This window comes from Ignavibacterium sp., assembly GCF_025998815.1.
In the GTDB taxonomy this organism is placed as follows: domain Bacteria; phylum Bacteroidota; class Ignavibacteria; order Ignavibacteriales; family Ignavibacteriaceae; genus Ignavibacterium.
In genome coordinates this window covers 57672-173014 of the sequence record NZ_AP026678.1, presented here as the reverse complement: position 1 = coordinate 173014, position 115343 = coordinate 57672, and the positions used below count along the sequence as shown (strand labels likewise).

Annotated in this window: 84 protein-coding genes, 1 tRNA gene, 1 other RNA gene, 1 pseudogene and 1 riboswitch (2 of these 88 cut by a window edge); of the genes and pseudogenes, 37 read left to right on the top strand and 50 right to left on the bottom strand. The window is 33.3% G+C overall.

Annotation, left to right across the window (positions count from 1 at the left end):
- The 24 genes from Q0X14_RS00670 to Q0X14_RS00555 form a co-directional block, all read right to left on the bottom strand.
- Nucleotides 1–1236 carry the start of an AAA domain-containing protein gene (locus Q0X14_RS00670; protein ID WP_297841054.1) on the bottom strand. Its footprint begins 3528 nt before the window's first position, so 1236 of the gene's 4764 nt are visible here — the first part of the coding sequence; the start codon lies at nt 1234–1236; its stop codon lies beyond the left edge, outside the window.
- An 862-nt stretch (nt 1237–2098) separates the two neighbouring features.
- Nucleotides 2099–3358, bottom strand: a complete 1260-nt coding sequence (locus tag Q0X14_RS00665) for a hypothetical protein (RefSeq protein WP_297841051.1) — start codon at nt 3356–3358, stop codon at nt 2099–2101.
- Nucleotides 3351–5609 carry an AAA family ATPase gene (locus Q0X14_RS00660; protein ID WP_297841049.1) on the bottom strand — a complete coding sequence of 753 codons (2259 nt, stop codon included), beginning with the start codon at nt 5607–5609 and terminating at the stop codon, nt 3351–3353. The genes Q0X14_RS00665 and Q0X14_RS00660 overlap by 8 nt, the downstream gene beginning before the upstream one ends.
- 81 nt (nt 5610–5690) lie before the next feature.
- Nucleotides 5691–6524, bottom strand: coding sequence for a hypothetical protein (locus Q0X14_RS00655; RefSeq protein WP_297841046.1), 834 nt, complete (start codon nt 6522–6524; stop codon nt 5691–5693).
- 22 nt (nt 6525–6546) lie between these two features.
- On the bottom strand, nt 6547–7632 hold the full coding sequence (locus tag Q0X14_RS00650) for an SIR2 family protein (RefSeq protein WP_297841044.1): 1086 nt from the start codon (nt 7630–7632) through the stop codon (nt 6547–6549).
- A gap of 21 nt (nt 7633–7653) precedes the next feature.
- Nucleotides 7654–7968 (bottom strand): hypothetical protein, encoded by a 315-nt coding sequence (locus Q0X14_RS00645; protein ID WP_297841041.1) that lies wholly within the window; start codon nt 7966–7968, stop codon nt 7654–7656.
- Nucleotides 7952–8233, bottom strand: coding sequence for a hypothetical protein (locus tag Q0X14_RS00640; RefSeq protein WP_297841038.1), 282 nt, complete (start codon nt 8231–8233; stop codon nt 7952–7954). The genes Q0X14_RS00645 and Q0X14_RS00640 overlap by 17 nt, the downstream gene beginning before the upstream one ends.
- 227 nt (nt 8234–8460) lie before the next feature.
- Entirely contained in the window at nt 8461–9684 is a 1224-nt protein-coding gene (locus Q0X14_RS00635; protein ID WP_297841035.1) for a hypothetical protein, read from the bottom strand.
- Nucleotides 9685–9918: 234 nt separating this feature from the next.
- Nucleotides 9919–12465 (bottom strand): DUF499 domain-containing protein, encoded by a 2547-nt coding sequence (locus Q0X14_RS00630; RefSeq protein WP_297841033.1) that lies wholly within the window; start codon nt 12463–12465, stop codon nt 9919–9921.
- A gap of 250 nt (nt 12466–12715) precedes the next feature.
- Nucleotides 12716–13801 carry a hypothetical protein gene (locus Q0X14_RS00625; protein WP_297841030.1) on the bottom strand — a complete coding sequence of 362 codons (1086 nt, stop codon included), beginning with the start codon at nt 13799–13801 and terminating at the stop codon, nt 12716–12718.
- A gap of 344 nt (nt 13802–14145) precedes the next feature.
- On the bottom strand, nt 14146–15501 hold the full coding sequence (locus Q0X14_RS00620; RefSeq protein WP_297841028.1) for a DUF1156 domain-containing protein: 1356 nt from the start codon (nt 15499–15501) through the stop codon (nt 14146–14148).
- Nucleotides 15502–15572: 71 nt separating this feature from the next.
- Entirely contained in the window at nt 15573–18926 is a 3354-nt protein-coding gene (locus Q0X14_RS00615) for a helicase-related protein (protein ID WP_297841006.1), read from the bottom strand.
- 150 nt (nt 18927–19076) lie between these two features.
- Nucleotides 19077–21020: a nuclease-related domain-containing DEAD/DEAH box helicase gene (locus tag Q0X14_RS00610; protein ID WP_297841004.1), complete on the bottom strand. Its 1944-nt coding sequence runs from the start codon at nt 21018–21020 to the stop codon at nt 19077–19079.
- A gap of 729 nt (nt 21021–21749) precedes the next feature.
- The gene (locus Q0X14_RS00605; RefSeq protein ID WP_297841002.1) at nt 21750–26180 is read right to left on the bottom strand and encodes a UvrD-helicase domain-containing protein; all 4431 of its coding nucleotides are present in this window, start codon (nt 26178–26180) and stop codon (nt 21750–21752) included.
- A 74-nt stretch (nt 26181–26254) separates the two neighbouring features.
- On the bottom strand, nt 26255–27292 hold the full coding sequence (locus Q0X14_RS00600) for a hypothetical protein (protein ID WP_297841000.1): 1038 nt from the start codon (nt 27290–27292) through the stop codon (nt 26255–26257).
- Nucleotides 27293–27536: 244 nt separating this feature from the next.
- Nucleotides 27537–29555, bottom strand: coding sequence for an AAA family ATPase (locus Q0X14_RS00595; protein ID WP_297840997.1), 2019 nt, complete (start codon nt 29553–29555; stop codon nt 27537–27539).
- 1472 nt (nt 29556–31027) lie between these two features.
- A complete protein-coding gene (locus tag Q0X14_RS00590; protein WP_297840994.1) occupies nt 31028–31339 on the bottom strand; it encodes a hypothetical protein in 312 nt (103 codons plus the stop codon).
- 368 nt (nt 31340–31707) lie between these two features.
- Nucleotides 31708–32193, bottom strand: a complete 486-nt coding sequence (locus Q0X14_RS00585; protein ID WP_297840992.1) for a hypothetical protein — start codon at nt 32191–32193, stop codon at nt 31708–31710.
- Nucleotides 32194–32484: 291 nt separating this feature from the next.
- Nucleotides 32485–33120 (bottom strand): vWA domain-containing protein, encoded by a 636-nt coding sequence (locus Q0X14_RS00580; protein WP_297840989.1) that lies wholly within the window; start codon nt 33118–33120, stop codon nt 32485–32487.
- 26 nt (nt 33121–33146) lie between these two features.
- The gene (metK, locus tag Q0X14_RS00575; protein ID WP_297840985.1) at nt 33147–34298 is read right to left on the bottom strand and encodes a methionine adenosyltransferase; all 1152 of its coding nucleotides are present in this window, start codon (nt 34296–34298) and stop codon (nt 33147–33149) included.
- 15 nt (nt 34299–34313) lie between these two features.
- On the bottom strand, nt 34314–35507 hold the full coding sequence (locus tag Q0X14_RS00570; RefSeq protein WP_297840982.1) for a DUF6745 domain-containing protein: 1194 nt from the start codon (nt 35505–35507) through the stop codon (nt 34314–34316).
- Nucleotides 35494–35844, bottom strand: coding sequence for a hypothetical protein (locus tag Q0X14_RS00565; protein WP_297840979.1), 351 nt, complete (start codon nt 35842–35844; stop codon nt 35494–35496). The genes Q0X14_RS00570 and Q0X14_RS00565 overlap by 14 nt, the downstream gene beginning before the upstream one ends.
- Before the next feature lie 180 nt (nt 35845–36024).
- Nucleotides 36025–36100: riboswitch (SAM riboswitch) on the bottom strand.
- Nucleotides 36101–36426: 326 nt separating this feature from the next.
- Nucleotides 36427–36831 carry a TOBE domain-containing protein gene (locus Q0X14_RS00560; protein ID WP_366522785.1) on the bottom strand — a complete coding sequence of 135 codons (405 nt, stop codon included), beginning with the start codon at nt 36829–36831 and terminating at the stop codon, nt 36427–36429.
- A 153-nt stretch (nt 36832–36984) separates the two neighbouring features.
- Nucleotides 36985–38667 carry a capsule assembly Wzi family protein gene (locus tag Q0X14_RS00555; protein WP_297840975.1) on the bottom strand — a complete coding sequence of 561 codons (1683 nt, stop codon included), beginning with the start codon at nt 38665–38667 and terminating at the stop codon, nt 36985–36987.
- An 80-nt stretch (nt 38668–38747) separates the two neighbouring features.
- Here Q0X14_RS00555 and Q0X14_RS00550 point away from each other — a divergent pair, with 80 nt between their 5' ends.
- The 3 genes from Q0X14_RS00550 (at nt 38748) to Q0X14_RS00540 (ending at nt 41657) form a co-directional block, all read left to right on the top strand.
- Nucleotides 38748–39017: a hypothetical protein gene (locus Q0X14_RS00550; RefSeq protein ID WP_297840972.1), complete on the top strand. Its 270-nt coding sequence runs from the start codon at nt 38748–38750 to the stop codon at nt 39015–39017.
- Nucleotides 39018–39145: 128 nt separating this feature from the next.
- On the top strand, nt 39146–39994 hold the full coding sequence (locus Q0X14_RS00545) for a DUF3078 domain-containing protein (protein WP_297840970.1): 849 nt from the start codon (nt 39146–39148) through the stop codon (nt 39992–39994).
- 103 nt (nt 39995–40097) lie between these two features.
- Complete coding sequence (locus Q0X14_RS00540; RefSeq protein ID WP_297840966.1) at nt 40098–41657, top strand: helicase HerA-like domain-containing protein; 1560 nt, start codon at nt 40098–40100, stop codon at nt 41655–41657.
- A 117-nt stretch (nt 41658–41774) separates the two neighbouring features.
- Here the strand turns inward: Q0X14_RS00540 and Q0X14_RS00535 are convergent, their stop codons facing one another.
- The 13 genes from Q0X14_RS00535 to Q0X14_RS00475 form a co-directional block, all read right to left on the bottom strand.
- On the bottom strand, nt 41775–42815 hold the full coding sequence (locus Q0X14_RS00535) for a PorV/PorQ family protein (RefSeq protein ID WP_297840964.1): 1041 nt from the start codon (nt 42813–42815) through the stop codon (nt 41775–41777).
- Between the two features lie 70 nt (nt 42816–42885).
- Nucleotides 42886–46179: a T9SS type A sorting domain-containing protein gene (locus tag Q0X14_RS00530; protein WP_297840962.1), complete on the bottom strand. Its 3294-nt coding sequence runs from the start codon at nt 46177–46179 to the stop codon at nt 42886–42888.
- Between the two features lie 20 nt (nt 46180–46199).
- Entirely contained in the window at nt 46200–49184 is a 2985-nt protein-coding gene (locus Q0X14_RS00525; RefSeq protein ID WP_297840959.1) for a TonB-dependent receptor, read from the bottom strand.
- A gap of 30 nt (nt 49185–49214) precedes the next feature.
- Complete coding sequence (locus Q0X14_RS00520; protein ID WP_297840956.1) at nt 49215–49940, bottom strand: DUF4397 domain-containing protein; 726 nt, start codon at nt 49938–49940, stop codon at nt 49215–49217.
- Nucleotides 49941–50837: 897 nt separating this feature from the next.
- Nucleotides 50838–51083, bottom strand: coding sequence for a GIY-YIG nuclease family protein (locus tag Q0X14_RS00515; RefSeq protein ID WP_297840954.1), 246 nt, complete (start codon nt 51081–51083; stop codon nt 50838–50840).
- A gap of 204 nt (nt 51084–51287) precedes the next feature.
- Nucleotides 51288–51533, bottom strand: coding sequence for a GIY-YIG nuclease family protein (locus Q0X14_RS00510; RefSeq protein ID WP_297840954.1), 246 nt, complete (start codon nt 51531–51533; stop codon nt 51288–51290).
- A gap of 204 nt (nt 51534–51737) precedes the next feature.
- Nucleotides 51738–51983, bottom strand: coding sequence for a GIY-YIG nuclease family protein (locus Q0X14_RS00505; RefSeq protein ID WP_297840954.1), 246 nt, complete (start codon nt 51981–51983; stop codon nt 51738–51740).
- 204 nt (nt 51984–52187) lie between these two features.
- Nucleotides 52188–52433, bottom strand: a complete 246-nt coding sequence (locus tag Q0X14_RS00500; protein ID WP_297840954.1) for a GIY-YIG nuclease family protein — start codon at nt 52431–52433, stop codon at nt 52188–52190.
- Nucleotides 52434–52637: 204 nt separating this feature from the next.
- Nucleotides 52638–52883, bottom strand: a complete 246-nt coding sequence (locus tag Q0X14_RS00495) for a GIY-YIG nuclease family protein (protein ID WP_297840954.1) — start codon at nt 52881–52883, stop codon at nt 52638–52640.
- A 34-nt stretch (nt 52884–52917) separates the two neighbouring features.
- A tRNA-Leu gene (locus Q0X14_RS00490) sits at nt 52918–53001 on the bottom strand.
- A 134-nt stretch (nt 53002–53135) separates the two neighbouring features.
- Nucleotides 53136–55361, bottom strand: coding sequence for a PBP1A family penicillin-binding protein (locus tag Q0X14_RS00485; protein WP_297840949.1), 2226 nt, complete (start codon nt 55359–55361; stop codon nt 53136–53138).
- A gap of 6 nt (nt 55362–55367) precedes the next feature.
- Nucleotides 55368–56090, bottom strand: coding sequence for a UDP-2,3-diacylglucosamine diphosphatase (locus Q0X14_RS00480; protein ID WP_297840946.1), 723 nt, complete (start codon nt 56088–56090; stop codon nt 55368–55370).
- Nucleotides 56091–56152: 62 nt separating this feature from the next.
- A complete protein-coding gene (locus Q0X14_RS00475; RefSeq protein WP_297840944.1) occupies nt 56153–57754 on the bottom strand; it encodes a M1 family metallopeptidase in 1602 nt (533 codons plus the stop codon).
- A 121-nt stretch (nt 57755–57875) separates the two neighbouring features.
- Here Q0X14_RS00475 and glgC point away from each other — a divergent pair, with 121 nt between their 5' ends.
- The 3 genes from glgC to Q0X14_RS00460 all read left to right on the top strand — a co-directional run bounded on the left by glgC (nt 57876) and on the right by Q0X14_RS00460 (nt 61850).
- Nucleotides 57876–59117: a glucose-1-phosphate adenylyltransferase gene (gene glgC / locus Q0X14_RS00470; RefSeq protein WP_297840942.1), complete on the top strand. Its 1242-nt coding sequence runs from the start codon at nt 57876–57878 to the stop codon at nt 59115–59117.
- Nucleotides 59118–59184: 67 nt separating this feature from the next.
- Entirely contained in the window at nt 59185–61008 is a 1824-nt protein-coding gene (gene uvrC, locus Q0X14_RS00465) for an excinuclease ABC subunit UvrC (protein ID WP_297840939.1), read from the top strand.
- Nucleotides 61005–61850 carry a L,D-transpeptidase gene (locus Q0X14_RS00460; protein ID WP_297840936.1) on the top strand — a complete coding sequence of 282 codons (846 nt, stop codon included), beginning with the start codon at nt 61005–61007 and terminating at the stop codon, nt 61848–61850. Before uvrC ends, Q0X14_RS00460 begins: the two co-directional genes overlap by 4 nt.
- Here the strand turns inward: Q0X14_RS00460 and Q0X14_RS00455 are convergent.
- Nucleotides 61847–63724 carry a Na+/H+ antiporter NhaC family protein gene (locus Q0X14_RS00455; RefSeq protein ID WP_297840934.1) on the bottom strand — a complete coding sequence of 626 codons (1878 nt, stop codon included), beginning with the start codon at nt 63722–63724 and terminating at the stop codon, nt 61847–61849. The genes Q0X14_RS00460 and Q0X14_RS00455 overlap by 4 nt on opposite strands.
- Nucleotides 63725–63816: 92 nt before the next feature.
- Between Q0X14_RS00455 and Q0X14_RS00450 the strand changes: the two genes are divergently transcribed.
- The 3 genes from Q0X14_RS00450 to sixA are packed head-to-tail and all read left to right on the top strand — an operon-like array spanning nt 63817 to nt 65761.
- Complete coding sequence (locus tag Q0X14_RS00450; RefSeq protein WP_297840932.1) at nt 63817–64989, top strand: hypothetical protein; 1173 nt, start codon at nt 63817–63819, stop codon at nt 64987–64989.
- Entirely contained in the window at nt 64989–65288 is a 300-nt protein-coding gene (locus Q0X14_RS00445) for a hypothetical protein (RefSeq protein WP_297840929.1), read from the top strand. The genes Q0X14_RS00450 and Q0X14_RS00445 overlap by 1 nt, the downstream gene beginning before the upstream one ends.
- Nucleotides 65285–65761, top strand: coding sequence for a phosphohistidine phosphatase SixA (sixA, locus tag Q0X14_RS00440; protein ID WP_297840926.1), 477 nt, complete (start codon nt 65285–65287; stop codon nt 65759–65761). The genes Q0X14_RS00445 and sixA overlap by 4 nt, the downstream gene beginning before the upstream one ends.
- Here the strand turns inward: sixA and ffs are convergent.
- The 3 genes from ffs to Q0X14_RS00425 form a co-directional block, all read right to left on the bottom strand.
- An RNA gene (gene ffs, locus Q0X14_RS00435) (signal recognition particle sRNA small type) lies at nt 65759–65853 on the bottom strand. The genes sixA and ffs overlap by 3 nt on opposite strands.
- Nucleotides 65854–65882: 29 nt before the next feature.
- Entirely contained in the window at nt 65883–66848 is a 966-nt protein-coding gene (locus tag Q0X14_RS00430; protein WP_297840923.1) for a site-specific DNA-methyltransferase, read from the bottom strand.
- An 8-nt stretch (nt 66849–66856) separates the two neighbouring features.
- Nucleotides 66857–70189 (bottom strand): ATP-binding protein, encoded by a 3333-nt coding sequence (locus Q0X14_RS00425; RefSeq protein WP_297840920.1) that lies wholly within the window; start codon nt 70187–70189, stop codon nt 66857–66859.
- A gap of 145 nt (nt 70190–70334) precedes the next feature.
- Here Q0X14_RS00425 and Q0X14_RS00420 point away from each other — a divergent pair, with 145 nt between their 5' ends.
- The 10 genes and pseudogenes from Q0X14_RS00420 to Q0X14_RS00375 all read left to right on the top strand — a co-directional run bounded on the left by Q0X14_RS00420 (nt 70335) and on the right by Q0X14_RS00375 (nt 82106).
- Nucleotides 70335–71516: an isocitrate/isopropylmalate family dehydrogenase gene (locus tag Q0X14_RS00420; protein WP_297840917.1), complete on the top strand. Its 1182-nt coding sequence runs from the start codon at nt 70335–70337 to the stop codon at nt 71514–71516.
- Between the two features lie 85 nt (nt 71517–71601).
- Nucleotides 71602–73236: a carbon starvation protein A gene (locus tag Q0X14_RS00415; RefSeq protein WP_297840914.1), complete on the top strand. Its 1635-nt coding sequence runs from the start codon at nt 71602–71604 to the stop codon at nt 73234–73236.
- 67 nt (nt 73237–73303) lie between these two features.
- Nucleotides 73304–73837 (top strand): HD domain-containing protein, encoded by a 534-nt coding sequence (locus tag Q0X14_RS00410; RefSeq protein WP_297840913.1) that lies wholly within the window; start codon nt 73304–73306, stop codon nt 73835–73837.
- Between the two features lie 94 nt (nt 73838–73931).
- Nucleotides 73932–75905, top strand: a complete 1974-nt coding sequence (lysF, locus tag Q0X14_RS00405) for a homoaconitase (RefSeq protein ID WP_297840910.1) — start codon at nt 73932–73934, stop codon at nt 75903–75905.
- Between the two features lie 66 nt (nt 75906–75971).
- Nucleotides 75972–76340 (top strand): annotated as a pseudogene (locus tag Q0X14_RS00400) (GxxExxY protein).
- A 60-nt stretch (nt 76341–76400) separates the two neighbouring features.
- Complete coding sequence (locus Q0X14_RS00395; RefSeq protein WP_297840906.1) at nt 76401–77834, top strand: MmgE/PrpD family protein; 1434 nt, start codon at nt 76401–76403, stop codon at nt 77832–77834.
- 61 nt (nt 77835–77895) lie between these two features.
- On the top strand, nt 77896–78261 hold the full coding sequence (locus tag Q0X14_RS00390; RefSeq protein WP_297840905.1) for a four helix bundle protein: 366 nt from the start codon (nt 77896–77898) through the stop codon (nt 78259–78261).
- A 106-nt stretch (nt 78262–78367) separates the two neighbouring features.
- A complete protein-coding gene (locus Q0X14_RS00385; RefSeq protein ID WP_297840903.1) occupies nt 78368–79600 on the top strand; it encodes an aldolase/citrate lyase family protein in 1233 nt (410 codons plus the stop codon).
- Between the two features lie 86 nt (nt 79601–79686).
- Nucleotides 79687–81246, top strand: a complete 1560-nt coding sequence (gene citF / locus Q0X14_RS00380) for a citrate lyase subunit alpha (RefSeq protein ID WP_297840901.1) — start codon at nt 79687–79689, stop codon at nt 81244–81246.
- A gap of 26 nt (nt 81247–81272) precedes the next feature.
- Nucleotides 81273–82106 (top strand): patatin-like phospholipase family protein, encoded by an 834-nt coding sequence (locus tag Q0X14_RS00375; protein ID WP_297840898.1) that lies wholly within the window; start codon nt 81273–81275, stop codon nt 82104–82106.
- Between the two features lie 57 nt (nt 82107–82163).
- Here the strand turns inward: Q0X14_RS00375 and acs are convergent, their stop codons facing one another.
- The 3 genes from acs to bshB1 form a co-directional block, all read right to left on the bottom strand.
- Nucleotides 82164–84053: an acetate--CoA ligase gene (gene acs, locus Q0X14_RS00370; RefSeq protein WP_297840896.1), complete on the bottom strand. Its 1890-nt coding sequence runs from the start codon at nt 84051–84053 to the stop codon at nt 82164–82166.
- Nucleotides 84054–84266: 213 nt separating this feature from the next.
- Nucleotides 84267–85868, bottom strand: a complete 1602-nt coding sequence (locus Q0X14_RS00365) for a phosphoenolpyruvate carboxykinase (protein WP_297840893.1) — start codon at nt 85866–85868, stop codon at nt 84267–84269.
- 93 nt (nt 85869–85961) lie between these two features.
- Nucleotides 85962–86687, bottom strand: a complete 726-nt coding sequence (bshB1, locus tag Q0X14_RS00360; RefSeq protein ID WP_297840890.1) for a bacillithiol biosynthesis deacetylase BshB1 — start codon at nt 86685–86687, stop codon at nt 85962–85964.
- A gap of 177 nt (nt 86688–86864) precedes the next feature.
- Here bshB1 and Q0X14_RS00355 point away from each other — a divergent pair, with 177 nt between their 5' ends.
- Complete coding sequence (locus Q0X14_RS00355; RefSeq protein ID WP_297840888.1) at nt 86865–88415, top strand: T9SS type A sorting domain-containing protein; 1551 nt, start codon at nt 86865–86867, stop codon at nt 88413–88415.
- A gap of 11 nt (nt 88416–88426) precedes the next feature.
- Nucleotides 88427–89242: a T9SS type A sorting domain-containing protein gene (locus Q0X14_RS00350; RefSeq protein WP_297840885.1), complete on the top strand. Its 816-nt coding sequence runs from the start codon at nt 88427–88429 to the stop codon at nt 89240–89242.
- A 64-nt stretch (nt 89243–89306) separates the two neighbouring features.
- On the opposite strand, the gene Q0X14_RS00345 is transcribed toward Q0X14_RS00350, so the two are convergent.
- On the bottom strand, nt 89307–91010 hold the full coding sequence (locus tag Q0X14_RS00345) for a DEAD/DEAH box helicase (protein ID WP_297840884.1): 1704 nt from the start codon (nt 91008–91010) through the stop codon (nt 89307–89309).
- Nucleotides 91011–91339: 329 nt separating this feature from the next.
- On the opposite strand from Q0X14_RS00345, the gene Q0X14_RS00340 reads away from it, so the two are divergent.
- Nucleotides 91340–92986 (top strand): amidohydrolase, encoded by a 1647-nt coding sequence (locus Q0X14_RS00340; RefSeq protein ID WP_297840881.1) that lies wholly within the window; start codon nt 91340–91342, stop codon nt 92984–92986.
- A gap of 80 nt (nt 92987–93066) precedes the next feature.
- Here Q0X14_RS00340 and prmA read toward each other — a convergent pair whose 3' ends face one another.
- The 4 genes from prmA to purM form a co-directional block, all read right to left on the bottom strand.
- Nucleotides 93067–93912 (bottom strand): 50S ribosomal protein L11 methyltransferase, encoded by an 846-nt coding sequence (prmA, locus tag Q0X14_RS00335; RefSeq protein ID WP_297840879.1) that lies wholly within the window; start codon nt 93910–93912, stop codon nt 93067–93069.
- 18 nt (nt 93913–93930) lie between these two features.
- Complete coding sequence (dacB, locus tag Q0X14_RS00330; RefSeq protein WP_297840876.1) at nt 93931–95289, bottom strand: D-alanyl-D-alanine carboxypeptidase/D-alanyl-D-alanine-endopeptidase; 1359 nt, start codon at nt 95287–95289, stop codon at nt 93931–93933.
- A gap of 87 nt (nt 95290–95376) precedes the next feature.
- Entirely contained in the window at nt 95377–96738 is a 1362-nt protein-coding gene (locus Q0X14_RS00325; RefSeq protein ID WP_297840872.1) for a TatD family hydrolase, read from the bottom strand.
- Between the two features lie 3 nt (nt 96739–96741).
- Complete coding sequence (gene purM / locus Q0X14_RS00320; protein WP_297840869.1) at nt 96742–97737, bottom strand: phosphoribosylformylglycinamidine cyclo-ligase; 996 nt, start codon at nt 97735–97737, stop codon at nt 96742–96744.
- A gap of 151 nt (nt 97738–97888) precedes the next feature.
- Here purM and hrcA point away from each other — a divergent pair, with 151 nt between their 5' ends.
- The 15 genes from hrcA (at nt 97889) to mscL (ending at nt 114590) form a co-directional block, all read left to right on the top strand.
- Nucleotides 97889–98947 (top strand): heat-inducible transcriptional repressor HrcA, encoded by a 1059-nt coding sequence (gene hrcA, locus Q0X14_RS00315; RefSeq protein ID WP_297840866.1) that lies wholly within the window; start codon nt 97889–97891, stop codon nt 98945–98947.
- Between the two features lie 15 nt (nt 98948–98962).
- Complete coding sequence (gene grpE, locus Q0X14_RS00310) at nt 98963–99553, top strand: nucleotide exchange factor GrpE (RefSeq protein WP_297840863.1); 591 nt, start codon at nt 98963–98965, stop codon at nt 99551–99553.
- Nucleotides 99554–99555: 2 nt separating this feature from the next.
- Nucleotides 99556–100704, top strand: a complete 1149-nt coding sequence (gene dnaJ / locus Q0X14_RS00305) for a molecular chaperone DnaJ (protein ID WP_297840861.1) — start codon at nt 99556–99558, stop codon at nt 100702–100704.
- A gap of 4 nt (nt 100705–100708) precedes the next feature.
- On the top strand, nt 100709–101200 hold the full coding sequence (locus Q0X14_RS00300) for a helix-hairpin-helix domain-containing protein (protein WP_297840859.1): 492 nt from the start codon (nt 100709–100711) through the stop codon (nt 101198–101200).
- 23 nt (nt 101201–101223) lie between these two features.
- The gene (locus tag Q0X14_RS00295; RefSeq protein ID WP_297840857.1) at nt 101224–101793 is read left to right on the top strand and encodes a hypothetical protein; all 570 of its coding nucleotides are present in this window, start codon (nt 101224–101226) and stop codon (nt 101791–101793) included.
- 12 nt (nt 101794–101805) lie between these two features.
- Nucleotides 101806–102732 (top strand): hypothetical protein, encoded by a 927-nt coding sequence (locus Q0X14_RS00290; RefSeq protein WP_014559952.1) that lies wholly within the window; start codon nt 101806–101808, stop codon nt 102730–102732.
- A 14-nt stretch (nt 102733–102746) separates the two neighbouring features.
- Nucleotides 102747–103298 carry a 16S rRNA (guanine(966)-N(2))-methyltransferase RsmD gene (gene rsmD / locus Q0X14_RS00285; protein ID WP_297840853.1) on the top strand — a complete coding sequence of 184 codons (552 nt, stop codon included), beginning with the start codon at nt 102747–102749 and terminating at the stop codon, nt 103296–103298.
- Nucleotides 103274–105382, top strand: a complete 2109-nt coding sequence (locus tag Q0X14_RS00280; RefSeq protein ID WP_297840851.1) for an FG-GAP-like repeat-containing protein — start codon at nt 103274–103276, stop codon at nt 105380–105382. The genes rsmD and Q0X14_RS00280 overlap by 25 nt, the downstream gene beginning before the upstream one ends.
- Before the next feature lie 51 nt (nt 105383–105433).
- On the top strand, nt 105434–107413 hold the full coding sequence (locus tag Q0X14_RS00275) for a choice-of-anchor B family protein (RefSeq protein ID WP_297840849.1): 1980 nt from the start codon (nt 105434–105436) through the stop codon (nt 107411–107413).
- Nucleotides 107410–108861, top strand: coding sequence for a hypothetical protein (locus Q0X14_RS00270; RefSeq protein ID WP_297840846.1), 1452 nt, complete (start codon nt 107410–107412; stop codon nt 108859–108861). The genes Q0X14_RS00275 and Q0X14_RS00270 overlap by 4 nt, the downstream gene beginning before the upstream one ends.
- Nucleotides 108862–108918: 57 nt before the next feature.
- Nucleotides 108919–109395: a pantetheine-phosphate adenylyltransferase gene (gene coaD, locus Q0X14_RS00265; protein ID WP_014559947.1), complete on the top strand. Its 477-nt coding sequence runs from the start codon at nt 108919–108921 to the stop codon at nt 109393–109395.
- 94 nt (nt 109396–109489) lie between these two features.
- A complete protein-coding gene (locus Q0X14_RS00260; protein WP_297840843.1) occupies nt 109490–110707 on the top strand; it encodes a pyridoxal phosphate-dependent aminotransferase in 1218 nt (405 codons plus the stop codon).
- Nucleotides 110704–112356, top strand: a complete 1653-nt coding sequence (gene pckA, locus Q0X14_RS00255) for a phosphoenolpyruvate carboxykinase (ATP) (RefSeq protein ID WP_297840840.1) — start codon at nt 110704–110706, stop codon at nt 112354–112356. Before Q0X14_RS00260 ends, pckA begins: the two co-directional genes overlap by 4 nt.
- A gap of 84 nt (nt 112357–112440) precedes the next feature.
- Entirely contained in the window at nt 112441–114018 is a 1578-nt protein-coding gene (locus Q0X14_RS00250) for a T9SS type A sorting domain-containing protein (RefSeq protein ID WP_297840836.1), read from the top strand.
- A 170-nt stretch (nt 114019–114188) separates the two neighbouring features.
- Nucleotides 114189–114590 (top strand): large-conductance mechanosensitive channel protein MscL, encoded by a 402-nt coding sequence (gene mscL / locus Q0X14_RS00245; RefSeq protein ID WP_297840834.1) that lies wholly within the window; start codon nt 114189–114191, stop codon nt 114588–114590.
- 68 nt (nt 114591–114658) lie between these two features.
- On the opposite strand, the gene Q0X14_RS00240 is transcribed toward mscL, so the two are convergent.
- Nucleotides 114659–115343, bottom strand: partial view of a dienelactone hydrolase family protein gene (locus Q0X14_RS00240; RefSeq protein ID WP_297840831.1) — the 3' portion only. Its footprint extends 152 nt past the window's final position; only the last 685 of its 837 coding nucleotides appear in the window; its start codon lies beyond the right edge, outside the window; it ends in the stop codon at nt 114659–114661.

The window sequence follows — 115343 nt, the reverse complement described above, 5'->3', positions numbered from 1 at the left end:
TGCGATTGAATCTAATAATTGAGAAAGGTCCTTACCTCTAACTAAATAAGCATTTTTTGCCGAAATATATTCTCCTTCTGTAGTAGGAAAAAGTTCATAATTTGTAAGTGCATATTTTATTTTTTCATAAAATTTATCAAATAGATAATTTATTCTAAAACCAGTTTTTTCATATTTATAAGTTTCGAGTGGTAAAATATTAAAGAATTGTTCAGAAAGAAGCCCTTCATCTCGTAAGATTAAGAAGCTATCTAAAAGCAAATCTGATAATCTAACTATCAAAAACGAATTCCATTCATTATTTTGTTTTATGTTCTGGCGGTTATCTGTTAGAAGAAATGGTGCGTGAAAAACGAATTTAAATCCCGTATATTCTAAAGTGGGGAAAAAGCAATAGGCAGGAAAATCCATTGAGGTTTGGAAAATTCCCTTTCCCTCTAATGGATAAACGATAGAAATTTGATGCTTGGAATGATTTCCATCATTAACTTTAGTTGAAAATTGTAAATATCTCAGATTATTAATTTTAATCTTTGAAAAGATTACTTTTTCATTAGCAGATATAGAATTCTTACTCTTTTTTTCTATTATTTCCTTCTTTAAACCTATTTCATTTACTTTTGTTTTGATTAAGATTTTTTCAACATTATTAAGAAATAATAAAATATTCTTATCAAAATTTGTTAATTTCTCTAGACTATCATTAAATGCGTCTTCCTTATCCTTGGTAAATGGAATGTAAAATAATGTTTCCCCTTTTTTTCTCAATTTGAAGGAGTTAGAATAATAATGAGGGACAAAGAAATCAATTATTTGAAAGCTATAATTATCGTCCTGTATAACTGGAGAATCTGTGTACTGAAAAACTGATTTAAAACCAACTCCAAATTTGCCTATTTTTTGTTCATTCTTTGTAGTGTTACCAACTGAGGTGATTGCATTAATGTGACCAAGCCGATTATGTAAAGAATCTTCTTCTTCTTTTGAAGGATCGGTTAATGAAAATTTTACAGTTCCGTTATGGATAAAAAATAGTTCGTTTTCATTCAAAATAAATTTAATATTTTTTGCTTTTGCATCGTCTGCATTCTGAATAAGTTCATAAATATAGTGAGCTTTGTCGGCGTACATTTCGGTGAGTATTTTTTTAAACCCAACAAGACTTTGCTTTTTCAATATCTTAGCATTTTCTTCACGGTCTTTCGTTAGTTTTGAGAATAATGCTTGATCTTTCATATTTTTTGGAAAATATGTAAGTGAATTAAAGAATTTATTAAAAAATTGATGGTTTCTTTAAACATATAAATTCTTTAAATCAAAATCCAAATATCAAGTGCTTAATAAAATAATAGTCCTGTAGAATAAGTGTTTAATCAAATTGTCTTTCTTAATCTGTCTTGGGTTCACAGAAATTTATATTATAAATGATATAAGAAACTAAATTATAATTTGTTGTAATCATTGCGATAATTAACTTACTTTCAAATATGTTACTTCAAATCCTTTGCACATTCTTCTTCCCTGCATTAATAAGGGTTAGACTATCTTTATAATTTTATGGTTGAAAAATATCAAGTCCTCTATCTTGATATTTTCCAACCTCTGTCTGTCGAAATGCTTCTAGCGTTAAATGAATCTGACATATCAATTTCATATTTAAAGTTTAATCCACTACCATCAAAACTTTCAAAAACCTTTTCTAATCTTTTCTTGTTTCCTGTTCATATTCAATATCACCTTCGTAATGAGTTTAACTGATACTTCTTCGGTTGCAGGTTTTATCCTCATCAGCATTTCGCAGAATTCAATAAAATTTTTAACCTAATAATAATGTCTAAGATAAGGATCTCTCAGCACTATTTCTTTGGCGCCTCTGAGATAATTTGCAAAGAATTTTTCATAATCAGAGTCAAAAATTTGATTATAAAACAGAAGTACTTTTTGTCTTAATACATAAATTGTAAATACTTTTATAAAAGAGTAGTATTAACAAACTTTAAGAAATAGAACTAGTTTTTGTATTTAAGGATTTGCATTTAGTAGTATCTGCTATTGTTTCTTTGTTAATGAATTTAATCTATGCTTTAATTCCTGCAATTCAATTAAATTTTCCAATTAGGTCCTTTAAAATTATTTGGCCTAGATTTTTTTTTATGAATTTTCCATCAAACATATCTACAAAATAAAGATTGCATTGGTGATCTTTGAATTCATCCTTTACCGCTTCGGAATGGTAGAAATTACCAAAATACTTTTCAGAATAAAAAACCTTAGGATAAACGAGATAGCTCTTTCGTGCTCCAAAATGAAGATTATAGGAATATATTTGCTTGAGGTCAGTATCTGAGGGTAATGGCTGTTTCAATACTTTCCACTTAGTGTCAACAATTATTCTCTCAGCGCCCCTTAAAGAATTTAATTCTATAATTATGTCAGGTCTTATTTTTCTGTCATTCCAAAATTTCTTACTACTTTGTTTTTTTAGGTTAATATCTAAATTATTTGATGAATATGCTGCCTTTTTGATAATATTAAATATGTAATTTTCAAATAACTCATTCATATCAAATAAAAGTGATAAAGTGTTAAATTGCCCGCCGACAATATCTGGTGAATAGTTCAGTAAAATCATTTTTGAAAATAATATTGCTCTCTGATAAGCACTAGATTTTCTGTCGAAAACCAGATTATCAAAGTATTTGGGAGTAATTTTCACATCGTCAATATATTCTAATTCGACCAGTAAATTTTTTACCCTGTCAAGCAATGCATTATTTTGAATTATTTTAAGTAATATCCTCAATGCAGCTTTAAGAATCTGATTATAAATGTTATTCTTATTGTATACTTGCTGTTGAATATAAAATCTTTCTGCGTGAAATGAATTATACTTTAAGTTTTTAGAGAAAAGCAATCTACCTTTAAAGACATTTCCGTTATTTTCAATAAGTCTATATTTTTTAACTAATCCTAATCTTAAAAGTTTTTCTACTTCAAATAAAAAAGTTTCATAAAAAAGCTCAATTAAAGAAATATTACTAAACTTAAGGTCTGCATAGGAAGGAGAATTAATTTGTAATAATCTGGATTCTCTTAGCATCTCGATAAATGCTCTCTGCCATTTATTTACATCATCACCATTAACATCTGCTTTAGGTAGTACTTCTAAGGTCAAATTTCCCGCCTGGATAACTCCTACATATTGTGTAAAATAAATACAATTATTACCCACGAAAAAATACTTGTTATTATGTTTTTCGTTTAATCTTACTAATTGATAAAAATGGAGTTTAGAAAATCCTTCCTCACCAACACGAAGTACCGAATGTTCGAACTTTTTAATCTTTATTCTAGGCATAAATATTAATGAATGACTCTAAATTATCAGGTATATTAATTTCATAAATAGGCTTATCATCTAGATAGCTTTCTTCGTTATCAAATCCGGCTTTGAAACTAATTTTTGAAATATCTACTTTTTTCACAAATGCAGTACCGAGAACTAAACCTATGCGTTCTGGATTGCCATAGAAATATTCTTGTAATAACGGAATTATTTTTTGCTTGAATATATTTTTTAATTCGGGGAGAGGATTTTTTTTATCATTAATATTCATAAAATATGAATGACCAATTCTATGATCCTTATCTAATAATTTCTCCAATCGATAGTTTATGACCTCTAACATTTTTTCTAAATCAATGCCTTCACATCTATAAGGTTCCTGAGAAAGTAAACTTGGTTCTGGAGCTTTCTCAATAAAGGTAAACCTTCTTCTTAGCGCGGTATCCAATGCTTCCACACTTCTATCGGCAGTATTCATTGTACCAATTATGTAAAGATTATTTGGTACAGAAAATGGTTTTTTCGAATAGGGTAATTTAATTGTTAATTCTTCAGTTTGATTAGTCCTTTTATCCGCTTCGATTAAAGTTATTAATTCGCCAAATATTGCAGAAACATTCCCTCTATTTATCTCGTCAATAATTAAAATATAATTATCGGATTGTTTATTATCTGATGTAATTAATTCCTTAATATATTCTTTCTTAATGTCTTCACTATCAAATTCATAAATAGCTTGTTGTGTTACATTTTTGGTTATGAATTCATCTACAGATCCATTTAGATCTTTTAGAACCCAATTAACTTTTCTTAAATGGCAAAATTCGATCTGTGAATCCTCTCTAAACTCATAATCACCATCAACAATTCCTATAGCATCTATTTTATGATTACCTTTTGTAGCTAAAACAATATCTCCTTTTTTCATATTAATAAAAGTGTATATTGCTTGAACGTTAAATCGGCTTTTTTCATATAATTCAGGATACATTTCCTTAAATTTATCCCTAAAATTTTTCCAATCTGTAATACCAATAAAATCCGAGTAATTATTTTTCCTTCCCCAACCGACAGCAGCATAATTGTTTTGAATACACCAATTATGAATATGAGGATTATTTTTACCACCAAGTGACATCTTATAATATTTCACTTGATTAGGGTTATATTGAACGGATTTACCTGTACTAATTCTTTTTTTAGCTCTGATACATAATTTCTTAAAGATTCCATCTTCGATCTCATAATTAATTGTACTATTTTCTTCATCCTCGGATTCACTTACTACCGGCTTTATTCCTTCCATAAAATCTTCATAGCTAAATGACTGATGGAATGTAATAAACTCAATCCTACCTTCTTCAGAATATTTCTTGAAGAGTTCTGAAATTTCCTCCCTTGTTAAGGCCTTGGTATTGATACCTAAAATTTGTAATGCCATTTCTCTTGTTGCATAAGTCTTTCCGGTTCCAGATGGTCCGTAGAGAATAGTGTTTAAACTATATAAGGTGGGCTCATTGATGTTTTTCTTTTCGGGCTTATAATCTTTTTCCTTTTTATCATTCACTTCCTTTGTTTTTTTTAAATGAGTTTCAAGCCAAGCTTTATGGGAAATTTCAAAATAACTTTGATTTAATACCTGTTTAATTTTCTTCAATATACTTATATACCCCTCCCATTTTATTTTGCTTAAGTCAAAATCAGATTTTGGTAATGATAATCGTTCACTCAAATACTTTCGTGATTTTCCATCAAGGGGCATAAATTCATCTGGATTTATCCAATAAAGACCGATTGTTAAATTGTAAGAAATTCCCCTCTGTCGAAGACAGTTGTTGAAAAGTTCCACACTAATAAAATTAGCTCCTTTAATACCTTGTTCAAAAATTTGCCATAGATTTTCTATATCATTTTCTCGTCTATGATACTTATAGCCAAAAAACCAAGAATTCATCGGATTAACAACAGGAATACCATCAAAATCTGAAGGCAGCTTTGTAGTTAAATTCCATAAATCTTTTAAATGAGACAGAATTTTGATTCTGTTTTCATTTCCGCCCCTATTAAAATTAGCTATAAATGTAAAAGGATCGATATCTTCTAAAGGAATTTCAACTTTTGGGCGTTCTTCGTCCTTCAAATTTATTGTTGCATACCCTTTGTTATTTAAATCATTAAGTATTTCAATCAGTGGTTTCCGATTATTTTTATACTCAAGCAGTTTTTTAGCTATTTCACGGTAAATTGGTATCCAGGATGACATAATTACCCTCTGATTGTTAATAGTGAGTTATTTATTATTATGAAGCTTATAAAGATTAAAATTAAAATTTTATTCTTCAAATTATTTTCTATTGATTTGTTTCAACTTGAATTTCTTTAAATGTATTATCTCTTCCTCAACTCTTAATTTTAGCCTGATCTTATCTATCGCCTCCCTAATTCTTCGTTGAGATTGTTCATAGTTAAGGAAAAGAATTGTATGGGATTCAAAAACTAGAAATTCAATGACTTTTAAAACTACTCTTGCAGCTTCAATAATACTCAAAATCCCAATACCATAACTTTTGGGAATAAAGTGAGTTAAATCATTACGAACTTTTTCAGACATCCAACATATAGATTCTAATTCTTCATCTGAAATTTTTACTGCTTTTGAATGAACAAATCCCTTCATCCAATAATAATCATCTTGAACTCTTGCTAAAGCAGTCCAGAAACTTATTAATTTTTCTTTGTTCCGTTTCTTTTTACCACGAGTTGCTTCCGGTTCTGGGAATTTTTCAACCTCATCCCATTCGATTCTATATGCAGGGGTTTTATATTTTTTAATTAAAAAAGGAACAACTCTAGATTTTCGAGGTTTATCATTTCCACATCGAACGTAAACTTCTTTATCATCATCGCGCCCTTTGGATAATACTTGTTCATAATTTCCTTGTTCTAATGAACCAATGCAAAATGAATACAAAGAATGATGTAAAGCAATTACTACCCATTTCCATTTAAGGTTATCTTCTCTATCAAAGAATGAAAGTGCTGTTTCCAAAGAATCAATAGCATTTTCTTTTTCATCTACATAAAGAGCATTCGGAGATTCTCGGTTATACTCATAATAACCTTTTACCTCTTCCTTAAAGATTTCTTCTAACCAATTAAATTTTTCTTCATCACCCATAATTTCATTCATTATTTATTCATCAACATAAAAAATCTTGTGGATGATCACAGAATTGCTCAAAAGATAAATCAGTATAGTTGACACGAGGTCCCAAAAATCTTTTATATCTTAATTCCTCTTCTCTTTTATTAGCATTTTTCTTACCATTATGATTATTAATAACTGTAAATTTAATTCTAGTTTTTCGATTAGTTTGTATTCTTTTTAATAAATATTTTATGTGTATATCAGCGTCAGGAAATGAATAGCCACAGAATATAATGTGGTTTACATCTCTTAATTCTTGTTCAACTTTGTTCCAGATTATACTGAGAAATGCATTATTCATATTTTTAAAGAATGATGGTGGAATTATCATAGGTACAAATAAACTATCACAATGAGAACAATTCTTCTTTTCTTGGCCATACATGTCTGGTAATAGCCTAATGACTCCTTTTTCTTTAGGAGTAAGAGTAATGTTGTTACAGGTGGGACAATATAACCAATTTAAAGATCCGTGAAGCTTAAACAATTTTACTGAATTTTGTTTTGGGGCTTTCCAGTCATCTTCTGCTAAAAAATTAACAAAATCTATCCCGTAGTCTAATGTTAACTTGAAGGGATCATCAACCAGTTTAGTCAATGCATTATCAATTAAAATATCATAATTAGTAGTTAAGAAAATCACATCTTTTATCAAGTTTGACGTGGCTAGTTTTTTACAAAGCTCTTCGTGCAGAGATTTGTAGGATTTTAGCTTTTCATGAATGATCTGAGCCATAGACATAATTATGTGCAATCTTACATTTCTAAGCCTATTATTATTTGAAGCAATATTATCTAAATCATAATTCTTTAAAGTCTCATTCCTTTGAATTGCAAGATCTAAAACACCTAACACTTCCTCAAATGTTGGAAATTTAATTTTAGCCAAATCAGAATTATCCACATCTATAGAAAACATTAAATGGAAGAACGCCCTTAATTCCCTTTCCATTTCAGTCGTGTAGTAAGTAGGTTTGTCAGCACGAATGAATTTAAAGTACTCCTTAAATAATTCTCCCTGCAAAGGGGCGCCTTCTGCTCTAGAAGCACCAGCTCCAAAAAATATTGCTGTTTTCAAATTATGAACTCCTTTTATAATTTATGTTTTGCGCTTATTAATCTCATTTAATACCTTCTTTAATTCCCTAACATAATTATTAGCATTAGTTCCACTTCCTGCTGGTAAAGGTAATTCTCTATATGGAACATTAAGGTTGGCAAATAACAGAGAGTTAATAATGTTCTTTGATATTGCTTTAGGTGTAATTATTAAAAATTGGGGTTTATAAATTGCTAACCTTTTCTCAAAATCCGGTTCATAAAAACTTCTCAGACTAGTTCTTATCTTTTTCTGCTTTCTGTTTTCTAAATGATTAACAGGCTGTCCGCATAAATCATCAAGATGAAAATCCATTTTTTTTGAATTCACCTAAAAAGTTGATGTGAATGATATTCTTAAAGACTTTTTGAAAAGCTTTTAATGTGTGATCAAACAAGATAGAACTTTTATAATAGAAGAAATTTTCTTTATTATACGGCAATGATTCACAAGCAACCAGTTCACGAATGGGAGTGGGTTTATGTTTTCTTTGATCTAGATCTCTTTTTTCGCTTCTTACCGGCTCCTTTTTTACATTTGAACAATCAAACGATCCATTCACCCTGATAGTAATTTCCATCTAAGCATCTCTCCTTTCAACTAATTATTTGAACAATTTTCTAGTGCATACCTATTTCCATTTTATCTAACAAAAGGATCCGATGTTTTCTCTAATCTATCTACAATCGAACAATCCCTGAAATCTTTGTAATTGGGAATTTATAAAGAGAGTTAGATTTATATTTTAGTTGACAATTTTGTCCAGCTGTGAAATATTTAACATTAAATGTAAAACCACTTTCCATATTAAATATCTTCCTCTTTTGCTTTAACTGCACTATCTATTTGAACTATATCATCAAAATTTTTATTGAAAACTTTTTCAATGCTTTCTCTAAATTCTTTACTCTCAATTAACTGTCCAGATACATTCGTAATTTTTAAGAAGCAAGAGATATTAGTTAAAATATTATCAACAGTGGGAAATTTATTTTCCAAATATTTATTTACAAATGCATCAATTTGTTCAATAGAATTTGGAAATAAAATAGCTTCTAATTCTTGTTTTTTTAATCTCTTTAAATTTTGTTTTATCCATGGATCAATTTTCTCTCTGCTTTTTTGTAAAGAATTGGAGAGTTCTTCTCTTATCTTTTCTTTTTCATCATCAATGGTTTTGATAAATTTTTCTATAGTTTTATCAAAATCTACCCTTTTATCGACGTGAATTATATTCCCATACTTTGGGATATTTAGTAAGAAGTGTTTCTTAATTTTATTTAATTTTTCTTCCAAATCGAATTTTTTAGAAATTTTCTTTATTTGTTCATCATCAAAAAGTTTATACCTGGCTGTAACTCTCTTTGCTATTGTATCATTTTTGATCCCAAGGTCTTTGCCATTTAAACTAAAACTGTGATTCTTCAATCTTGCACCTGTTAATTCAATCTCAACAAATTGAAATTGACTACTTATAACACGAATTTTCCTTTCAAGTTCTGGTTTGACAGGTGGTCTTTTATCTAAGTCTGATTTAATTTTTTTTATTTCATCCTCACTCAATTCTGCAACACCAATTTCTGCACCTGTCTGATAATCAATTGAACTATCTGATGGAAATAATTTTTCTAGTATTTCATCTCTCTCGTTTGAACATAATCTTATAGCATTTGGAATATTTAACTTCTTAGGTTCTTCTTCAATTATTTGAGGTGTTGGATTATATACAAAGCACTTATCATCAACGATCAATAATCCTATTCGAATTCCAGTCTGTTTCTTGATAGTTACTTTATTTAGAAATATAGTTTTGATAGTTTCAAAAGATCCATAACCTAACCTAAGTGCTTCGGGATCATCATCTATAATAACATATACATTTTTTTTACCTATTCTATCTGAACAATTTATTAATCTGGCGGAAACTTTATCAGTAAAACCCGGGGCAGCTATGATTACTCTTTCAATAGCAGTATCTAGTAAAGTGCATATTCTATCAGAATTTAACGTTATGAATTTTCTTTCTGACATAATTTTACTCCATTTTTAACTTGAATTACATTTAACTCATTTCTTTAAAAATCAATAATCTGATTTTTTAATTCCTCACTCTCTAAACATCTCCTCCTGATTATAATTTACTCCAGGTTCTTTAACTATTGAACTTTTACTTTTTTTCTTCTTCTTCCCTTTACCTTCATCCCACAAACCTGCTTTTACTTCCTCTTCGTGGATTTTGTGGTTGAGTTCCGATAGCCTTTTTTATTAATTATTTTCTCTGATATTTATTCCAGCTTGTCTGAATGCCTCTTTTATTTTATCCTCATATTCCTCTTTTGTTAATTTTCCATCCGATGCCTGGATATGTATTTTTAAATGCTCATATTTTGTTTGCAGATAATTTAGTAATCCTAAAATCGAACTGACTTTTCCTTTGGGTAGTTCAAAATTTAATGATAATTGTTCAAAATATTTTTCATCTTCTTCTTTTTTTGATGGCAGTTTATCTGGAGTATTGCCGCTTGGTTCATTAGCGTCAGTTTTTTGACCAGTTTCTCCCTCCCGTTCTTTTTTTTCTCTTTCCTTTTGTTCTATGCAAATTGAATCTTTAATAATTATTTCATTCGTATCAAAATAAATAGTAGCGGGTTCTTTAAAATGCTTGCAAACAGGTTTCTCATTCTCAATTAGACCTAATCCGAAGATTCCTTCCCGAATGCCCTGTACTATTGAATTCTCCAATACATTACGGCTTGAAAATCTGAATAATCCTGGCGTACTTAAACAAGCATTATAAATTGATTCGGTCGATACATAATCATTCCCCTTTAGGAATTGTATTTTTAGCGCATTTGGCGCAAGTTTCTCAAGTATCTCTTTTTCATTTAATAGTTTTTCATAAACTTCATCAGCTAAAGATTTGCTATCACCATAAGTGGGAATGCCCAAATCGATTTCTTTAAAATCATCTTTTGTCGGCACAGCGACAAGACGATAATATTTTCGAAGCGATTCATAAATTGCTGATTCTAATTTATCGAGTTCTTTATTAATATTTTTTTTCTGCTCAGAAGATAGATTAAGGTTAGGCGCGTTTAAAATATTTTCATAAGCTATTTTTCTTTTAATCTGATGAATAAAATTCCCTTTGTCTAATTCTGAGGGAAATAACACAAAAACAGTATTTGGTTTAGTTCTGGGATAAGCGCCTTTCTTTTTAATTAATTCATTTATTAATTCCTTATCATCGCTCTTAATAATTACCAATTTAAGATGTTCATCGTCTGGAATGTTATTTGATTTTTCTTCCCATAAGTAGACTTTAAGATACTGACTATTAGATTTTTGCTTTAATAATTCCAATTCATATTCAGCCACTTCATTATCTTTAATATTATCTATATATGTAAGAAGAATTTTATTAATGTTTGGCATATTAGAAAAGAAGTATCTGTCATTGAACTTTTGCAGGAAGAAAAGTTCTTTTTCAAGATAATCAAAAACAGAATCTATCACAGCTGATTCGATATTTGATGTTACTGCCGATCTTTTTACTTCTACCGCCTGAGCTCCCTTAACCGCGCCGCCGGAATGAGAGTACATAAATATAGTTGTAGCGGTTCTTGTACCTAAGGATAAACCCTGATACGCAGTTCCTAATTTTGAATTAACCTTTTCCGCGCCAGAATTTTTATCGGTAATATCAGAAGCAATTACTCCATTAAATGTCGATTCGATGTGCTTTATTAATTCCTGTCTAATTTCCTGATTGCTCAAATCAAAATCTGCCAAAGTGATGTAAGGATTGTTTGAATTTTTAAGAGATGCAATAACTTGAGCCAATAATCTGAGAACTCCCCGTGTTCGCTGAAACTGTGGGAATGTTCCCCATCTTTTGTATAATACATCAATCACATCAGGAATGAAAGGATAAGATGATAAAAATTGTTCTCGATATTCCGATGGTTGAGTATGCTCAGGTAAAAGATTTTGATTTTCGAGATAATTGACATATTCTTTTACAATTTTTTCTGCCTCTTTTTCATCTACTGAACTAAATAATCTTCTTCTTATGATTTTTGTAATTTCACTATCTTCAACCGGCGTATAAATTTTTTCAACTCTGCCGGAGACTTTCTGAAGCTGATAATATAGCTTTTCGGCATTTTCATCATAATGTTCGGGAACGCTCGATGGCAAGGAAAGCAGCAATGCAGCATTTGGGATTTGACTTACCGTTTCTGTTAATGCCTGCATAAAGGCAATCGACTGCGCCGCAAGATTAGAAGCTTCAACCTTAACTGCAGCAGCTCTGGTAATATATTGCAATACTTCGTCCATTAAAATCAAGAGAGGTTGATGCGCTGAAAGAAGTTCTTTCAAAGCGTCGCCGCCTGGAGCGTATTTTTCTTTGAATCTTGTTATTTTACCTGTTAATTGCTTTTCAATTAAACCCCATAGTGTATCGGTCGGCTCTATTTTTTCGCCTACAATCACAACTTTATTTGCTTTCCATTCATTGGCTTTATGAAACAAAGCAATAAGAGAGTGGGTTTTACCGCCGCCAAAGGGGGTTTGTAGTTGTATTACAGGGTCTCCACCGTTGCCTTTTATTCGTCTTTCTACAACATTAAGCAGATGGTTTAATCCATTTGTCAGATATGTCTTTTCAAAAAATATTTTGCTGTTTCTGTACTCATCCGAACCTTTGTTTTGACTGACTTCGTGCAAGTCTGCAGCAAAAACATTTAGTTCTAATCTTCCCTGCAAAATATCTTTATGGGGAATTGCTATTGTGTGAAAAGCCTTCATTTTTATTCCTATTAATTATTTTACTTTTTTAGTATACCAATCCCACATTTTTAATAAAAGCGGGATTAACAAACTACGAGATATTAGTTACAAGCTTTTTTATATTCAACTAAATATTATTAATTATTCATAAATAATAGCTAATTTGTATCGCTTTTTTAACGAAAATATCTGCTTTGTCAATCTTATGATCGAACTATTATTTTTAATCTCGGCGCTTCAAGTTGCTAAGTGTTTTTGACAACAAAAGTTATTTTCCAAATAAATCCCCTAAATCTTCATCCGCATTTTCAATAATTTTTTCCCGGAGATTAAGGAATCCTTCGAGTAATCTTTTCTCTTTGCTTTCCTGCGGTAGCGTTTCTGCTATTGCCTGCGCTACTCGGTAAAATGAATCATTCTTTGCAAATCCTGTTTCATTCAATAGTTTTTGTATTTCTTTCCGTTTCCCTTTTTCCCAAAGTTTAACTGCTAAATGAAGTATATCGATTAATTCACTTGAATTCTCAAGTTCTTCTATATTTCTATCTTGAGGACCGAGAATACTTATAAATTCTTTATCTTTTTTTATGAATGTTTTCTTTGAAAAAAAGTCTGATAATTCAAGATGGCAGCTGTGCGCAAGCTTGTTTGCTTCGTCAAACGGGATTTTTGCTGACTTAAATTCCCAACGACATAGAACATAAAATCTTGTTAAGTCTGATATTCTTGCTGCAAAGCCATTATGCAATATCTTTTTAACCGCATAATCTGTAACGATGCTTCTTACATCTGCAAGTAATTTATCTGCTCTAATAATATTTCCTTCGTAATCCATAACCTTTTCGTATTTGCCAAAAACTTCGATGGCTGAACCTATTGCTGAGATAAAAAAGTCCGGTCCGCTTATGCCTTCTTCCCAGAGTTTGTCAAGTCGTTTCATTAAGTAGTTTTTTAATTCATCCTTTACATTGTTGTAAAATGCTGTAGGATCTCTTTCTATTTTACGACAAACAATATAAATTGAAGAAGCAAGCGCTGCTGATTCATTTGCCCGTAACCTTGATTCCATTTCTGTATTTATAGGCCAGGCGGCAGTTACGACAAGCCCTGAATCTAAGAGCGAGTTTATTAATGTCTCCCAACCTTCTGTTGATTTGTGTGCATAAACAATTACACTTATTCCATTTGGTTTTAGAACTCTATGAATTTCCTGGAATGATTTTTTAAGCATATCCTCAAAAAATTGTTTATTCTTATAAGCGTATCTTATTGGGTCCCATCCAGCCATCTCTGTAATTTCATTTGCTTCGGTGTTAAGTGGGGTTGAGAAATAGTTCCGGATATAGATTGCCAATACTTCTTTTTAGCCAAACATAAAAAAAATCAGATAAATCAGCATAATGGAATCTATTATAATACGGTGGATCAGTGAAGACTGCGTCAAAATAATTATCACAATATGAAGATTGGATTGCCGACCTTGATAATCTACTCGAGAATATATAGAATGTCAATTTTGTATAACAGATTCAGTAATGGTGCTTAATATTTCTAATGTAATCCAGTTACCGTTCGAATTGCTAAAAGGATTACTTCAATAAATCCCATAGCATTGGAAGAGCTTGTCTTCCAAAACTTGTGCAGTATTATTCATGAAGTATGCCATATACAAATACATGAGTTATTATCAGCAATCTATCAATTCCAATGTAAATAACTAATCAGCTCTTTGCATATTCTTAGCATACCCATTCTCATCATTTTCTTATAAGCCAATTTCACTTTTTCAGTAAAAGTAATTAAAGCCAATTTTTGTCTGCTGTTAAATAGTTCTCCCCAATTATTATTCCATAAACTGGTACAGTTAAATACTCCGCTCATTAAAGGTAATTCTTCATCCGGCACGGGGTCAATTCCCCATTCGTTCATAAGTTTTTTTCTTTTTACTTCAAGGTATTTTTCAGCTTCTTCAAAAATTTTCAAATCTTCTTCTGTAGCAATCCGGTAAGTTTTGCCCGATTGGTAAGGTTTGTGCAAAACAACAGCAATCATTCTTTGTCCGGATTTACCCTGTTGAAAAAGTTTGCGTGTAGTTTTATCATCAACAACAGCGCCGCAAACAAGGCATTTAGCTTTTGCACGGGCAATTGTTCCATCTTCAGGGTCAAAATTATCTGGCATTGGTTTATGCGAAGCATGCTGCGCATAGCCATCACCAACAATTCTAAACTCAACTTTTTTATTTTTTACGAAAGGATAGAGTGAAACTTTCTTATTACTTTTTTTGGCAAGCCAGAATTGACGCATTAATGGTATTTCTGCATTGCAAGCCGGATTCTGGCAGTTGATTGTTCTTGCCCATATATAACCAACAGGAATTGAGCCATCTTTTTCTTCTGGATAAAATTTCCCTATTTCTTTTTTTGCTTCTTCTAAAACCCAATTGCCCCAGTATTTTACATCTTCTAATAATGGATTCTCTTTCTTCGCATTGTAAGTTACTTCTAATTCTGCTACAAAATTTCCATCTCTTTCTTTTGCTGATTTCTTAAGTCTAAAACCGCCTCTTAATTTGTCGCCGTCAGCATTGCCATATTTTTGCGGATATTCCAAAGTACATTTCTGAATTAAAACTGCAACCGGATTATAATCCATCGAATAAGTTTCGCAACCTAATCTTAATGCTTCAAGAGGAATTGAGCCCCCACCACCAAATGGATCAAGCACTTTAGGCGGAACCCCACCGTTAGCTTCAAGAATATCTTTTCTTGCTTTTTCAATTAAGTCTTCCCTTAATGAATTTTCCCATTTAGAAAACTCTATTATAAACTTTTTCTTTTCCTCTGCCTCTTTCTGATTTTTGGGTGCAGGAATTAATGCAGCATAATTTGTTGCGCGGGAAGAAGCCAAAGGACGGCGCGCCCACCAAATATGTAATGTGGAAATATGCCCGTGTCTTATATTTTTTTCTTTTGCAGAAATTACACTTACTTCTTTGACTGGGAAAATCTCTTCGATAAATCGTTTATCGTTATTGTTGTTATTTGTTTGCATCGGAATTCCAATAAAAGGGTTTTATTTAATTTATTATAAATATTTTTGTGAAATTTTATTACAGATTAATATCAATGTGTTGTTTTACTTTGCAATTGTTCAAATGAAACAACATAACGCACAACTTCAATTTTTTCATCGGCATTTAATTTTTCAGCCGGGTTCTGAATTATATACAATCCCGGTGTTGTTGAAGTATTAAGAACAGCATATAAATAGTAATCATCTTTAAACCTTTTAGCTTTGAACCATTCATTTTGGGTAAGAGCAATATCACCAATACCGGCTCGAGCTTTAACTTCAATATACCTTACAGAGCCATCCTGATTGATAGAACGAATATCAAAGCCAAGATTTTCTTTGCTTACATCTGTTGGAGTTCTGCCATTACTCAATTCATAATTCATTACGAACTCCATTCCAATTTTTTCAACTTCTATATCAGATTTCATCGAGGGCAAAACATTCATTGCGGGAAGAACTTTTATTATTCCTTTGAATTTAGGCATTGACATAGTGAGACTTTTTTCCTGTGCAATAAGTCTAATTAAATCCTCTTTGGCTTTTTCATATTGTTTCTTTTGCTCTTCTTTATTTCGTATAGGTAAATCAACAAGCTCGCCTTTTTCTTTCCTTGTATAAAGCTCAATTAATTCACCATCCAATTTTACGATAAGATTATCAAGGGATTTAATTCCATATTTTTCTTTTATCTCTGCCTGTCTTGTTCTTTCCTTCAATAATTCTGATTTGTAATTTGTTAAAGAATTTATGCAGTAATTTGATACTAAATTTTTATTTGATTCAATTATTTCCGATGATGTAAAGTTAATTTTTTGTTCTTTTCCAATTAATATATTTGGTTCAGAAGTTTCTGAAAGGTCCCAAATAATTGATGGAGGAATCTCAGTTACAGAATCATTGTTAATATAAAATGCGAATAATCTTTTACCTGCGACTGAGCCAGTGCCATCTTTTATTTCACCTTCATAAAATAAAATGTAACCGTCAAGATTTCCATCTGGGTCATAAAACACCGATCCATTCAATAAAGAACTAATGAAATTTTCTTCTACCCAAATCAACAAAGATTCAAATAACGGATGTCCAAATGTAACAAACTCTGCGTCTGAATTTTTGAACGCTATCTCTTTATCAAAAGTAACTTTGGGATATTTTTTTAATAATTCACCATAAGCTCTATAAACTGAATCTCTCTCTGCTATTTGTTTTAACTCTAATGGAATAGAATCAATGGCTAAAAAACCTGATTTAATTTCTCTGAATTTTCCGCCAGCTTTATTAAAAGCTTTTTTGAAGAAACTCTCGGTATATTCAGGAATTAAACGTTGCTCACGGGCTAAATCGGCCATTTCTTTAATTCGAGTATAATCAATAAATCTTGTTGCAAGACTCTCGCCTAAAGATTCTTTTATTTGATTTAAGTAATCTTTATCAACTATTATATCAATTTCTCTGAGAATATCTTCCACGCTTCTTGAGTTTGCTGCGGCATCAATTAAGAGTTGAGAAAGATTGGTTCTTTGCAAAACCTCTCCCAGGACATCAAAAACTTTATCGTTTCCGAATGCTTCTTTTATTTCATTCAATTTTTCAAATAGTCTAAGTAAAACTTTACCTTCACGAGTATCATTTGCAACTAAGTTATAAATAAAAACTTCTCTTTGTTGACCATAACGATGGATACGACCCATTCGTTGTTCGAGTCGATTAGGATTCCAGGGAATATCATAATTTATCATTAGATTACAGAACTGAAGATTAATACCTTCGCCAGCAGCTTCTGTTGCTACGAGGACATCAGTTTCATTTTTAAATATTTTTTCAGCTTTAATTCTTTCATCGAGTTTCATTCCGCCGTGGATGACATTTGTTTTGTAATCCCAGCTCTTAATTTTTTTATAAAGATATTCCAGAGTATCTCTAGATTCAGTAAAAACAAGAATTTTCTTTTGACTCTTTGGCTGGTTTAATGAATATAATTTTTCTAAAGAGCTTTTTAGCTGTTTAATTTTAATTTCTTCTTCGTTTTGAATAATATCTATTGCAAGGTTAATCAATCGTTCTATCGTTCGAATTTCGTTTTCCAATTCTTCTTTGTTATCTGCAAGACTTAAAGTTTCCCAAATTTCTTCTTCCTTCCAGCGTTCTTCTTCAGAAAGGTCTTCAATCTCGTCCCAATCAAAATCTGAATTTGGCAGACCTCTTTCTTTTGTGCCGTCTAATAAAGCTTTTAGTTTTTCTCTTCTTCTTTCGAGAGATTTAAGCAAAGCGAAAGTACTTGAAGCGAGTCTTCGCTGTAAAATAACTAATGCAAAGGCAACATTTCTTTTTTTATCTTTATTAAGCGCTTTGTTATACTGGGTCTCAACATATTTCGAAAGTTCATTATATAAATTTTTCTCCTTTTTTGATTGAGAACCTAAATCGAATGCGATTGTTTCAACATTTCTCGGCAAGAAAATCGGTTTGCCATCAAAATCTTTTAAATCTTCTTTTAATCTTCTTATGAATAGCGGATTGTCTTTATTTTGTAATGACTGCATTAACATCTCATTTGAGGAAAAGAAACCTGGTTCAAGTAAGTCGAGGAATAACCTGAAATTATCCGGGTCGCCTTTATGCGGTGTTGCAGTCAAAAAAAGAAGATGATTTGATATTTTAGATAATACCTCACCCAATCTGTATCTGATAGTTTTATTGAGTTTATCACCATATTTATATGCGCTCATCTTATGAGCTTCGTCAACTATAACAAGATCAAAATGACTTGAGGAAATTGACCTGAGTATATCTTCTTGCTTAGCAAAATCAATTGAAGTTATTATTTGTTGTTCACGATTCCAAGTATTTTCGCCATAATGCGCATCAAGAATATTTCTATCAACAACAATAAATTTTTCCTCAAATCTTTCTTTTAGTTCTCTTCTCCATTGATCTTTTAAATGACCGGGTGTAACAATAAGAACTCTTTTAATAATGTTTCTGAGTTTCAATTCTTTAATAATCAATCCTGCCATTATGGTTTTACCTGCACCAGGGTCATCAGCAATTAAAAATCTAATCCGGGGAAGTTTTAGTACATATCCATAAACCGCTTCAATTTGATGAGGTAAAGGGTCAACTTTGGAAGTATTCATTGCTAATAGAGGATCATACAAAGAAGCGAATCTATATCTAATACTTTCGAGAGCGAGAAATACTTTCCAAGGCTCTTCATTAAAAAAATCTTCAGTGGTTAATATCGAGATTTCGTATTCGGGAATTAACTGGTCGATGTGTTGGTTACTTGTAGTTGTAGAGCCAACTATGTGATAAAATTCGCCAACTTTTTCACAGAATTTAACTTCAATTGGTTCAGGCCATTGAATACCCTTAATTATAGTGCCTGGTTTTATTTCCATATGAGTTATTTAAGATTTTTACATTTAAAGTAAAATACTTTTTTAGATAAATGAATAATAATGACTATAGTTATCAAAACTCCCAACTGTTATCGAAAAATTATGTTATTATACTGTTACTTAAAATAATTAAATAGTCAAAAAGATTAATTAAATACTTGCAGAAGAAAATTCATCTATGATAGTTTTTAACTGTCTTGTAATTTCTGTTTCCATTAAAGAACACATATAAAGTTCAGATTTCGCTCTCGTCATACCAACATATAACAAGGATGCATTTTCTCTTCTGTTTCGCTTAATCCAAGGATAAATTTCAACGCCAACAAAATAAACTGTTTCAAACTCTAACCCTTTAGCAGAGAATACAGTACTGATTGTAACTTCTCTTCGAAACTGATCATATCTTGTTTTTGAATCCTTGTCCTCAGATAACCAAAAAAATGGAATTTTATTTTCAGCCAATACTGCACAAAGCGGAGTTATATAATCAATAACCTCTGTCTTCTTTATAGTATACAATACACCAAAATCGTTAAATGAAAAGCCTTGATTAGATACCTTATATAATATATCGGAAGCAATAAATTGACAAGTTTCCATATAATCATTTTTAATAATTATCTCAGGTAGTCTTCCATTTTTTTGAGTTTCAGTTTTAGGAAGTTCATCATTCTCTTCTAAAAATTTTTTATAAAAATCATCCCAATCAGAGGTTCGAACTAATTTAGAGGCAGTGATTACAATCTCTCTTGTGCTTCTGTAGGAAATTGGAAGATTAAATATTCTGCCACCACCGACCACATTTATACCTGTATCTTTATATGTAAAAGTACGAGGGTAAATTTTCTGATTCGGATCTTCAGCGAGTAATAAAAAATTTGTTGTACGTTTAAGCATTATCATCAAAGCTTTCAGCCATGAAGGATGGAAATCCTGGCTTTCGTCTACCACAATAGCATCGTATAATGGTAGCTTTGTGGTAGCAGCTAGTTGTTGCAGTTTAGCTCCGAGTAAAGAACTATACATTTCATCTAATTCAGCTTCTATTTCATGATCTTCTAGATTTGCAAACCTTGCCGTCGTAAGTAATTGCTCCTTATCTACAAGTGGCCAACCTCCCTGCGGAATTATTTCCTTGGCTAATCCATGGAAGTGAATAATTTTCACTTTGGATTGAATTACCTTCCGATAATCTTCATTCGCCACATCGCCTTCATCATTGAAACTATACAGATAATACCTTAGCTGACTCGCCAAGCTTATATTGTAACAAGTTAGAAGTATTTGCCAATTAGGTTTTTCTTTCAGTAACATTCTAATTTTTGCACATAGCACGAGAGACTTTCCACTTCCAGCTACTCCTCTAATTATTCTATGACCCTCACCTAATTTTTTTGCTACCTGTTCTTGAGTTTCATCTAATATAATTTCTTTAACATTTCCCCCTTTATCTTTTTGTTTTGCTGTAATTTCGGGATAAAGAATACCGCGTAATTTATCCATCTCTTCTGAATTCAATTCATCATTCTTCCACCATGGATCAAAAATTTTCTTTATTCTGTCAATTAACGTTTTACCAACCAAATTATTACCAATATCGGCAATCTCATCTTTAAAAAGAATATATTTTACATCAATAGTTTTTGAAAAGTCACTACTTAGATATTCTGCTCTAGTGATGTTTGGAAAACTGACACAAGTGGCAATTGGCAGTTTTACATTTCCTTTATGAGGACCATCGATTGTGAGGAATGAATTATCTTTTTTAAGATTATCTAAAAGATTATAAAAATAAGATTTTACTCTTTTTAAGGGATTGTTATGTCTTTCAATTTTTCCATTTATAATAATTTCCCAATAGTCTGGTGTCGCACTTTTAACAATAGATAATGGCCAATCTTTTACTTCTACTAAAACTAGACCTATTTCAGGTATATAAATAATTAAATCAGGTCGTCGATCTGCATCAATTTTAGGTTGGTACCAAACAATACAAGAATCATCGAGATTCTGATAAAGTGCTCTTAATAATCTTTTCTCTCCTGGTCTAATTTCAGGATCGTTAAATGCGGTTTCTGGAATGACGCGAGCCATAAATACATCTCATTTTTTGATGTTTTTATATTAAGTTTTGCCTTACCCACCAACTCGGCTTTTAAAGAGGAGTCTTCGCTGGATTTGATCAAATTGTCAGTAATTTCCCAATGATTACCTCAAAAATAGTAATTAAAAATGTCCAAATGCAATAAATTTTATTATTTAGATAAATGATTGGTATGGTATTAAAACCTTAACGGAATATCTTGAGTAAAAACAGAGAGATGAAGAGGTTTAGAGGGTATTAGTTCTTCATTACTGACCACAGAGATAACTGGAAATATTAAAGTGAATGTTTTTGAAAATGAATTATATAACCGATATAGATTTTCACAAAACTAAAATCTCTGATAATCTCCTACACGCTTTTCAGTAAGATTTCTTTTTGATCATAAGCCTGTTTGAGTGAAATTAATAAATATTAAACATTTGCAGCAGGATTTAAATGGTCAACTTCAAATATATCCCTTACTGCTAAAATGGCAACTCCAATTGCACCAGCTCTAAACCCAAGTGAATTAGGTCAGTGAACTTTTAAGATTAAATAATCATATTAATTCTTTCCAGACATACACAATATCACTTATTTCAAATTATAAGATGAATTTTTCTGAATGCTGGAATTCAGCAAAAAAGTTCACCCTACCTCAAAATAATATTATAACAATTATCCTTAATAACACATTTCTATCTAATATTATTTAAAGCAAAAGACTCCATGAATAATCAAATTGCAATATCTAAGATTTTGCTACTTATATTTTTATGATAAAACGACAAATAATCAGATTCACTATTTTTTGAGAGTTGAATAATTAGCCCCCAATCCGAAATTTCATATTCCTCTATGTCATCATTTGATTTAATTAAATTTATGCTCGCTTCCTTTGAATCAAATTGTTTTGATTGTAAATCAAAATATATTATTTCGTCAAGGATTAAATTATCATTCTTTAATATTGATTTTTCAGTTATTTTCTTTATCGAAAATTTATCCTCTCCATTTATTGATATTGATACCTTTAGATCAATATTTATCTTCGTTTTAACAGTTTTGTCTAACTCCGTAGGTTCATCAAAAGAAAATTGAAATTCATCAGATACCTCAGGAAACTCAGGTAAATCATCTATATTCGTTTCATCAAGATTCCACTTTTTCTTCATATTTTGTATATCTATTTCCAATTTTTGCTTTTTTTCGTTGGATTTTTCATTTTTAGCTTGCTTAAATGTTACTTTTAACCATCTTAATTTTGCAAACTCCTGCTCTTCTTCTGAAAAATTTCCATATATTATTTTTTTATAATAATCTCTTGAGTTTTTATGATATTCAAGCCTTTCAATAGCCGCTCCTGCAATTTGAACGCTGCACATATTTCTCCATATATCGCTATTTACCAATAATTTTTTTATATATTCTTGTAGTCTCATTTTAGGTTCTAGTTTTTTAGAAATTTTATCCTTTTTTAAGGCTAATTCGAAAATAATAAGTTTCTGAAGCAAGAAGACATTAATCAGATCTTTTGATAAAAAATTTAGTTCTACTCTTTGATTTTCTAAGATATCTATGACAGTATGATATCTATTATATAAAAATTCTTGATAAACAAATAGAGCTAAAAAATAATTGATTAAATTTTTATCATTCTTATCGAGGTTATTTTTCAAGAGATTGATATAGAATTCGTCATCTTTCCTATCGTCAAGAATTTCAATAATATTAAATCCAGCTGAGTATATTTCTTTTTCAAAGCAAAATAAAAAGGTTCTTTCTAAAAGTTGATCACTAAATGAAGTGTTTAAATTTTTTCCGAATTTATTGATAATCTTCACCAGTGGGTCAGGTTGAGACGTGTTTAGTATGGATTTAATTATAAATTCTAAAACGTGAGAATTTAACTCAGAGTGAACTTCAGCATTTTCAAAAAATAATTTAACTATTTGTTCAAATCGGCCTAACTTAAAGAGGTATTCAATATTCGCCGGAAATTTCAGATATTCCGCATTAGCCTTTAAATAAAACTCATTTTCTGTATCATTCTGACCATTCAATTCTTCAATAACATCTTTGTATTGTTTAAGATTATATAAAAGATTAATGTATTCTTTTCTATTTTTTGTTAGAATCCCATATTCCAAAAGTTTTCGAATAATAACCAAAACCTCATCCCAATCACTAAGATTCGGATTCTCCTGACTATAATCGACCAATGCTTTCATAAGTTCTTTATAAAAATCATCCCAAGATTTATCGTTTAATAAATAAAATTCGAGATTATCACTATTCTGTATTAACTTTGATAAATTTCTTAAAAACAAAATGGAATTATTTTTTTTGTCTTCATTGATCATAAAATTTGAGGCTAGCTTAAAAATATTGTTCGGATTATCAGGTACGATTTCATAAACTTCAAGAATTTTTGAGTACTTAGATTTGTCATTTGATAACCAAAGGCAACGAGTAGCTTTATCGCCTTCCTGTATTTTTTCATAATATTCAGCTGCTTTAGGATAATTATGTTCAAGCTCATATGCCTTAGCAAGAGAACGATTTGATTCGGTTACTTTTTGTGCTGCTTTATAATACTCGGAGGCAGATCTTAACTTTCTAGGATTTGATGTATTTATACCATCTAAATAATATTGTTTCGCTAAGTCTTCGGGTTTATCAACTGCTAATTCAAGAACTTCTGAAGTAAACTGGAATTCGGTAATTTCATTTTCTTCTTCCCAGACTATGTCTTCATTTATAAAGAGAGAATAAATAGAAGTTAAATTCTTGATATTAATATTGAATAATGACCAAAGAAATTTATTTCCAATTTCTGAATCAACGATAACTAGGTTTTTCTTCGCTCTGGAAGTAGCAACGTACAACTTATTGAAAAAATATTCTAGCTGAATCCTTTTATTTTCTTCCAATGAATATTCAGGATTAAAATCAGACAATAAATCATTTATATTAATGCCAATGCTAGTGGCTAAATAATCACCAAAGTTGTATACTATAACAGTATTATATTCAAGACCTTTTACATTCATTGGACTCCATATATTTTGAACGATATCATTGCCAATAATTGCCTTTTCCTTTAAAAATGAATCCCTATTCAAAATAAAGTCTTTTTCTTGATCCTCTTCACAAGGTATTATGATAGTTCTCGTCTTGTTCGCATCATTTAATGCTTCATCAAGAACTGAAAAATCGTTAATTATTAGAGTTGGAGCTAAAGATGAACCAGTGGAAAACCAAGCTTTTTGTGGTGCAACATCTTTAATATTAAACAAAATTGCTCTGACTAGCTGAATTATGTTATTGAATACAACGATTGCTCTTGAAGATCTATAATTATTGTTTAATTCCTTATAATTCATCGATATTTTTTTTGATTTGTTGAATTCATTATTAATTTTTTCATAAAAATTTGCTTTAACAGTATTCCATTTGAAGCCAGTGGGATTTATAGTTTGTAAAGGATCTCCGGCAAATGCAAGAGGGATTCTTTTAACATCTGAATAATTTATTATTCTCCGCGCATAAATTGGTAATGAAGATATCAATTCAAGTTCAATATTACTAAAATCCTGAGCCTCATCACAAAATACAGCTGGATAATCTAAGTTAAGATCATCTAAGTTATCTAAAACAAATCTTGTTAAATCTTGGTCATCCCAATATTCATTATCTTTCAAATGATCTTTATACCACTTTAAAAACACATCTTCATATATAATTTTATAAGTTTCTTTATCTATGGATTTTAGATCTCTGGGTAAATTAACATATTCATCAGGCTCTAAAAAATCATCTACAGATGTTCTCATACCCTTTATAAAAGTCCTAATAACATACCAAGCAAACTCAGAAGTAATTCTTCGAACAGAACTAACAGGATTTCTTTTACAATAATTACTCCAATCTTCTTTAAACTTAGCAAAACCATAATGTTTATCTTTAGTGAAGTATATTAACTTATTAGAATTCAAAAGTTGTAGTTGAAAATCGCGAAATGTCTTAAATGATTTATCGTATTCTTTAGAATCTAAATATTCTTTCACCATTCTTGATTTATTTATATCATTTTGTAATCTTAATCTAATTTTTGAATTAGTCATTAAAATTTTCTTTATAGTATTTTTTGCAGTATCTAATAACTTAAATGAATAAGTAAGAAATAATGGAGGGGTAGTTAACCTTTTTTCAATTAAAATATGATTTAAGAGTATGTGAGCAAAAATATAGTAAAGGAGGGTAGATTTACCACTTCCAGCCCTGCCATTAATAAAGAGTGGAAATAAGGGTTCATTTTCTTTATTATGTAATATAGAATTTAAAATTGATGCTTCTTCTGTAGAAAGCGCTAAATTTCCTTCGGATTCATTTTGAATTTCAAGCCAAATATTATCATCGTATAAAACATATTCAGGGTAAGTTCTGAAGCATTCTTTCATTATTGATTCTTCAGAAATAATAGAATTCACAATCCTTTCAAAATCTGATTGATTAAATTTTTCATTATTTCTTTTATTGATCGCTTGGTAAAGAAAAAGTATGTTAAACTGTTTCAGTAACTTGAAATAGATGATTAAATCAGGATTTTGTTTGTGCTTCTTAGAAGATATATTTAATGAATCTTCATCTTCTAAAATATCTCTTATTATCTCAGCAAAAAATAATTTATAATCACTGATGTGAATTTCTTGCACAAATTTTTTAGATTCGTAGATCATCATACTGCCAGAAAAATCATCTGGTATTGGAGTAAATAAGTATGATTTTTCTAATTCACTTAATGTTGGCTTCTCTTTCAAATTGGAATTTTTCTTCTTATCACAAATTGAGTTTATCCAATCATTAGTCGGCAAAATGTTTTTGCAATAACTATCGCTATCGTAACAAAATTCTTCGTATTCTTTTTTGCCTTTTAAGAGTATTCGCAAAAAAACAATGAAGATTGTGTCCTCCAATAAAATTTCATATCCAATAAAACGGTAGCCACCAGCTCTTTTTACAACAGCTGGAGATTTATATTTTTCTAAAAATCTCGAAGTTTGATTTTTTTCAATTTTTTCTACAAGGTAATTCAATTCATTTTCAAGATTATATTTTTTAGCATCCTTTAGACATTCATCTGTAAAAGCTGAGATGAATTTCATAATACCTCCACAAAATTTTAGATATTAAAATGGTTTATTTTATTATTCTTATTAAACAAAAGGTTTCGTTTGAATTATTGAATTATAGAGATATTAATAGCTTCTTCTGATTCTCGATTTTTTTTCTTATCAAAGGATTTCTTGATATTAAATTGAACGTGACAATTCACTTTTAATCGTGATTTATTATCTAAGAAACTATTTGCTTTGAAATAATAGGATTTTCCATCTTGTCCAGCTATAAAACCAGCCTTATCATTCTGAAATAAATTTTTTATTCTACCAGTCTGCTTTGGTAAAGAATTTTGTTGCTCTCTAATCCAGAAATCTTTCAACTCATTAAATAATTCTAAAGATGTTTTCTTTATATCAATTTTTCTTCTATAAACATCAGTCTGAAGAAAATCAGGAATTTTCCATCCTTTTTCTTCACGAAGTTTAAAGGTTAATGCAATGTGTTTATCAGCCATTTCGATGTTATTTTGTTTATAAAGAAGCCTCGCCCCAATATAAAATAACTCCCATCTATTAGCTGGTTCAGGTATTTTAATCTGTGAAACAGCTGCATCGATAAAATTATTAAAAGCTGCATCAAATTGCTTATTTTCATAATATGCAGCTGACAGATCCTTTAAAATGAACCAATCTTGTTTTAATTTTTTTATTTCCTCAAGTAATGAAATGGCTTCTTTAAACTTTTTGAGTTTTCTTAAACAAGAAGCTTTGTGCCAGCTAAACCATAATTCATCGGGAAAAATTATTAGAGCATTATTACATAAATCAATACACTCCTGCCATTTTTCCTCTTTCTCTAATGCTTTTGAAAGCTTTAAAAAATAGCTCTCCTTATCAGAAGGTTTTCTAAACCTTTTTCCATCGCTTGACACACCCTCGAATGGTTTTGTGTCAAGATAGGCAGGATTAATAAGCTTAGCCCAATCTATAACTTTGCTCCAAGAATTCTTGTTAGACAGATAATCCATTATTTTAAGAATTGACTTAGTCCGGAAAAGTTCGTTTTCTTTTCCTTCAGTAACAGTAATAATTTCACTAATATACTCTTCAAGTACTTCTAACGAATTATCATCAGAGTAATCTTTAATATTTGACATATACGAAGCCCAGGCAAACTGACCTTTAATATATTCAAAGGAGGAATCGATTTCATATACTTTTTTACTTACTTCATAAGCAGTTTTATAATCTTTTAACTGATTAAGACAATTTACATAACCCCAACCGTGCCATTTATCTTTGGGTTCACATTTTTCCCAGAGCTCTCTATAAAGCGGAAGAGCTTCAGAATACTTTTTCCCCTTCCTAAGCTCTTGTGCTCTTTTTCTTATTTCCAGAAAATTATTCATTAAGTAATTTAATAATTTTAGTCATCAGAGATTTTTCCCCTTTGTGCGGGTTAATACTTGTAACGCGGTTTTTACTGTTATAGTAAATATTTACCGAACAACTGTCCACACCATCAGAAAAATAATATCGTTCCTGATAGTTAAAATGTTCTATTCTGTCAATTATTATTCCGCTTCCTAATAATCTTTGTTGTACATCTTTTACTAATTGTTCAACAATAGGGCTATTAAAATCTACCTTTTTTTTATCTATTACTCTTTTCTCTTTAATAGATATTAGAATATTATGAATTAAATTTTTTTCTGATATCTCGTCACTTTGAATTGAAGAAATAGTTCCATCCTTCCTATAGACGATATCAGTGTGACGTGGCTTATTATTTATAAAATAATTTAATCTGATTCGGTAAGGTTTTATTTCAACCTCATATTTCAGTGTTTGTCCGGAAAGATATTTTTCAATCAGATCTATTACTGCTTTTTCGGATATCGTATTTTCTTTTGGATTATCATCGGATACTTTTAAATTACAAAAATTTTGAGAATCGGCTGATATAGGGACCGACCAAGACGAAGGTGGATTGATCGCGTATAAGACTTTTTTAGCTCTAGTAATTGCTGTATAACAAAACCGTAAATAATCAGAGGAATATGATGAGGGAAATCTGAAATCAAAATAAACATAAGGCCATTCTCCCCCTTGCGCCTTATGACAGGTGATTGCATATCCGTGCTTAATTAGAAGACAATTAAAGTAAGGATCTTGCTGTAAAAGTTCAGCAAATTCTTTTGAATTTCTCTTCACCTCTTTATGCCTGTTTACAAAATCGACCATTAAAGCTCTCGCTTCTTTGCGTGTTAATGTGGACTCAGGGCTAACTAATAAATTCTCAAGTATTAAGGGTGATACTTCAACAATTTCATTGAACTCATTAAAAAATTCTAGAGTTACCTTTCTAAAAATTAGTTCTTGTGGCTCTTTTTCGTTTTTTAGATTGACGAACTTTATTTCATTATACGGACTAATCCATTTTACTATTCCCATTTCACCATTTAATAAACGATATTTCCCATTATTTCTTATCACTATTATGCGGTCATTTTTTTCAAGTAAACTGGGGTTATTAAATAACTTTTCACGTATGGATTGATTATATAACATAACAGCGGCATTAGTATAAGAAATCAAAACAGTACTTTGATTTTCGATAATGAACGAATCACAAAAATGTTTTATCACCTTATTTGGTTGTATTTCTATGAATTCTTTCTCATCAAATTCAAGTTTAAATGAAGTTATATTTTTATTCTCTAACTGATTCTTTATAATTTGAGCGTTTCTAATAATTGAACTGTTTTTTGTCTGCCTTACAATTTCTTTAAGCTTTAATTCTTTAACTCTTATACCAAAAGAAAGTGCTTCGAGATAATCTTTATTTAGAGCTGGTGATTCTGAAGAATTAATCGGAGGTAGCTGATTTATGTCACCGAAGAAAATAATTTTTCTTTGATTTGAATAATTTGGTGAGATAAAATTGATAAGATCATTTAATAAGAATCCAGATCCATACCTTAAAATTTCATCTTGATTGAATTTATTAGATATCATAGAGGATTCATCAATCAAGTATACTGTATTTGTTGAATCTTGATTCGATTTTAATTTGAAATAGTAAATAAAATCTCCTTTGGATTTTTCTTCAATGATTTCATTATAGGAATAAATTTTAGAGTGAATTGTACCTACTTGTTTGATTCCTTTTGAGCGTAACACCTGAGAAGATCTGCCAGTCGGGGTAGCAACTTGAAATGGTATACCTGCTCTCTCAAGCGCTTCTGTTATTAAATTTAGTAGGAATGTTTTCCCTGTACCTGCACTTCCACTTATGATTGCGACATTATAATCAGTGGAATTAAGAAATTCATTTACTGAGGTTAGTGCTATCCTCTGCGAATCAGTTAAATTAGTTGAGGAACATATCTTAGATAATATATTATGAGATATATTCACTTTAATAAAGATTAATTAGGTAAATGTTTAAGTTGTTATTTTTGTTTTATTCACTATCGCAGAACCCCCAAATTATAATAAAAATATGGGGTTTGTAAGATAAAACTTCTAGAACCTAGATTTGTTAAAAAATCTAATAAAAAATAATGAATAGTTTTTAATCCTTCAATCATAAACTTATAATTAAATTTCAAACATTGGCAATATATTTTTATTCCAATGTCTTTCACAACTTGCTGCTATCCAGAGCATTCTGTCACAGAAAAGGATAGTTTGTGATTGCACAGAATTATATCAAATCTTACACTTCAGATAAAGTGTCTGAACTTGAGTTTAAATCTGGTCACCATTTTAATGGCTATTTAATTGGTTTCACACATATTTCTCTATCTTTAAGCTTCCTGCAACAATTGCTGGATTAGATATTGTTCTTAGTTTCCTATGATGATCTATCGATGATAAAGATCAGAGACAAAAATGGCAAGAAATGGTTATGGTTAGAAAGATGCATCTGTGACTAATTAAAAAATAACATTTTTCATATTTGCTGCAAGTGAAAAATAGTATAATAGACTTCTAAGAGGAATATGCTTAAATCCAAAAAAGAAAATAAAAAAGTACTATTTAAGTAGATAAAAATCGATTGGCTTTGAAAAAGAAAATCTAGAACAATAGGTGAAAATGCTCTCAAAAAAAATAACTAATAAAAATAGACCACTAATCGGTTTTTTGTTCCTTGATATTTTGAAAACCAAGTTAATCAGCTTTACTTGTCGCAAGCAAGCTTGAATGTTTTTTTGCATTTCAGGTTGTTGCAATCATTAAATTTCTGATGTTATAAATCAAAGCTGCCATTATAAATTCGAGTTTGAAGAATTAGTCTAATATTTTCAGAATTAGAAATAATTTTTCGAGGGTTTGTTTGAAACTTTTTAGTTGTTAAAAACTGAAGTAGAAACTGAAGTAGTATACTCAAAAAATAGTTCAATAATAGAACAAAATACCCTTGAAATTTGCAAGAAAACAATATTTAAATACCCCCGACCCCCCTTACAAGCAGAGGGTCGGAGGTTCTCCAAAGGATGCTTCGCAGACTCTTTCAGTAACCATTCAAGTTATGAATTGTGATTTTAAAGACTGCAGGGATTTGTTACTAAAAAAATAATGAAGAGTTATAGATTAACTGTATTAAACATCTTTCACATGGGCTTTACATACGCTTCACATTTGCTTCAGATACGCTTAAAATCTTTTTAGTAATCGACTTTTAATTGATCTATATTAAAGATAGATACTGACATATCTTTTTCTGAACAAAAAGTGATGATGAAAGATTATTAAATAACTGCAATTAAGAGTTTTATGCCCTGTGTAAATATTATAATCATATAAAAAGTTACTAATTAAGATGAGATATGAAGTCTTAATTTCGAATAGTTATATTATGTTAAGTTTAAAGTGGATAAAGGTATTTACTCGCTGTCAAAAAATTTCTTAAAGGCATCAATAATTCTTTTTCTAATTTCTACTTTTTGTTTTACGCTTGTAAATCCAACAACTTGTTTAATAATCGCAAAATAAAAATCTTTGACAGTGTTTTCAGTTAGTGGATTACCATTGCCGTCCCACTTCCTACCAGAATTACTACCATATTCATAAATAGAATCCCAAAATTTGTGCGGAAATCCAATCTTCTTAAAGTAGCCTTTGGGACTATAAATAGTAAAATCCTGCCCTTTTTCAATTTCACAACTGAACCCATAAGGAAGAATAATTTTGTGCATATTCATCTCCATCTTTTATTATTAGATTTTTGATTTTTCTTGAGTTTTATTGACTGAAAAGTAGATCCTTCAAACCATTCCATACTTTTCATTCTAATGCACCTTCAGGTCTATTGAATCTATTACAAATTTTCTTAATCAATAATTTCTTTCCAACCTCTCAAATTAAAATAGCCTAAGCAAAAATCGGCAAGATGAGAGACTTACAAAGAATTTTTCAATCCTTCAGTTAGTTTATTACTGATGTTTTCAAAAATTGTAGGCATAAGGTTAAATACTTTTTAGAATTTGATTTTTCAATTCAAGGAACAGAAAGAGATTATCATGATTTCTTTTAGAACTAATTATTAAAGTCAATCAATTCTAATTTAAAATTCTTTATATATAGTTTTATTTTGCCAAACATTGAATTCATTCTTGATAAATGGAGTTGTAACCTCATAATTAACAGAATATTTCTTTATATCTTCGATTTGGTTTATTAAATGCGAATACTCTAAAATGTTAAATACGACTTTAATATTTGTCCCTTGAAGTGCTCTTTTAACATTTTTGTAAATGATAATTCGTTCTTGATCTGTAAGTAGCTCGTATAGACTATCTCTGGATGGATTATCAAGTTTCTTTGGAGGAGTTATCAAATTATAAACATAAACAGCAATCATTAAAAAAATATCATCCACCATATTTTCAACGGTTGGTATGATTACTATCTTATTGTCTATCGCCTTTAAATCTTGTAAGATTAAAGCGGGTCTATCATTCTCAGTTAATTGAATTAAGTGTGTTGGAATTATTCCGCTATGATACGGATGCGTTTTACCTATAAAAATTGTTGCGGTAGTAGTTGCCATGTTTCTCCCTCTCGCAAAGATTTATTTTACTTTTCAAAAATAAGAAGAATAACTAGCAAGATAGAATTAGAAAGTGTGGCTTTATATTTTCCAACAAACATTTCTTTTACTGATTAAAGTAACGAAAAAGATAAAATATAAATTTACTTTAAAGACGTCATCATCTAATTGAAATTAAAAACTTTTTTTGATTTATTAAAATAATTTTTGAAAAGTAAGACCTATGGGTATTCATCCCAAACCCCTCTTAGCCGAGGGGTTTGAGAGAATTAAATTTGTACTAATCAGGTCTCAGCTCGTCGCTTCGGTGTTATCATTCAAATCAATCTTATAATTATAATCTGCTCTTGCCATACTTAATTTATACGATAAGTTTTCCCACATTTTATTTACTTCTTTCTTATCCTTTCTGAATACGAAAATATTCGTTTGATTTATTCCGAAATGTCTTGCATCCGATATTGCCTGCAAATCAGCACTGAGGAATAAAAACTCCCATCTGTCTTCGCTCTTTTTCTTGTCTATCAATTTTACTATGTCTTCTTTATAAAATTCCGTACTCGAGTTTTCGTGACCATCTGTAATTACAACAAAAAATATTCTATCTGGCTTTTTATCCTCCGGCAATTTTGATATTTGTTCAGATAAATCATTAATCCCTCTTCCCAAACAATCGAGTAAGGGAGTTCCCCCTCGAGGGACGAATGTTTTATCTGTCAGTTCAGGTATTTCTGATATTGGTTTAAAGTTATGCACTATTTCATAATGATTTACAGTATCAAATTGAATTAATGTGAATGTTGATTTTGTCGGAACTTCCTTTTGCTCTTTAAGGAATGTGTTAAATCCACCGATAATATCTGATTTTATTGCTTGCATCGAACCAGAGCGATCCAATATTACTGTTATATGAGTTAAGTTTTTCATTTTATTCTCCTTTGAATTTTAAGTTGTTATTTAAGCAGATTACTAAGTGCTTCAACTTTATCTGTTCTTTCCCACAAAAATTCATTTTCATTTCTTCCAAAGTGACCATAAGCAGCAGTTTTTCTGAATATTGGTTTATAAAGCCCAAACTGCTTTATAATTCCATTTGGAGTTAAATCAAATATTTCAGGTATAATTCTCAAAAGATTTTCTTCATTGATTTTTCCTGTGCCGTGAAAATCAAGGAATACTGATATCGGCTCAGGTTTTCCGATAACATAAGCTAATTGCACAGTGCATTTTTCTGAAATTCCGGCTGCTACTATATTCTTTGCAATATAACGAGCCATATATGCACCTGAGCGATCAACTTTGCTGGCATCCTTTCCTGAAAATGCGCCACCACCGTGAGGACAACTGCCTCCGTAAGTATCGACAATTATTTTTCTTCCTGTTAGTCCTACATCTGCCAAAGGTCCGCCATTAACGAATCTTTCGGATGGATTTATAACGCAATCATCAGGTGAGTATGTTAAATCCGAAGGTACAGTATCTGTGATAACTTCATCAAGAAGAATCTCTCGTAGCTTTTTCCTATGCACAAATTCAGTGTGCTGCGTTGATATAATAATCTTAGAAATGCTTACTGGTTTTCCATCAATGTATTTAACTGTAACCTGAGATTTTGCATCTGGCAGAAGAAAATCATATCTGCCTGACTTTCTGACTTCAGCAAGTTTAATTAGAAGGTTATGAGCAATTGAAATAGGCAAAGGCATCAGTGAATTTGTTTCTTTGACTGCATACCCGAACATTATTCCCTGATCACCAGCACCAAGTTTTTCTTCATCTACATTTATACTTTCAGCTATATCTTCTGACTGTTTGGTGATGCTGGTAATCAGTTCATAATTTTCTGAATTGAAGCCATTGTAGCCGTTTGTATAACCAACACAGTTCAATACATTGTTTATAGTTCCTCGATAATCAACCTCAGCACTTGAAGAAATTTCGCCAGCAAGAACAATCAGATTCTTTGCAATCATTGTTTCTATTGCTACTTTCGAATCAGAATCTTTTTCCAGATAAGCATCAAGAATTGCATCTGATATCTGGTCGGCAACTTTATCCGGATGTCCTTCTGAAACTGATTCGGATGTGAATTCAAATTCTTTCATCTGTTCTCCTTTCTGTTAAGTTTCGAAGTATCTGCGCAGATCAGCAGAATAAATTCCAAAAGTCCAGGCAAGTGCGTCCTGAAATTTTTTGTATGTTGAGGGAACTCTTAAATAATATTTCTTTTTTGTGGATGGGCAGGTCACTTTTAGTACAACAATTGGAGCAATTTCCTCAATATCTATGCTGAGTAACTGATAAACGAATTTTTCAACTTTAACCTCGTCAAGTACAATATACCCAACCGCTTCCACTAAATTCCCTAAACCATATCTCTCAATCATTATTTCTTTGATGCGGGGATGTTGTGCTGAGAGTATTTCTTTTACTGTAATTTGTTCAGGATGCATAATTATTTTTTTGTTTACTGCCGTACCATTGTAGAAGTAAGCTTCATTACCCAAAATATTTTTCATAGCAGGACCGCCAGCACAATGATACTCTCCTCGGCTGTTAAATTTAACTTTGGGAATATCTACAATACCAATCAAATCATCCCCAAAAATGAAATAACCAAGACCTGCATCAATTGCTTTGCGCAGCAATTTTAATCCTTCAACATAAGTATCTGAATCGATTCCATCCTCGATTACAAAATTGTCAAGATAACTATATCCTCCCACCGCATAAAACATGCATTCGGATGCACAGAAAAGCAAACTATCAAGAGTGTTCCTTATCGGGAGATGATAATTTTTGAAGTTATCTCCGTAGTAATCAACAGTTTCATTGTGATTATAGCCAAGCATCTTGTATAAGAAAAGAGAATTCATTAAGCCTGAATAATTTTCAGAAATATTAAACATTCTTTGAATGACATTAAACGAGACTCCACCTCTGTGAAAGACCTCTGCAAGCATATTGTAGAATTTTATAGCAACTGAAACCGGCTGAATAATTTCCCCAGAATCATTAATCAGTTTTGGATTAACAATCAGTTCCTGGGTTAATATAATAGGGTAGCTTATTTTCTTTGTACATCCCATAAACCTCAGCCATTGCTCGGAATATTTTTTGAAATCTTCTTCATTTGCCGTTTTAATATTCTCAAACATTTTTTGCCAGCTTCTTAATCTTTCTTCAAATCTTTGAAGAAGGAATGTTGCCTCTTTGCTTGTGAGAGATTCTTTATTATCAGATTGTCCGGTTATTATTTTATAAAATTTCTCAAAGTGTTCTTTTTCCCGAAGAATAATTTTAGTCGGTCCCATAATTCTCACCCCTTTCTAAAGGATTAAATATTCTTTGTTGAACTATTGCATAAGCCCCTTCTAAAAGATGTATGGGCTTATGTTCCTCGTGTCCAATAACAGCCAGGTCAGTAACCTCCAGATAACCAATTAGCTGTTCTGCAGGAAGATAAAAGTTATCAGAAGATTTTCCATATGGTTTATATAATGTTGCATTCCCGTAATTAATTTTATGACAATGTTCGCTGACCTCACCTTCTTTAATCAATTTAGTATTTAACTTTTCACAGTTTCTTGGAATTTGATCAATTTTTAAGAAAAGGATATCTCCTTGTCTGATTGCTAATTTGTAGTCCATTTTAACCTCCAATAAAATTTAATTAACAAAAAAAGCCTGCTGCTAAAAGTTCAGCAACAGGCTTTAGTTAAAAAGTTCTGTTTGCCTTTTTAGCAGATTTTAAAGTGGCTGCAATATGGCTCAAATCCCACTATGTATTTAAACTAAAAAACCCTCGCCAAACGGGAGGGTGATCTTATAAAAACTCTCATATTGGCGCTTTAGCTATTTGTTTTAAGTCGCTGCAAGTTGCCCTTAAATCGCGACTGAAAAAATTTAATTAAGTTTTACAATGAACAGAATAGGATCAAATTCACGATGCTATATTAATATTCTGAAAATAAAATGTCAAGAGGGTGCTTATCAATAAATAATAATTCTGATCACTGCTGCACAAAACAAATTAGAAATTAAAAAATGAACTCTATTAATTTTTAGAAATAAAAATATTTCTAAAAATATTCAATCCCTAAAAGGGATTAAATTAACTTTAATTCAAAACTGCCTGTGTGCAATTCTGTGTCAGGCAGCTCTTAATTGCTTTTTGTCCCAGAGGGACAGAATATAAGATTATTTTGGGAAGATATTATTCTAATTACGAACTTAAATATTCTCTTCTTCAATTCTTTCTTCAGTCAAAAAATTGAACAAATGTATTTTTTCCAAATCCAATGAAAGTTGTGCTAAAGTGCCTTTTACTTGAGTTGCAAATCCTCTATGCTCAGAAACAATTTGCTGATTTTCAAAACTAAAATAGATCAATGTCTGATTACCTAAAGGTTCTACTAAATGTATTTCAGAATTTATTACATCTTGATTATTGTTCACTACAGTTTCGCTTTTTAGATGAATATCTTCAGGTCTTATTCCTAACCATACTTGCTTAATTGAATTTTTAATAATGGGGGCTTTGAATCTCTCTGGAATTACAAAAGTTAAATTTTTCAATGCGCTCTGAAAACATATATGAGAATTCTCTGATAATATTTCACCCTTAATGAAATTCATTGAGGTTATAATTATCTTATATTTATTCTTACGATAGATGCTAATATTTATTTAATAATAAATTTAATTATTGAGAATTTCCAAATTACGATAATTAGTATTAGACTCTGTTTTTAATGCGACTGAAGTGGTAGGATATAAATTCACCATTATTCAATATTCCAAAGTGAATTTTATAAGTGCATAACTAAGATTTTCAATAATAGATTTTGTGAGATTCTTTGTTGATAGATAATTAAAGTAAATGTCAAAATAAAATTCACGAATCGGCTCGATTCTCATTCCCAAAATAAAATGTGAAGTGTTAATTCTTTCACCATCTAAGAACTTTGCTGTTTTGTTTTCTAATATATCAGGATGACTTAAAAAAATATCTCCACCAACATTTTTAATCAGATTACCATTTTCGTCATATACATTATTTCCTTTTCTTGTAAAACGATATTCACCCGTTAATCTTATTCTATCACTAAGATTATAATTAGCCCTGAACATTATCTCGTCAGCATTAGGACCAATGCGATGTCCCAGGTTTGTTCCGAAAGCTGTATAAGTGTTCTTTGGATCACGATGAGTATAAACATAAGGACGAATTTTGGTGTATTCTAAAATTAATGATAAATCATTTACTGAAAATGGCTCATACCAAAATGCATTTAGTTGATATGCAGTTTTGTTGGTATATCTTTCTAAATCCTGAAGATTGCTGAGTATATTTTCATCAAGATAAAATGTTGCCTGAAACTGAAGCTTCTTCAGAAAGTTTGTTTGAAAATCCATCCATAGAGTTCCATTATCTCTGTCCTGTAAATCCATTTCAATAAATTTATAAAATGCAAGTGGACTTAAATAACCAAGTTCAATTCCTCTGCCTGAGTAAATCATTGTTTCACCGATTCCAAAATCAAAAAGATTTTTGAAGGATAATCTTAATCTGTTCAATGCCAGGTATTTTGTATAACGCTGATTTATATCATAACTAAAATTGCCAACAGTTGATGCGTGCAGAGAGGTAAAGTGGATAACACCATAATCAAAATTAAATTTTATAAAATCGAGTGTGGGATTTTCTCCGGAGAGAACTAACTTGCTTCCATAGCCATACCCAAAAGTTATATCTTCTCTCCCGAGTTGAACGGACAAATCCATGTTTTCCGTTGGTGAAGTATAAAATTTCAGATATCCATAATTAAAACCATAATTACCAATATTTTCCAGATTTTCAACCCATTTATAATTTGAAAGAAGTTTTGGCTCAATGGTTTCCGCAATTCTGTCATTACCTGAAACTCCCCCTTTAATCACTGTCAGGTTATAACCAAGATGATTAAAAACTGTTCCGCGCATTCTGAAGCCGATATCATAAAGGTTAGCATTATTTGTTGGTGTTGGTGAAAACCTTTGCCCGTGATAGAAGTGACCAAGCCATTCCAGAAAGATATTATTCCCATCTTCTTTATAGCCATAAAGATATTTTACTTTTTGTGAAAACATCTCCGGTAAATCGGAAATAAAATTATTATCCGGATTAAAAAGCTGTGTAGAGCTTTCCGGATTAAGATCATCATTAAGCTCTGCTAAGTATTTATTAAGAAGTTTTTTCTCTGTGGGGCTTAGTGAGGGTTCATTAATTTTTATAAGGTTTAGAAGTTTAATTATTTCAAATCGCGACATAACCGGATCATCTTCTTTAATATAGTCCACTAATCCTTTTACATAAATCTCTTTAAGAAAAATGTAAACCGGATGATTTAGCTGCACATTTTCAACCTGAGCAAAACAAATTAATTGTACATTCAGAATAATTATTGGAATAAATAACTTAAATCTTCTCATTGTATTTAAGGTATGTTTGTGATTGATATTTTTTTTGAAAACATTAGTTTAGTTTATCTTTGCAGAAAAGTTAAAAAATTATGAGACCAATTTACCTTTATATTGATAAATACGGAATTACAAGAAAAGTTGCTGTTGATTTATCATACTTATTCCCACACAAACAAATCAGATTACCAAAGTGGCAATTTGAAGAGGGACTTTACTTGAGATACTTACCTGACCTTAAAGACCCTTCTAAGGTTGAAAAATATTTTCTCACCAAAGATAAAATATTAAAAGAGGATAAGAATTTTTATTACTTCGCATTTCCTTTTAAGTATGAACAAGTATCAGAAGTAGCCGTCTGACTGGTTTCTTATGTAACTTTAAATAGTTTGTTCAAGAAGATTAAGTTTAAATTTTTGAATTCTTATTCAAGATCCCAACAATTTTACTTTTAAATTATAATAACACAAACCATTACACAGGTGTAAAAATGAAAAAAATCTTTCTGTTAATTCTTATTTCCACAAGTATTATAACTGCACAGGATGTTGCCGATTCTCTTTTAAAACAAGGATGGAATCCAACTGGTGTTGTTGGCATAAACCTTTCTCAGATTGCGTTCAAAGATTGGACACAAGGTGGTTCGAATTCTTTAGCATATACTTTATTTTCAAATTTTGGAGTAATCTACTTCGATAATCCGTGGAAATGGAGAACCAATCTTAAAGCAGCTTATGGCAGAACGAAGCTTGAAGACCAGGGTTACAGAACTACCGATAATGAATTTTATTTTGAAAGTATTTTAACAAGAAAAATCGGTTGGCCTGTTGACCCATATTTTGCTCTTACCATCCGGTCTTCTCTTACAAAAGGATATGATTATAAATCAGATCCGGCAGTTCAGATTGTTGATTTTTTTGATCCCGGTTATGTATCTCAGGCATTAGGTTTTCAATATTCACACGGTGAAATTTTTTCATCACGACTTGGAGTAGCATTACAACAGACTTTTGCAAATAAATTTGCAGCAGCTTATACTGATGATATCGAAACTACTGATAAGATTGAGGATTTCAAGTTTGATACTGGTATTGAATCCGTGTCTGAAGTAAAATACAATTTTTATGATAATATGACTTATCTAAGTTTTCTGAGATTGTTTTCGAGATTCAATTCGCTTGATGTTTGGGATGTAAGGTGGGATAATATTATCGCAGCAAAAGTAAATAACTATATCACTGTGAATTTTAATGTTGTACTCGTTCACGAAATCAGTCAGAGCAGAAGAACACAGTTCAAAGAAGCAATAAATATTGGAATAGCTTATAGTTTATTTTAATTATTTTAAAGTTATTAAAAGCAAGCTTTATCCAACTGAAAATTATTCATAGAACTTTAAAGAACAGACTGACAGTCAGTTTAGCAATTAATTGGAATTTAAAATGAGTACAAAAGAAAAATTTATCGAAACTATCCGGCAAGGATATAGTTTCAAAGGCGATTCTATTATTTTCGGTACAGCCATTTTTAATGGCGAAGCAATTCCCGATTTACATATCAAAATGCCACTCGCTACAATAAATCGGCACGGACTAATAGCAGGTGCAACCGGAACAGGTAAAACCAAAACAGTTCAACTTTTTGCAGAAGCACTTTCTGAGAAAAGTATTCCGGTAATGCTTATGGATATCAAAGGTGATTTAAGTGGAATTGCTGCTGAAGGTTATGTCAATCCAAAGATTGAGGAAAGACATCAGAAAATTGGTCTTCCCTATCAGCCAAAAAAATTTCCGGTTGAATTTCTATCTCTATCAGATGAAAAAGGAGTTAGACTTAGAGCAACCGTTTTAGAGTTTGGTCCGATCTTAATTTCAAAAATTCTTGAATTGAATGATGTTCAGTCGGGACTGGTTTCAGTTCTTTTCAAATATTGTGATGATAATAATCTTCCCTTACTTGATCTTAAAGATTTTAAGAAGATACTTCAATACGCTTCTAACGAAGGTAAACAAGAGATTGAAAAGGAATATGGAAATATATCCACAACTTCTCTGGGCACAATACTAAGAAAAGTTATTGAGCTTGAACAACAAGGTGCAGATAAATTTTTTGGAGAAAGATCATTTGATGTTGATGATTTGCTTCGTTTAGATGAGAACGGTAATGGTGTAATATCAGTTCTCAGATTAATTGATTTACAGAATCGTCCAAAATTATTTTCTACATTTATGTTGTGTCTGCTTGCTGAAATTTATCAGACATTCCCGGAATTGGGTGATAAACCCGAACCAAAACTTGTAATAGTAATTGATGAAGCCCACCTTATTTTTAACGAAGCCAGCAAAGCATTACTTGAACAGATTGAAACAATAATAAAATTAATCCGTTCGAAAGGTGTTGGAATTTATTTCTGCACACAAAATCCTCAGGATGTTCCTGCTTCGGTATTAAGTCAGTTAGGATTAAAGATTCAACATGCATTAAGGGCTTTTACTGCACAGGATAGAAAAATGATAAAGCTTACAGCAGAAAACTATCCTTTAAGTGAATTTTATAAAACGGATGAATTGCTAACTTCACTTGGTATTGGAGAAGCTGCAATTACTGTGCTTAACGAAAAAGGTATTCCGACTCCGCTGGCAGCAACTCTGTTATGTGCACCTCGTTCGAGAATGGATGTTTTAACTGATGATGAATTAAATGAAATTTTATCAAAGTCAAAATTAATCACAAAGTACAATGAGATAATTGATCGGGAGAGTGCTTACGAAATTCTTAATCAAAAATTAGAAAGAGCTGCACAGCAATCTTCGAGCGAAATAAATAAAGAAGTTCCGCAAGTAAGATTTCCTCAGCAAACAAAAACAACAACAAGAAGAACTGAAAAATCTGCTGCTGAAAAAATTGCAAGCAGTCCATTAGCAAAACAAGTCGGAAGAACTTTAGTAAGAGAGCTTGCAAGAGGCATATTTGGTGTTCTTTTGGGAGGAAAGAAAAGGTAAATAGCTTTTCAGTATTTTTTATCCCGATACTAAATCCTGTTTATTATATTCTTCAATAAATAAAAAATCCGTGCAACTTTTCAGCTGCACGGATTAACAGGTCAGAGAAGAGAAGAACTAAAAACCAAACGAAATTGCAAATACATGGTTTGCATCGAAATATTTTACAGGCACATAAGCATAATCAACTGACAAATCCAAACCACTGAACTCTGCTAAATTTAATCCTACACCAACTGTAAAATTCTGGAAAATATTTGGTGTATTATCATCTGATTGCGGTGCCCAGAGATAGCCACCTCTCAGATAAAGTAAATTTCTGAAGGAATATTCCAGACCGAATTTATAATCATCATACGAGTAATTATTGTTCTGGAATGTGGTTGAAACTGTCAGAGCATTATCATTATCTAAATTTCTCTGATAAGAAACTCCAATTGCAATTTCTGAAGGTAATTCAGCAGAAGCTGCATCAATCTTCAGAAATGTTGGACCTCTCTGAGCATTTGGATCATCAGCATTTACATATAATCCGTTTCCATCAAATTTAATTGGCGCTCCAAGATTTTTAACTACAACACCAAGATTAAATCCTGGCAGAGCGAATAAATCTCTGTACTGAACACCAAAATCGAAAGCGAAGGTGCTTGCACTAACTCTGTCAATGTTCTCACTGATAAGATTAAAGTTAGCACCAACAGATATTCTGTCTGTAAGTTGTTTCGAGTAGGTTAATCCAAGAACGAAATAGCTAGGACTGATTATCTGGCCGGTTCCATCAGGTTGGTCCATCGTTGTAACATTGATATCACCAATGTTAAGTGATCTGAATGACAATCCAATGGTACCCACATCACCCAATCTGCCACTGGCAGCAACAAAGTTCATTGACATATCAGCAATGTATGAGCGGTGTGAGAATATTGCATTCGCATCGCTGGTGCTAAGATCAACACCAGCCGGATTCCAGTAAATTGATTCCAATCCGCGCACATAAGAAATTGATGAACCTGCCATGCTTAGATATCTTGCACCAACAGGAATTCTCAATTCAGGTGCACCAGATGTACCAGCGCGATTTTGACCACCGCCAAATACTTCGGCGCCGGTCATACCTATTATCAGTAGGACTAATAATATTCTTTTAAGTTGTATCATTTTTTCCTCCGAATAAATTAAAAATTTATTAAAAGGGCTTATAAATTTTTTCATCATTACCCTTTTCATTTTAATAAACCTTAAGCATTTGTTGTTCATTTACGATAGCCAGTTTAAGTATTTTGGTTTTACCAAAATCAGGCATATCGATATAAACTATGTAAATGCCACTGGCTACCGGATAGTTGTTATCATTCTGTAAATCCCATGTTTCGAACTGATTTGTGGAGCTGTGAATTATAGTTCTTACTAAAACTCCACTCAGATCAAATATTCTGATCGTTGCCTTCTCGGGTAAATGACTGAATGTAACATACTTGTTATTCGGAGCAGTTTCTCGATATTGATATCCATAATATGGATTTGGGAATACATTTATCTTATCTAAATCTTCTTTAGCCAGATCAGGGCTGAAAGATGGTTTAGGTGTAGAGAATGTAAATACATCTGCCACAGAGTTTACTTTGTTTGCGAGGATAAGGAATTCATCTTCGCCAGAAGCATTTGGTGAAAATACAGCTGCACCTCTTCTTGCCCAGGTTGCAAAATACATTACTCTTGCATCTGAGCCGATAATTTCCTGAGCCATTGTTGGGTCAGATGTTTCACTGTAAGGTGCATCGAAAATGAATAACCATTCTCTTGGTCCATCACCATCAACATTATCATAGTTATTATGATTACCAGGCCAGTATTTACCATCAACTAGTCCATTAACAGCATTGTTTTCAAGGAAACCAACTGCAAGTCTTTGTGGATTATTCGGATCATCTACATTCCACGCAGAAAGAGGAACATTTTTAGCAAATTCCTGAAATGCATATCCACCAGTTGGATTTAATATATACGGAGCAAATTCTGGTTTTGCAGGTGGTTGACTGGCTCTTCTCATATATCGGTATCCATAAGAAACATTCGGATCATTAAGATCAAATGGTGGATCATAATCACCAGTGAAATTAACACTTGCTAATTTCAATACAACATTTTTCAATTCGGGTGGAGTAACAATCATAACGCCATCATCAAAAACGCTTCTTGGGCTTGCATAACCCAATGCACCATTAAATCCTTCAAAATGTAATCCATCTGCGCCACCAGCCCAGGTAAATCTTCTCGTACCGTTAGGAATATCCCAATCTTTCACTCCTGCGAAAGGTGGTCCCACAACTTTAACCAGCATACCATCAACAATTGCGTAATCATCATTACCTTCCTGATTTAGTTGATTTGATAAGACTACACGGTTTTCATCTAAATCCTTTAAATTCCAAACAGTTCCATCAACGGTTTCTTCAAAAGTAACTTCATATTTATGACCTTTCAGTTTTGAAGGGTCTACAACAATTGCGAACACTGATCCATCGCTACCTCCGGATTGATGAACTGCTTTTATCGTATCACCAACCACAGAATTGTATCTGACACCCGGAGTTGTTGATTGTGGGACAACATTCAAGATAGCAGGAGCAGATTCAAGTATATTTGCAGGCAATCCGGGATCATTATTGTAAGCAAGTGCTGTGATAGCAAATGTATAGGATTGTCCGTTTATTAATCCTTTGTTGTTAATGTAATCCTTATCAATGGTCAAGTATCTCTGTATTCCTTTTGTATTATCAAGGAATGCAACTGGCTTGGAATAAATTAATCCGGTTGCCTCATCAAGGAATTTATCTGACAATACTGATACACCATTGACTACATCAAAGATTGCAATTCTAACTGCCTTCGGATCCTTAATATCAACAGCACCGGCAGGCAATTGATAAACTGCATATCCTTCAAATTCATAAGGACCATGTGGTGAATTTTCAATTGCATCTTTAACTTCAGGGTCAAGTGACCAGCTTATGGAGATTTTATTATCCACTTGTGCTGCGCTAACATCAGGAGTTGGCATAACTGGTACATCAAAAAGCTGATCAAATGCAAATTGTGCAAATTGATCATTGAACTTCATTGAACTTATGCTGGAAAGATTATTCTTACCCATTCCATATACTAATGCCAGAACAACCTGAGCTGTATCACCCAGATTCAAAGAGATTGGTCCGTTCGTAACCATTATTCTTCTATCACCCGGACCTTCTTTTTTACCATCGATTTTTCCAATTCCGAAAACAGGATCACCGGCAAGTAAGAATGTACCATCGGGTGCATAGTCAACTACTTCTGGAGGGAAATCCTGACCTGATGGATATCTTGGTTCTGGAAGTTTTCCTCGCATCAGATTATAGAATTGCAATGTACCATTATAGTTAAATGTTGGATCACTCCAGGAACCACCAGCTGCAAAGTAAACAAAAGAACTCATTGGTTTTCTGTTTACATATTTATAACCTTTTTTCCACTTCAAATCTACAATAGCGCTATCATCTGGATTGCCAGTAAATTTGGAAACACCTGATAAAAAGTCATAACCAACTGCTGGTGGAGGGAATCCAATTCCGGCATAAGTAGCATCGGAAGCTTTTGAGCTATAAGCATAACCGAGATTTAATACAGTATCGCAACCTGCAAAGTCATCGGTTGAGTTACCGACATCAGGGTCTGCCCACTGAACAATATACATACTATCAATAGTCGAAGTTGGACTTGATGTAGGAGTCCCTTTATAAATGATGTTTACTTTTTTAAATATAACATTTGCCAGTGGACCAGTTACAGCATATGCCCAATATGTTTCTGAAATTTCTAAGCCAATAGCAGGTGAACCATAGTTTCCTTCAGAACCGGAATCATCGTATCTGATGAATAGGGTCTGAGATGCACCAGGAATACCAGGCACATCAACTGCAGGTTCGTAAACACCGTTACCATTTTTATCATCGAAAGGTGCACCTTGTGCTGCAGGCCATTCATTCCAATCCTTAGCATACTGATCGCGAATGGTTTGGATATCAGCATCAGTTACTGAAGAAGGTGGAACCTGCAAAAATGTTGCCGCATCATTTCTCAAATCAGCTCTGGCATAATCTGGTCTTACTCTGTAAAGTCTGTCTATTGCGTTAGTGCCGGAACCATAGGTGTTTCCGTTAACTCTTACAACTGGTGCATTACCGTCATTAACCAATCCACCCCAAACGATACCTTCAGCAAAAATAGCTCCGACAGTTGTGCCTATTGGAAAAGCACCATTCCAACCGCCACCAATAACCCAATCGTGAAATCCGTTATCATTAACCCACATCGAAGCATTGTTAATATTCATAATACTCATGACAGGATTAGCCCAGGTTTTTTGCAGTATGGGCTTTTTCCCTTTATCCTTTGGGTCAACCTCATATTTTGCAGACAAAGAATGAGGATAAACCAGAAAGATGAGTGTAATTACTGTTAATAATATTTTTAATTTTTTCATGTTAATTAACCTCCGAATAATTAATAGTTAATCCAAACACCAACTCTAAGTTGTCTTGGTGCGCCGAACAAATCATATCCATAAACTGCGTAAGCTGCTTGTCTGTTTTCCAGATTTATGGCTCTATAAAGATCTGCAAATCTTTCATATCTGCCCGGGTCACCTTGAATTAGAGTTTGTGCGTCTGTTGTTGATAAGAATCCATCATCGTATGCATTACCAGTTTTATCATAAACATTTATTACACTCTTTGTATTCAGAAGATTAAATACCTGAATGTAGAAATTTACATCAAGGTTATAGATTGTGACTGTTTTATCAATTCTTAAGTCGATATTATATACCCACGGTGTCTTAGCTGAGTTGATTGGTCCAATAGGTCTTCTTCCTCTTGTATCACCGGTTCCGATTGGAGTTAAACCACCAGTCCAGGCAGATGATTGACCCAAACCAGTCCACTGTGAATAAGTGAATGGATGACCACTGTTAAATGTAAGCAGCATATTGAGGCCCAATCTTTCGAGTATCGGACCACCATCGTCTTTATCAAATCTATAATCCAAGAAGATTGAACCTCTGTGGGTTTGATTATAATCTAATGGTATCAACACAGTTGGAACATTTCTGTTTACTTCTGTAGAACCCAAACCACTATTTGAAAGTGAATTTGTTCCTTCAGCTGAGGAGAAAGTATAATCAATAGAACCACTAACTCTTGAAATTCTTCTTAGCTTTAAGCTTAATTCCACACCTTTGGTTGTAGCAAAGTCCTGATTGACAAATGCAGAATAATTTGCTCTGAATGCACCGGGTCTAGTAGGAATTATTGCATACTGAATTTGACCTTTGATGTCTTTGTAAAATGCTGTTATATCAAATGCTGCGTATTCAGAAAATTGATGACCAAATCCAACTTCGTACTGAGTAGTTCTTATTGGGTTTGGATTATATGCAATTGGATTTGTAAACAAGTTTGCAGATCTCAACTGCTGAGCAGCAATAAACACTCCACGATATGCAATATCCAGACTAGGTGCCTGAACAAATTTTCCATATTGTAAATGGAAAACTGTTTTATCAGAAATCGGGAAAGCAAATCCTAATCTTGGTGAAACGAAATTGAATTTATCACCATTAGTTATTGCTGAATCAGGAATAAGGTTTGTCCTTGTATCAAATACTGGCAATCTCGGATCAACCCAAGCCCAGCTATCCATATCAATGTGGTCAAATCTTAATCCTGCATTAATGATGAGGTCACTAATTTCAATTCTATCTACAATATATGCTGAAGCAAAAACCGGATGCTTTGGAGCGAATAAGCCTTCTTCATCTGTTTCATTTCCAAATACATCAAATCCATAGTTATTGAAGTTTGCAAAAAGTGTAGTGCTTATCAAAGTTGATAGCGAATCTCTTGCAAGATCCGGATTGTTTCTTACTGTTGATAAGAAGTTACCAGGATTTCCAACCTGCCATCTTCTTACAGTATATCTCTGATAAGAACCACCAATCTTCAAAGCATGGATATCAACCTGACCGGTATAAGCAAGTGAAGCTGTCAGATAATTGTTATGATCTTTTGTGTATCCTGTGAGTACTGCACCAGGTCTGCTGAATGGAAATCCATAGAAATCATAATCAGCAGGATCAGAGAAATAGTTAGAGTAAACCCAACCAAATTTTGATGCAGCGAGACTATCGCTATATGCTAAGAAATCATCTCCGAATACAGGGTCATAAGTTTTGCCACGATAATCATAAAATCCTACTAATCCTTCAATAAATGAATTTGCACCTAATAAATAAGTACCCTTTAAATTCAATAACAGTGTTGAAACATCTGTCATTGCTAATCGATCTGTATTAAAAAGATTGATAATATTATTCATTCCCTGACTCTTGGTTCTGGAATAAGCACCGGCTAGTCTGAGGAATAATGGATTGTTATCGAATAACAATGTACCGTTAGCAGTGTAACGGTTGTTCATGTTGCCAGGTAAATTAGCATTTCCCCATTTAAGAATCTGATATTCATTTGTATTGCCACCAGAGACTCCGGTATCAAATACCTTTGTGGTATCCCATAGCGCACCGTCAGAAAATCTCTCCGGATTAGCGCTAAAAAATTTAGGATTGTCTCTGCTGAATGTATTTTCACCTGACAAGAAGAATTTCAATTTTTCAGTAAATGTAGGACCACTAACAGTAAATACATTACTGAAATATCCATAAGAATATGTTCCAAGGAATTTCTCGCCGGGATAATTTCCAAAGTTGTCAGTTTCTGATCTGAATGAGAAATGATAATTGTTTGTTCCGGTTTTAAATTCGGATGAGACTATACCAGCATTTGCATTACCAAATTCTGCAGTATATCCACCTGCCTGCACAGAAACTTCCTGAACAGCATCAGGAATTACATTTACCAATGAACCACCATTTCTGTTCAGAACATCTTTAACATCAGCACCTTCAACTGTGTATCCCGTTTCATCAGGTCGGCTACCACGGATAAACAAACGACCATTCTGAAGCACAACACCAGGTTGAAGTGCAACAACTTCCTGAACCCCTCTCATTCCAAGTTGTTCGAGACGGTCACTATCAACAATTCTTTTAGCATTTGTTGAGGTCTTTTCAATAAGAGGTCTTTCAGATATAATTACAACTTCTTCTGTTGAAATTTGTGAAGAAGTTAATTCGAAATTTAATCTAGTAGTTAATCCGGCATTTACAGATAGATTACTTACAGTAACATCCTGATAACCGATATAGGATGCTTTAACAGTATAGTTTCCAGCCGGAATGTTATTTATAATGTACTCACCATTTACATTTGTCGCAGCACCGAATGTTGTTCCTACGACGATTATGTTTGCACCGATTAGAGGTTCACCAGTCTGCTTATCCGTAACTGTACCTGATATTCTTCCATTCTGTGCATAGACAAATGAAACGGCAAACATCAGAAGTATAAAAATTTTGTAAAGTTTAGGAAACATTTTTTCCTCCGTTGTTTATTTTCTTTTTAATTAGTCATCAAGTAAAACAGCATATTTTAAATTAGCAGATTCATCATACAAAGCGATTGTATATCTGCTCTTTGCGCTTAAATCATAGCTGAAGCTAAGAGTTTGTGTATCATTATAAGTTATTTCTATTGTGAAATTACCCGATGCATTCTTCAGATATGAAGAGTTCTTTCCTGTCTCTAATGGAGTAGAGAACTCATTTTCATTAGCTCCAATTTTTATGCTGTTTATAACAATATCCGGTGAACCATTGAATACGGATATCCAGGCAGTATCTGCTGGAAATAATGGTTTGCCATTTTCAGAATCTTTTGTTTGCCAGATATATCGTTGATTAACAAGTACAAGCGAAGGACCAGCAGTGTCTGCTGCACTACCTACGAGAAATGCTCTGAACTTATAATCAGTTGTTGCAGAGAATCTGAATGATTTGGAACTTCCATTATCAAATGAAGCAACGAGAGTTTTGCTTCCCGATGGAATTGTTAAAAATGCCGCCTGAGGACCTGGCAATTCACCTCCAAATGAAACTGCTCCTAGAGACTGTCCATTAAGAGTCAAAGTTGCTGAGCCAGCTCCGGTTGCAAGATTAACAACCTTCATTTGACTGGAATAGTCGATGCTGCTGGGAATTGGATTCACACTCGTGTCCACACATCCAGCGAAAAAGACTGTGGTTAAATAGAGAAATACCAACAGCATTAGATGTTTGTAAGGTATTTTCATCTTACCTCCTGATTAGTTAGTTATGTTTATTTTATTAAAATTTTTATGTATATGAAAAGTGCCTATTAGAGAAATGAAACATTGGTCCCTGACATGATTTTCCAAATAGAAAAGAAATGTATTTGATGCGCTCATTGATCTCTCCTAATAATTTTTTAATCTAAAGAACAAATACTCAATATAAATTTATTATTTACCTCTCCTTCAAAAGGTATTAAATAAATACTTTCGATTGAAAACGAGATTCAATAGATATAATGATAGAATGATTTTTTAAGTGGTCAATTTTTTCGGTTTTGAAGAGTGCCCTGCTAAGATCAGTTGGTAAATTATTTTTCATCAGCAATTACCAATAGTTGAAAAATGTAAAATTATTTTGCTCACATGCGAAACTGCACAAAATTATTATTAATGTCAATAATCCAATAAATTAAATTTAGTTTGATGAAATTTTAATTCTACAACATAAATATCATCAATAAGATTTTGTGGTAAACAGAATTTCTTTTAGGTTGAAGGTTATGTTAAAATGATATGAATGTCAAAGAACTAGTCGTTATCAAATCTGGAGTAAATGTTTAATTACTTCTTTTAATCTGAATTTTATCTTCTTACGCTATCATCAACGTCAGAGGTCATTCCAATATAAATGTAATTTCTTATTTTGCTTCTTAATGCATAAACATAAATCATTGTGGGGTTGTGGAATTATTGTGAAATGAATTTGTGCCCGGAACAGGACTCGAACCTGCCTGACGGCAGGCAGGCCTGCACTGGCTAATGCCAACTCCTGAAACTTGAGTAAATTATTTCCGCAGAAAAGCCAGGAGATTTATTTATTAATCCTGAAGTAATTTTTTATATTATTTAATCATTCTAATTAGCGACTAATTGACTTTAATTCTTGTTTATCAGTCGTTTCAGAAATTCTTTTCCAACACCACTCTTCAGATACTTTTCTTTAATTCTTGCTTCTTGTCTGTTTTCGAATTCTTCAAGATAGATTAACTCAAATGGTCGATAACTTCGTGTAGTTTTTTCGTATCCTGAATTATGTCTTCGCATTCTATCATTAATGTCAGAGGTCATTCCAACATAAATGTAATTTCTTATTTTACTTTTTAATGCATAAACATAAATCATTGTGGGTTTGTGGAATTATTGTGAAATGAATTTGTGCCCGGAACAGGACTCGAACCTGCCTGACGGCAGGCAGGCCTGCACTGGCTAATGCCAACTCTTGAAACTTGAGTGAATTATTTCCACAGAAAAGCCAGGAGATTTATTTAATAATCCTGAAGTAATTTTTTATATCATTTAATCATTCTAATTAGCGACTAATTGACTTTAATTCTTGTTTATCAGTCGTTTCAGAAATTCTTTTCCAACACCACTCTTCAGATACTTTTCTTTAATTCTTGCTTCTTGTCTGTTTTCGAATTCTTCAAGATAGATTAACTCAAATGGTCGATAACTTCGTGTAGTTTTTTCGTATCCTGAATTATGTCTTCGCATTCTATCATTAATGTCAGAGGTCATTCCAACATAAATGTAATTTCTTATTTTACTTTTTAATGCATAAACATAAATCATTGTGGGTTTGTGGAATTATTGTGAAATGAATTTGTGCCCGGAACAGGACTCGAACCTGCCTGACGGCAGGCAGGCCTGCACTGGCTAATGCCAACTCTTGAAACTTGAGTGAATTATTTCCACAGAAAAGCCAGGAGATTTATTTAATAATCCTGAAGTAATTTTTTATATCATTTAATCATTCTAATTAGCGACTAATTGACTTTAATTCTTGTTTATCAGTCGTTTCAGAAATTCTTTTCCAACACCACTCTTCAGATACTTCTCTTTAATTCTTGCTTCTTGTCTGTTTTCGAATTCTTCAAGATAGATTAACTCAAATGGTCGATAACTTCGTGTCGTTTTCTCATATCCTGAATTATGTCTTCGCATTCTGTCATTAATGTCAGAGGTCATTCCAACATAAATGTAATTTCTTATTTTGCTTTTTAATGCATAAACATAAATCATTGTGGGGTTGTGGAATTATTGTGAAATGAATTTGTGCCCGGAACAGGACTCGAACCTGCCTGACGGCAGGCAGGCCTGCACTGGCTAATGCCAACTCTTGAAACTTGAGTGAATTATTTCCACAGAAAAGCCAGGAGATTTATTTATTAATCCTGAAGTAATTTTTTATATTATTTAATCATTCTAATTAGCGACTAATTGACTTTAATTCTTGTTTATCAGTCGTTTCAGAAATTCTTTTCCAACACCACTCTTCAGATACTTTTCTTTAATTCTTGCTTCTTGTCTGTTTTCGAATTCTTCAAGATAGATTAACTCAAATGGTCGATAACTTCGTGTCGTTTTTTCATATCCTGAATTATGTCTTCGCATTCTATCATTAATGTCAGAAGTCATTCCAACATAAATGTAATTTCTTATTTTACTTTTTAATGCATAAACATAAATCATTGTGGGTTTGTGGAATTATTGTGAAATGAATTTGTGCCCGGAACAGGACTCGAACCTGCCTGACGGCAGGCAGGCCTGCACTGGCTAATGCCAACTCTTGAAACTTGAGTGAATTATTTCCACAGAAAAGCCAGGAGATTTATTTAATAATCCTGAAGTAATTTTTTATATCATTTAATCATTCTAATTAGCGACTAATTGACTTTAATTCTTGTTTATCAGTCGTTTCAGAAATTCTTTTCCAACACCACTCTTCAGATACTTTTCTTTAATTCTTGCTTCTTGTCTGTTTTCGAATTCTTCAAGATAGATTAACTCAAATGGTCGATAACTTCGTGTAGTTTTTTCGTATCCTGAATTATGTCTTCGCATTCTATCATTAATGTCAGAGGTCATTCCAACATAAATGTAATTTCTTATTTTACTTTTTAATGCATAAACATAAATCATTGTGGGTTTGTGGAATTATTGTGAAATGAATTTGTGCCCGGAACAGGACTCGAACCTGCACTGGCTAATGCCAACTAGCTCCTGAAACTAGCGCGTCTACCAATTCCGCCATCCGGGCTTTTTTATTTTTTATCTTCCTGAACTAGCGCGCCTGCCTGTCGGCAGACAGGTCTTCCAATTCCGCCATCCGGGCTTCAGTTAAAGGTAGTTTCCAAAATGCTCTGCAAAATTAATTTAACTAACTAAATTTAACTAATGACTCCAACCACTTTCGCCACTTCTATTCTCACGCATTATTCTTCCACCACCATGAATCTCACAAGTAGCCGGAAGATTATTTGAATTAATTATATCAGTGTAAGTTTCCGGACAATTCTCAGTTGCAAGTCTTGTATCACCCAATCGCATTGTTTCTTTACAAAATGTTGCTGTTTCAACTCCATCAGCAAGTTCAAAATATCTGAGTGGTAAATTAAGTTCCTTATATGCTGCCTGCATAAACATTGCCCATATTGGTAATGCAGCTTTTGCGCCTTGTCCATACCAGTTAGTAAACTTAACTCTGTGATCATCAAATCCAACCCAAACACCCGCCACCAGATCAGGAGTATAACCAACAAACCACGCATCAGAAAATTTTTGTGTAGTGCCGGTTTTACCTGCAGCGGGATATTGGAAATATCTCCTTACACCAGCACCTGTTCCATAATTAACTACATCCTGCATCATATCAGCCATTATTGATGCTGTTTGTGGAGAAATTGCCTGCACACTTTGTGGTGAAAACTCCTGTATTAAGATTCCATTTCTGTCTTCAATTCTTAATATCGAAATCGGCTCAACATGAACGCCTCTATTTGCAAATGTTCCAAATGCTGATGTTATCTCAAGTGGACTTACCTCCATAGTTCCCAATGCGATTGCCGGAAACGGATCGAGCTTTGATTTTATGCCCATTCTTTTGGCAATACTGATAACCTGAGACGGAGGAGCAATATCACTAATCGTCATTCTGCCGGCAATTACATTAACAGAATACGATAATCCCCACCTGAGTGTCTCATATCCAGTGTACTCATTGTCTGCGTTATCAGGCGACCAACCGTTGTAATCAAATTTCTGATTGAGCAAGGTATATGCTGGGAAATATCCGTTTTCGATTGCTGTTGTATAGACGAAAGGCTTGAATGCTGATCCTGGTTGTCTTCTAATTCCGGTTACATGATTCAATCCTCTGCCAAATTCCTGATTAGTACCACCAACTAATGCTTTTATATGCCCATTCTTAGGATCCATAACTACAAAACCAACTTCAATTTTAGCGGCTTCCTTCTTTACCGAGTCAACAAATGCCTGAGAATTTTTTAGTGAATTATAAATTTTTGTTTTCTCAGTAACATTTGTAGCGTTTCTGTAAGCGGGATTATTTTTTATTGCTTTGTCTAATAAATCTGCAAGAAGACTTTTGTTACGATCCCAGTTCCAATTCTTATTAAACAATTCCTGATATTCGGTAATATGTTTAGCAGCAGAACGATTTGCAATTCTCTGCATTTTCATGTCTAAAGTTGTGTAGATATTTAATCCATCACGATACAAATCATATCCATACTTTTCCATAATTGGTGTTAATTGTAATCGAATGTACTCCATAAAATGTGGAGCATCAGTTCTAATAGCACTCGGCCGATCAGTTGCCAGTTGGATGGGCAATTGTTTTAATTTCTGATATTCACTTTCATAAAGGTAACCATTAACCACCATATTATTTAAAACAACATTTCTGCGACGAAGTGCGTTATCATAATTTTTTACCGGATCATAATACTCTGAAGATTTTAAAAGTGCTATCATTAATGCCGATTCAGGAAGTGTCAGCTCACTTGCTTTCTTATTGAAATAAATTTTTGCTGCTGATTCAATTCCGTAAGCACCTCTTCCGAAATATGAAACATTAAGATAGAGTTCGAGAATTTCATTCTTTGTGAAATTTCTTTCTATCTGTATTGCAGAAATCCATTCTCTGATTTTTCTTACTACTTTGTCGAGCGCATTTTCTCTGCCTGATTTTAAGTTGTAAAGATTCTTAGCACATTGTTGAGTAATAGTGCTTGCACCTTCGCCTTCAGTAAAGGAAAAAGTGATTATATTTTTAATCATAGCTTTGAAGAATCTTCCCAGATCAACACCCCAATGATCATAAAAATTCTTATCTTCTGTTGCGATAAGTGCTTCAATCAGATGTTTTGGTAAACTATCTATGTTTGTTTCAATTCTATTCTCAATAAAAAACTGTCCGATTAGTTCACCGTCTGATGAATATACCTTGCTTGCAAGTATAGGTTTAGGATTTTCAAGTTGTTCAAGTGAGGGTAATCCGCTGATGATATAAATCAGTAATGCAATAAATACCAGCGTTATTGAAGAATAAATAATTCTTTTTCTTTTAATATTCTGATCAGATTTTTTCTTTGTCATAAAATTTTATTTGATATCTATTATTTCGAACTTGTCTGTAAATTTTCCATAGCAAGGTTCTGTTATCCAGGAACCTAAATTTATGTAATATCCATTTTTATAATTCAAAAATTGTTTTCTGTGAAGATGTCCGAACAGAACAAAATCATAACCTTCATCAATTTTCTTTTTAGCTGCTTCAAACAATCCATCTTCCTCACCATAATCTTTTTTACTTGTATAGTCACGACTTGATTTACTGGTATGGCTTGCAAGTGTAACTCCAATATCGGGATGAATTAGTGAATAAAGGAATTGAGTAAAACGGCTTCTCAGAATTACTTTTAAGATATTATAACCTAAATCATTTTTGACTAATCCATCACCATGACCAATAAAAAATCGTTTGTTGTTTAGACGAAACTCTGAAGGATTTTGATACAGAATTAAACCAATTTCTTTTTCAAAAAATCCATTATGAAAAAAATCGTGATTACCGATAAAGTAATGTACTTTAATTCCAGCTTCTGCTAAATCCTGCAAAGCCGTAAGAGTTCTGAAAAAACCTTTTTGATAAACCCTGCGATATTCAAACCAATAGTCGAATAAATCGCCAGCAATAAACAATTCGTTACAATTATTTTTGGCGAAGTTCAGAAACTCAACAAGTTTTCGTTCTTTTGCATTTTCAATTTCCCTGGACTGCAATCCAAGGTGTACATCTGAAATAAAAAAGTAAGTCTTGTTCACACTTTATAAAAATTTTTGTTGAAAATTAGTTATATGAGCACTGAAATAAAAGATTTGAATTATTATTGATGTTCTTCTTCATTGAAAATTGCAAGTAGTTTTCCTTCGGGATCGGCAATTACTGATTTTATTTCTTTTGTAGTTCCAGTCTCAAATCTTTCATTGCTGTGTTCAACTCTGAAAGTTTTGATCTCAGATGAGTTGTCTGAATAAACAATTTTCAAATCAAGGTTAAAGTGAAAGTCTTTAAACTCATCACCTACTTGCATTAGTGAGATAGTATTGTCATTAAAACTGTAATTACATCTGATAATTCCTTTATCATTATAAACCCAATCATCAAAAAATTTATCAAGATTCTGATTGCTTAAAGTTTCACAAACATCTTTAAAGTCTTCAGTAGAAGCATTCTTATACTTATAGATTTCATAATATTTCTTCAGTGACTTAAAGAAATTCGAATCACCAATTTCATTCCTTAGCATATGAAGAACCCAGGCTCCTTTATCATAAACTGTTTCACTGAAAAGATTAACAGGATTATAAAGAGGTCCCCGGAAATACTCACTGAATTTACTTCTCATGGCCGATTGTAATGAAGCATTACCAAATTTATACTCAAGGAATAATGCTTCACTGTAAGAAGCGAAACCTTCATTCAACCAAATATCTTTCCAGGTTTTTGGACCAACGGCATTTCCCCACCAATGATGTGCAAGTTCGTGTGCGAGGATATCTCTTGCAAAGTTTTTTCCAGATACGAAATTGTATCCAATTCCCGTTATAGTTTGAGTTTCCATTGCTCCATAATTCCATAAAAATTCTGCAACTCCATATTTATCATCAGCAAAAGGATATTCGCCAAAAAGATTTTCAAAAGCTTCAAGCATTTCTTTATGTTCAGCGAAATCCTTTTTGGCTTCTTCCAGATGATTTGGTAATACATAAAACTCAAGTGGAAATTCTTTTCCTGAAATTGATTTATAGTTTTGAGTAAATGAAATATACTTTGATGAATAAACAGCAATCAGGTATGTTGAAATCGGATAGTCTGACTTCCAATGATATGTTTTTTTCTCACCATTATTTTTAACACTAACTAATTTTCCATTCGAAACGGAAACAAAACTACTGTCATTAGTTATTTCAATATCGAGGAAAGCTTTGTCCTCAGGATCATCATCACAAGGAAACCAACTTGGAGCATAATTAGGTTCATTCAAATTATAAATGAGAGGAATATTATTAATCTCTCCGAACACGAACCCATTGAATCCGGAGCGTTTTGGACTTCCATAATATTGAATTGAAAACCCGACTGTGTCTTTTTTGATTTCGGAAACATCAATCGAAAGAATATTTTTTATCTGATGAAACATTAATTCACCTGACTCTGAATAAACTTTCTTTGCAATCATATTTCCATAGAAATGTAAATCAATATTTCTTTGCTCAGGAATTAATTTGTGTGCAAGTATTTTAACTTCACCTTCGATTAACTTTTTTTCTGCGTTTAAATCTATTTTCAAATGATAGTGAAGAATATCTACATTCTTCTGAGATGTGCTAACATATCCTGCTTTAACTCCATCATTAAAAATTAACTTAAACAGAACTACATCTATCACTAAAAGGATCTTTAAAAGGTTGAGAGCAAAAAACATTTCACATACCTGAATAATTAACTTTAATATTTTTAGAATTTTTTTTTACAATTTAACCAAAACTTTAATTGCCAATCAAAAGATAATTCAATATATTTTTGATGTAAATTAAGAGGTTAATATGTTCTCCCCTGGTTCATCAATTCTCAGAGATACAATCACCGTTATTCTTGCTGGTGGTCAAGGTGAAAGACTTTATCCTTTAACCGCAGTCAGAAGTAAACCCGCAGTTCCATTTGGTGGCAAATACAGAATTATTGATTTCGCTTTATCAAATTGTCTGAACTCTGGTTTAAGGAGAATTTATGTTCTAACACAATATAAATCTGACTCTCTCAATATGCATTTGTTTGAAGCGTGGAGTATTTTTAATCCTGAGCTTGGAGAATTCATCTACTCAGTTCCACCTCAAAGAAAAATGAATAATGATTGGTATCTGGGAACTGCAAATGCAATCTATCAGAACCTTAATCTTTTCTCTGACAGAAAAGCAAAATGGGTTTTAATATTAAGCGGTGATCATATCTACAAAATGGACTATCTGAAATTTATTGATAATCACATTAAGAACGATGCTGATTTAAGTATGGCTTGTATTGAAGTTCCTAAAGACCAGGCAAGCAGATTTGGAATTGTTGGAATTGATGAAAACTATAATGTGCAATCTTTTATTGAGAAACCACCTGTTCCTCCGGAAATTCCTGATAAAAAAGGTTTCTCGTTTGTTAATATGGGAATTTATGTTTTCAAAGCTTCTGTACTTAAAGATGTATTACTTGAAATGGAATCGAAAAAAATAAAAGCACTTGATTTTGGACAGGATGTAATTCCATATATGGTTAAATCCAAATTAAAAGTAATCGCTTTTCGCTTCATTGATGAGAACAAAAAAGTTCAGCCATATTGGAGAGATATTGGAACGCTTGATAGTTACTACGCTGCTAATATGGACTTGATAAGCGTTACACCGGAATTTAATCTTTACGATTCAGAATGGCCTTTAAGAACATATCAATATCAATATCCACCTGCAAAAACAGTTTCTCACGAAGGAGAAAGAGTTGGTAGAACTTTAAATTCTCTTGTTTGCGACGGAACCATAGTTTCAGGAGGTTTGGTTGAAAGGTCAATACTTGGAGCTAATGTCAGAATAAATTCTTATTCGTACATAACAGATTCAATTCTTTTTCACAATGTTTGGGTTGGTCGTCATGCAAGAATAAGAAGAGCTATTATTGATAAGAATGTAACAATACCTGAGGGATATGAAATAGGATTTGATCCTGAGGAAGACAAGAAAAAGTTCACCGTGACTGAAACTGGTATTGTTGTAATTCCCAAAAATATGGTGCTTAAAGACTAAATTTATTTTATCACCTTCCTGCTTTATTTTCACTCAACAAAAAAAGTGAATTACTCCACTTTGTGTCATGAATTCAAAATTAGAATTACAATTAAAAAATTTACCTGCTAAACCTGGCGTATATCAGTTTCTTAATAAGAATGGTAAAATTATTTATGTAGGTAAAGCAAAGAATTTAAGAAATCGTGTAAGAAGTTATTTTCAGAATAATGTAACATCACCTAAAACATTAGCAATCGTTGAAAAGACAGAAGAAGTTCAGATTGTTGTTACCGACAGCGAAGTTGAAGCTCTCATACTTGAGAACAATCTTATCAAGCAGTTCAAACCAAGATATAATGTAAATCTTAAAGACGATAAAAGTTATCCTTTCATTAAAGTGACGAATGAACTATTCCCAAGAATTTATCCTACAAGACATCTGGTTAATGATGGTTCGAAATATTTTGGTCCTTATACAGATGTTAAAAGTATGAAAGCTTCATTAAGGATGATCAATCAGATTTTCAGAATAAGAAGTTGTAAACTTGATTTGACTGAGGAAAACATAAATGCTAAAAAATTTAAAGTCTGTCTTGATTATCATATTAAGAAATGTGACGGACCTTGCGAAGGTCTGATTAGTGCAGTCGCTTATAATGAAATGGTAAAAGAAGTAATTCAATTGCTTAAGGGCAAGACAGATGAATTAATAAAATCATTTACTGAAAAAATGAATATTGCCGTTGAAAATCTTGAGTTTGAAAAAGCAGCCGAATTAAGAGATAAAATAAATCAACTGACAAGTATTTCATCAAAACAAAAAATTGTTAGCGATGATTTTGATGACAGAGATATTTTCGCCGTTGCATTTGAAGGAAAAGATTCAAGCTGTTCTGTATTTAATATTCGTGATGGAAAATTAATTGGCAAGAAACAACTTCGTCTTTCGATAGAAGAAGGTGAAGAACTTCCACAGATTTATTCTGCTGCAATAAAATTTTATTATCAGGATTTCGCTGAGATTCCAAAAGAAATAGTATTGGAAGTTGAACCCGAAGATAAAGAAGCAATTCTCGAATGGCTTATTCATAAAGCAAATCATAGAGTAAAATTTGTTGTGCCACAAAGAGGTGATTTGAAGTCACTTGTAAAGATGTGTAAAGAAAATGCTATGCTGCAGTTGAAAGAAATTCAGATTCAGAAAATGAAAAATCTTGGAAATGTTCCCTATCCACTTGCTGCCTTACAAAGAGATTTAAGATTAAAAAACCTACCAAAGAAGATTGAGTGTTTTGACATTTCAAACATTCAGGGCTCAGACAGTGTTGCAAGTATGGTAGTTTTTGTTGACGGAAAACCAAAGAAAAGTTTATACAGAAAATTCATAATTAAAAGTGTTGACGGTCCTGATGATTTTGCAAGTATGCGTGAAGTCATTGAAAGAAGGTACTCAAAACTGCTGACCGAAAATGAAACTTTTCCCGATTTGATAATGGTTGACGGTGGAAAAGGTCAGCTTTCAAGTGCAGTTGAAGTTCTGAATAAACTTGGTGTTAAAAATTATAATATCATTGGATTAGCAAAAAGATTGGAAGAAGTTTTCTTTCCCGGCAAATCAGAACCTGAAACAATTGCAAAAACATCATCCGGATTAAAACTTTTGCAACAAATAAGAGATGAAGCACATCGGTTTGCGATAACCTTTCACAGACAAAGAAGAACCAAAAGAATCATATCAACAGAGTTAACTGAGATAAAAGGTATTGGCACACAAACTGCTAAACTGCTTATTGAAAAATTCGGAAGTCTCGAAGCAGTAAAATCATCTTCACTTGAAGAGCTTGCTTCGGTGATCGGAATAAAGAAAGCAGAATTAATAAAATCTCATTTTAACCAAAGCACGGAATGAAAGCACTTTTAATCTTATTCGTAATTACAACCATCAGTTTTGCTGATGACCCGAATAGAGTATACTCAACAAAGCAATCTTTGAGTTTTGAGGAATTGAAAAAAATCAGTTCGACAAAAATTGTCGATACTGTTTTTACCTTGTCAGATTATTTTGTTGAAATTGATTTATCAAAACAATTAGGATATCTTCACTCTCGATTTGATTCCGTTAAAACATTTAAAGTATCCAGCGGAACAAAGAAAATTAAAGATGGAGTTGAAACAAATACGGGCATTTTTGTAATTCAGCACAAAGCTGCAAAATGGTACTCAACTCAATTTGATAGTACTTTGATGTTAAATTGGATGGGATTTAATTATGGAATTGGTTTTCACGCTTTGGCAGGAAAATCTTATTATAAATATCTGGGGAACAAAACCTCATCTCACGGTTGTGTAAGAGTATCAAGAGAAGATGGCAAAGAATTATTCTCAAAACTTAATTACGGAGCTCCGGTATTGGTTCATAAAGGTGAAACTGCCATCCGGATTTCTTTTGCTGATAAAAGTTCAAATGAATATAAATACTACGATAGCGAAAACCTTCCGAAAGAAATCAAAAGAAGGATGAATCATCTTTATAAAGGAAGTTTTTTGAATTTTGTTAATGAAAAGATTCTAATTGATAATAAGAACATTACTCACGAAGGAATTTCAATCGGAGATTTTAACAAAGTTGCACCAAGACAAAGGATTTATCCGGAATACCTTTTTGTTGAAATCGCAATACCAGAAATCAAAGCTGAAATGATTCCAGTAAATTATTTTTCAATCGAAAAGCTTTTTGCATCAACTGATTAATCCAATACTTTTCTACCAAGAAATCTTAATCCGATAATCAGACAAAGAACAATTAAAACTATTGACAGAATTGGTGGGAATCCAAATGCTGTCGGAATATCTCCGAGCAACATACAGAAAATTGCAACAAAGATTGCATAAGGAAGTTGAGTATTTACATGCGCAACATGATCACAACCTGAAGCCATTGATGATAAAATTGTAGTATCAGAAATCGGTGAGCAATGATCGCCAAAAACACAACCGGCTAATACAGAGCTTATTGCTCCAACCATTATAAGATAACTATCTGCTTCAGATAAATTATTAAGTGAAGATATATGAAATGCCAAAGGAATAACGAGTGGCATCATAATAGCCATTGTTCCCCAACTCGTTCCTGTTGAAAAACTTGTGGCAGCACAAACAATAAATACAATTACAGGCAACCAATGAGGTGCAATCGAATCACTAATTACACTAATAATGTAATCGGCTGTTTTCATATCCTGTGTGATTGAACCAATTGCCCAGGCAAGTGTTAACATCACTACAGCAAGAAGCATCGATCTGATTCCCAGAAACCAGGCATCCATAATTTCACCAAGATTCATAATCTTTTGAAAACTAATCATAACACCTGCTACGACACACGCAGCTGCTGATGACCACAACAAAGCAGAATAAGAATCAGAATTAGAAATTATATCGCGTAGTGTATAATCTTTAATCCCCATCGATTCCAGGGATTTGATTCCTGTGAAAATCAATCCGGCTACAGTACCAAAGACAATAATGAGAATCGGAATTACTCCGTTATACCACTTTGCTTTGTCCTCATTTCCAAAGAGTTCGGTTGATTTAAGAATATCATTGCTTTTACTTCCGGAATGTTTTGCATCAATTCCATTCGCCAAAGCATATCGCTCTGCTTTAAGCATCGGTCCGAAATCTCTTTTCATAAGAATCGTGATTGGTATAAAAATTAACATAGCAATAGGATAGAAGCGGAAAATTATTGTATCAAGGAAAACATTATAAGCATTAACATTTGAACCAATCACTTTGAAACCATCCTGAATTAAACCAACTTCATAACCGATCCAGGAACTTATCAAAAAAATGCTGGCAACCGGTGCTGAAGTTGCATCAACGATAAAAGCAAGTTTCTCACGGGAAATTTTTAATTTATCTGTTAGTGGTCGCATTAAATTTCCAACAACAAGCGTGTTAGCATAATCATCAAAAAATATTATTATGCCTGAAAGCCAGGTAGCAAGCATTCCTGATTTTCTGTTCTTTGCCAACGGTATTAAAAGATTTGCAATTCCTGTTGTTCCTCCTGATTTAGACATCAAACCGATAACTCCACCAAACATCAAAGTAAACACAATTATCTGAATGTGAGATTTATCTATCAAAGAATTTATAACATACACATCAACAAGTCGCATAAAAGCAATTAAAGGATTATAATCATAAAGAAAAAATGTTCCGGCAAATATTCCAAGCAGAAGTGAAAATAAAACCTGACGGAAGATGAGGGCAACAAAAATTGCAATCAAAGGTGGAATGATACTCAGGAATCCGGGAATGACATTAATTGTTGAATCATTTCTTTTTCCATTTAATTCAATAAAATACTTTCCACTATCAGGCAATTTAATTTTACCAGAAAACTGTTTTTCTTGACGGTTTAAATGATGCTCTGAAATTAATTTGCCTTCGGATGAGATAATTTTAATTGGAATTGAAGAATTGGTATCAGGATAATCACTAATCTTTATTTCAAATTCGATGTTGGTAAGAACGATTTGAGGAACCTGGATTTTCTGACTGTAAGACATTACAGAGAATATCAGGAAGAAAAGATTAAGCAGAAAAAATTTTTTCAATATACTCGTTGAGATTATAGTTGATAAATTTCGGTTGAAAAATAAATCTGAAGATAAAAAAATCAAATTAGTTTTATATTTTTGTCAGCAAGATGAAAAAGTTCATATTAACATCAGTCATTTCCATTGCTTTCATATTTTATTCCTGTCAATTTGGTAAAGAGGAAAAACATTTTCCTTTAGTTGATGGGAAAAAATTATACCTTCTGTTAACATCAGCTTTGGACAGCACGGACATTTCAAAAAATCCAATCGCCGGATTATTCGATAAAGCAAAAGATAAATCTTTTACTTACAATAAAATTGAAATTGACAGTGCTCTGATCGACAATAAAAAAGTTTACTCAATCCTTCTTGAACATCCGATTCCTGCTTATAATCTTCTTGCAGTTATAGATGACTCTTTAAATCTTTTATTAAAAGATGTTTCCCTAAACGGGTATTTAACAGCAAAGTGGAAATCATACAACAACAGAACAGTTATTGAGGTAAAAGAAGAATTCAAATCTTATGATGTATTTAATCTTCAGAGATATTCACTTTACTATCCAAACGAAAATAAATTCAATCTGGTTTTCCGTACTTTTACTTTTTTCAGTTCGCCCAAAGATTCAATATTTCAGAATATCGTTGAACTAACCGATAGTTTGATTCGAACAAAAATTCCCAAACCAAAATTCACATCAATATCCGATTCAATTGACACTTTTGTTTTTGATATTTCCGGATTCAGATATGTAAGCAATAAAAATTTATTTGATTCTATTATTCTGAAAGAAATAAATAATACTCAGGCGGAGCTTTCATCAAATCATATATTAAATAAAAAATCTATTAACGATCTTCTTGAATACTCCGCAGATAACAATACTTTTGTTGCTGACGAAAATGATTTCAAATTTCAGATTCCAAAAGAATGGTCAAAAATTTATAATGTTTCTTTAAGTCAGGATTTAAACAGAAATATCAAAGGAATTTATTTTGTAAATCAGAAACTCGGTTCAACAATCGGAATAATTAAAATTCCTTTGACTGATTCCGCAGAAATCTATGTGAATGAAAAACTAAGTGTGGCTAAAGAAATTGGGAATTATAAAATCCGTCAATCTGAACTCAAACAGGATTTGAAGCGTTTCTATCAAACATTTGAACATAGTTGTGGAAATAAAAAGTATTTATTGCTGATTGAAGGTTCAAAAGCAGTTTATAAAGAAAATGAAAAACTTTTTAATGACATTCTTTCATCATTCATAATTAAATGCTAATGTATAAACTTTTAATATTCATACATAAATCGAATGAAAACAATTTTTTGAATTTTTTCAGAAATAGTTTTTTGCCTTTGTTAACAGAAATAAATGGAACTGAAGTTAAGTTGGCAGAAGTTGAAAGTAATTTATTGTTAGATCAGAAATACAGTCATTTTTGTGAGCTAACTGCCAAAGACAAAAATGAAATGGATAATAAATTAAATTCATCTGCCGGAAGAAGCTTAAGTAAGTTGTTGATGGAATCACATCGCAATATCACTGTAATTACTGTAAACTATCAAAGTGAAGAATGAATTTATACTTAATCCGCCACAGCATTTCAGAAAAATTAATTCCACCAAAGAAAGATTTTGAAAGAGAACTTACTTCGGATGGAATTGAATTGATTAAAAAGGCGTCTGAAGGTTGGAAGAAAATTATTTCGACATTTGATATGATTTTATATTCACCTTATGTGAGAGCCGAGCAAACTGCAAATGTAATTGCGGAAGTTTTCAGTGTAAAAGAAAAACTGATAAGAGAAAATAATATTGCGGCGGGTTGTAGCACCGGCAGTCTGATTGATGTTCTGTCTGTTTACCAAGGAAATAATATTGCTGTTGTTGGTCATCAACCTGATTTATCAAATCATATTTCAAACCTTTGCAGCAATAACCACCTTAATCTAAGTTTTCCACCAGCTGCAATTGCTAAAATTAGTTTTGATGGAATGCTGAATTTCGGAAGAGGAAGATTAGAGTTTTTGATTCCTGCAGAAGCATATTAAAAAGGGCACCAAGCTACACAAGTCAGATACTTACCGCTGCTTCCTTCCGGACCTGACGGAGTTGGGTATTGACCTGTTAGCCGGCACCCGTTTCAAAATTTCGCATGCAAAGTTACGGAATTTATTTCGATTTTTTATTTATGAGTTGCTCACGAAGTGTATTTCTTTCCCAAAATACGCCGTCAGCATATCCCTGAATTGATTTATCGATTTCAGCAAGAGCTAATCTCTTGAGTGAAAGAAGAGCATATTTTTTCTCGAGTTCAATTCCACAAAACTTTCGATTCAGTTTTTTCGCAACAACCAACGAAGTTCCAACACCACAAAATGGATCAAATACAAAATCGCCTTCCCGCGAACTAGCGAGTATTATCTTGGCTAAAAGCTTTTCAGGTTTCTGAGTTGGATGCTCAGTATTTTCAGGCATTGACCAGAATGGAATAGTTAAATCTGTCCAGATGTTTGAAGGATGAGTTAAACGATAATTACCTTCTGTTTCTGCTTTCCAATCTTTCGGATTTTTATTTTCATCCCGATAAGGTGCAAGGACACGGCGTTTAAGTTTAACTGCATCAGCATTGAAGTAGTAATTATCTGATAAGGTGCAGAACCAGATGTCTTCGTGACAGTTCTTCCAATTTTTGACTGAACCTCTGCCCTTTTCTCTTTCCCAGGTAATTCTGTTTCTTACTTTAAGATATTTATTGAGCACATTAAAAACTGCGATCGAAGTTTGCCAGTCAGAGCAAAAGTAAACAGATGCATCAGGTTTTAGTAAGGGAATTATTTTTCGGAACCAGCTTTCTAACCACGCTTCATAATCCGTTAATGATTTTTTTCTGAAGTTTACGCTTGAAAATTTCTTATTCATATTGTAAGGTGGATCGATGAATAATAAATCCACAAATTTTTCCGGCAAGTAATCAATCGCTTCGAACAAGTCCTGATTTAAGATTCTATTTTCGATTTCACAAAGTTTACTTTTAGAATTTATCCTTAATAATAATGGAGAAAGATTCCTGGTATCTTCAGAGGTTAATTTTAATGTCCGATTATATGGTGCATTCTTTTTTTGATTAGAATTCATTTAACAAATCAGGTTAAAGAAATGTGTTGATACTTTTCTTTCAGAATAGAAATTTCCTCAAGAATTTTCTCTGACTTATTTGAAAAGTCAGCAAATGTTTTGAATGTCTCTTCATTTATATTGTTTTGAACAGCAGCTTCGCTTAAAATCTTAAAGTACTCAATCAAATTTTCTATTCCCAATGTCAGATAAGTGCCTTTAAGTTTGTGCAAATAGAATTTTAACTGATCAGCATTTTTTGAAAGGATTGCTTCTTTTATATGTTCAAGATTTTTAGGGATTTCAGTTAAATAAACATCAAGCATTTCTCTGAAAAATATCAGATCATTTTCACTTGTTATCTCATTCAGAAAAGAAATATTTTTTTCTTTAATAAAAGTTAGTTCAATTTCTTTGTTAAGGTCACGGAATAATTTCTGATTCTTTCTTGCAACAATTTGCCTTGACCATTTATCAAGCACTCTTCGTAAATCTTCAAGGTTAACAGGTTTGCTAAGATAATCATCCATTCCGGCTTTGATATAATTTTCCTCGTCACCAGCCATTGCATTAGCAGTCATAGCAACAATTACGGGTTTATGTTCTTTGTTCAATTGACCTTTGATTACATTGCAAGCTTCAATGCCATCCATTTCAGGCATTAGTATATCCATAAATATGATATCATAATCAATGTTTGATGCTGCTTCAACTGCCTCTTTCCCGTTAGAAACTATATCTGCTTTATAACCTAATCTTTCAATCATTCTTGAAGCAACCATCTGATTGATATTATTATCTTCAGCAAGAAGAATTTTTAATCGGGTTGGTTCTGAAAGAGATTCTGCAACTTCAGGTGAAATTTGTTTCAGTGACTTATCCTCTGTTCTTGGTGTTATAGTTAAATCAATAACTTCGACTAAGGACTTAAGTCTGAAAGGTTTTGATAATATTTTAACTGACGGAACTGAATCAGATTCTTTGACTGAAATTTCTTTCCCGTGATATTTAAGAATGATAAAACCAAATTTTCTTTTCGAATTTTTTAATTTTATTCTCTCTACAACATCAGCAAGTTTCTGATAAATTCCCGAAGCGTTTATGATTACAATATCATAATCATTAACATAATCCAGATTATGATAAAGTACATTAATGTCAACAGCAACATCAACATTCATATTCCATTTTTTTAGAAGATTATATAAGACCTGTCCGTGCTGATAATTTGTATCAACTAACAATACTTTTTTATCTTCAAAAGTTGCAGGAATCTGAACACTCCGAAGCGAAGTATCAACTGTTGGAATCGTTGTGTTGATTGTGAAAATAAATTTGCTTCCCTGCCCTTCTTCACTTTCAACTTTTATTTCTCCACCCATCATCTCAACAAGCTTTTTGCTGATAACAAGTCCAAGTCCTGTTCCACCATAACTTCTGGTTGTTGATGAATCAACTTGCGAAAATGGTTTGAACAATCTATCCATTTTATCTTTTGGAATTCCAATTCCGGTATCGCGAACAATGAACTTCAATTTAATGTTTTCGTTATCTCTTTCTTCAACAAATACAGAAACTTCTACTTCACCTTTACTGGTAAACTTAACGGCATTTCCAATAAGATTGGTTAATATTTGCCGGAGACGAGTAACATCTCCACTAATTACTGCAGGAACATCATCAGTCATTCTGTAATATATCTCAATATCCTTTTCAGCAGCTTTTGAAGAAATCAGTTCGAGAGAATCTTCAATACATTCGTTTAATAAAAATGGAATTGATTCAAGTTCAAGTTTTTCAGATTCTATTTTTGTGAAATCCAGTATATCGTTAATGATTACCAAAAGCTGTTCGCCGCTTAATCTGATTGTGTTCACATACTCACGCTGAGCATCAGTTAACATAGTATCAAGAAGCAAACCTGTCATTCCTATTACACCATTCATCGGCGTTCTTATTTCGTGACTCATCAATGCAAGAAATTCACTTTTTGCTTTTGCTGCTTGTTCAGTTTCTTTAATGGCTTTATCAAGTTCAATATTTTTTCGTAGGAGCTGTTCAGCAATCTGATTTCGTTTTATCACTGCACCAAGCACAGCTGCCATTGTGCTTAAGATTGATTCCTCATCACTCGTCCATAATCTGTCTGAATGACAATCATCAAAACCGATAAATCCCCAATAGTTTCCATCAATCAAAATAGGAACAAGAATAATTGATTTAATTGTGGAATCAATAAAAGCTCTTCTTTCTTCTCTGGAAAGATTTTTCAGTATGAATGAAAGTGATTGACCTTTTGATAAAAGTTCATAAAACTGAAGAGCAGAAAATCGCGAATATGAAATTCGTCGAAATGCTGGATCTTTTATTTGCGGAATTATTCCTGAAGCAGTCCACTCATAACTAAGTGAAAAGTATTTTTCTTCCGTTATTTCATCTTCGAAATGTCTGAATAAATAAACTCTGTCAACTGAAGCATATTCACCTAGAATTCTTAATGCCGAATTAAAACCTTCGGATTCATTATGAGCAGCTATTAAAGCAGCGATTGCTTTCGAGATTCCCTGAAGTAAGTTACTTTTTTTCTCAATCAGAATTTCATTTAATTTTCTTTCACTTATATCACGGAATATGCTAAGTAGAAATTTTTCTCCACTTAGATTCTCAATAAATGAATTTGATATCTCAAAAAATAGTTGGGTTCCATTCCACAAAGGAGCATTGAATTCAAAGTGATCTTTTAATTTTCCGGACTTGAAACTTTGTTTGTAATCATCAAGAATAAGCTCTTCAATTGAAGGATCATAAAGAATGGAAATTGGTTTACCAACTATTTCATCTTTTGTTTTACAAAACATAAGCGCAAATGAATCATTACAAAGTCTCACAATTCCATTTTCATCAGTCAAACGCATACCATCTTTTGATCTGTCCCAAATAACTTTAAAAATATATTCTGATGATTCAATTCTTCTTTGTGCTTCTAATCTGAATCGGATATCTCTGATAGTTCCCTGTCCAAATGTTTCTCCATTATCATCAATTACTTTCAGATTGATTTCTACAGGAATTGTTTTGCCTGATTTACTGATAAGTTCAACCTGAAAATTTGCTTGCTCAGAGCTTCTAATAAGTTTTACAAATGAATTGAAGTAATTTTCAACTTTATTCGAATCAACAAAATGAATAATTGATTTATTAAGTACTTCTTCAGGAGAATATCCAAGCAGATCCTTTACAGAAGGGCTAATGTATTTCAGTTTTCCTGTTTTGGAAATTCTGAAAATTACATCAATAGAAGATGCAATTAGCGAGTGAAGTCGCTCAATTGAATTATCGCTAATAGAATCTATTCCTTTCAAATCTAAAATTTTCTTATAAATACTCTGTTAAATTTAATACAATGATTTTTGAAATTAAACGATTTCATCCTTAATTCCTTGCAAGGCAAAAAGCCTTTTTCTAAGTTTCGGAAGCAAATTTTTCTTCACTTATTTAGGGGCTTATATGAAAAGAACAATCGTCGCAATGCCCGGAGATGGCATTGGAAAAACCGTCCTTCCCGAAGCAATCAGAGTGTTAGATGCAGTTGGTTTCGAAGCTGAATATGTTCACGGCGATATTGGTTGGGAATTCTGGTGTAAAGAAGGAAATGCACTTCCACAAAGAACAATTGATTTACTTGCAAAGCATAAAATAGGATTATTTGGTGCAATCACTTCCAAACCAAAAGATGCTGCTGAAAAAGAACTTGATCCTTCATTGAAAGGGAAAGGTTATTCTTACTTCTCACCTATTGTTGGAATGCGACAACATTTTAATCTTGATATTTGTATTCGTCCTTGCATTTCTTTTAAGGGAAATCCACTGAACTTTATTCGTAAAGATGGAAAAGGCGGTTACGAAGAACCAATGGTAAACGCTGTCATCTTCCGTCAAAACACTGAAGGACTTTATGCTGGAATTGAATGGACAAATCCACCTAAGAATGTTCTTGATGCATTTGCATCTCATCCTAAATGGAAAGCTTTTGCAAATGTTCCACCTGAAGAAATGGCAATCTCAACCCGAATTGTAACCAGGAAAGCTGCTACAAGAATTATCAGAGCAGCATTTGAATATGCAAAGAAATATGGATATAAGAATGTAACTGTTTGTGAAAAACCGAATGTATTAAGAGAAACTTCAGGAATGATGTTGAAGATCGGAAAAGAAATTGCAAAAGAATATCCGGATATTGCACTTTGGGACACAAACATTGATGCACAAATGATGTGGCTTACAAAAAATCCTGAAGACTATGGAGTGATTGTTGCCGAAAATATGTTCGGTGATATTATCTCTGATGGATTTGCAGGACTTGTCGGTGGGTTAGGATTTGCTTGCAGTGCAAATCTTGGTGAAGAGGTCGCTGTATTTGAACCTACTCACGGAAGTGCACCAAAATATCAGGAATTAAATCCATCAATCGTAAATCCAATTGCAATGATTCTCAGTGCTTGCATGATGCTTGATCATCTTGGTGAAAATGAAAAAGCTGAAAGAATAAGAAAAGCAATTGCAAAAGTTATAGAAGAAGGCAAAGTAAAAACTTACGATATGATGAAGCTTCGAGGTGGACCAGATGTATTCAAATATGGTGCAGCATCTACTCAGCAAATGACGGATGAAATAATTAAAAATCTCTAAGTGTATCTATGTGTGCTTAGTGCCTTTGTGGTGAATATTTTACCACTCAGACACCTGAATCACTAAGTTTCACTGAGGAAGAAACATGAATGGAATAGAACTCATAATAATCGCAGTTGTAATGTATGCTGTTGCTTACAAGTTGTACGGTAACTTTCTCATCAAACGACTTGAAGTGAATAACAGCAACCCGACTCCTTCTCATACAATGAATGATGGAGTTGATTACTGTCCTGCCAAACCACCAGTTTTACTTGGTCATCATTTTGCATCCATTGCCGGAGCCGGACCGATCGTCGGACCAGTAATTGCAGCAGGATTTGGCTGGGTTCCTGTTTATTTGTGGGTTTTATTCGGTGCAGTTTTTATCGGTGGTGTTCATGATTTTTCTTCAATCATCTCTTCAGTCCGACATCAAAGCAAATCAATCGGATTTATAATTCAAACCTACATTGGTGAAAGTGGTAAAAGATTATTTCTTCTTTTTTCCTGGGCAACTTTAATTCTTGTTATTGCTGTTTTCACAATTATTGTTGCTGATACATTTACTCATATTCCAAGTTCAGCAACATCATCAATTCTTTTCATTTTGCTTGCGATTGTTTTTGGATTGGCTATCTACAGATTTAAAGTTCCTCTGACAATCGGAACAATAGTTGGAGTAATCTTACTCTTTTTATGTATTGTTGCAGGAAATTATTTTCCAATTCAGTTAAGCACTATTTGGTGGCAACTAATTTTATTTGCATACATATTTGCTGCATCGGTTACACCGGTTTGGATATTACTTCAACCAAGAGATTATCTGAATTCATTTTTCCTTTACGCATTGATGATTGGCGGACTGATTGGAGTTTTTTTTGCAGCACCATCAATAAATATTCCTGCATTCAGTTCATTCTCATTGGATAAAGTTGGGTATCTCTTCCCTGCATTGTTTGTTACAGTCGCTTGTGGTGCAATAAGTGGTTTTCATTCTTTGGTGGGGAGTGGAACAACCGCCAAACAACTTGACAAAGAAACTGATGCCAGACTTGTTGGTTATGGTGGGATGTTAATTGAAGGTTTACTTGCAGTTTTATCACTTACTGCAGTAGCATCAATGGTTAACAAAGAATTTATTGATATTCTTGTAAACAAAGGACCTGTTCCGGCATTCTCACTAGGTGTTGCAAGATTTCTGAATGCAATTCCTTTTTTGAATATTTCAGTTGAAGCAGGCCAAACATTTTCTGCGCTTGCTGTTTCTGCATTTGCACTTACTTCATTGGACACAGCAACCCGACTTGCAAGGTTTATGTTTCAGGAATTTTTTGAAGTTAAAGACCAACCTGAGAAAAAATCTGTATTACAAAATCGTTTTGTAGCCACCGGAATCACAGTTGCAGTAGGTGCTGCATTAACATTCAGTGGACAGACAATGTCCATCTGGCCGGTTTTCGGAAGTGCGAACCAACTGCTTGCAGCTCTTGCTTTATTGGCTTTGACTGCCTGGATAGCTTATTTACGAAAAGGAATATTATTCGTAATGATACCTATGCTTTTTATGTTTGCTGTAACACTAACATCACTTGGAATGTTGGTAATTACTAATTTTAATTCTTCTAATTATACTTTGTCAATAATTTCATTGCTACTTTTTCTTTTAGCTGTTTCACTTGGGTTTAAAACTTATAATGTTCTTGTGAATGGAAAGGAAACTGCAAAGGAAATTATTTGAAATCCAATATTAGTTTGTGATATATAAATGACACTTATAAATCTGTTCAAAATTATTCGGAGATAATATGCGCGAAAAAGTTTTATCTATCTGGCCTGAAATAAAATGGATTAAAGATGAGCAATTACGGGAAAAAGTTCTTGACTGCTGGATTTATGCAATTGAAAATTCGGTTCTCAGTCCTGAAGATCTTGAAGTAATTCCCTTTTCACTTCTGATTAAAGATTGCAAAATTTCTTTTATGAATCATAAACGAACTGCTGTTCAGCTTTCTGTAGATATTGCAAAACGAATGAAAGAAAATTTTGGTGATGAAATTAAGATTGATATGGATATTCTTATTGCAGGCGCAATTCTGATTGATGTTGGTAAGTTAATAGAATATGATAAAGTTGATGGACAACTTACAACAAGTAAAGCAGGAAAATTACTTCGTCATCCATTCAGTGGAGTCGCGATTGCGGACAGATTCGGTCTTCCACCTGAGGTTCAGCATATTATTGCTTATCACGCAAAAGAAGGTGATCTTGCAAAACGAAGTGTTGAAGCAATAATTGTTCATCATGCAGATTTTGTATCGTTCGATCCTTTTAAGGCTTAAAACAATTGCACGCAGATGAAGCTGATTTTGCGGGTCAGCGCAGAACAGTCTCATCTGTGTCATCAGTGTTCCATTGTTTTTTATGGAGATAACTATGAGTCAAACACTAATAGAAAAAATAGCTCAAAGGTTTGCTGTTGGATTAACTCCGCAGCACGAAGTTCACGCAGGTGATTATCTTTCAATCAAACCTGCTTATGTAATGACGCACGACAATACTGGTGCAGTGATTCCCAAGTTCAAATCAATCGGTGCAACAAAACTTGCCAATCCAAGACAGGTGGTAATCACACTTGATCATAATGTGCAGGATAAATCCGAAAAGAATCTTGAGAAGTATAAAAAGATTGAAGAGTTTGCTAAGACTATGGGAGCCGATTTTTATCCGGCGGGAAGAGGAATCGGACATCAGATTATGTGCGAAGAAGGTTATGCCTGGCCTCTAACAATGGCAGTTGCATCTGATAGTCATTCAAATATGTATGGTGGATTAGGTTGTCTTGGTACTCCAATCGTAAGAACTGATGCTGCTGCAATCTGGGCTACAGGAAGAACCTGGTGGCAGGTTCCTCCGATTGCCAGAGTTACTTTAACCGGCAAATTAAGAAAAGGAGTAACCGGCAAAGATTTGATTATTGCTTTATGCGGATACTTTAATCACGATGAAGTATTAAATCATGCTATTGAATTTGTCGGAGACGGAGTAAAAAGTTTATCAGTAGATGAACGACTTGCAATTTCTAATATGACAACAGAATGGGGTGCACTTGCAGGAGTTTTCCCGGTTGATGAAATAACTATTCAATGGTTAAGAAATCGTGCCGACTATATTTCCAAACGCGGACTAGAAGGAGTTGCATCAGACATTGATGGAAATGGTATTCATCCAAGGGTGAACAATAAACGAATTGATGAACTTGAAAAAAACATTTTGAAAGCAGATGAAGATGCATTCTATGCAAAGGAACTTATAATTGATTTATCTACCATCGAACCTTTTGTTTCCGGACCAAACACAGTTAAAACTTTCGCACCAGTTTCTGAATTAAAAAATAAGGATGTTAAAATCAATAAAGCCTATCTCGTTTCCTGTGTTAATAGCAGACTTGATGATATTAAAGAAGCAGCAGAGGTTGTTAAAGGGAAAAAAGTAGCCGAAGGAGTAAAATTTTATATTGCTGCCGCATCAAGTGAAGTGCAGAAAGAAGCTGAAAAACTTGGTTATTGGCAAACTTTACTTGAAGCTGGTGCAATTCCTCTTCCTCCGGGTTGCGGTCCTTGTATTGGTTTGGGAACCGGACTGCTTGAAGACGGCGAGGTGGGAATTTCTGCAACCAACAGAAACTTTAAAGGAAGAATGGGCTCGCCGAATGCATTTGCCTATCTTGCTTCTCCTGCGGTTGTAGCTTCATCGGCAATTGCAGGAAAGATTGATTACAACTGGAATAATGGTGGTCATAAAATTCTCGGTAGTGTTAAAGTAAATTCAAAGAAAGCTGATAAGAAAACAACCGTAAAAATTATAGAGGGCTTCAAACCAGTTGTTGAAGGAGAATTAATTTTTTGTCACCAGGATAATCTTAATACTGATGGAATTTACCCCGGCAAATACACTTATAATGATGATATGACTCCGCAACAACAAGCTGAAGTTGTAATGGAGAATTATGATCCTGAATTTGTAAAGATTGCAAAAGCTGGTGATATTCTTGTAGGTGGATTTAATTTCGGTACAGGCTCTTCGCGTGAACAAGCTGCAACAGCGTTAAAGTATAAAGGTATTCAGTTAGTTATTGCCGGAACTTTTAATGAAACATATAAACGAAATGCTTTGAATAATGGATTTCTTCTGATTGAATGCCCTGAACTGATAAATGATTTGAAAGCAAAATTTGGTGCACAAAAACTGACAGTTAAAACCGGAATGATTGCAAAGATTGATTTTCAGAATTCAGTCATTAATGTTGATAGCAAGTCATATACAATTGATCCGGTCGGTGAAGCTGCACAGGAATTAATTGTCACTGGAGGACTTGAGGAATGGGTAAAAAAGAACCTCGGAAGTTAATAGGATCACGGATTAAACAGATTGAACGGATCAAAACAGATTTAAATGCAGTTTTAATATCAGGATATTACAGAAAAAATTATTAGAGCTTTTTATAATGTATATAATACACTGGGCTATGGATTTTTAGAGAAAGTATATGAAAATGCTTTAATGCCTGAATTAAAATTGATGAATTTATAATGTGAGAAACAAAAACAAATCAAAGTGTTTTACAAAAGTCATATAGTTGGAGAATATTTTGCTGATATAATTGTTGAGAATAAAATTATAATAGAAATTAAAGCCGCTGAAGGAATAATAGAAGAACATGAAAATCAACTTTTGAATTATCTTAAAGCGACAGAAATCTAAGTTGGACTTCTATTGAACTTTGATAAGAAGCCACAATTCAAGAGACAAATTTTCGAAAATGAATTTAAAAAATCCGTTTAAATCTGTTAAATCAGTTAAATCCGTGTTCCAATCACTAAAAAATTTATCAGAGGAAATTTTATGAACAAATCCATCTCAAGAACAATCGCTGAGTTTGCAGTTAATCTGCAATACAAAGACTTACCAAAAGAAGTTATCCACGAAGTAAAAAGATATCTCTACGATTCTGTAGGATGTGCTTTCGGTGGATATCACACAAAGGATGTTAGAATAATTCGTAACATCTACAAAGATATGGGAGGAACCGAAGAAGCAACGGTATTGGTATTTGGAGATAAAATTCCTGCAGTTAATGCTACACTGGTAAACTCTCTTATGATTCGTGCACTTGACTTCAATGATATTTACTGGAAAGAAGATCCATCTCATCCATCAGACCTGATTCCAGCAGCACTTGCAACTGCTGAAATGGTTGGTGCATCAATGGAAGAAGTTATTACAGCAATCGTTCTTGCTTATGAATTTGAACAACGACTTTGTGAATTTGCTGTACCAGGAATTCGTGAAAGAAAATGGCATCACGCAACACTAACCCAATTTGTCTCTCCCATTGTTGCAGGAAAAATTCTTGGATTGACAGTTGAGCAGATGGTAAATGCAATTGGAATAAACGGAAGCCACAATCATACAATTGGATGTCCGACTGCTGGCAAACTTACAATGATGAAAAACACTGTTGATCCGATGGCCGTTCAGTCCGGAGTTTTTGCAGCAATGATGGCTCAAAGAGGTTACACAGGAACTGAAGCAGTATTTGAAGGTAAAGAAGGATTTATGGACTGTTTCTTTGGTTGGGATGTAAAAGAACAGAAAGTTAAACCTGTTCAGATGCAGGGACGCGAAACTCTTGGTGAATGGAAATGGGATGTTGATAAACTTATTGGTGGACTTGGTGACTCCTATAAAATCCTTGAATGCAGTATGAAGGCATTCCCTACTGAAGCATTAACTCATACTCACATTTCTGCAACACTAAAAGTGGTAACTAAGAATAACATATCTTATGATCAGATTGAATCTGTAACAATCACAACAATAGCAAGAGCTTGCGATATACTTTTTGATCCGCACAAATATCGTCCGGAGTCTCGTGAGACTGCAGATCATTCACTTCCCTATTGTATTGCAGCCGCTTTGGTAGATCATAAAATTACAACTCAATCTTTCTCCGAAGAGAAACTTAAAGACCCGAGAATATGGGAAGTGATTGATAAAATTCATGGTGAAGCATCTGAAGAGTTTGAAAAAATGTTTCCGGCAAAACAACCAAGTAAAGTAGTAATAAAGACAAAAGACGGAAGAGAATTTTCGGAATATCTTGAATATCCAAAAGGTGATCCGCGCGAACCGATGACAATGGAAGACCTTGATAATAAATTCGAAGGACTTTCTGAAAAACTTCTTGTTGCCGGAAGAAGAAAAGAAATAAAGGACGCAATCTTTAATGCAGAGTTGATGACTGCCAGAGAGTTTATGAAGAAGATGATTTTATGAATTATTGTCATTTGTGGTCATTAAGTCATTTTTAGTCATTTGTCTTATAAACGGAGGTGAAGTGAAATTAGAAGAGTTGCAAGTTTATCAATTGTCAATGAACATTGCTGAAAGGATTTGGAATATTGTTATTGAATGGGATTATTTTGCAAAGGATGTCGTTGGTAAGCAGTTAATGAGAGCTGTTGATTCGGTTGCAGCAAATTTAAGTGAAGGGTTCGGGAGATATTTTTATAAAGAGAATAAACAGTTTTGTTATTATTCAAGAGGCTCTCTATATGAAACTAAAACCTGGATTCGAAAAGCTTTTAACAGAAAACTCATAGAAGAAAAGATTTATCTCGAACTTATTACTGAGATTGAAACAATTGGAGTCAAATTGAATAATTACATCAAAACTATTGGTAGAACTCCAAACAATAAATGACTAAAACTGACTAATGACTATAAATGACCATCATTGAATAACAATGACAATTACTGACTAAAATTAATAGTGAAGCAAACAATTAATCATTTCAAGAAATAAAATTATGAAAACCAAAACCTTGAACAAAAGTATTGCAGGTAAACGTGGCGATAACATTCGCTCGGATTGTTACATAGAAATTCAACTTAAGGAATCTGGTGGGATTAAACTCGAGTTGAAAAGTAAAGTAGAAGTAATGTACGGAGAATCAATCCGCGAATTAATATTTGAGATGTGCGATTACTTTAATCTGAAAAATGCAAAAATAATTTGCGAAGACTACGGTGCATTACCTTTTGTTATCGCAGCAAGATTCGAACTCGCCGTAAAAAGATTATTCCCAAATACTAAAAAAGAATTCCTTCTGCCATTTATTAAACAGAACGAATATACAACTACCAAAGACAGATTAAGAAGAACAAGATTATATCTGCCTGGCAATGAACCGAAATTTTTTATTAACGCAGGATTACATTCGCCTGATGGAATAATTCTAGATCTTGAAGATTCAGTTGCGCCATCTGAAAAAGATGCCGCTCAATTGCTGGTTAGAAATGCGCTTCGTTCAGTTGATTTTTATGGTGCAGAAAGAATGGTGAGAATAAATCAATTACCAAAAGGAATTGATGATTTGAAATTTATAGTTCCACATAATGTACATGTGATTTTAATTCCTAAATGCGAATCTGCCGAACAGGTAAAAGCAGTAGAAAAAGAAGTTGAGAAACTAAAAAAACAATTTGATATAAAATCAGAAATTTATTTTATGCCGATAATTGAAAGCGCACTTGGTGTTATAAAATCTTATGAAATTGCCTCAGGATCAAAACTGAATTGTGCTCTCGCAATCGGATTGGAAGATTACACAGCAGACATCGGTACTCAAAGAACAAATGAAGGACGCGAAAGTATTTTTGCCCGACAGATGTTAGTTAATGCAGCTCGTGCTGCAAGCATTCAACCAATTGATACAGTATTTTCTGATGTTGCAGATATGGAAGGTCTTCGTCAAAGTGTTATTGAAGCAAAGTCACTTGGATTTGAAGGAAAAGGTTGCATTCATCCAAGACAAATTCCTGTTGTGCATCAGGCATTTGCTCCAACTGCAGATGAAATTGAGAAAGCTAAAAAAATTGTACTTGCATTTGAAGAAGCTGAGAAAAAAGGACTTGGTGTTGTAGCACTGGGAAGTAAGATGATTGATCCACCTGTAGTTAAAAGAGCAATTAAAACAATTGACCTTGCAATTCAAAATAATCTGTTAAACAAAAATTGGAGAAAGGAAGTAGTACACTGATTAAACTTATTCATTATGATTTTTTAAAATCATAACAAATCATAATAATCATAAAAATCTGCGTACCATTTCACAAAGGAATGAATATGAAATTAATAAAAAACGCTGCTGGAAGATTAGTTCCAACCGAAGTAAACGGACAAGAGCAAATTCCCTTTAAGGGAGTCAACAAACACAAACCAACAGGTTACAAAGCAAAACCACCAATCAGGAGTTGTGTTGATTATCCGTGGGATGGAAATAAACTAGTAAAAGATTTAAATACTGCTTTGAAGAAAGCTGGAATAAAAGATGGAATGACAATTTCAACTCACCATCATTTTCGAAACGGTGACTATGTTACCAATATTTTATTTGATATCATTCACGAGATGGGAATAAAAAATATAAGATGGTTTCCTTCTGCATCATTTCCAGTCCATCAACACTTAATAAAGTATCTTGAAGACGGAACGATCCATCACATCGAAGGAAGTATGAACGGACCTTTAGGAAAATTTACTTCCGAAGGTAAGATGAAAGGAGTTGGAGTCCTTCGTTCACACGGAGGAAGATATCAGGCAGTGCAGGATGGAGAAGTTCACATTGATATAGCTGTTATTGCTGCACCTACTGCAGATTCTTTTGGAAATGCAACCGGAGACCGTGGTCCTGCAGCTTGTGGACCACTTGGTTTTGCACTGGTGGATTCGGAATATGCCGATAAAGTAATTGTTGTAACCGATAATCTTGTTCCATTTCCCTGCTATCCCTGGATGATTCAGGGTAACAATGTTGATTATGTAGTCAAGATTGATTCAATTGGTGATCCCTCAAAAATTGTCTCCGGAACAACTGAAATTACCAAGTCACCTGACAGACTTTTAATTGCTGAATACATTGCACAATTTCTTGATGAAGCAGGAATAATGAAAGATGGATTTTCATTTCAGGCAGGTGCAGGCGGAACTTCTCTTGCATTCATTCCATTTCTGAAAGAACGAATGAAAGCAAAAAATGTTAAAGCAAGATTCGTTCGTGGAGGAAGCACTAAATATCTTGTTGAACTTTTGAATGAAGGGTTCACCGATTACATTCTTGATGGGCAAACTTTTGATCTCGAAGGTGTTAAAAGTCTTCGGGAAAATCCTAATCATATAAATACTTCGCCTTTCACGAGTTACAATTTTCATGGTAAAGGGAATTTCGCTTCAATCGTTGATGCTGCGATTCTTGGTGCGACTGAAGTCGATATAAACTTTAATGCAAATGTTGTAACGCACTCCGACGGTTATCTATTACATGGAATAGGAGGTTGGCAGAATTGTCTTTACTCAAAATGTACAATACTTGCTATTCCATCTTTCCGTGACAGAATTCCTGTAATTGTTGATGAAGTTACTACTCTTTGTGGTCCTGGAGAACTTATTGATGTGATTGTAACTGAAAGAGGAATAGCGATAAATCCAAAACGAAAAGATTTATTGAAAGCAGTAAAAGATTCATCACTACCAATTCGTGATATAAAAGAAATAAAGAAAGAAGTCGATACAATCTGTGGTGGAAAACCTGCTAAACCAAAGTTGAATAAAGATAAAGTTGTTGCCATTGTAAAATGGGTTGATGGAACAGTACTCGATTCTGTTTTTCAGGTAGATACAAATTGAAAAAACATCAGAAAGTTCTGGATTAAATGAAAATAGGAATTGCTTTTGGTTCAGGTGGATCAAGAGGTATTGCTCATATTTTGATGGTTGAAGCACTTGAAGAGCTTGGATTGAAAGCATCGGTTGTATCAGGTTCAAGCATTGGGGCAATCGGAGCTGCATTTTACGCAGCGGGAATAGATTCAAAATCAATGCGGGAAATTCTTAATGAATTAGTCAATCCCAAATCAGATAGCATATTTGATTTTCTGCTCAGGTCAGATGTTATCAAACTTCTTACGATGTTTGATCCTCAAATTATTAAATCAGGTTTAATCAAAGGTGAAAAATTTCAGAAATTTCTTTCCGATAGAATACCAGCAAAAACTTTCAAAGAACTTAAAATTCCTTGTTATATAACTGCAACAGATTTTTGGTCAAAGAAAGAAATTGTATTTAATTCAGGTGAACTGATTCCTGCTGTAAAAGCAAGCTATTCAATTCCGGGTTTATTTACTCCAGTTGAATATCAAGGAAAAGTTTTAATTGATGGCGGTGCGGTCAATCCTTTACCTTATGATTTGATTAAGAGTAAATGTGATCTTACTATTGCGATAGATGTGACAGCATCCAACCATTCTGATATAAAAGAAATGCCTGCAACACTTGATTCGGTATTCAGCACATTTCAGATAATGCAAATTTCAATCATCAGAGAAAAGCTAAAACACACAAAGCCAGATATCTATATTAAACCTCAGATAAAAGATATCAGGTTGTTCGATTTCGCAAAAACTGAATTGATATTTGCTCAAGCGCTGAAGGCAAAAGAAAAGTTGAAAAGAGAACTGGAAAATCATTTAAATAGAAAAAAGAATTAATAAAGTAGAGACTTGCCATGGCAAGTCTCTACAAAATAACAAACTCAAATCCGATTTTTACTCTTCCAATGTACTTAAATTTCCCGGATCAATTCCTAATGCTCTGGCTTTCAAAACTCTGCGCATAATTTTTCCACTTCTGGTTTTGGGAAGTGAATCAACTATTTCAATCTGTTCTGGTTTTGCAATCGGACCTACTTCGTGTGCTACGTGTTGTTTCAATTCATCAACCAATTTATCAGATTTTTCATATCCTGTCTTTAATAAAACAAAACAATGAATTGCATTACCTTTTACCTCGTGCGGAAGACCAATGGCTGCAGCTTCTGCAACTGCAGGATGACTAACTAAAGCAGATTCTATTTCAGCTGTGCCCAATCTATAACCGGAAACTTTTATTACATCATCAACTCTACCGATTACCCAGAAATAACCATCTTCATCTTTTCTAGCTGAGTCACCAGTCATATACATTCCGGGATATTTACTCCAATATTGATTAACATATCTGTCCGGATCATTCCAAATAGTTCTTAACATTGAAGGCCAAGGAGTTTTAATGACGAGATATCCTTCCTCGTTTGGTTTAACAGGATTTCCGTTTTCATCAACAACATCAGCAACAATTCCAGGAAAAGGTTTTGTCCCTGAACCAGGTTTTAATGGTGTGCAAGGCATCGGAGTAATCATAAACATTCCTGTTTCAGTCTGCCACCAGGTATCCATAATCGGACATCTTTCTTTTCCGATTACTTTATAATACCATCTCCAGGCTTCAGGATTGATTGGTTCACCAACACTACCAAGTAATCTTAATGAAGAAAGATTATATCTGTTAGGCCAGGCATCTCCGAACCTCATCAGGCCTCTGATTGCTGTTGGTGCAGTATAGAGAATGTTAATTCCATATTTTTCAATCATCTGCCACCAGCGATGAGGATAAGGATAATTTGGCGCTCCTTCATACATAAATGAAGTTGTACCGTTTAATAAAGGTCCGTAAACAATATAACTATGTCCGGTAATCCAGCCGGGATCAGCAGCACACCAATATCTGTCTTCTTCGTGAATGTCAAACACATACTTCAAAGTAGTGTAAGTACCAACCATATACCCACCGTGAGTATGAAGAATTGCTTTAGGTTTACCGGTTGTTCCTGAAGTGTATAATAAAAATAATGGATGTTCAGCATCAACCATCTCAAGGCACTCGTTATTATTTGCTATCGGGAGATTCATCAGTTCGTGATACCACATATCTCTTCCAAATTCCATATTGATCTGATGACCGGTTCTTTTAACTACCAAAACACTCTCAACAGTGGCTGCTCTTTGTAATGCTTCATCAGCTATTTTTTTAAGTTCAACTATTTTCCCTCTCTGATATGAACCATCAGCAACAATTAAAACTTTTGATTGACTATCTTCAAGTCGTTCGTGTAAAGCTTCAACAGAAAAGCCACCATAAACAACTGAATGTATTGCGCCAATTCTTGCACAGGCAAGCATTCCAATCATCAGTTCAGGAATTCTGCCCATATATAAAGTAACCCTATCACCTTTTTTCACACCAAGACTTTTAAGCACATTAGCAAACCGGCAGGTTTCTCTGTGAAGAGCGAAATATGAAAAAGATCTGAACTCACCGTTCTCACCTTCCCAAATCAGTGCAAGTTTATTTCGTCTTGCGGTTTTAACATGAACATCAAGACAGTTGTAGGCGATATTAGTTTCAGCACCAACGAACCATTTATAAAACGGTTTATTAGAATCATCTAAAACTTTTGTCCAGGGTTTACTCCAATAAAGATTTTTCGCTTCACTTTCCCAAAAACCTATAGGGTCTTTTGAAGCGAATTCATACAAACTTTCACATTTGGCATTAGCATATTCGAGTACTTCTTTTGAGGGATAGTAAACTTCACCGGATAATTTTTTTTCTGCCATAAAAATGCTCCTTTGTTGGTGTGATAAATTTGGTTTTACTTGGGCGTGAAGTTAAAACTTTAGTTTTAGATATTCAATAAACGAAAGAATTTTTGTTGATACTTGATTTGAAGGAGTTATAAAGTTGAATGAAAATCATTCATTACATAAAACCAGGAGGCGTTTCAAAAATCATTTTAACCGGATTTTGAAACAACCTCCTGTTTAATTTCACTAGAATTTATTTGGTCCTGCGTTTTTTATTGAATCATCTGCTGCTGATTCATACTCTTTGAAATTTTCTATGAACATGTTTGCAAGTTTCTTTGCCTGTTCATCATAAGCATTTTTATCTGCCCAGGTATTCCTGGGATTGAGCACTTCATTTGGAACGCCAGGACATTCTTTAGGAATCATTAGATTGAAGAAAGGTTCTTTTTCATATTCAACATTATCTAATTTTCCTTCTAGCGCAGCAGTAAGCATTGCACGTGTGTATTGAATTTTCATTCTGCTACCAACACCATAAGGGCCACCTGTCCAACCAGTATTAACAAGCCAGCAGTTTACATTGTGCTTTTTAATTTTTTCACCCAATAATTTTGCATACACACCAGGATGATGAACCATAAACGGAGCACCAAAGCAAGTTGAGAAAGTTGCTTTTGGTTCGGTGACACCTTTTTCAGTTCCCGCAACTTTTGCAGTATAACCAGAAATAAAATGATACATTGCCTGATCAATTGATAATTTAGAAATCGGAGGAAGAACTCCAAAAGCATCTGCTGTTAACATTATGATATTTTTCGGATGCCCACCCATTCCATCTTCAACAATATTATTAAGATGTGTGATTGGATAAGCAGCTCTGGTATTTTCGGTAAAAGTATCATCATCCAAATCAACTCTACGAGTGTGTGCATTGATTTGAACATTTTCTAAAATTGTCCCGAACTTTCTGGTGCATTCATAAATTTCAGGTTCGGCTTCCTGCGAAAGTCTTATAACTTTAGCATAACATCCGCCTTCGTAGTTGAAAACTCCTTCATCACTCCAGCCGTGTTCGTCATCTCCAATAAGAGGTCTGTTAGGATCTGCGGAAAGAGTTGTTTTTCCGGTTCCACTCAATCCAAAGAAGAGCGCAACATCTCCATCTTTACCCACATTGGCAGAGCAATGCATTGACATAACATTTTGAAGAGGCATCAGATAATTCATCGTTGTGAAGATAGATTTCTTTATTTCACCTGCATAGCTTGTACCGCCAATCAGAATTAATTTCTTTCCAAAATGAATAACTATGAATACCTCAGAGTTTGTGCAATCAACTTCTTTATCAGCATGGAAATTCGGCATATGAAGAATTGTAAAATCTGTTTTATGATTTGATAATTCTTCTTCATCTTTATATCTACGGAACATATTTCTTGCAAAAAGAGCATGCCAGGCATTTTCAGTGATTACACGAACTCCAACTCTGTATTTTGGGTCAGCGCTTACATAGCAATCTTCGACATATAAATCTTTTCCCTGAATGTATGCTTTCATTTTCAAGAATAATCTTTCGAAACAATCTTCAGCCATTGATTTGTTAACTTTTCCCCACCAAACATTTTTATCACTGCTGTTTTCTTTAACAATAAATTTATCATTTGGGCTTCGGCCTGTGTGATAACCGGTTCTTACTACAAGAGGACCTAAATGTGCAAGTAAACCTTCTCTTCTTCTTATAACCTGTTCATAAAGCGCAGGAGTTACATAATTGTAAAAAACTTCCCTGATATTTTTTAATCCGAGTTGTTGTAACTCAATCAGGATTTTATCTTTAAGTTGCATTTATATATTCTCCTTTATAATTGACATCAAAAAATAATCTTTGACTCATTGAAAAAATGTGATATGGAAAGTAAAAATTTATACCTAAAACAATTACTGATTCTTATTGAAAAAATTTAAAAGATTAAGCTCTAATTTCTCCTCACAGAAAAATGGTTCCCCGTACCTCTTATGAATCTGAAAGCCATAAAATTCAGCCCGCGAACGAATATAGTTTATAAATTCAGGTCTGCTGATAAATGTTTCGGGTTCAGTGCTTTTAGGATTGTGAAATTGAGTTTCGTAACAAGCAATAGCTTTCATCTTTTGTTCGAAAGTTTCAGAAATATCAACAATAAAAGTTGGTTCAAAAGTATAAGTCTGCATAAAATAAAATAATCTATCCGGTCTGAATTGTTGTTGAGGAACTTCTCTGTCAAATGTTTTGATTTTAGCCAATCCCGAATAAAAAACAGCTCTTTTAATAAGCTGACTTGCATCAATATGATCCGGATGTCTGTCATTAAAATATGGGGCAAAAACGATTGATGGACGATACTTCCGGATTGTAATAATAACTTTAAGAAGATTTTCTTTATTCAATTGAATATTTCCATCAGGGATTTCAAGATTTTCCCGCATTGCAGCTTTTAATGTTATGGCTGCATTAAACGCTTCACGCTGACGCGTTTCTGCTGTTCCTCTTGTTCCCATCTCACCTTTTGTTAAATCAATTAAACCGACTTTGATATTATTTTTTGAAAGAAGTGCAACAGTCCCACCCATTGAAAGTTCTGCATCGTCCGGGTGTGCAGAAAAAACGAGTACATCAAGATGCATAATTTATTCCTCTGATGATTTAGAAGATTTAATTTTCAGCTATACAAATGTATAACAGTATTCATTATTAATTCACTTCAAATAAAAAAATTCTTTTGATTTAATTAATATCTTTTTAATTTGATAAAGCTAATCCGAATAAAATAATAACTAATCATTCATTTAGAGGGTCTTATAATGAAAAATATTACTGTTCTTGTTTTGTTCTTTTTTCTATTGACTAATTTTGTTTCTGCTCAATCATATCAATGGCAGCTTAAACAATCCGGAAGCAGTCTTGGTGGACCGATTGATGTTGAGAAAAACAATACCAACAATGTTTATTATGGAAGCGGAAATAAGATTTACCGAAGTACAGATCGCGGTGAAACTTTTACTCAGATGGGAACAAATATTCCGGGAGCTTCATCAGTAAAATCTGTTACACTTAAAGATGATGCACCAGGAACAATGGTCGTGGCTGTTGAATCTTCTCCCAATGATAAAATTTATAAAACAACTGACTATGGACAAACCTGGATTTTAACCAATGATGAAGGACAGATGTCATACTTTGGAATTCCTGTTACACAAGATCCTTCACATCCGGATACATTATTCACAATGATTGGTGTTAACTTCAAAATATCTACTGATTTCGGAAGCACCTGGACTACTATTGCAAGTAATTTCGGACCTATTAGCGCACCTTGCGATATAGAAGTCTTTCCGGATACAAATATTATTCTCATTGGTGATAATGGAACCGGAATTTTCAGAAGTACAAATTATGGCTTAAACTGGTCACAGGTTCATAGCACAAGCGGTGAGATACCAACAATTGCTGTTGACTTTACCAATCCGGGAATTGCCTGGGCAACCAAATGGGGTGGTGGCGGTGGCTTCCTGAAATCAACGGATTATGGACAAACATGGGCTGCTCAACCTACATTCGCGGGAATCAATATGTGGGGAGTTCATACAAATCCCAACGACGGAAATGAAGTTTTTGCCGGTTGCTATTCTTGTGGTTCAACCTGGAGAACCAAAAACGGTGGTTCAACCTGGCTTCAGATACCAATTACTTCTTCTCATTATCAGGTTTACATTACCGATTCAATGTCTGTTTATGCAGCACAATCAAGTGGATTATACAAATTAACTTCTCCATTTTTTATTCCGGTTGAACTTGAAAGCTTTATCGCACAAGTAGTTGAAAACAAAGTTGTTCTCGAATGGATTACTTCAACTGAATTGAACAACTCTGGATTTGAAATTCAATACAGCGTTGATAACAAAACTTTTGATTACATTGCTTTCGTCCCTGGCTTTGGAACAACAACCGAGAAACATTCTTATTCATACACAGTTGAAAATTTGGGTAAAGGTGTTCATTACTTCAGGTTAAAACAAATTGATTATGATGGTACAGAAACTTTGACAAATTCAGTTGAAGTAAATATCAATAATAACTTAATAAAAGACTTTGCACTTGAGCAGAATTATCCAAACCCGTTCAATCCGAGCACAAAAATCAGTTGGCATTCTCCGGTAGGAAGTTGGCAAACTTTAAAAGTTTATGATATGCTTGGAAATGAAGTCGCAACTTTAGTGAATGAATATAAAGATGCCGGAAGTTATCAGGTTACATTTGATTCAGAGAAATACAATCTTCCAAGTGGAGTTTACATTTATAAACTTCAGGCAGGAAATTTTGTTTCAACAAAAAAATTATCTTTAATTAAATAAAAGAATAGAATATGAAAACGAATTTCATCTTAGTAATTGTTTTCTTTTCTGTTATAGTTTTTGCATTCAAAGTTCAATATCCAACAGGAATTGTTGGATTGACAGAAAAAGACGGCGCAATGGGTTGTATTTGTCACAATTTTGAAAACTCAGATTCAGTTTCAGTGTGGATTGAAGGACCTGATTCATTGGTACTCGGTGCTTCTGCTGAATATAAACTTTACCTTTCCGGAGGTCCCGCAGTTGAAGGTGGTTTCAATCTCGCTGCACTACTTGGCAAAGTTTATTCAATCGATTCATTAACTCAGCGAATGGAGTATGTGCAGGGAGATACGCAGCTAACACATACTCAACCATTAAACTTTGTTGGCGATACGATATTCTGGAGATTTGTTTATGAAGCTCCGGATTCAGTTAGCACAGATACATTATATTCTGTTGGAAATAGTGTTAACGGAGATGGTATTCCAACGGACGCAGATCATTGGAACTTTGGAAGAAAGTTTGTAATCACCATATATGATGCACCAATTTCTGTTGATGAAAATATTCCTGCTCCGAATAATTTTATTCTTTATCAGAATTATCCTAATCCATTTAATCCATCAACAAATATTAGTTGGAAAACAAATAAAGCTGGCAGAAACATCATTAAAATTTATGACATAAACGGAAATGAAATTGAAACATTGGTAGATGGATATTTTGAAGCTGGTGATCATTCAATAATCTTTCAGGCAAATTCTTCAATGACCAGTGGAGTTTATTTGTTAAGATTGATTAGTAATAATCAAAGTCAGACAAAGAAACTTGTATTAATGAAGTAAGATTAACTAAGTTGTCAGTCTTAGATTATCGGAGACTGACAACTTTGATTTTTTGATAAAGAATTTATCTGTTATAACTTTTCTGAAAACTTTTCCTGCGGAATTCTTTCCTCGAATTGCCTTCTTTTACTCTGAAGGATTTTTTGCTACGGTTTTTATTTCTTCCTTCCGAAACTTCAACGGAAATTTTTCTTTTGCCTGAATATTTATTTCTGAATGCAAATAAAATTTTATCAGCATATTCTGAATCAACTTCAAAGAATGAAAAAGTCTTAAGTATTTCAATTTCACCGATTTCAATATCAGTGGTTCCGGTGAATTCATTTATCATATCAATGAGAGTTTTAGGTTTTAAGTTATCAAGCTGACCTAAATTGATGAAAAATCTTTTAAAGTTATAATCAGAAGAACTATTTGACTTATATTTAATTGATTCAACAGGAGTTTCCACATCTTTCAGGTTACTATAGTAACTTAAAAATCTGTTGAACTCAACTGAAACAAATTTTTTGATAAGCTCTTCCCTATCCAACCAATCAAGTTTCTTCATTATTTCAGGAAGAAAAGACTGTATTTTCGAATCATCAACCTCAACTTTTTCCACTCTGTCTACGAGATGAAAAAGCTGTCTCGCGCAAATTTCATTACCTGATGGCACTTTAAGATGTTCAAATTTTTTATTAGTCTGATTTTCAATTGTTCTTAGTTTTGATTTCTCTTTAAGATTTGTGATTACAATGGAAGTTCCTGTTTTTCCTGCTCTTCCGGTTCTGCCACTTCTGTGAGTATAGATTTCCAGTTCATCCGGCAAATTATAATTAATCACATGCGTTAAACTATCAACATCCAATCCGCGAGCTGCAACATCAGTTGCAATAAGTAGCTGAATGTTTCTTTGCCTGAATTTATTCATAACTGTTTCTCGTTGTGCCTGAGATAAATCACCGTGCAAAGCTTCAGCATTGTAACCATCTTTCAATAAAAGATCAGCAACATCCTGAGTTTCGCGTTTAGTCCGGCAAAAGATAATTCCATAAATCTCGGGATAATAATCAACAATTCTTTTCAATGTGAGATAACGATCCTTTGCATTGACTGTGTAACAAATATGTTTGATGTTTTCTGCACCAACATTTTTCTTTCCGATGGTTATTTCAACAGGTTCAAACATAAATTTGTTTGCAATCGCACGAATTTCAGATGACATCGTTGCAGAAAAAAGTAATGTGCTTTTATTATCCGGAGTTGATTTTAATATTTCTTCGAGATCATCTCTGAATCCCATATTCAGCATCTCATCTGCTTCATCAAGAATTATTGTATTAACTTTTGAAAGGTCAACAACTTTTCTTTTCAACAAATCAATTAAGCGTCCCGGTGTTGCAGAAATTATGTGAGCACCACTTCTAACAAGTTGAATTTGCCTTTCAATACTTGAACCACCAAATACTGCAGCAATCTTTACATCGCTTTTGTACTTAGCGAAATCGGAAAGATCATCTGCAATCTGAAGACATAGTTCTCTTGTAGGAGAAAGAATTAAATATTGTGTGTATGATTTTTTAGTATTTACATTCTGAATAATTGGTAATCCGTAAGCTGCAGTTTTTCCGGTGCCAGTTTGAGCTAAACAAATTACATCATTTTCATTATCCTCGAGTAAAACAGGAATTACTTTTTCCTGAACGGTCATTGGATTTTCAAATCCCAGTTCTTTTATAGCAGTAACTATACTATGCTCTAATCCGAGCTCTTCGAAAGTTTTCATTTTTCTCTTTCTTTTATGTTTTAATGTTCAGTAAGAATCTATGCAGATTTATTTATACTGATTGATTCGAACTATTTTTTTTGTGAAGAATAAAGTAGGCAAGAATACTTAAAAGTGCTTCTGGCTGGAAATTTTGCTTTTGAAATCAGAACATCGTCAAATGTTCAATAACCGAAATTACTTCGGAAAAGTAAAATCACTTAATTCTCGCATCAAAGATAAGTAAAAGATTATGATTTCCTATAATTGGATTTGTGATAAAGATTCAATCTGAACAATTAACTGAATTCTTTATTATATTTTCAAATAAAATTCCCGAGGTATTAACAATGAAACATTTATTCTTTCTGCTAATTATTTTTTCATCAATAATTCTTCAGGCACAAGAAATGAAAAAAGCATTTATCAACGGAAAAATCTATACAGTTAATGACAACCAACCTTTAGCTGAAGCAGTAGTCGTTGAAGGTAACAAAATTATTTTTGTCGGCTCATCATCAGATGCTAAAAAACTTATTGATAATTCAACAGAAGTAATTGATCTCAAAGGTAAGTTAATGCTTCCGGGATTTATTGATAATCATGTTCATTTTGTTTCAGGTGGATTTTATTTACTCGGAATTGATTTAAGACCAGCTAACTCTACAACTGAATTTAAAAACATCTTAAAAAATTATGCTGCAAAACATCCCGGCAAATGGATTACCGGTGGTTATTGGAATCATGAAAATTGGGAAGTAAAAGATTTACCCACAAAGGAAATGATTGATGAAGTAGTTCCCGACCAACCTGTTTTTGTTGAAAGACTTGATGGACATATGGGTGTAGCAAATTCATTAGCATTAAAATTAGCTGGAATAACAAAAGAGACAGAAACTCCCGAAGGTGGATTGATAGTAAAAGATATTTCTGGCGAACCAACCGGTGTACTTAAAGACAATGCGATGAATCTGATTTATCGTGTAATTCCCGAACCATCTGACGAAGAAAATTATGAAGCATTGCTCGCTGCACTTGATGAAGCAAAAAAATTAGGCATCACAAGTGTTCACGATATTACTTTTGCTGATGCACTGAAAGCATTTGAAAGAGCAAAGAGCGAAGGAAAATTAACTTGCAGAATTTATACCCGCTGGCCTATTGCTGATTACAAATCCTTGGTTGAAGGAAAGATTAAAGTTGGTTTCGGAGATGACTTAATTAAAATGGGTTCGTTAAAAGCTTTTGCTGATGGTTCACTCGGCTCAAGCACTGCCTGGTTTTTTGAAAAGTACAATCAGGATACAACCACATTTGGCTTACCGATGGATATAATTACAGATGGCAGTATGGAAAAATGGTGTCTCTATGCAGATAAAAATGGATTACAACTTTCGGTTCATGCAATAGGTGATAGAGCAAACTCTTATATGCTTGATTTATTTGAAAAAATCACAAAAGAAAATCCTGAGTGGGATAGAAGATTCAGAATTGAACACGCACAGCATGTAAGATTTCAGGATATACCAAGATTTGCAAAGCTTGGAGTAATTGCTTCAGTTCAGCCATATCATTGTATTGATGATGGTGTTTGGGCTGAAAAAAGAATTGGTCCGGAAAGAATTAAATACACTTATCCATTTAAATCATTTCTCGAAGCTGGTGTAAAATTATGTTTCGGAACCGACTGGTATGTTGCACCACTTAATCCGATGCTCGGACTTTATGCAGCAGTTACAAGAAGAACTTTAGATGATAAAAACCCAGATGGTTGGATTCCCGAACAAAAGATTTCGGTTGAAGATGCAATTAAATGTTATACATTAAATTCAGCTTATGCAGCGTTCGAAGAAAATATAAAAGGTAGTATTGAAGTTGGTAAGCTTGCTGATTTAATTGTTTTGAGTGACGATATTCTAACAATAGACCCTGTTGAGATTAAAGATGCAGAAGTTGTAATGACAGTTTTTGACGGAAAGATTATTTACAGGAAATAAATTTCATTCTCATTTTGTTTTTAGAGATGCAATGTGTAGAGACTTGCCATAACAAGTCTCTGCACAAATTTATTCCAAACTTATTTTCTGAAAACAATTCCTATCCACTCATCCAATTGCATAAAATCAACTTCACTAAAACCGAGCTCAGAATATTTTTCTGTTATGATTTGACGATCACTCTCAAGTAGACCGGAAAGGATTAAAATACCATTTTTACTTAACCTGTTATTTATTTCTTCAGCAAGTTCAACTAAAATATTTCGTTGAATATTTGCTACGATAAGATCAAAATTTCTTTCTGCTATATCTTTTAATTCACACATTCTGACATCAACAATATTATCCACTGAATTAAGTTTAACATTTTCTTTCCCGTTTAGCAGAGACCATTCATCAATATCAAATGCAATAACTTTCGAGGCACCAAGTTTTGCTGCAACAATACTGAGAATTGCTGTCCCGGAACCAACATCAAGTACATTCGAATTTGGTTGAAGATATTTTTCCAAAAACTTCACACATATTTTTGTTGTTGCGTGATCACCTGTTCCAAATGACATTTTGGGATCAAGTGTGATTACAATTTCATCTTTACCCGATTCATATTCTTTAAAAGTTGGTTTGATTACAATCTTATCCGTTATGTGTAAAACTTCCCTGCTCTTTTCCCATTCTTCGTTCCAGTTCTTTTCATGCAGAACATTTTCCTGAACATAATAAGTTCGAATCAAATTATTTTTTCTTAATTCCTCCAAAGCATTTTTTATTTCGTCTTCAGTGATGCTTTGGTCCTGCGTGAATACTTTGATACAGTTTATCTCTTCACTGATACCATCAATATTCAATTCCCAAAGTACTGAAGAGAGTATCTCTGCATTTAATGGTTCTGAAGTGATTAGAAATTCTTTATAGGATTTTTTCATAAAACTGTTTTTATCGAATTAATAATTACTCAATATTTCGCAAATTTTATCCTGAAAATCTCTTGCTCGTTTGGAAGAGCCGACAAAATTCTGCATCATTATTGAAAATGCCAGCAGATGATTTCTTCTTGTTGTAACATATCCTGAAAGACAACTTACACCAGTCAATGTGCCGGTTTTAGCATGAACATTATTAACTGCGTTAGAAAGCTTCATTCTGTTTTCCAAAGTACCATCAACTCCGGCAACAGGAAAAGAATCATAAAGTATCTTGAACCAATCCGGATATTTCTGATAAATATATTTTAATGATTTCACAATCAGCTCTGCGCTGATAACATTATAATGTGAAACTCCGGAACCATCCACTAAGCGATAATTCTCTGAATTTAATCCCAGAGAATCAATAAGTGTTTTAATCATTTTTAACCCGCTGTCGGCTGAAGCAGGTTTTCCAAAATATTTTTCTGACAAAGCATACAAAGTCATCTCAGCGCTAAGATTATCGCTATTCTTATTCAGATTAATTATCACATCTGAATATTTTCTTTTAAATGATTCAAGAAGCTTGCTGTTTTCATTTACCTTCCTCAATCCAATTTCTCCTGAGACTGAAATTCCATTTGAATCCAGAATTTCTCTGAAGACCGTCAGAAAATATTTTTCCGGATTTATGATGTTCACTTTGATTGAATCAATATAGTTTGATTTTCCATTTATTAAAATTTTATTTGTTCCATTAAGCCAATCACGGCTAACTGAAAAAACGGAGTCCTTTTCATTAAAAATTAAATCTACAAAATTTGTTTTCGGATATAACCCGATTGTATTCTCTGAAGTCACGATCGTAACACAATTATCATTAAGATTAAGAGCACTTAATCGTGGAGCGTCTGATGACGGATCATCGTCCCACATCCAACCTTTTCCCCAATACAAAGAATCTTTGAATGAAATATCGCCAAAAATATTTCCGTTTACATGTCTGATATTTTTTTCTTGAATAGAATTTAGAAAATGATAAAAATCATTTGTTGTAAAATCAGGATCGCAACCTCCTTCAAAGTATAGATTTCCATTCAATGTGTCGTTAGATATGTATCCGTCATAATAAAGTCGGGTAGTGAACTCATAATTTTCTCCAAGAAAAATCAATCCGGCAGCACTTGTTAAAATTTTCATGTTTGAAGCTGGTCGAAGAAGCATCTTTTCGTTTTTTTTGAATAAAGTTTTATTTCCGGTAAGATCCTCAACCTGAACAGCAACTAAACAAGTATCAAAAAATTTATTCCCGATTATTTTATTGAGCTTTGTCGATAAGGATTGAGGGAAGGAGATAGTTATTATCAGAAAAGAAAACAGTAGTTTATTAAGCATAATTTTTTCTGTTCAATGATTATTAGCCACGAATTTCACTAATTGACACTAATTAAATGTTTCAGACAGTATCATAAAATTTGATTTTTAGAAATAATGCCGTACTCTGAATTCGGCACCAATTTCTTCTTCAACGACTTTCTTTGCTTTTTCAATTTCAATTTCATCAAAATCAACTACAGTCATTACAACTTTTTCTACAAATGGTTTGCACTTCTTTGCGAAGTCGAGCATTTCATAAAAATGCAATTCATCTACTCGCATTATCTCGGCATATTGTCTTGGATTAAAAGTATTGAAGCTAATTGACACAACATCAATCAATCCTTTCATTTCAGGTGTTATATCGCGTCGATTAATAAAATTTCCGTGACCATTTGTATTCAATCTTGTCTTTCCGCCATGCTCTTTAACATATCTGGCAATTTCTTTAACTAAGTCCCAACGAATTGTTGGCTCACCATAGCCACAAAATACAATTTCATCATATTGTTTGGGATCGCCGATTTCTTTTATATAAACATCTGCGCCAGGCTCTTCCGATTTTGTCATACCAAGATTATATCCTCTTAAAAAAGGATCCTCTTTTCTTCTGCAGAAAACACAATCAGCATTGCATCGGTTGGTTACATTTATGTAAAGTGAATTACCAAGTTTGTAAGTAAAACTCACTTTTGGTTTACTTCCTATTCCAAACATTCTGAAAGCATTCAGTGAAGTTATTCTTGAGATATCCTCAACCGGTGTATTGTGAACTTCTGCTATTTTTTCCGCAACAAGTTTTACGAATGCCGGTTCATTTCTCTTTCCACGATGTGGAACCGGTGTCATAAATGGTGAATCAGTTTCAAGCAACAAATGGTTAAGATCAATGAGCTTCAGAATATTCCTCAGTTGATCACTTTTTTTAAATGTGATATTTCCTGTGAAAGAAATAAAGTGATTCATTTTCATGTACTCAATTGCATCGTTAAGTGAAGCATTGAAACAATGGAAGTGTGCTTTCAATCCTGTTGAACAATATGATGAAATTATTTCCATCATATCCTCATCAGAATCACGATTATGAATGATGACAGGTAATTCAAGTTTAAGCGCAAGTTCTATTTGAGATCGGAATGCTTTTATTTGCTGTGTCCTGGGTGAAAAATCATAGTAATAATCCAAGCCTATTTCACCTATTGCAACAACTTTGGGATTCTTTGCAAGCTGTTCAATTTTACTGAGTAAGGAATCATCCCAATCTTTGGTGTCGTGAGGATGAACTCCAACTGCAGCGTAAATGAAATCGTAATTATCACAAAGTTTAAGTGTTTCTTCAGCAGTTTTGATGTCAGTGGCAGGAACGAGAATGTAATCAACACCATTTTCTTTTGCACGCTTTATAACTTCATCCAAATCATTTTTAAAGTTCTCATAAAAAAGATGTGCGTGAGTATCTACGAACATAAATCAAACTACCTCTCCGATGTGCAATGCATGTTCTTTCATTTCGTGAGCAATCTCAAAAGTTAATCTTTCCTGTTTTGGTGAAACTATAACAACCAAACCAATTCCCAGATTAAAAACATTTCTCATCTCTTCAACAGGAACATTTCCAGTGTTCATAATCAGTTTGAAAATTGCAGGCATTTCCCAATTGCCCCAATGAACATTTAGAGAAAGTCCTTCAGGAATTATACGTTTTGTATTTCCAATAATTCCTCCGCCTGTTATATGAGATAAACCTTTTACTTCAACTTTAGATTTGAGTTCTTTAATCAACTTCAAATAAGATTTATGAACTCTTAGAAGTTCTTCGCCAAGTGTATGACCTAATTCATCGAAGTACTGATCAAGTTTAAATTTTTCAAGCAACACTTTTCTCGCAAGAGAATAACCATTGGTATGAAGTCCATTTGAGGTTATTCCGATTAGTACATCGCCTTTTTGAATTTTTGAACCGTTTATAATTTTTCCTTTCTCAACAATTCCAACAATTGTTCCCGAAACATCATAATCCTCGCCCTGATAAAAGCCGGGCATTTCAGCAGTTTCACCACCAATGAGTGCACAACCATTTTCTTTACAGGCAATTGAGAACCCTTCGATCACTTTTGCGGCTTTATCAGGATTTAATTTTCCGGTTGCGTAATAATCCAAAAAGAAAAGAGGTTCGGCACCACAGACAGCAATATCGTTAACGCAATGGTTTACCAAATCCTGTCCGATAGTATCGTGTTTATCCATTTCGAAAGCAATTTTTAGTTTGGTGCCTACTCCGTCAACGCTGGAAACCAGAACAGGATTTTTATAACCAGTTAAATCGAGTTCATAAAATCCACCGAAAAGCCCGATATCTGACAAAACATTTTTATTGAATGTAGATTTTGCGAATCCTTTTATCTTTTCAATCGTCTTATCGCCTGCAAGGATATCAACACCAGCGGATTTATAAGTTTCTGACAAATTTTTCTCCATATTTTTGTTTGAAAAATTACTATTAACAGTAGTGAATTACAAAGTTTTTTAAATCAATCATCAACTGAACAGAGAGAATTTCACCACAGAAATTTTTGCCATTTATTGATATATTTGCGCACCTAATTTAGAAGATATTATGATGAAAATTGTTCACGAAGAACTAAATGAAAGAGAAAAGCTGATACTTCGTTCAATCGTTCAGCAGTTTATTCTGACTGCTGCTCCGGTTGGTTCGCGCTATATTGCAAAAAAATATGAAGTGGGTTTTTCTCCGGCTACGATAAGAAATGTTATGGCTGATTTGGAAGAGTCGGGTTACATCAATCATCCACATACTTCAGCCGGAAGAGTTCCAACTGATAAAGGTTATCGTTATTATGTCGATTCTCTGATGGAAATTCAAAATCTTAAAGAGGAAGAAAAAGATTTAATTGCAAAATCACTCGAAAATCAGGCAGAAGAACCTGATGATTTACTAAAAATTGCCTCAAAAATTCTAAGCACAGTTACACATCAGATTGCTTGCGTGTCCTATCCGACTTTGGATAAAGCGATATTGAATAAAATCCAATTAGTTGAGCTTTCATCAAATCGTTTACTGGTAATTGTTGCTGTAACTTCCGGAATAATAAAAACAATTACTCTTGAAATGGATTTTGAAGTTAATCCTTCAGTACTTGAATCAGTAGAATCTAAACTTAATGAAAAACTTAGCGGATTAACTTTTGAAGAAATCCGTAATACTTTTAAAGAAAGGTTTGCAGATGTTGAGTCGGAAGAAAAACCAATTATCAGATTATTCTTTGACTCAGCAGATAAAGTCTTCACCGATATTAAGAAAGATGATAAAATTGTTGTAACTGGTGCAACAAATATTATTCATCAGCCAGAGTTTGAGAATCCGGAAAAATTCCAGAGTGTTGTGGAACTTATTGAGAACAAAGATATAATTATTCATATACTTGAAAAACAAAGAAGTGATGTTAAGAATGATATAGTAATCACAATTGGAAGTGAAAATGAAGACGAAAAACTTAAAGAGTATAGTTTGATTACAAAGGAATATGATTTTGGTGATATAAAAGGAGTGCTTGGAATAATTGGTCCAAAGAGAATGGAATATTCAAAAATTGTTTCGATTGTAGCATATATTTCAGAAATACTTTCTGAATTTTTGAAAGGTAATAAGAGATAAAAGGAGGTTTAAGATATGAACGAGAATGAAAATACTCAGGAAATTAACGAATTAAATCAAAATTCAAATCAAAATGAAACGGAAGAACAGAATAAAAAGATGAACGAATCAAACAAAGAAATAAATGTAGAAGAACTTCAGAAAAGAATTGAAGAACTGGAAAAAGAATCAAACGAGTGGAAAGAAAAATTTCTTAGAAAAGCTGCAGAGTTTGAAAACTATAAAAGAAGAACTGAGAATGATCAGCTAAATCTTTTGAACTACGCTGCCGAATCATTCATAAAAAAAATATTGCCTGTTGTAGATGATTTTGAAAGGTCATTAGAACACATCAACGATTCAAATGATTATGAAAAACTTAAAGAAGGTGTTCAGCTTATTTACAATAAACTTATTAAAGTACTGGAAGAACAAGGCGTGAAAAAGATTGAAGCAGTTGGGAAACCATTCGATGTAGAATATCACGACGCATTGATGCAAAGAGAAGACCCATCAGTGCCTCCACATACTGTGCTCGACGAACTTGAAAAAGGTTATATGTACAGAGATAAAGTAATCAGACACTCTAAAGTTGTTGTTAGCTCAGAAGCTCAGGCAGAAGAATAATTATGGCAAAGCGTGACTATTACGAAGTTCTTGGTGTTTCAAGGTCTGCTACTAAAGAAGAATTAAAAAAAGCATATCGCAAACTGGCAATGCAATATCACCCTGACAGAAATCCGGGTGATAAAGAAGCTGAAGAAAAATTCAAAGAAGCTGCTGAAGCTTATGAAGTACTAAGTGATGATACAAAGCGTGCAAATTACGATCGCTTTGGTCACGATGGATTAAGAAATTCAGGATTTAGCGGTGGTGGCTTTACAGACATCAATGATATTTTCTCACACTTCTCAGATATTTTTGGTGGTGGTTCAATCTTCGATGATTTCTTCGGAACTTCTTCAACTAGTTCAAGAAGTCGGAGAAGATCAACCGGAACTCCGGGCTCTGATTTAAGAGTAACGCTTAACTTAACATTAGAAGAAATAGCAACCGGTACTTCCAAAACCATCAAACTAAAAAAGCAAGTAAAGTGTAATGAATGCAACGGAACAGGCGCCGAAAAAGGTAGTTCGAAAAAGACTTGTCCAATTTGCAAAGGAACGGGAGAAATAAGACAAGTTACAAGGTCAGTATTCGGACAATTCGTAAACATCACTCCGTGCCGGACCTGTAATGGCGAAGGAGAAATTGTTGAAGTAGCTTGTACAAAGTGTCACGGAGATGGAAGAGTTACAGAAGAAACTACATTGAAAATTGATGTTCCTGCCGGTGTTCACGAAGGTAGTTATATGACTTTAAGTGGTGAAGGAAATGCTGGTAAGAAAGGTGGAAGAGCCGGTGATTTGATTGTTGTCTTCAAAGAAATTGAACACGAATATTTTGTTCGCGAAGGTGATGATATAATTTACGATCTTCATCTTTCCATTCCGGAAGCAATTTTAGGAACCGAGGTTGAAGTTCCAACTCTCAACGGAAAAGCAATGCTAAAAATTGATCCGGGAACACCTTCAGGCAAAATGTTGAAAATGACAAACAAAGGGATTAAACATCTCAATCAACCAGGATATGGAGATCAGCTTGTCAGAGTTATTGTTGAATTCCCGAAGAAGTTAACAAACAGAGAAAAGGAACTTCTGAAAGAGCTTTCTGAACAACCAAATTTCAAAGGTAAGATTACAGAGGGTAAAGGATTTTTCAGAAAGTTCGGATTGTAATTTTATGTTTGAAAAACTTTCGAAAAAACTCAATCTTACTCAAACTGAATTAAAGATATCAGGATTTTTAATTCTGACTTTAATTGTTGGTATTCTTATAAAATTTATTTTCGGTATAAACGAAAAAACTGATCTTACTTTTTATAATTACGCTCAAATAGACAGCATTTTTTTCAGTTCGGATGAAAATGATGGTAATAATTCAGAAATAATAAATAAAAATGTTGATTATAAGCAGGAAGTTTTCGATTTTAACAAACAAAGTTTTAATAATGTTTATACAAAGCAATTACCTGCTGAAAAAAGTATAAATCTAAACAAGGCAACAAAGCAGGAATTAATGAGTCTTCCGGGAATCGGAGAAACGACAGCAAAAAACATAATCGAACTTCGGGAAAAAATTGGAAGATTTCGGAAACCTGAAGACTTATTAAAAGTAAAAGGAATTGGTTCTAAAAAATTAGATAAAATTATTAACTACATTTTTATTGATTAAGAAATTATTATTCCGGAGGTAAAATGTCCATTACAAATCATACTAATGAAGATCCCTGGTATGTTCATGTTGCTCTTTATACAGTTATAGCAATACTAACTGTTATACTTATTAAAGTTGCCATAATTGATCCAAAAGAAATTATGGAAAGAGAAGCTTATTATAAAAAAGAAGCTCGCCTTAGAATGACAAACCTAAAACAAGCAGAAATTCTCTGGCAAAAGAAGAACGGATCTTTTACAGATAATCTTGATGCACTTATTAATTTCGTTAAAACAGATAAATTCGTTGACAGTATTGTTAATTCAATTGATCCTGTAACAAACAAAAGTTCTAATCCTTTTGTAAAGCTTTCGCATGGAGAATTTACTCCGGATAGTTTATTCAAAACTCCAAAATCTCAACAAAGATTTATCGTCAGAATAGATAGCTCAGAAGCTGTTGATTCTGTTGTTACTCCAGCCGGCAAACTTCTTCGAGTGGAAAAGAAAATTGTAAAAGGTACAAGATACCTGATTGAAGATCCTGATGGATATGGTACGGTTGGAAGTCTTGACAATGATGCTCTGAAAAACACAGCTTCATGGGAATAACAAATTTATCTGATGGCTGGATTTGAAAATCATGCAGGTTTTAGTTTATCCAGTACCAAATTACAGGTTGTTGAGGTTAACTATGTCGGTGATCAGTTCCGGCTTGTAAATGTTGACGAAGCTTACTTCAACGACCCAATTGATTTTGATAATGATAAAGACACAAAAATAAGCGCTCTGCTTCAGGGCGCTTATGATGAATTGCTGATTAAAAAACCTCTCAATTGTTCCGCTGTTTCATTCACACTTCCCTTTGAATTACTTTATTCGATGCAAATCCCTTATGAAAATACTTTGTTATATCGTGATCTGATTGAAGAATTCCGATGGGAATTATCAGTACTTTATCCATTCGCCCCGGTTAAAAATTTAGCCATTCAATTTTTTGAAATTGAAAGATGTATTTTTAATGAAACAGCAAGCGCTTTGGTTTTTGCCGTACCACGAAGATTCATTCAACTTTTAGATAACTTTTGCAAGAAAAATAATCTTCGGCTCAGATTCGTAGATAATCTTCATCTTGCCGCAGAAAGATCTCTTTCACTAAGTAATGCAATAGTTTATAAAGGACTTACTTTAAGCATTCACTTCAACAACAAATATCTTTCTATATTATTTGCATTCAACGGGAAACCTTTGTACTTCAAAGTAATTCCGCTTAAGGATGCCAGCGAAATTCCTGATCATCTCATTCGGGAAACACATCATTCTTCCACACTGAAAATCGAGAGAAGCCAGATAGAAGCAGCATTCATCTCAGGTGATGAGATTTCTGGCTCAGTAGTTCAGACATTGAAGAAAGTATTAGGACTAGATTTTATTCTGTTCAATCCTTTCGATAAAATCAGACCTCTGCCGCAACTTTACGAGAATAAATATTATCTTGAAAAGTATAACTCCTTTGCACCTGCTGCCGGAATAGCATTCAGAATTGGTTAATCGCAGATAATTTTATGAGAATGAGAATAATTTCTGGTTATTTGAAAGGTAGATTTTTTAATGTCCCTCAATCAAAATTTATAAGACCAACCACCGATAGAGTAAGAGAAACATTATTCAACATACTAAATAACTTAATTGATTTTGAAGGAATAGAAGTTCTTGATTTGTATTCAGGTTCAGGCTCGCTTGGTTTCGAATGTATCAGTCGCGGAGCAAAATCAGTTCTTTTTGTAGAGAAGAATAATATGATTTATAAAAATCTTAATGAGAATATCAAATCACTTGAGATTGAAAACAAATGTTCTGTAGTGCGTTCCGAAGCCATTGTGTTCACAAGAAAAAAAAGTACTAAATCCTTTGATTTGATATTAGCTGATCCTCCTTTCTTTGAATATGATATTTATAATGTTGTTGAAAATCTAAAACAAAATGGTTATATGAATTCTGAAAGCTTGCTGATTATCGAAAGATCAATCCAGACCAAAGAAAAAGATATTGAAAACTTTAAAGTAGAACCATTCAGAATCATTGGTGACGCGTGTTTATACAAAATAACTATCTGATAATATTATTATTTCTGATTTTATCACTAAATCTAAATTCCCAAACTTTCCAGCGAGTTACCAATGAACCTATAATTATTGGTGAATCAGGAATTTATAAAAACATATTTTCCGGTGGTTTAAATAATCCCGAAACACAGTTCATTGATATTGATTCTGATAACGATTTTGATTTATTCGTGCTGAACAGCGATGGTACATTTGATTTTTATTTGAATACAGGTAGTCGTTTTCAGCCTGTATTTGAATTACAACTTTCTCCACCATCCGGATTATCTTTTAAAGATTGGTTTTACTTTGTTGATATTGATAATGATAATGACTTCGATTACTTCACTGCTAACGGAAGTTTTGTTAGCCTTTATTTGAACAAAGGAAATCCTTCTTCTCCAAATTTTATTTTGCTTATTGATACACTTAAAGATATAAACTCACAAATTATCTACGCTGAATTTGGAAGCAATCCTACTCTTGCAGATATTGATTCAGATGGTGATTATGATTTCTTTTTTGGTAATACAGCCGGTACAGTAACATTTTATGAAAATATCGGTTCTGCGGAACAATTTGCATTCAATTTTGTGACGAACTTCTGGCAGGATATTCTGATCATTGGTACAGCAAAAAATTCTGAGAATAAGCACGGTGCAAGCTCACTTGAATTTTTCGATTATGAAAATGATGGCGATCTTGATTTACTTTGGGGAGATTTTTTCAGCAATAGTTTATACTTTCTTAAAAATAATGGAACTCCCTTCTCGCCTGAGATGCAACTATTGTCCCCTGTTTTTCCGTTTAACTCAGATAGCGTGAATACACAAGGATTTAATATGCCAAGAGTCGTTGATATTAATGGAGATTCCGACTTAGACTTATTTGTAAGTGTTCTTTATGATCCTACTGTTAAACAATCGCTAATGTTTTATGAAAATATTGGAAATCAAACTTCACCAGACTACTCTAAAGTTTCTGATGATTACTTCTATACATTTGATGTAGGTAACAATTCTCATTCAGCTTTTGTTGATATTGATTCCGACGGTGATAATGATTTATTTGTCGGTAGTGTAAATAATCCGCTTGGCACAATCTGGTATTTTGAAAATACAGGCAATTCATCACAACCTCAATTTCAATTAATTACCAAACAATTTTCCGGCATTACTAATGACTTATCCGCAGTTCCTGCATTTGGTGATTTGGACAATGATAGTGATTTTGAATTAATAGTAGGAAGATTCGATGGAACCTTTGAATTATATTTAAACACCGGCAATCGTTTTAATCCTAATTTTGTTTCTGAGGGAGTTTTGAGAGATAATAATTCGATTATAATAGATGTAGGAACAAGCTCAATTCCATTACTATATGATTTTGATTCTGACAATGATTTAGATCTGATTTGTGGTGCCTTCAATGGAAAGCTTTACTATTATAAAAATATTGGTACATCTGAAAATTTTTCTTTTGAATATGTTCCATCATTTTTTCAAACGATTGATGTTGGTGATAACAGTGCACCTGAAATAATTGATTTTGATGTTGATGGAGTAAATGATTTATTCTGTGGTAATAGAAATGGAAAAATATTTTACTTCCGTAATACAGGAACAAACGAAATTCCTGTTTGGCACCAACAACAAACTGAATTTCAACAATATAATTTCGGAGGATTTTCTCAAATAACATTCACAGACATTGATAACGATTTTGACCTGGATGTATGTATTGGTAATGTAAAGGGAGGAATCTATTTTTTCAGAAATACGACTGTCAACTCAGTCGAAGACAATTCTTCATACACACCAGATGAATTTTATTTGGAAATTTTTCCAAATCCCACTAACTCTACAACAAATTTATTGCTAAAGTCAAACACTTCAGATTTTGTAACAATTGATATATATAATATTTTGGGAGAAAAGATTGAGAATATTTATTCTGGAATTTTAAACTCCGGTAATCATACTTTCATTTGGGAAGCCGAAAAAAATCAAAATTTAATAAACTCATCCGGGGTATTCATTGTTTTGGCAAAGAGCAGCAATAAAACTGTTGCTCAGAAAATTGTATTATTAAAATAAATTTTAAAAACACTTCATCTTTTTTCTAAAATATTTCATTGGAGAAGTTTAATGAGAAACTTTCTGTTCATAATTTTGATTTTGTTTGTGCAAAATTCAAATTCTCAAACTAATGTGACTCTCCTTAGTAATTTCAATCCTTATCCTACAATCGGATATAATGATATTTGGGGTTATGTTGATTCCCAGGGAAGAGAATATGCATTGCTTGGTACACAACACGGAACTTCAATAGTTAATGTAACCAATCCAACAAATCCTGTTGAAGTTGCATTTATTCCTGGACCAAATTCCATTTGGCGTGATATTAAAGTACATTCTCATTATGCTTACATTGTTACTGAAGGAACCGGAACAGGCAGAGGACTTCAAATAGTTGATTTATCAAACTTACCGAATTCAGCTACACTTGTTAATACGATTGAAACCTGGTTTACTCGTGCTCATAATATTTTTATTGATAATGGTTATGCTTATGTAATCGGAACGAATAATGGTGGAGGTATGCATATTCTGGATTTATCAAATCCGATTAATCCAACAAGAACTGCATATTATCTCGGAAGTAATTATATACACGATGTTTATGTTTGGAACGATACAGTAGTTGCTGCTGCAGAAGATTCATATGATTTAATTGATGTTTCTAATAAATCTAATCCTGTTCTTATCTCAGTCAGTCCTTCATTACCCGGAATTTATGCCCACAGTGGTTGGATGACTGAAGACAAAAGATATTTTGTAGGTACTGAAGAATTTGATGTAAGAGACGTAACAGTTTGGGATCTTCAGGATCGAACCAGTTGGGACCTGGTTGTTCCAACCTGGCAAATGAATAATCCGACGCCAACAAGCGGAGATCCTGTCCATAATTTATTTATCAAGGGAAATTATGCTCACATTTCTTATTATAAACATGGTTATGTAGTTCTTGATATTTCAGATCCTTCAAATCCATTTCTTGCCGGAGAATATGACACTTATTCATCAAATAGTGGTACTTATAATGGTGCCTGGGGTTGTTATCCATATCTGCCATCAGGCATTACATTAATTTCAGATATCAGTACAGGTTTATATGTTTTACAGTTCAATCCACCAAGCAACATTCCTCCACAGATTAGTCACTTCAATCAAAGTTTAGTTTATACAGATTCGGCTGTGATAATATCTGCAAATATTTCAGATGATGGACAAATTACGGGAGCTAATCTCCATTACAGAACTGTAAGAGATGAGTTAACTTCAGATTGGTTCACCATTACAGATAACAATGGTCCAAGCGGTTCTTTATATGAGTTTATAATTCCTGGCCAACCTAACAGAACCGAAGTCCAATACTACATTGCAGCAGTAGATAATGATAATAATGTCTCAACCCTTCCTGAAGGTGGCTCAGGGATTAATCCTCTTGGTGAAAATCCACCTCCAAGTTTTTTTAATTACTTTGTCAAAATTCCCGGACAGTTAGTAGTAAACGGATTTTCTCCTTCATCTGATACTACAATTTTGAACAATGGAGAAGTTCCATTCCTTGTGAATGTAGCTGATACAAGTTTATTAAATATAACATATCAATGGTTCAGAAATGGTAATGCTGTTTTTAATAATAATGGAAATTCATATCTGTATCGTTCACTAACAATTTATCCGGCACCAAGGACTGATTCAGTTCGGGTTGTGTTTAGCAATGGATTTTATACTAATGAACTTACCTGGCAGATTTTTGTAGAGCCACTTACAAGTAGTGATTATAATACCACAGTTTATGAATATAATCTTGAACAAAACTTTCCAAATCCATTCAATCCGTCTACTGATATTTCCTTTAAATTAAAAGAATCAGGAAATGTGAAGATAGAAGTCTTTAACACTTTGGGACAGAGTGTTAGTGTTTTATTGGATGAATTTCGGACTGCCGGTGCATATAAGATTAAATTCGATGCTTCTTTATTACCATCAGGAATTTATTTAGCAAAGATGACATCTGGAGATTTTTCAAAAACAATTAAAATGAGTTTAATGAAATGAGAAAAATTTTATTCTTAATTCTATTTGTTAGTTTTATTTCAATTATAATTGTATCCTGCGGAGAAGGATTAAGCGATCCTCCAACAGGTATTGATGAGAATAATAACGGTTTTGAAAGCCCGGGCGTTGCTGATGTTTTTGTAAACAGTTGTGCTACAGCAGGATGTCATTCCGGGACAAATCCTGCTGGTGACATTTCAATGGAAAAATACTCATCGCTTATTAAAGGTGCAGTTCATCCGCATCAGGGACACAATGCAGAATTTGAAGGTGAAGTTTTGATTCCATTCAATTCAGCTAAAAGTTTAATTTATCAGATTATTGAAGGCAATGTAACTCCAATTAGTCCACACGAAAATTTAAATCTCTCATCGGAACAAAAATCCCGTATAAAAAACTGGATTGATAACGGAGCTAAAAATAATCTGGGAGAAATTCCTTTCACCAATCCATCATACAGAGTTTATGTATGCAATCAATCCAGTGATTTTGTTTCTGTTATTGATGGAGACTTTAAAGTTGTATCAAGAATAGTTGATGTATCGGCTACACCTACAACAGATTCGCCTCATATGATAAAAGAATTTGGAGATTATTATTATGTAACTCTTATCTCTGCAGGTAAATTTCTAAAGATAAGAAAATCAGATAACCAAATAGTTGCTTCTGCGGATGGGATTGAAAAAGCCGGGATGATTCAAATAACAAGTGATGGTTCTATCGCTTTTGTTTCACGATCATCAACTTCACCAAGTATTTACAATTCTGTTTATGCGATAAGATTATCTGATATGTCAGTTATTCAGGAAATAACATTACCTGTTACAGGCGTGCCTCATGCAATTGCGCTCACTCCGAATGATTCAATACTTTATGTCGCTAATCTTACCAAAGACAGAATAAGTAAAGTAAACGCAAGAACTTTAGAATTTATTGATGACATCATTCTTCCATCAGGAACAGAACCGATGCAAGCTAACTGTTCACCGGATGGGAATTATGTTTACATATCTGCAAGAGGTACGAATAAGCTTCTTGTATTGAGTACCTTGTCCGACTCCATAATTTCAGAAATTGATGTTAACAATGCACCCATGCACATTGCTGTATCTTCTGATGGAAATAAAATTTTTGTTGCTACTATGGGCAATCATATGTCAGGCGATCATGGAAATGTTGAAGTAATTGAAAAATCCGGTGAATCCTGGAATAAGTTTACAACTATTACTGATCATCGTTTCAGTATGCCGCACGGTTGCGATATTTCAGCAGATAATAATTATTTATATGTTTCAAGCAGAAATACCTCAGGAATGTTCACACCAAAATTTAAGGTGAATGGTGAAGGAACAAATGGAAATCTTGCAATTATTGATACTCGAACAATGAGTGTAATTAAAGTCCTGGAGCTTGAAGAATATCCATCTGGTTTGGTAGTAGAGAAATAGAAGTTTTTTTATAACAATCCAAATCATAATTTTTGTTGAGAATAAAAAAATTTTTTTATGAAAAAAGTTATTTATCCCGGAACATTCGATCCTGTCACTTACGGTCATATAGACATTGTCAGAAGAGCAGTTGAATTATTTGATCAGGTTATTGTAACAGTTGCAATAAATCCTACCAAGCAACCTCTCTTTACAACTGAAGAAAGAGTTGAGATGCTTCGCGAAAGTCTTAAAGAATTTGATCGTGTTGTTATAGATTCATTTAATGGATTAACAGTTGAACATGCTAAACAAGTCGGTGCAATCGGAATAATAAGAGGATTAAGACAGATAAGCGACTTTGAGTTTGAATTTCAAATGGCATTGATGAACAGGAAACTTGCTGGTGATATAACAACAATCTTTCTGATGCCTCACGAAAGATATACTTATCTCAACTCTACGGTTATAAGAAATTTAGCATCTCTGCACGCTGATGTAAGTAATTTTGTCCCGCCAAATGTTCATGAAGCTTTAAAAAAGAAATTTCCCTGATGTTTTTTAGTTCAATTTCCTCTTGTTTCTCTGAACAAACGAAAATAAGTTTCAGTAGCAATTTATAAATTTATTTACATTTTCAGGGGTTTCTATGAGTCTTAGTTTAATAGCAAAATCCATCAAACCCTCCCCCACTCTAAAGTTAAATGAAAAGTTCGCAATACTAAAAGAAAAAGGTGATCCCGTAATTCACCTTGGTGGTGGAGAACCTAAAAGTAAAGCTCCAATGGATGCAATGCTTGCCGCAATTGCGCATGTAAATACCGGTGAAGTTCGTTATGCACCGGCAGATGGTATTCCTGCATTGAAACAGGCAATCATACGCTACACAGAAGAATTTTATGAAAGAAAGGTAAAGCCGGAAAATGTTATTGCTTCAAGCGGAGCCAAGCAAGCTATTATGGTAGCTCTACAGGCAATATTAAATCCACAGGAAGAAGTTATTTTTCCTGCACCTTACTGGGTAAGTTATCCTGATATGGCAAGATTGATTGGTGCCATTCCTGTGCCTGCTCTGCCTGAGGACGGAACATTCTATCCTTCAATCAAAGATATAACTGATAGAGTTGGCTCTTATACAAAAGCTGTAATCATAAACAGTCCGAATAATCCAACAGGAGCAATGTACTCTGAAGACTTTATCGCAGAAGTAGTTGAGTTTTGTGAAAAGAAAGATCTGTGGTTGATTATGGACGATATTTATCATCGTTTGATTTTCGATGGAAGAAAACCAATCAACTGTTACAAATTTGCGAAGAAGCTGGATGAGAATTCCAAGATAATTTTAATAAATGGTGTATCTAAACAATATGCAATGACAGGTTACAGAATTGGCTGGGCTGTTGGAAATAAAAAAGTGATTGAAGCAATGGCAAATATTCAGGGACATCAGACCTCAGGTCCTTCTGTTATTCTGCAGAAAGCTGCTGTTGGTGCATTGAATGGAATTCAATCCGGAGTTGAAAGTTTGCGCGCAACACTTGAAAACAACCGTAATGTAATGATTGCTCTTCTGAATTCATTTGAAGGTGTTCGTGTTACAAAACCTGACGGAACATTTTATTGTTTTGCTGACTTTTCAGCTTACGAAAAAGATTCCAACAAACTTTCCGAATTTCTTATTGACAAAGTTCAGGTGCTTACTGTTCCAGGAAAAGAATTCGGACTTGATGGTTACTTGCGTTTAAGTTATTGCGGTTCGATTAAAGACATTCAGGAAGGAATTGAAAGAATGAAATGGGCTTTAGATCCTAATTCACCAAATGAATTATACATTGGCGACAGAAAATTAGTGAGGGATTGGGCATGAGTAAATATTTAGAATTCAACACACCGGCTACAAAGCAGGCAATGGAGCTTGCTTCTGATTATAGATTGAAAAATCAGGGTTTCACTGATCTTGATAGAGTTTTCTGGAATTTACCAGATGAAGCTTTGTACGAAGAAATAATTTTTCGCAATGAAGGAAGACTTACTAAACAGGGTCCTATTGTTGTTCATACTGGTAAACATACCGCACGAGCTGCAGCAGATAAATTTATTGTTCAGGAACAATCTACCAATGATAAGATTTGGTGGGGAATCTATAATCGTCCGTTCAGTTCTGAAAAGTTCAATCAATTGATGGGAAGAGTTCAGGCATATTGCCAGGGTGAAGAACTGTTTGTGCAGGATTGTTATGTGGGTGCTGATCCTGATTATAAAATGCCGATAAGAATAATTACGGAAAAAGCATGGCATAGTTTATTTGCAAGAAATATGTTCATCACAACTGAAAACCGTGACGAACTAAAAAAATTCGTTCCTGAATTTACTGTAGTTTGCTTACCAGGCTTTAAAGTTGATCCTGCAGTTGATGGAACAAGAACCGAAACCGCCATCATTCTTAACTTTGAGCAAAGAATGGCTGTAATTGCAAATACGCTTTATGGCGGAGAAATTAAAAAATCAGTTTTTACTCTGTTGAATTTCCTTCTGACTTTTGAAGATGTATTACCGATGCATTGCTCGGCTAATGTTGGAAAAGATGGTGATGTGGCTCTTTTCTTCGGTCTGAGCGGAACTGGTAAAACAACACTATCAGCTGATCCTAAGAGAAGATTAATCGGAGATGATGAACACGGCTGGAGTTCACAAGGAGTGTTTAATTTTGAAGGCGGATGTTATGCGAAAGTTATTCGCCTTTCTGCAGAACACGAACCTGAAATTTATGCAACGACAAGACGATTCGGTACAATTCTCGAAAATGTAGTTTACGATTTAACAAGCCGCTACATTGATTTGGATGACGACCACATTACAGAAAACACAAGAGCTTCATATCCTCTTGAATTTATTCCAAACATTGTTCCTGAAGGATATGTTCGTTCGCATCCAAAAAATATTATTTTCCTTACTTGTGATGCTTCGGGTGTTCTTCCACCAATTGCAAGACTAAATCCGGCACAGGCACAATATCATTTTATAAGCGGTTACACTTCGAAAATCGCAGGCACAGAAATCGGATTAGGAATCGAGCCGCAAATAACTTTCAGCGCTTGCTTTGGAGCACCATTTATGGTACGTCATCCATTCGAATATGCTGCTATGCTAAAGGAAAGAATGCTGAAGCACAATGCAAACGTGTGGTTGGTTAATACCGGTTGGGTTGGCGGAAGATTCGGAGTTGGGAAAAGAATTTCCATCCGTCATACAAGAAATCTTTTAAATGCAGCCCTTGAAGGTAAACTCGATAATGTTCAATACAGAAAAGATAAATTATTTGGTTTCGAAGTTCCACTGACTTGTCCGGATGTTCCCGCAGATGTCCTTGATCCTTCAAGCAGTTGGGGAAATAAAGATGAATATTGGAAAAAGTATGATGCACTTGCAGCAAGATTCATTGAGAACTTTAAATTATTTTCTGATGGTTGCAGCGAAGAAGTTAAAAATGCTGGTCCTGTAAGACTTGGCAAATGAAAAAATATTTTATTAAGTTTAATGAGAACCATTTGGGCACTAAATAACAATTCACCTTCAATCAATATTAACAGGAGTAATACTATGAAAAAACAAATTCCTGCTTTATTTGTTCTCATTGTTCTCGTTCTATTTTCTACTGTTGATGTATTTTCTCAATGGGTTGCGCAAACCAGTGGAACAACAGTAAGACTCAGACAGCTTAAAGCTGTTGACGACAATGTTGTATGGGCTTGCGGTGCAAGTGGAGTTGTTCTCAGAACAATTAATGGAGGCACTACCTGGGAAGTCAAAACTCCAACGAATGCAGCAGTAACTAATTATTCAATAGATGCAATTGATTCTTTAACTGCCTGGGTTACAGGTACAGTTGGTGGTTCTGCAGATTTTACAATCTGGAAAACTACTGATGGTGGTATGACTTGGACAGCACAATATAACAATCCGGCTGGCTTTAGTGACGGCATTCGCTTCTTCAATGCAAATGATGGAGTTTGTTATGCTGACCCTGATCCCTGGCCTTCAACTTATTGGGAAATTCTTGTAACAACTAATGGTGGAGATACCTGGACAAGAGTTCCTGCAAGCAATATTCCGCCGGCTGATAGCACAAATGGCGAATATGGAGCTGCTGGTTCTATTGATGTTGTTGGAAACACTGTTTGGTTCAGTTCATATTATAATGGTAGTGCAAATCCTACCAAAGTTTATAAATCAACAGATAAAGGTAATACCTGGACGGTGTCAGGATTTAATCAACAACAAGGGTTCGCTGGCTCCAGTTATCTGGCTTTTGCTAATGCCAATGAAGGTGTTGCAGTTTGTCTGGATGGAACAACTGCAAAAACAACTGATGGAGGTGTAACCTGGACTGTAACTCCTGTTACCGGTGCTGCTTTCAGATATGTTGTTAATGTCCCTGGTTTTAACCTCTATTTAGCTGTAGGTTCATCTGGTGCAAGCTGGTATTCTTCAGATGGTGTAAACTGGACAGCACTTTCAACAGGTACAACTCAAACTCTCTATGGTATTGATGCTACAGCTAATTTTGCCTGGGCTTGTGGTAATTCAGGCACAATTCTCAGATTCTCTGGACCACCATTACCTGTTGAATTAACTTCATTCACAGCATCTCTTGAAAAAGAAGGTGTTCAGTTAGTTTGGACCACAGCTTCTGAATTAAATAATCATGGATTTGAAATTCAGAGAAGCGCAGATAAATCTGATTTTACAACTATTGGATTTGTCAAGGGACATGGTTCAACAACTCAGGTTCAGAATTATTCCTTCATTGACCGAAGTGCATTTGAAGGCAAATATTATTACAGACTAAAGCAAATTGATTTCAATGGCCTTTATAATTTTTCAGATGTCATTGAAGTTGATGTAAGAAGTATAGATAACTTTGCTCTTGAACAGAATTATCCGAATCCGTTTAACCCTACTACTTTGATTGGATATGTTCTGAAAGAAAAAGCTTCGGTTAGATTATCTGTTCACAATATTATTGGTGAAGAATTAGCTGTACTTGTAAATGAAGATCAGGAGAAAGGTTATCACAGTGTTAACTTTAATGCTACTAATTTGCCGAGTGGAGTTTACCTCTATAAACTTCAGGCAGGTAATTTTACTGCGATGAAGAAAATGGTTCTTATGAAGTAATCAAATATTTTTAACATAAAATATTCTAATAAAGTTTGTCAGTCTGTTTTCCTGAAGGGCTGACAAACTTTTTTTTGTCAAAGCTGTAACAATGTTATTGCTAAAATATTTTTTCCTATTTTTCAGTACCTTAATCAAATCATAATTACCAAAATAAGGAGGACTCAGAAATGAAGATGTTACAGGAATTCAAAGCATTTGCAATGAGGGGAAATGTTGTTGATATGGCAGTAGGTATAATCATCGGAGGTGCGTTCGGAAAAATAGTTTCATCATTTGTCGGTGATGTAATTATGCCGCCAATTGGATTGCTGCTTGGTGGGGTTGATTTCAGTGACCTTGCATTAACTCTAAAAGCCGCTGAAGGAGATCAACCAGCTGTTATGCTTAAATACGGAATGTTTATAAACACAGTGATTGACTTTATAATAATTGCTTTTGCAATTTTTATGGTTATTAAAGCTATGAACACTCTGAAAAAGAAAGAAGAAGAAAAACCTGCTGCTCCACCTGAGCCACCAGCAGATGTAAAACTTCTTACTGAGATCAGAGATTTGTTAAAGAAATCTTAATCAGAAATATTTAAACAATTAAATTCGAAAGTCACGCTAAGTATTTTTACCCAGCGTGACTTCATTTTTCATTTCATCAAATTTTCTTTGAAGAACTTTAGTGTCAGTTCCTTTGCTTCATTAGTTGCTTTTTCATCAAAATTGCTGTTGCTTGGATTTGCAAAAGCGTGATCAGCATTAAAACTTTTAACAGTTACTTTCTTTCCTGCAGCTTTCAAATTCTTTTCGAGATTTCCATAAACTTCAGGCGTTATCCAGCCATCTTTCTCAGCAAAAATTCCCAATACCGGTGCGTTTAAATCTTTAAATGTTTCGGGAGTATTTTCAATTATTCCGTAGTAAATAACACAAGCTTTACCCTGCTTGCCGGCTAAGATGCTTGCCTGTAATGACCAACCGCCTCCAAAGCACCAACCAATGGTTCCAATCTCAGCATCTTTACCAGCAAATTTTATTGCACCTTTAATAATCTCCATCGAACGAGTTTTATCATTTGATTGCATCAGTTTTGCAGCATCTTCCCTTTTAGTTGCAACCTGACCATCATATAAATCAAGCGCCATTATGTTCACATTACCTAATTCTTTTTGTAATTCGTCTGCTTCTCTTTTTATGTTATCATTTAAACCCCACCACTCGTGGAAAACGAAAACAAATTTTTTTGATGGTTTTGGTGACTGGATGTAATAAGCATTTGCTTCTTTTCCATCAGCTGTTTTGAATTTAATCATTTTACCTTTAGCATCCTGCAAT

Coding starts and splice junctions, on each gene's coding strand:
- Q0X14_RS00410 (WP_297840913.1), top strand. CDS start 73,304: ATGCGCGAAAAAGTTTTATCTATCTGGCCTGAAATAAAATGGATTAAA.
- Q0X14_RS00630 (WP_297841033.1), bottom strand. CDS start 12,465: ATGAAGGCTTTTCACACAATAGCAATTCCCCATAAAGATATTTTGCAG.
- Q0X14_RS00430 (WP_297840923.1), bottom strand. CDS start 66,848: ATGAATTCTAATCAAAAAAAGAATGCACCATATAATCGGACATTAAAA.
- dacB (WP_297840876.1), bottom strand. CDS start 95,289: ATGCTTAATAAACTACTGTTTTCTTTTCTGATAATAACTATCTCCTTC.
- Q0X14_RS00590 (WP_297840994.1), bottom strand. CDS start 31,339: ATGCACAAAATTATTCTTCCTTATGGGTTCAGTTGTGAAATTGAAAAA.
- Q0X14_RS00415 (WP_297840914.1), top strand. CDS start 71,602: ATGAATGGAATAGAACTCATAATAATCGCAGTTGTAATGTATGCTGTT.
- Q0X14_RS00605 (WP_297841002.1), bottom strand. CDS start 26,180: ATGAAATTCATCTCAGCTTTTACAGATGAATGTCTAAAGGATGCTAAA.
- citF (WP_297840901.1), top strand. CDS start 79,687: ATGAAATTAATAAAAAACGCTGCTGGAAGATTAGTTCCAACCGAAGTA.
- rsmD (WP_297840853.1), top strand. CDS start 102,747: ATGAGAATGAGAATAATTTCTGGTTATTTGAAAGGTAGATTTTTTAAT.
- Q0X14_RS00420 (WP_297840917.1), top strand. CDS start 70,335: ATGAAAAGAACAATCGTCGCAATGCCCGGAGATGGCATTGGAAAAACC.
- grpE (WP_297840863.1), top strand. CDS start 98,963: ATGAACGAGAATGAAAATACTCAGGAAATTAACGAATTAAATCAAAAT.
- dnaJ (WP_297840861.1), top strand. CDS start 99,556: ATGGCAAAGCGTGACTATTACGAAGTTCTTGGTGTTTCAAGGTCTGCT.
- mscL (WP_297840834.1), top strand. CDS start 114,189: ATGAAGATGTTACAGGAATTCAAAGCATTTGCAATGAGGGGAAATGTT.
- Q0X14_RS00300 (WP_297840859.1), top strand. CDS start 100,709: ATGTTTGAAAAACTTTCGAAAAAACTCAATCTTACTCAAACTGAATTA.
- Q0X14_RS00535 (WP_297840964.1), bottom strand. CDS start 42,815: ATGATACAACTTAAAAGAATATTATTAGTCCTACTGATAATAGGTATG.
- prmA (WP_297840879.1), bottom strand. CDS start 93,912: ATGAAAAAATCCTATAAAGAATTTCTAATCACTTCAGAACCATTAAAT.
- Q0X14_RS00325 (WP_297840872.1), bottom strand. CDS start 96,738: ATGTTCGTAGATACTCACGCACATCTTTTTTATGAGAACTTTAAAAAT.
- Q0X14_RS00515 (WP_297840954.1), bottom strand. CDS start 51,083: ATGATTTATGTTTATGCATTAAAAAGTAAAATAAGAAATTACATTTAT.
- acs (WP_297840896.1), bottom strand. CDS start 84,053: ATGGCAGAAAAAAAATTATCCGGTGAAGTTTACTATCCCTCAAAAGAA.
- lysF (WP_297840910.1), top strand. CDS start 73,932: ATGAGTCAAACACTAATAGAAAAAATAGCTCAAAGGTTTGCTGTTGGA.
- Q0X14_RS00555 (WP_297840975.1), bottom strand. CDS start 38,667: ATGAGAAGATTTAAGTTATTTATTCCAATAATTATTCTGAATGTACAA.
- sixA (WP_297840926.1), top strand. CDS start 65,285: ATGAATTTATACTTAATCCGCCACAGCATTTCAGAAAAATTAATTCCA.
- Q0X14_RS00615 (WP_297841006.1), bottom strand. CDS start 18,926: ATGGAAATAAAACCAGGCACTATAATTAAGGGTATTCAATGGCCTGAA.
- Q0X14_RS00540 (WP_297840966.1), top strand. CDS start 40,098: ATGAGTACAAAAGAAAAATTTATCGAAACTATCCGGCAAGGATATAGT.
- Q0X14_RS00640 (WP_297841038.1), bottom strand. CDS start 8,233: ATGGAAATTACTATCAGGGTGAATGGATCGTTTGATTGTTCAAATGTA.
- Q0X14_RS00655 (WP_297841046.1), bottom strand. CDS start 6,524: ATGGGTGATGAAGAAAAATTTAATTGGTTAGAAGAAATCTTTAAGGAA.
- Q0X14_RS00445 (WP_297840929.1), top strand. CDS start 64,989: ATGTATAAACTTTTAATATTCATACATAAATCGAATGAAAACAATTTT.
- Q0X14_RS00520 (WP_297840956.1), bottom strand. CDS start 49,940: ATGAAAATACCTTACAAACATCTAATGCTGTTGGTATTTCTCTATTTA.
- Q0X14_RS00450 (WP_297840932.1), top strand. CDS start 63,817: ATGAAAAAGTTCATATTAACATCAGTCATTTCCATTGCTTTCATATTT.
- Q0X14_RS00495 (WP_297840954.1), bottom strand. CDS start 52,883: ATGATTTATGTTTATGCATTAAAAAGTAAAATAAGAAATTACATTTAT.
- Q0X14_RS00525 (WP_297840959.1), bottom strand. CDS start 49,184: ATGTTTCCTAAACTTTACAAAATTTTTATACTTCTGATGTTTGCCGTT.
- Q0X14_RS00505 (WP_297840954.1), bottom strand. CDS start 51,983: ATGATTTATGTTTATGCATTAAAAAGCAAAATAAGAAATTACATTTAT.
- Q0X14_RS00565 (WP_297840979.1), bottom strand. CDS start 35,844: ATGGACTACAAATTAGCAATCAGACAAGGAGATATCCTTTTCTTAAAA.
- Q0X14_RS00610 (WP_297841004.1), bottom strand. CDS start 21,020: ATGGCTCGCGTCATTCCAGAAACCGCATTTAACGATCCTGAAATTAGA.
- Q0X14_RS00585 (WP_297840992.1), bottom strand. CDS start 32,193: ATGGCAACTACTACCGCAACAATTTTTATAGGTAAAACGCATCCGTAT.
- Q0X14_RS00270 (WP_297840846.1), top strand. CDS start 107,410: ATGAGAAAAATTTTATTCTTAATTCTATTTGTTAGTTTTATTTCAATT.
- Q0X14_RS00580 (WP_297840989.1), bottom strand. CDS start 33,120: ATGAAAAACTTAACTCATATAACAGTAATATTGGATCGCTCTGGTTCG.
- Q0X14_RS00250 (WP_297840836.1), top strand. CDS start 112,441: ATGAAAAAACAAATTCCTGCTTTATTTGTTCTCATTGTTCTCGTTCTA.
- metK (WP_297840985.1), bottom strand. CDS start 34,298: ATGAAAGAATTTGAATTCACATCCGAATCAGTTTCAGAAGGACATCCG.
- Q0X14_RS00560 (WP_366522785.1), bottom strand. CDS start 36,831: ATGAATTTCATTAAGGGTGAAATATTATCAGAGAATTCTCATATATGT.
- Q0X14_RS00620 (WP_297841028.1), bottom strand. CDS start 15,501: ATGCAAACAAATAACAACAATAACGATAAACGATTTATCGAAGAGATT.
- Q0X14_RS00365 (WP_297840893.1), bottom strand. CDS start 85,868: ATGCAACTTAAAGATAAAATCCTGATTGAGTTACAACAACTCGGATTA.
- bshB1 (WP_297840890.1), bottom strand. CDS start 86,687: ATGCATCTTGATGTACTCGTTTTTTCTGCACACCCGGACGATGCAGAA.
- Q0X14_RS00510 (WP_297840954.1), bottom strand. CDS start 51,533: ATGATTTATGTTTATGCATTAAAAAGTAAAATAAGAAATTACATTTAT.
- Q0X14_RS00600 (WP_297841000.1), bottom strand. CDS start 27,292: ATGTCAAATATTAAAGATTACTCTGATGATAATTCGTTAGAAGTACTT.
- Q0X14_RS00550 (WP_297840972.1), top strand. CDS start 38,748: ATGAGACCAATTTACCTTTATATTGATAAATACGGAATTACAAGAAAA.
- Q0X14_RS00460 (WP_297840936.1), top strand. CDS start 61,005: ATGAAAGCACTTTTAATCTTATTCGTAATTACAACCATCAGTTTTGCT.
- Q0X14_RS00385 (WP_297840903.1), top strand. CDS start 78,368: ATGAAAACCAAAACCTTGAACAAAAGTATTGCAGGTAAACGTGGCGAT.
- Q0X14_RS00635 (WP_297841035.1), bottom strand. CDS start 9,684: ATGTCAGAAAGAAAATTCATAACGTTAAATTCTGATAGAATATGCACT.
- Q0X14_RS00660 (WP_297841049.1), bottom strand. CDS start 5,609: ATGTCATCCTGGATACCAATTTACCGTGAAATAGCTAAAAAACTGCTT.
- Q0X14_RS00545 (WP_297840970.1), top strand. CDS start 39,146: ATGAAAAAAATCTTTCTGTTAATTCTTATTTCCACAAGTATTATAACT.
- Q0X14_RS00340 (WP_297840881.1), top strand. CDS start 91,340: ATGAAACATTTATTCTTTCTGCTAATTATTTTTTCATCAATAATTCTT.
- Q0X14_RS00290 (WP_014559952.1), top strand. CDS start 101,806: ATGGCTGGATTTGAAAATCATGCAGGTTTTAGTTTATCCAGTACCAAA.
- Q0X14_RS00485 (WP_297840949.1), bottom strand. CDS start 55,361: ATGACAAAGAAAAAATCTGATCAGAATATTAAAAGAAAAAGAATTATT.
- Q0X14_RS00275 (WP_297840849.1), top strand. CDS start 105,434: ATGAGAAACTTTCTGTTCATAATTTTGATTTTGTTTGTGCAAAATTCA.
- Q0X14_RS00350 (WP_297840885.1), top strand. CDS start 88,427: ATGAAAACGAATTTCATCTTAGTAATTGTTTTCTTTTCTGTTATAGTT.
- Q0X14_RS00665 (WP_297841051.1), bottom strand. CDS start 3,358: ATGCCTAGAATAAAGATTAAAAAGTTCGAACATTCGGTACTTCGTGTT.
- hrcA (WP_297840866.1), top strand. CDS start 97,889: ATGATGAAAATTGTTCACGAAGAACTAAATGAAAGAGAAAAGCTGATA.
- Q0X14_RS00375 (WP_297840898.1), top strand. CDS start 81,273: ATGAAAATAGGAATTGCTTTTGGTTCAGGTGGATCAAGAGGTATTGCT.
- pckA (WP_297840840.1), top strand. CDS start 110,704: ATGAGTAAATATTTAGAATTCAACACACCGGCTACAAAGCAGGCAATG.
- glgC (WP_297840942.1), top strand. CDS start 57,876: ATGTTCTCCCCTGGTTCATCAATTCTCAGAGATACAATCACCGTTATT.
- Q0X14_RS00475 (WP_297840944.1), bottom strand. CDS start 57,754: ATGTTTTTTGCTCTCAACCTTTTAAAGATCCTTTTAGTGATAGATGTA.
- uvrC (WP_297840939.1), top strand. CDS start 59,185: ATGAATTCAAAATTAGAATTACAATTAAAAAATTTACCTGCTAAACCT.
- Q0X14_RS00345 (WP_297840884.1), bottom strand. CDS start 91,010: ATGAAAACTTTCGAAGAGCTCGGATTAGAGCATAGTATAGTTACTGCT.
- Q0X14_RS00500 (WP_297840954.1), bottom strand. CDS start 52,433: ATGATTTATGTTTATGCATTAAAAAGTAAAATAAGAAATTACATTTAT.
- Q0X14_RS00260 (WP_297840843.1), top strand. CDS start 109,490: ATGAGTCTTAGTTTAATAGCAAAATCCATCAAACCCTCCCCCACTCTA.
- Q0X14_RS00355 (WP_297840888.1), top strand. CDS start 86,865: ATGAAAAATATTACTGTTCTTGTTTTGTTCTTTTTTCTATTGACTAAT.
- Q0X14_RS00395 (WP_297840906.1), top strand. CDS start 76,401: ATGAACAAATCCATCTCAAGAACAATCGCTGAGTTTGCAGTTAATCTG.
- Q0X14_RS00530 (WP_297840962.1), bottom strand. CDS start 46,179: ATGAAAAAATTAAAAATATTATTAACAGTAATTACACTCATCTTTCTG.
- Q0X14_RS00295 (WP_297840857.1), top strand. CDS start 101,224: ATGTCCATTACAAATCATACTAATGAAGATCCCTGGTATGTTCATGTT.
- coaD (WP_014559947.1), top strand. CDS start 108,919: ATGAAAAAAGTTATTTATCCCGGAACATTCGATCCTGTCACTTACGGT.
- Q0X14_RS00645 (WP_297841041.1), bottom strand. CDS start 7,968: ATGGATTTTCATCTTGATGATTTATGCGGACAGCCTGTTAATCATTTA.
- Q0X14_RS00570 (WP_297840982.1), bottom strand. CDS start 35,507: ATGGGACCGACTAAAATTATTCTTCGGGAAAAAGAACACTTTGAGAAA.